The sequence below is a fragment of the Dyadobacter sp. CY261 genome, assembly GCF_021440085.1.
GTDB lineage: Bacteria > Bacteroidota > Bacteroidia > Cytophagales > Spirosomataceae > Dyadobacter.
Genome location: NZ_JAKCPW010000006.1, coordinates 115344 through 230686 on the forward strand (window position 1 = coordinate 115344; position 115343 = coordinate 230686).

At 47.6% G+C, this 115343-nt stretch carries 101 protein-coding genes and 1 riboswitch (2 of these 102 cut by a window edge); of the genes, 51 read left to right on the forward strand and 50 right to left on the reverse strand.

Annotated elements, in window-relative coordinates; genetic code table 11:
- The 4 genes in view from LZD49_RS17745 to accC are tightly spaced (at most 47 nt apart) and all read left to right on the forward strand, a layout consistent with a single transcriptional unit that may run on beyond the window.
- Positions 1-378: the 3' end of a beta-ketoacyl-ACP synthase III gene (locus LZD49_RS17745; protein WP_234668916.1), read on the forward strand. It extends 618 nt beyond the left edge of the window; the window shows 378 of its 996 coding nt (coding positions 619-996); the start codon falls outside the window, past its left edge; the stop codon is at positions 376-378.
- 47 nt (positions 379-425) lie between these two features.
- Complete coding sequence (efp, locus tag LZD49_RS17750) at positions 426-992, forward strand: elongation factor P (RefSeq protein WP_188938916.1); 567 nt, start codon at positions 426-428, stop codon at positions 990-992.
- Positions 993-996: 4 nt separating this feature from the next.
- A complete protein-coding gene (accB, locus tag LZD49_RS17755; RefSeq protein WP_234668917.1) occupies positions 997-1476 on the forward strand; it encodes an acetyl-CoA carboxylase biotin carboxyl carrier protein in 480 nt (159 codons plus the stop codon).
- Between the two features lie 28 nt (positions 1477-1504).
- Entirely contained in the window at positions 1505-2848 is a 1344-nt protein-coding gene (accC, locus tag LZD49_RS17760) for an acetyl-CoA carboxylase biotin carboxylase subunit (protein WP_234668918.1), read from the forward strand.
- Between the two features lie 126 nt (positions 2849-2974).
- Here the strand turns inward: accC and LZD49_RS17765 are convergent, their stop codons facing one another.
- The 3 genes from LZD49_RS17765 to LZD49_RS17775 all read right to left on the reverse strand — a co-directional run bounded on the left by LZD49_RS17765 (position 2975) and on the right by LZD49_RS17775 (position 7317).
- Positions 2975-4282 carry a Gfo/Idh/MocA family protein gene (locus LZD49_RS17765; RefSeq protein WP_234668919.1) on the reverse strand — a complete coding sequence of 436 codons (1308 nt, stop codon included), beginning with the start codon at positions 4280-4282 and terminating at the stop codon, positions 2975-2977.
- A gap of 143 nt (positions 4283-4425) precedes the next feature.
- The gene (locus LZD49_RS17770) at positions 4426-5748 is read right to left on the reverse strand and encodes an Nramp family divalent metal transporter (protein ID WP_234668920.1); all 1323 of its coding nucleotides are present in this window, start codon (positions 5746-5748) and stop codon (positions 4426-4428) included.
- A 108-nt stretch (positions 5749-5856) separates the two neighbouring features.
- Positions 5857-7317: a TonB-dependent receptor gene (locus LZD49_RS17775; RefSeq protein WP_234668921.1), complete on the reverse strand. Its 1461-nt coding sequence runs from the start codon at positions 7315-7317 to the stop codon at positions 5857-5859.
- A 93-nt stretch (positions 7318-7410) separates the two neighbouring features.
- Here LZD49_RS17775 and LZD49_RS17780 point away from each other — a divergent pair, with 93 nt between their 5' ends.
- Positions 7411-7803, forward strand: a complete 393-nt coding sequence (locus tag LZD49_RS17780; RefSeq protein WP_234668922.1) for a gamma-glutamylcyclotransferase — start codon at positions 7411-7413, stop codon at positions 7801-7803.
- Here the strand turns inward: LZD49_RS17780 and LZD49_RS17785 are convergent.
- The gene (locus LZD49_RS17785) at positions 7800-8567 is read right to left on the reverse strand and encodes a type III pantothenate kinase (RefSeq protein WP_234668923.1); all 768 of its coding nucleotides are present in this window, start codon (positions 8565-8567) and stop codon (positions 7800-7802) included. The two genes, LZD49_RS17780 and LZD49_RS17785, sit on opposite strands and share 4 nt — an antisense overlap.
- Before the next feature lie 175 nt (positions 8568-8742).
- On the opposite strand from LZD49_RS17785, the gene LZD49_RS17790 reads away from it, so the two are divergent.
- Positions 8743-12144, forward strand: coding sequence for a glycoside hydrolase family 2 TIM barrel-domain containing protein (locus tag LZD49_RS17790; RefSeq protein ID WP_234668924.1), 3402 nt, complete (start codon positions 8743-8745; stop codon positions 12142-12144).
- A gap of 105 nt (positions 12145-12249) precedes the next feature.
- Here LZD49_RS17790 and LZD49_RS17795 read toward each other — a convergent pair whose 3' ends face one another.
- The 5 genes from LZD49_RS17795 to LZD49_RS17815 are packed head-to-tail and all read right to left on the reverse strand — an operon-like array spanning position 12250 to position 16404.
- Positions 12250-12810, reverse strand: a complete 561-nt coding sequence (locus tag LZD49_RS17795; RefSeq protein ID WP_234668925.1) for a YceI family protein — start codon at positions 12808-12810, stop codon at positions 12250-12252.
- A gap of 7 nt (positions 12811-12817) precedes the next feature.
- Complete coding sequence (locus tag LZD49_RS17800; protein WP_234668926.1) at positions 12818-13705, reverse strand: DUF5777 family beta-barrel protein; 888 nt, start codon at positions 13703-13705, stop codon at positions 12818-12820.
- A gap of 12 nt (positions 13706-13717) precedes the next feature.
- Complete coding sequence (locus tag LZD49_RS17805) at positions 13718-14218, reverse strand: ubiquinol-cytochrome c reductase iron-sulfur subunit (protein ID WP_234668927.1); 501 nt, start codon at positions 14216-14218, stop codon at positions 13718-13720.
- Positions 14219-14273: 55 nt separating this feature from the next.
- On the reverse strand, positions 14274-15854 hold the full coding sequence (locus tag LZD49_RS17810; RefSeq protein ID WP_234668928.1) for a porin family protein: 1581 nt from the start codon (positions 15852-15854) through the stop codon (positions 14274-14276).
- Entirely contained in the window at positions 15835-16404 is a 570-nt protein-coding gene (locus LZD49_RS17815; RefSeq protein ID WP_234668929.1) for an RNA polymerase sigma factor, read from the reverse strand. Before LZD49_RS17815 ends, LZD49_RS17810 begins: the two co-directional genes overlap by 20 nt.
- A gap of 235 nt (positions 16405-16639) precedes the next feature.
- Between LZD49_RS17815 and LZD49_RS17820 the strand changes: the two genes are divergently transcribed.
- The 7 genes from LZD49_RS17820 to LZD49_RS17850 all read left to right on the forward strand — a co-directional run bounded on the left by LZD49_RS17820 (position 16640) and on the right by LZD49_RS17850 (position 27819).
- Entirely contained in the window at positions 16640-17713 is a 1074-nt protein-coding gene (locus tag LZD49_RS17820; RefSeq protein ID WP_234668930.1) for an acyltransferase, read from the forward strand.
- Positions 17714-17850: 137 nt separating this feature from the next.
- Positions 17851-19695: an ABC transporter ATP-binding protein gene (locus LZD49_RS17825; RefSeq protein WP_234668931.1), complete on the forward strand. Its 1845-nt coding sequence runs from the start codon at positions 17851-17853 to the stop codon at positions 19693-19695.
- Complete coding sequence (locus tag LZD49_RS17830) at positions 19692-21521, forward strand: MutS-related protein (protein WP_234668932.1); 1830 nt, start codon at positions 19692-19694, stop codon at positions 21519-21521. Before LZD49_RS17825 ends, LZD49_RS17830 begins: the two co-directional genes overlap by 4 nt.
- Before the next feature lie 132 nt (positions 21522-21653).
- Complete coding sequence (rseP, locus tag LZD49_RS17835) at positions 21654-22988, forward strand: RIP metalloprotease RseP (protein ID WP_234668933.1); 1335 nt, start codon at positions 21654-21656, stop codon at positions 22986-22988.
- An 11-nt stretch (positions 22989-22999) separates the two neighbouring features.
- Positions 23000-23569, forward strand: a complete 570-nt coding sequence (locus LZD49_RS17840) for a DUF6702 family protein (protein WP_234668934.1) — start codon at positions 23000-23002, stop codon at positions 23567-23569.
- Between the two features lie 135 nt (positions 23570-23704).
- A complete protein-coding gene (lon, locus tag LZD49_RS17845) occupies positions 23705-26221 on the forward strand; it encodes an endopeptidase La (RefSeq protein WP_234668935.1) in 2517 nt (838 codons plus the stop codon).
- A gap of 107 nt (positions 26222-26328) precedes the next feature.
- A complete protein-coding gene (locus tag LZD49_RS17850; protein ID WP_234668936.1) occupies positions 26329-27819 on the forward strand; it encodes a tagaturonate reductase in 1491 nt (496 codons plus the stop codon).
- Here the strand turns inward: LZD49_RS17850 and LZD49_RS17855 are convergent.
- A complete protein-coding gene (locus tag LZD49_RS17855; protein ID WP_234668937.1) occupies positions 27797-28516 on the reverse strand; it encodes a DUF3784 domain-containing protein in 720 nt (239 codons plus the stop codon). The two genes, LZD49_RS17850 and LZD49_RS17855, sit on opposite strands and share 23 nt — an antisense overlap.
- A 101-nt stretch (positions 28517-28617) precedes the next feature.
- On the opposite strand from LZD49_RS17855, the gene LZD49_RS17860 reads away from it, so the two are divergent.
- On the forward strand, positions 28618-28959 hold the full coding sequence (locus tag LZD49_RS17860) for a Uma2 family endonuclease (RefSeq protein ID WP_234668938.1): 342 nt from the start codon (positions 28618-28620) through the stop codon (positions 28957-28959).
- A gap of 70 nt (positions 28960-29029) precedes the next feature.
- Here LZD49_RS17860 and LZD49_RS17865 read toward each other — a convergent pair whose 3' ends face one another.
- The 5 genes from LZD49_RS17865 to LZD49_RS17885 all read right to left on the reverse strand — a co-directional run bounded on the left by LZD49_RS17865 (position 29030) and on the right by LZD49_RS17885 (position 34205).
- The gene (locus LZD49_RS17865) at positions 29030-29695 is read right to left on the reverse strand and encodes a bifunctional 4-hydroxy-2-oxoglutarate aldolase/2-dehydro-3-deoxy-phosphogluconate aldolase (protein WP_234668939.1); all 666 of its coding nucleotides are present in this window, start codon (positions 29693-29695) and stop codon (positions 29030-29032) included.
- Between the two features lie 20 nt (positions 29696-29715).
- On the reverse strand, positions 29716-30711 hold the full coding sequence (locus tag LZD49_RS17870) for a sugar kinase (protein WP_234668940.1): 996 nt from the start codon (positions 30709-30711) through the stop codon (positions 29716-29718).
- A 152-nt stretch (positions 30712-30863) separates the two neighbouring features.
- The gene (uxaC, locus tag LZD49_RS17875; RefSeq protein WP_234668941.1) at positions 30864-32291 is read right to left on the reverse strand and encodes a glucuronate isomerase; all 1428 of its coding nucleotides are present in this window, start codon (positions 32289-32291) and stop codon (positions 30864-30866) included.
- Between the two features lie 16 nt (positions 32292-32307).
- Entirely contained in the window at positions 32308-33495 is a 1188-nt protein-coding gene (gene uxuA, locus LZD49_RS17880; RefSeq protein ID WP_234668942.1) for a mannonate dehydratase, read from the reverse strand.
- Positions 33496-33593: 98 nt separating this feature from the next.
- Positions 33594-34205 carry an RNA polymerase sigma-70 factor gene (locus LZD49_RS17885; RefSeq protein ID WP_234668943.1) on the reverse strand — a complete coding sequence of 204 codons (612 nt, stop codon included), beginning with the start codon at positions 34203-34205 and terminating at the stop codon, positions 33594-33596.
- A gap of 280 nt (positions 34206-34485) precedes the next feature.
- Here LZD49_RS17885 and LZD49_RS17890 point away from each other — a divergent pair, with 280 nt between their 5' ends.
- A complete protein-coding gene (locus LZD49_RS17890) occupies positions 34486-35508 on the forward strand; it encodes a LacI family DNA-binding transcriptional regulator (RefSeq protein WP_234668944.1) in 1023 nt (340 codons plus the stop codon).
- Between the two features lie 10 nt (positions 35509-35518).
- On the opposite strand, the gene LZD49_RS17895 is transcribed toward LZD49_RS17890, so the two are convergent.
- Complete coding sequence (locus LZD49_RS17895; RefSeq protein WP_234668945.1) at positions 35519-36799, reverse strand: DUF349 domain-containing protein; 1281 nt, start codon at positions 36797-36799, stop codon at positions 35519-35521.
- Between the two features lie 72 nt (positions 36800-36871).
- On the opposite strand from LZD49_RS17895, the gene ettA reads away from it, so the two are divergent.
- From ettA to LZD49_RS17915, 4 genes are all read left to right on the forward strand, one after another.
- Positions 36872-38539: an energy-dependent translational throttle protein EttA gene (gene ettA, locus LZD49_RS17900; RefSeq protein WP_234668946.1), complete on the forward strand. Its 1668-nt coding sequence runs from the start codon at positions 36872-36874 to the stop codon at positions 38537-38539.
- Positions 38540-38773: 234 nt separating this feature from the next.
- Entirely contained in the window at positions 38774-40156 is a 1383-nt protein-coding gene (gene murC, locus LZD49_RS17905; RefSeq protein WP_255721065.1) for a UDP-N-acetylmuramate--L-alanine ligase, read from the forward strand.
- A gap of 36 nt (positions 40157-40192) precedes the next feature.
- Positions 40193-40789, forward strand: coding sequence for a TIGR00730 family Rossman fold protein (locus LZD49_RS17910; RefSeq protein ID WP_234668947.1), 597 nt, complete (start codon positions 40193-40195; stop codon positions 40787-40789).
- Between the two features lie 18 nt (positions 40790-40807).
- Complete coding sequence (locus LZD49_RS17915) at positions 40808-42391, forward strand: OmpA family protein (RefSeq protein WP_234668948.1); 1584 nt, start codon at positions 40808-40810, stop codon at positions 42389-42391.
- Here LZD49_RS17915 and LZD49_RS17920 read toward each other — a convergent pair.
- The 4 genes from LZD49_RS17920 to ispE all read right to left on the reverse strand — a co-directional run bounded on the left by LZD49_RS17920 (position 42372) and on the right by ispE (position 46429).
- Positions 42372-43571, reverse strand: coding sequence for an acyltransferase (locus LZD49_RS17920; protein ID WP_234668949.1), 1200 nt, complete (start codon positions 43569-43571; stop codon positions 42372-42374). The two genes, LZD49_RS17915 and LZD49_RS17920, sit on opposite strands and share 20 nt — an antisense overlap.
- An 89-nt stretch (positions 43572-43660) precedes the next feature.
- A complete protein-coding gene (locus LZD49_RS17925) occupies positions 43661-44839 on the reverse strand; it encodes a helix-turn-helix domain-containing protein (protein WP_234668950.1) in 1179 nt (392 codons plus the stop codon).
- Positions 44840-44920: 81 nt separating this feature from the next.
- The gene (locus LZD49_RS17930; protein ID WP_234668951.1) at positions 44921-45532 is read right to left on the reverse strand and encodes a heme-copper oxidase subunit III; all 612 of its coding nucleotides are present in this window, start codon (positions 45530-45532) and stop codon (positions 44921-44923) included.
- A gap of 87 nt (positions 45533-45619) precedes the next feature.
- Positions 45620-46429, reverse strand: coding sequence for a 4-(cytidine 5'-diphospho)-2-C-methyl-D-erythritol kinase (gene ispE, locus LZD49_RS17935; protein WP_234668952.1), 810 nt, complete (start codon positions 46427-46429; stop codon positions 45620-45622).
- Between the two features lie 127 nt (positions 46430-46556).
- Between ispE and LZD49_RS17940 the strand changes: the two genes are divergently transcribed.
- Positions 46557-47207, forward strand: a complete 651-nt coding sequence (locus tag LZD49_RS17940) for a Uma2 family endonuclease (RefSeq protein ID WP_234668953.1) — start codon at positions 46557-46559, stop codon at positions 47205-47207.
- 3 nt (positions 47208-47210) lie between these two features.
- On the opposite strand, the gene LZD49_RS17945 is transcribed toward LZD49_RS17940, so the two are convergent.
- The gene (locus LZD49_RS17945; protein ID WP_234668954.1) at positions 47211-48671 is read right to left on the reverse strand and encodes a M20/M25/M40 family metallo-hydrolase; all 1461 of its coding nucleotides are present in this window, start codon (positions 48669-48671) and stop codon (positions 47211-47213) included.
- A gap of 307 nt (positions 48672-48978) precedes the next feature.
- Between LZD49_RS17945 and LZD49_RS17950 the strand changes: the two genes are divergently transcribed.
- Positions 48979-50463, forward strand: coding sequence for a xylulokinase (locus tag LZD49_RS17950; RefSeq protein WP_234668955.1), 1485 nt, complete (start codon positions 48979-48981; stop codon positions 50461-50463).
- A gap of 51 nt (positions 50464-50514) precedes the next feature.
- On the opposite strand, the gene LZD49_RS17955 is transcribed toward LZD49_RS17950, so the two are convergent.
- The gene (locus tag LZD49_RS17955; RefSeq protein ID WP_234668956.1) at positions 50515-50850 is read right to left on the reverse strand and encodes a single-stranded DNA-binding protein; all 336 of its coding nucleotides are present in this window, start codon (positions 50848-50850) and stop codon (positions 50515-50517) included.
- A gap of 250 nt (positions 50851-51100) precedes the next feature.
- On the opposite strand from LZD49_RS17955, the gene LZD49_RS17960 reads away from it, so the two are divergent.
- A complete protein-coding gene (locus tag LZD49_RS17960; RefSeq protein WP_234668957.1) occupies positions 51101-51457 on the forward strand; it encodes a hypothetical protein in 357 nt (118 codons plus the stop codon).
- Between the two features lie 30 nt (positions 51458-51487).
- Positions 51488-52363, forward strand: a complete 876-nt coding sequence (locus tag LZD49_RS17965; RefSeq protein WP_234668958.1) for an aldo/keto reductase family oxidoreductase — start codon at positions 51488-51490, stop codon at positions 52361-52363.
- A 50-nt stretch (positions 52364-52413) separates the two neighbouring features.
- Here the strand turns inward: LZD49_RS17965 and LZD49_RS17970 are convergent, their stop codons facing one another.
- Positions 52414-52998 carry a hypothetical protein gene (locus LZD49_RS17970; RefSeq protein WP_234668959.1) on the reverse strand — a complete coding sequence of 195 codons (585 nt, stop codon included), beginning with the start codon at positions 52996-52998 and terminating at the stop codon, positions 52414-52416.
- Between the two features lie 134 nt (positions 52999-53132).
- On the opposite strand from LZD49_RS17970, the gene prfA reads away from it, so the two are divergent.
- Positions 53133-54206, forward strand: coding sequence for a peptide chain release factor 1 (prfA, locus tag LZD49_RS17975; protein ID WP_234668960.1), 1074 nt, complete (start codon positions 53133-53135; stop codon positions 54204-54206).
- A 227-nt stretch (positions 54207-54433) separates the two neighbouring features.
- Here the strand turns inward: prfA and LZD49_RS17980 are convergent, their stop codons facing one another.
- Both LZD49_RS17980 and LZD49_RS17985 read right to left on the reverse strand, forming a co-directional pair.
- Entirely contained in the window at positions 54434-54994 is a 561-nt protein-coding gene (locus LZD49_RS17980) for a DUF255 domain-containing protein (protein WP_234668961.1), read from the reverse strand.
- A 167-nt stretch (positions 54995-55161) separates the two neighbouring features.
- Complete coding sequence (locus tag LZD49_RS17985; RefSeq protein ID WP_234668962.1) at positions 55162-56082, reverse strand: DMT family transporter; 921 nt, start codon at positions 56080-56082, stop codon at positions 55162-55164.
- A 63-nt stretch (positions 56083-56145) separates the two neighbouring features.
- Positions 56146-56347, forward strand: a riboswitch (cobalamin riboswitch).
- Between the two features lie 80 nt (positions 56348-56427).
- On the opposite strand from LZD49_RS17985, the gene LZD49_RS17990 reads away from it, so the two are divergent.
- A complete protein-coding gene (locus LZD49_RS17990; protein WP_234668963.1) occupies positions 56428-58314 on the forward strand; it encodes a TonB-dependent siderophore receptor in 1887 nt (628 codons plus the stop codon).
- 10 nt (positions 58315-58324) lie between these two features.
- Complete coding sequence (locus LZD49_RS17995; RefSeq protein WP_234668964.1) at positions 58325-59404, forward strand: YncE family protein; 1080 nt, start codon at positions 58325-58327, stop codon at positions 59402-59404.
- Between the two features lie 152 nt (positions 59405-59556).
- Here LZD49_RS17995 and LZD49_RS18000 read toward each other — a convergent pair whose 3' ends face one another.
- The 5 genes from LZD49_RS18000 to LZD49_RS18020 all read right to left on the reverse strand — a co-directional run bounded on the left by LZD49_RS18000 (position 59557) and on the right by LZD49_RS18020 (position 67563).
- Positions 59557-60297: a M48 family metallopeptidase gene (locus LZD49_RS18000; RefSeq protein ID WP_234668965.1), complete on the reverse strand. Its 741-nt coding sequence runs from the start codon at positions 60295-60297 to the stop codon at positions 59557-59559.
- 68 nt (positions 60298-60365) lie between these two features.
- Entirely contained in the window at positions 60366-61703 is a 1338-nt protein-coding gene (locus LZD49_RS18005) for a DEAD/DEAH box helicase (protein WP_234668966.1), read from the reverse strand.
- Between the two features lie 37 nt (positions 61704-61740).
- Complete coding sequence (fbp, locus tag LZD49_RS18010; RefSeq protein ID WP_234668967.1) at positions 61741-62736, reverse strand: class 1 fructose-bisphosphatase; 996 nt, start codon at positions 62734-62736, stop codon at positions 61741-61743.
- A gap of 265 nt (positions 62737-63001) precedes the next feature.
- Positions 63002-65644: a valine--tRNA ligase gene (locus LZD49_RS18015; protein WP_234668968.1), complete on the reverse strand. Its 2643-nt coding sequence runs from the start codon at positions 65642-65644 to the stop codon at positions 63002-63004.
- An 83-nt stretch (positions 65645-65727) separates the two neighbouring features.
- A complete protein-coding gene (locus LZD49_RS18020) occupies positions 65728-67563 on the reverse strand; it encodes a sensor histidine kinase KdpD (RefSeq protein WP_234668969.1) in 1836 nt (611 codons plus the stop codon).
- A 168-nt stretch (positions 67564-67731) separates the two neighbouring features.
- Here LZD49_RS18020 and LZD49_RS18025 point away from each other — a divergent pair, with 168 nt between their 5' ends.
- From LZD49_RS18025 to LZD49_RS18095, 15 genes are all read left to right on the forward strand, one after another.
- The gene (locus tag LZD49_RS18025; RefSeq protein ID WP_234668970.1) at positions 67732-68565 is read left to right on the forward strand and encodes a T9SS type A sorting domain-containing protein; all 834 of its coding nucleotides are present in this window, start codon (positions 67732-67734) and stop codon (positions 68563-68565) included.
- A gap of 157 nt (positions 68566-68722) precedes the next feature.
- Complete coding sequence (locus LZD49_RS18030; RefSeq protein WP_234668971.1) at positions 68723-69295, forward strand: adenylate kinase; 573 nt, start codon at positions 68723-68725, stop codon at positions 69293-69295.
- A gap of 24 nt (positions 69296-69319) precedes the next feature.
- Positions 69320-70327 (forward strand): GTPase ObgE, encoded by a 1008-nt coding sequence (gene obgE / locus LZD49_RS18035; protein ID WP_234668972.1) that lies wholly within the window; start codon positions 69320-69322, stop codon positions 70325-70327.
- A 74-nt stretch (positions 70328-70401) separates the two neighbouring features.
- Positions 70402-73629, forward strand: a complete 3228-nt coding sequence (locus tag LZD49_RS18040) for a T9SS type A sorting domain-containing protein (protein WP_234668973.1) — start codon at positions 70402-70404, stop codon at positions 73627-73629.
- A gap of 158 nt (positions 73630-73787) precedes the next feature.
- Positions 73788-75953 (forward strand): sialate O-acetylesterase, encoded by a 2166-nt coding sequence (locus tag LZD49_RS18045; protein ID WP_234668974.1) that lies wholly within the window; start codon positions 73788-73790, stop codon positions 75951-75953.
- A 186-nt stretch (positions 75954-76139) separates the two neighbouring features.
- Positions 76140-76514 (forward strand): NADH-quinone oxidoreductase subunit A, encoded by a 375-nt coding sequence (locus LZD49_RS18050; RefSeq protein WP_234668975.1) that lies wholly within the window; start codon positions 76140-76142, stop codon positions 76512-76514.
- A 27-nt stretch (positions 76515-76541) separates the two neighbouring features.
- On the forward strand, positions 76542-77084 hold the full coding sequence (locus tag LZD49_RS18055) for an NADH-quinone oxidoreductase subunit B (RefSeq protein ID WP_234668976.1): 543 nt from the start codon (positions 76542-76544) through the stop codon (positions 77082-77084).
- Between the two features lie 5 nt (positions 77085-77089).
- Positions 77090-77590 (forward strand): NADH-quinone oxidoreductase subunit C, encoded by a 501-nt coding sequence (locus LZD49_RS18060; protein WP_234668977.1) that lies wholly within the window; start codon positions 77090-77092, stop codon positions 77588-77590.
- A gap of 17 nt (positions 77591-77607) precedes the next feature.
- The gene (nuoD, locus tag LZD49_RS18065; RefSeq protein ID WP_234668978.1) at positions 77608-78834 is read left to right on the forward strand and encodes an NADH dehydrogenase (quinone) subunit D; all 1227 of its coding nucleotides are present in this window, start codon (positions 77608-77610) and stop codon (positions 78832-78834) included.
- 25 nt (positions 78835-78859) lie between these two features.
- Positions 78860-79357 (forward strand): NADH-quinone oxidoreductase subunit NuoE, encoded by a 498-nt coding sequence (gene nuoE / locus LZD49_RS18070; protein ID WP_234668979.1) that lies wholly within the window; start codon positions 78860-78862, stop codon positions 79355-79357.
- A 30-nt stretch (positions 79358-79387) separates the two neighbouring features.
- Positions 79388-80728: an NADH-quinone oxidoreductase subunit NuoF gene (gene nuoF, locus LZD49_RS18075; RefSeq protein ID WP_234668980.1), complete on the forward strand. Its 1341-nt coding sequence runs from the start codon at positions 79388-79390 to the stop codon at positions 80726-80728.
- Between the two features lie 30 nt (positions 80729-80758).
- Positions 80759-81874: a 2Fe-2S iron-sulfur cluster-binding protein gene (locus LZD49_RS18080; protein ID WP_234668981.1), complete on the forward strand. Its 1116-nt coding sequence runs from the start codon at positions 80759-80761 to the stop codon at positions 81872-81874.
- A gap of 35 nt (positions 81875-81909) precedes the next feature.
- Positions 81910-82989, forward strand: coding sequence for an NADH-quinone oxidoreductase subunit NuoH (nuoH, locus tag LZD49_RS18085; protein ID WP_234668982.1), 1080 nt, complete (start codon positions 81910-81912; stop codon positions 82987-82989).
- A 16-nt stretch (positions 82990-83005) separates the two neighbouring features.
- Positions 83006-83599, forward strand: coding sequence for an NADH-quinone oxidoreductase subunit I (locus LZD49_RS18090; protein WP_234668983.1), 594 nt, complete (start codon positions 83006-83008; stop codon positions 83597-83599).
- A 35-nt stretch (positions 83600-83634) separates the two neighbouring features.
- Positions 83635-84153: an NADH-quinone oxidoreductase subunit J gene (locus tag LZD49_RS18095; protein WP_234668984.1), complete on the forward strand. Its 519-nt coding sequence runs from the start codon at positions 83635-83637 to the stop codon at positions 84151-84153.
- Positions 84154-84259: 106 nt separating this feature from the next.
- On the opposite strand, the gene gcvP is transcribed toward LZD49_RS18095, so the two are convergent.
- The 3 genes from gcvP to LZD49_RS18110 all read right to left on the reverse strand — a co-directional run bounded on the left by gcvP (position 84260) and on the right by LZD49_RS18110 (position 88843).
- On the reverse strand, positions 84260-87151 hold the full coding sequence (gene gcvP / locus LZD49_RS18100) for an aminomethyl-transferring glycine dehydrogenase (protein ID WP_234668985.1): 2892 nt from the start codon (positions 87149-87151) through the stop codon (positions 84260-84262).
- A 132-nt stretch (positions 87152-87283) separates the two neighbouring features.
- Positions 87284-87490, reverse strand: a complete 207-nt coding sequence (locus LZD49_RS18105) for a hypothetical protein (RefSeq protein ID WP_234668986.1) — start codon at positions 87488-87490, stop codon at positions 87284-87286.
- A gap of 96 nt (positions 87491-87586) precedes the next feature.
- Positions 87587-88843: a metallophosphoesterase gene (locus tag LZD49_RS18110; RefSeq protein WP_234668987.1), complete on the reverse strand. Its 1257-nt coding sequence runs from the start codon at positions 88841-88843 to the stop codon at positions 87587-87589.
- Positions 88844-89012: 169 nt separating this feature from the next.
- On the opposite strand from LZD49_RS18110, the gene LZD49_RS18115 reads away from it, so the two are divergent.
- Positions 89013-89234, forward strand: a complete 222-nt coding sequence (locus LZD49_RS18115; RefSeq protein WP_234668988.1) for a hypothetical protein — start codon at positions 89013-89015, stop codon at positions 89232-89234.
- A gap of 5 nt (positions 89235-89239) precedes the next feature.
- Here LZD49_RS18115 and LZD49_RS18120 read toward each other — a convergent pair whose 3' ends face one another.
- Positions 89240-89800, reverse strand: a complete 561-nt coding sequence (locus LZD49_RS18120; RefSeq protein ID WP_234668989.1) for a YqgE/AlgH family protein — start codon at positions 89798-89800, stop codon at positions 89240-89242.
- A gap of 90 nt (positions 89801-89890) precedes the next feature.
- Here LZD49_RS18120 and LZD49_RS18125 point away from each other — a divergent pair, with 90 nt between their 5' ends.
- On the forward strand, positions 89891-90418 hold the full coding sequence (locus tag LZD49_RS18125; protein ID WP_234668990.1) for a gamma carbonic anhydrase family protein: 528 nt from the start codon (positions 89891-89893) through the stop codon (positions 90416-90418).
- On the opposite strand, the gene LZD49_RS18130 is transcribed toward LZD49_RS18125, so the two are convergent.
- A complete protein-coding gene (locus tag LZD49_RS18130) occupies positions 90379-90858 on the reverse strand; it encodes a hypothetical protein (RefSeq protein ID WP_234668991.1) in 480 nt (159 codons plus the stop codon). The two genes, LZD49_RS18125 and LZD49_RS18130, sit on opposite strands and share 40 nt — an antisense overlap.
- An 805-nt stretch (positions 90859-91663) precedes the next feature.
- Between LZD49_RS18130 and LZD49_RS18135 the strand changes: the two genes are divergently transcribed.
- Positions 91664-91933 carry a helix-turn-helix domain-containing protein gene (locus LZD49_RS18135; protein ID WP_234668992.1) on the forward strand — a complete coding sequence of 90 codons (270 nt, stop codon included), beginning with the start codon at positions 91664-91666 and terminating at the stop codon, positions 91931-91933.
- A gap of 1 nt (position 91934) precedes the next feature.
- Here LZD49_RS18135 and LZD49_RS18140 read toward each other — a convergent pair whose 3' ends face one another.
- Positions 91935-92567 carry a DedA family protein gene (locus LZD49_RS18140; RefSeq protein WP_234668993.1) on the reverse strand — a complete coding sequence of 211 codons (633 nt, stop codon included), beginning with the start codon at positions 92565-92567 and terminating at the stop codon, positions 91935-91937.
- Between the two features lie 55 nt (positions 92568-92622).
- On the reverse strand, positions 92623-94518 hold the full coding sequence (locus tag LZD49_RS18145; RefSeq protein WP_234668994.1) for an ABC-F family ATP-binding cassette domain-containing protein: 1896 nt from the start codon (positions 94516-94518) through the stop codon (positions 92623-92625).
- Between the two features lie 138 nt (positions 94519-94656).
- Between LZD49_RS18145 and LZD49_RS18150 the strand changes: the two genes are divergently transcribed.
- The gene (locus LZD49_RS18150) at positions 94657-95637 is read left to right on the forward strand and encodes a formylglycine-generating enzyme family protein (RefSeq protein ID WP_234668995.1); all 981 of its coding nucleotides are present in this window, start codon (positions 94657-94659) and stop codon (positions 95635-95637) included.
- 24 nt (positions 95638-95661) lie between these two features.
- Entirely contained in the window at positions 95662-97005 is a 1344-nt protein-coding gene (locus tag LZD49_RS18155) for a Gfo/Idh/MocA family protein (protein ID WP_234668996.1), read from the forward strand.
- A gap of 323 nt (positions 97006-97328) precedes the next feature.
- On the opposite strand, the gene aroC is transcribed toward LZD49_RS18155, so the two are convergent.
- Together aroC and LZD49_RS18165 are read right to left on the reverse strand one after the other, a co-directional pair.
- A complete protein-coding gene (gene aroC, locus LZD49_RS18160; protein WP_234668997.1) occupies positions 97329-98408 on the reverse strand; it encodes a chorismate synthase in 1080 nt (359 codons plus the stop codon).
- Between the two features lie 5 nt (positions 98409-98413).
- Complete coding sequence (locus LZD49_RS18165; RefSeq protein ID WP_234668998.1) at positions 98414-99814, reverse strand: BatD family protein; 1401 nt, start codon at positions 99812-99814, stop codon at positions 98414-98416.
- A 103-nt stretch (positions 99815-99917) separates the two neighbouring features.
- On the opposite strand from LZD49_RS18165, the gene LZD49_RS18170 reads away from it, so the two are divergent.
- A complete protein-coding gene (locus LZD49_RS18170) occupies positions 99918-100124 on the forward strand; it encodes a hypothetical protein (RefSeq protein ID WP_090156055.1) in 207 nt (68 codons plus the stop codon).
- A 92-nt stretch (positions 100125-100216) separates the two neighbouring features.
- On the opposite strand, the gene LZD49_RS18175 is transcribed toward LZD49_RS18170, so the two are convergent.
- From LZD49_RS18175 to LZD49_RS18200, 6 genes are all read right to left on the reverse strand, one after another.
- Positions 100217-101974 (reverse strand): tetratricopeptide repeat protein, encoded by a 1758-nt coding sequence (locus tag LZD49_RS18175; protein WP_234668999.1) that lies wholly within the window; start codon positions 101972-101974, stop codon positions 100217-100219.
- A gap of 78 nt (positions 101975-102052) precedes the next feature.
- On the reverse strand, positions 102053-103000 hold the full coding sequence (locus tag LZD49_RS18180) for a substrate-binding domain-containing protein (protein WP_234669000.1): 948 nt from the start codon (positions 102998-103000) through the stop codon (positions 102053-102055).
- A 218-nt stretch (positions 103001-103218) separates the two neighbouring features.
- Entirely contained in the window at positions 103219-104043 is an 825-nt protein-coding gene (locus tag LZD49_RS18185) for an energy transducer TonB (RefSeq protein WP_234669001.1), read from the reverse strand.
- Between the two features lie 27 nt (positions 104044-104070).
- On the reverse strand, positions 104071-104652 hold the full coding sequence (locus tag LZD49_RS18190) for a biopolymer transporter ExbD (RefSeq protein WP_234669002.1): 582 nt from the start codon (positions 104650-104652) through the stop codon (positions 104071-104073).
- Between the two features lie 28 nt (positions 104653-104680).
- Positions 104681-105292, reverse strand: coding sequence for a biopolymer transporter ExbD (locus LZD49_RS18195; protein WP_234669003.1), 612 nt, complete (start codon positions 105290-105292; stop codon positions 104681-104683).
- Positions 105293-105353: 61 nt separating this feature from the next.
- A complete protein-coding gene (locus LZD49_RS18200; RefSeq protein WP_234669004.1) occupies positions 105354-106193 on the reverse strand; it encodes a MotA/TolQ/ExbB proton channel family protein in 840 nt (279 codons plus the stop codon).
- 626 nt (positions 106194-106819) lie between these two features.
- Here LZD49_RS18200 and gatC point away from each other — a divergent pair.
- Positions 106820-107107: an Asp-tRNA(Asn)/Glu-tRNA(Gln) amidotransferase subunit GatC gene (gene gatC, locus LZD49_RS18205; RefSeq protein ID WP_234669005.1), complete on the forward strand. Its 288-nt coding sequence runs from the start codon at positions 106820-106822 to the stop codon at positions 107105-107107.
- Between the two features lie 24 nt (positions 107108-107131).
- Here gatC and LZD49_RS18210 read toward each other — a convergent pair whose 3' ends face one another.
- Genes LZD49_RS18210 through ruvX form a run of 3 tightly spaced genes read right to left on the reverse strand, consistent with a single transcriptional unit; the run spans position 107132 to position 108996 of the window.
- A complete protein-coding gene (locus LZD49_RS18210; RefSeq protein ID WP_234669006.1) occupies positions 107132-107923 on the reverse strand; it encodes an amidohydrolase in 792 nt (263 codons plus the stop codon).
- 24 nt (positions 107924-107947) lie between these two features.
- Positions 107948-108535, reverse strand: a complete 588-nt coding sequence (def, locus tag LZD49_RS18215) for a peptide deformylase (protein WP_234669007.1) — start codon at positions 108533-108535, stop codon at positions 107948-107950.
- Positions 108536-108582: 47 nt separating this feature from the next.
- The gene (gene ruvX / locus LZD49_RS18220) at positions 108583-108996 is read right to left on the reverse strand and encodes a Holliday junction resolvase RuvX (RefSeq protein WP_234669008.1); all 414 of its coding nucleotides are present in this window, start codon (positions 108994-108996) and stop codon (positions 108583-108585) included.
- A 118-nt stretch (positions 108997-109114) separates the two neighbouring features.
- On the opposite strand from ruvX, the gene recJ reads away from it, so the two are divergent.
- Positions 109115-110827 carry a single-stranded-DNA-specific exonuclease RecJ gene (gene recJ / locus LZD49_RS18225; protein WP_234669009.1) on the forward strand — a complete coding sequence of 571 codons (1713 nt, stop codon included), beginning with the start codon at positions 109115-109117 and terminating at the stop codon, positions 110825-110827.
- A gap of 17 nt (positions 110828-110844) precedes the next feature.
- A complete protein-coding gene (gene lptB, locus LZD49_RS18230; RefSeq protein ID WP_234669010.1) occupies positions 110845-111576 on the forward strand; it encodes an LPS export ABC transporter ATP-binding protein in 732 nt (243 codons plus the stop codon).
- A gap of 433 nt (positions 111577-112009) precedes the next feature.
- Here the strand turns inward: lptB and LZD49_RS18235 are convergent, their stop codons facing one another.
- Together LZD49_RS18235 and recO are read right to left on the reverse strand one after the other, a co-directional pair.
- A complete protein-coding gene (locus tag LZD49_RS18235; RefSeq protein ID WP_234669011.1) occupies positions 112010-112711 on the reverse strand; it encodes a hypothetical protein in 702 nt (233 codons plus the stop codon).
- Between the two features lie 68 nt (positions 112712-112779).
- Positions 112780-113475: a DNA repair protein RecO gene (recO, locus tag LZD49_RS18240; protein WP_234669012.1), complete on the reverse strand. Its 696-nt coding sequence runs from the start codon at positions 113473-113475 to the stop codon at positions 112780-112782.
- 326 nt (positions 113476-113801) lie between these two features.
- Between recO and LZD49_RS18245 the strand changes: the two genes are divergently transcribed.
- A protein-coding gene (locus tag LZD49_RS18245) for an amidophosphoribosyltransferase (RefSeq protein ID WP_234669013.1) crosses the window boundary here: on the forward strand, positions 113802-115343 show its 5' portion. It continues 351 nt past the right edge of the window; only the first 1542 of its 1893 coding nucleotides appear in the window; the start codon lies at positions 113802-113804; its stop codon lies off the right edge, out of view.

The window sequence follows — 115343 nt, forward strand, 5'->3', positions numbered from 1 at the left end:
CACGAAACGATTGATAACAGGCTGCATTACGTTTACCAAGACGGTGCGCAGGTTTTCAAATTCGCGGTAACCAATATGGCCGACATTGCTGCCGATATTATGGAACGCAATGGCCTGAACAGCAATAATGTGGCGTGGCTCGTCCCTCACCAGGCAAACCGCCGGATTATTGAGGCAACCGCCAACCGGATGGGCGTGGGTATGGAAAAGGTAATGATGAACATACACAAATACGGGAATACCACAGCAGCCACCATCCCCTTGTGCCTGTGGGACTATGAATCACAACTCAAAAAAGGGGATAATCTGATACTCGCCGCATTCGGCGGAGGCTTTACCTGGGGCGCCATGTACCTCAAATGGGGCTACGGAGCGTAAGTATGTGATTTCATCAAAGCATTATTTTTCAATTCATTAGTATAAAAATGGCAACTACTGCAGATTTGCGTAACGGTTTGGTAATCCATTTCAACCATGATCTTTTTCAGGTGATTGAATTCCAGCACGTGAAACCCGGAAAAGGCAATGCGTTCGTACGTACCAAACTGAAAAGCCTTACAAGCGGCAAAGTACTGGACAACACGTTCTCGTCAGGCGCCGGCATTACGCCCGTGCGTGTGGAGCGACACAAATTCCAGTTCCTATATAAAGACGAAGTTGGCTACAATTTCATGAACTCGGAAACATTCGACCAGGTATTGATCGACGAAAAACTGGTGACCAATGCCGACCTTATGAAAGAAGGCCAGGAAGTCGAGATCCTGATCAATACCGAGACCGACGCGGCGCTGCTCTGTGAATTGCCTCCATTTGTTGAACTTACCGTTACTTACTCAGAGCCCGGCCTCAAAGGCGATACGGCCAACTCTCCCAAGAAAGCGATCGAGGTAGAAACAGGTGCCCGCATCATGGTTCCTCTATTCATCGAGGAAGGTCAGAAGATCAAAGTAGACACGCGCACATACGATTACGTAGAAAGGGTTAAATCTTAATTAAATGGAAACCAGAGAAATCCAAAAACTAATTGACTTTATCGCCCAATCGGGACTGGATGAAGTGAATATTGAAACGGCAGATTTGAAAATCAAGGTGAAGCGCTACGGCACTGCTCCTGTTGCATCATACACCTCCGCACCCGTAGCGGCTCCCGCGCCTGCATTTGCACCTGTTGCAGCTGTTGCAGCACCAGCTGCTGCCGCCGAAACATCGGTTTCCGCAGAATCGGCTTCGTCGAACCTGATTACTATCAAATCTCCGATGATCGGTACATTCTACCGCGCATCGAGCCCTGAAACGCCTGCATTTGCTAATATCGGTGACGAAATCAAGCCGGGCAAAGTAGTTTGCGTGATCGAAGCGATGAAACTCTTCAACGAAATCGAATCCGAAGTATCGGGGAAAATCGTTAAGATTTTGGTTGAAAACGCAACTCCGGTAGAATTCGATCAGCCATTGTTCCTGGTTGAACCTGCATAAGGCAGCGAACAAAAACTCACTGAATTACATGTTTAAAAAGATACTCATTGCTAACCGGGGCGAAATCGCCCTGCGTGTAATCAGGACCTGCCGCGAGATGGGCATCAAAACTGTCGCCGTTTACTCGACAGCCGATCGCGATAGTCTTCACGTACGGTTTGCCGACGAGGCCGTTTGTATCGGTCCTCCGCCTAGCAGACAATCGTACCTCAGCATCCAAAATATCATTTCAGCAGCAGAGGTAACCGGTGCGGATGCGATCCACCCGGGTTATGGATTTTTGTCTGAAAATGCCGAATTCTCACAAATTTGCGCAGATTACGGCATCAAATTCATCGGAGCCACTGCAGCCCAGATCAACGGGATGGGCGACAAGTCCACTGCAAAGGCAACGATGATCAAAGCCGGCGTGCCGGTCGTTCCAGGTTCCGAAGGATTGCTCGAATCAATTGAGCAAGGCAAAGAACTCGCAGAAGGCATTGGTTACCCTGTCATTGTTAAAGCGACAGCCGGTGGTGGTGGCCGCGGAATGCGGATCATTAACAAACCCGACGAGTTCGAAAAAGCATGGACAGACGCCCGTACGGAATCTGCCGCTGCATTCGGAAACGACGGTTTGTACCTCGAAAAATTCGTCGAAGAACCCCGCCACATCGAAATCCAGATCATCGGAGATCAATTCGGCAAGGTTTGCCACCTTTCGGAACGCGACTGTTCTATTCAGCGTCGTCACCAGAAGTTGGTAGAAGAAACGCCTTCCCCTATTATCACGCCCGAATTACGTGAAAAAATGGGTGCCGCCGCCATCAAAGGCGCTCAGGCAATTGGTTACGAAGGGGCTGGCACCATTGAGTTCCTTGTCGACAAGCATGGTGATTTCTTCTTTATGGAAATGAACACGCGTATCCAGGTAGAGCACCCGATTACAGAAGAAGTTACTGATTTTGACCTCATCAAGGAACAAATAAAAGTGGCAGCTGGTGAGCCAATTTCCGGGGTTAACTACACTCCGAAGCTGTTCGCAATGGAATGCCGTATCAATGCGGAGGATCCTGCAAATAATTTCCGTCCTGCTCCGGGCAAAATTACCAATCTGCATTTCCCGGGAGGTCATGGTGTACGGATTGACAGCCACGTTTACAGTGGCTACACCATCCCGCCAAACTACGATTCTATGATCGCAAAGCTGATCGTGAGTGGCCAGTCACGGGAAGAAGTACTTACCCGTATGAAGCGCGCATTGCAGGAATTTGTGATCGAAGGCATCAAAACCACGATTCCATTCCACATTAAATTGATGGATGATCCCGGATTTAAGTCAGGGAATTTCACGACGAAATATCTGGAAACATTTGATTTTTCGACACTCTAAAGAGCGCCGAAATAGATAGAAAGCGGTCGGCAGATTCCTGCCGACCGCTTTGCTGTTATATCAGATCTGGGCTACTAACAAGAGACCTTTTCGATTGATAGTAATATGAACTAATTCACACGTCGGCTAAACCACCTGCGGCAGCGCATACACTCCCCGGTATTTCCTCGTCAGCAACTTATTAGCATCCTCGTCGCCGACAAATTTCTCCGTCTTGTTATCAAATGTCAAAGCTCTTCCGACGCGATAGGCGATGTTACCTAAATGCGCCAGACCGGAAGACAAATGCGCTGTTTCAACAGGCCCGTTCAGGAGTTTTGGATCTTTGGCGATGACGGCATCGATGAAATTTTTGTAATGATCGCCGCCCGCCTTGCGGGAAGGCCCTGCTTTTTTGTCCTTGCCCAGGAAAGTTTCGTAGTAGTCGTAACCTTTCACAACCATGTAGCCTTCAGAGCCGTAGAATATGTTGCCAATGCCGACGCCGCCCTCTTCGTTCGTCATCCAGGGGCGTACTTCGAATTCGATGATCTTCTTTTCCTTGGTATAAACATAGGAAGAGCTCAGCACTTCGGGTGTTTCCTTTGCGTCGTTCCAGAGGAATTTGCCGCCTGCGGACGTGATCTTGTCTGGAAAAGTGTCGACGCCGAGGCCCCACATGCACATGTCGGTTTCGTGAATGCCTTGGTTCCCGATGTCGCCGTTGCCATAGTTCCAATGCCAGTGCCAGTCGTAATGCACGTAGTTGCGGGAGAACGGCTTCATTTCGGCGGGGCCGGTCCAGAGGTCGTAATTGAGGCCTGCGGGAATGGGTTCCGTTCCTTTGTCGCCAATGTCGGGTCGCCATTTGTACACGAGGCCCCGTGCCATGTAGACGTTGCCGATCAGCCCGTCGCGGAGGTGTTTAACAGCTTCTTTCAATGCCTCCGAACTACGCAACTGTACTCCGTGCTGAACCACTCTTTTATACTTATGAGCAGCTTCCACAAGTTTGCGACCTTCGTGCAGGTTGTGCGAGCCTGGTTTTTCGACATACACGTCTTTCCCGGCCTGACAAGCCCATATGGCCGCCAATGCATGCCAATGATTAGGCGTGGCGATACTAACGGCGTCGATCGTTTTGTCTTCAAAAACCTTGCGGAGGTCGTTTTCAGTCTTAACCTTCTTCCCTGTCTTCTGCTCAAATTCCTGCGCGCGCTTTTGCAAAATGTTGTTATCAGGATCGCAGAGCGTCGCTACTTCTACATTGCTCAGGTTATTGAAGCCTGAAATATGGCTCTGCCCCCGCCCATTCACACCCAGTACTGCTATACGCACGCGGTCGTTCGCGCCAAATGCGTTTGCGGGAATGATGGTAGGGATAGAAAGTGCCACGGCAGCGCCTGTTGTGTTTTTAATAAAATTTCTTCTCGATACTTCGTTTAGTTTGTCCATATGAAAGAATTTAGGATTTCGGAAAGTATGACGGGCGACGATCAATCTGACCGGCAATGGGTTAGACGAAATTTGAAAGTAACTCCCCTATTTGTTTGTTATTAAAAAGTACTACTCATTTAAAATTAAGTACTATTATCTCCCTATAGAATTTGAACAATCCCATACCCGCTCACAAAAAGAATGGACAACACACTTACCCAGAAAAAGATATCGTAAGTCGTGGTAGGTTTCAGTGTGATGGGTAACTCGCGGTAACGGAACACGAGCGACACATATACGACTAGCAGCAAAAGCACCGAAGTGGCAATGCCACCAAGGATCACCATCATCACCGGTGCCTGGAAAAAGAGGAACAATATGCACCATACCGCGGGAAGCACCCAGGAGAGAACACCAATACTACTGCGCTGTTCCTGTTGTGAATCAAATTTCATCCACCCGATCTGCCCGAACGCATCCGCCCAAACGCGTGCCCAGCTGGCTGCGGCGGTGAATAATGTAGAATAAAGCACAAAGAATGCGCCTATCAGGAAAATGTTTTTCGCCCATGGGCCCAGCGTTTCGGTGAAAATGCGGGAAAGTGTGTTGACCATCTCATAACCTTCCGGAACAGTACCATCAGAGTGCAACACCGCAGCACCGAGCAAATAAAATGCAGCGGTTACGATGGTATACACAACCATGGACATAACCGCGTCCAGGTACATCACCTGAAACCAACCCCTTGCTCGCTCAGACCATTCGTTTGTACCGTCATTTGGGCCTGTGTAGGCTGCGTAACCCTTTTCAATGCACCAGTAATTGTAATACATGATTTCATCGCCTCCGACGCCCGTAATACCAAACGCACCAAATGCTGTTGCAACCAGCGCCGTCGGCAGTGAAAAGTGTAAACCACTTTCTACTTGTCCCCAGTTGATGGCATATTGTGTCCATTGCAGGGAAAACAGCGATATAAGAATTACAATGGTAAAAAGAATAATCATCACCAGTGAGCCTTTCTCTACCGCGCCGTAGTTGCCTTTATATACCCAAAGTGAAGTGACAAGCACTGCAATGATTGCCCAGAAATTGACTGAAACAAATGGGAATGCCATATTAAGCACAATGGCAGTGCCCCCCACGATACCTCCTACCTGCAACAATTTCAATCCCTGCAGCGACAGCCACAGCCAAATGCTCCAATGCGCTTTTCCGAGCCTGAGGCCGGGCAGCTTGTTGAAGTTATGCATGATGAATGTACCTGTGTAAATGGCATTTTTGCCAAATTCCAGCTGTAACGCGACTTTAACGAGGCAACTCAGGATAATTAACCAAAACATGACAAACCCGGCCCTTGCACCTAATGCAGTTGTGGCGATAAGTTCGCCGGAACCAACAATCGCGGCGGAGAGGATGAAACCGGGGCCGAGATATTTAAGCCTGCTCAGGAAAGTGGTAGGCGGGGACAGGATTTTGGACATAAAGGGGAATTTATATCCAAAAGCTAATATGGGTGTTTGGCTACTGGTCAGTTCAAATGCCGCAGCAGCGGACCACGAAAGCACCGCAGCGGCGTCATTTGAATTTATTTATAAATTCCCCACAGCCTGGTGAATCTGCTTCACTGTATCCACATAATTATTTTCGCTCGGCAGCCCGAACAAAGATTTCTCCTTGATGATCTGTGCTACATTCTCCGGCACCAGCTTCTCCCAACCCGGCTCTCCCCGCTTGATCATTTCAAGCACGAAATCGGTGGTGATGTGCATACGTTCGATATTGTAGTTACGGATATCCTCGATCTTGTCGTTTACGATCAGATATTGAAACAATGGCCGTAAATGGTCGGGAACACGGAAGTTTTCGCAGCTGTAAACCGATCCGTCAGGTTGCAAAGTAGGATAAATGTAAAGCTTTACCTTCCGGCTGAACAGTGTTGCAAACGATTCCAGAATCCCCCCTTGCAGGAACTGATAATGCTTTTCTTCGAAAATGTCCTGCAAATTAGGACTGCCCAGCAGCAAGCCGGATTTCAACTTCGTAAGTCGGGACAAATAAGCCACCAAACGGTAATACTCATGGTGATTGGAAATCATCACCATATGCCCCAATGAGCAAAGGATATCCACCCGGTCCAAAAAGTCCTTCTCATCGATATCCCGGTCCCCAGCTTTGAGGTTATGCAACGTTAATTCCGAGATCAGCACCACTTTCGATTCATCCACGTCCTCTTCGGCCAGGAATTGCTTCTGACCGTTGCTGATCAGATCAATATGCACATTGGTGATCGGGCGCAGGCGGCCACGCATCATGAGGATGTGCTTTTTATACAATGCTTCCGAAGGTTGTAACACACCACCATCGCTGCCAAACAATGCAGCATCGGTAAATCCATTCTTCACCAATCGCAAGCTCATGAGTCTGTTATCAACTTTGGCAAAATCAGGCCCGCTGAACCGCACCATATCGATCTCGATCCGGTCGATCGTCAGATCGTCCATCAGCGACATCAGAAGGATTTCAGGCGATTTATAATAGTAATAACAACCGTAGATCAGGTTTACGCCGATGATGCCGAGTGCCTGTTGTTGCAGAATGTTCTCGTCATCCCGCATCCGCACGTGGATCACGACGTAGTTTGTCGGCCCCATAGGCGTAAGCTGAAATTGCAAGCCTATCCAGCCGTGCGATTCGTTCGTTTTCTGAAAATTGAGGGCAACAACTGTATTAGCAAAGGCAAAAAATGTGCTGTCCACACCCCGTTTCTCCGAAAGCCGCTTTTCCACAAGATTATATTCCCGGTTCAGCATTTTCATCAGGCGCGATTCCACTACGTACCTTCCGCCTTCCTCAGTCCCATATATTGCGTCGCTGAAAGTCATGTCATAAGCCGACATCGTTTTAGCGATCGTTCCGGATGCGCCGCCGGCTTTGAAGAAGTAAGCCGCCGTTTCCTGACCCGCCCCGATTTCGGCAAACGATCCGTAAATCCGGCGGTCGAGGTTGATCCTCAGTGCTTTTTGTTTTGTACCAAGATTCTTTTCGTACATAACGGTATATTAGTATAATGAAAACGCTTACATGTAAATATAAGAAAAATACAGTTCAGGACTAAGCCTAATTTCTGATCTTCTGGCAGCAGAATGGAAAAGTTATATAATTTATTCACTTACGGCACTTTGATGCAGGGATTTAATAATCCATATGCCGAGAAGCTTCGCTTGACCTCAAACTACATAGGAAAAGCATATTTCAATGGAAAATTGTTCCGTGTGGAATGGTATCCCGGGGCAATTTACGAGCCTCGTTCCACCACTTTTGTACATGGCGAAATTTATCAGCTGACGTCCCTGGACATACTGAAAGAACTAGATGAATATGAGGATGTGCTGGAAGATGAATCGGCGAGTTTATACGTCAGGAGGGTGGTACCTGTCAGGGATAGTCAGGGAGTGGTCATTCCTTGTTGGGTGTATTTGTACAATCAACCTGTGGCCGACTTGACGTTGATCGGAAGTGGTCATTTTAAAAATTAAGGCCGGAGACTTTCGCCGATAATGCGCAGGCCGTCCAATGTTAATTTTCTGTCAATTTCTGTAAACTCGTCGCGGAGGGTGTCGATAATGGAGGATAAGCCGCCGGTCGCCACGGCAATGCATTCGCCGCCCAGCTCGGCGCGGATGCGGCTCAGCAGTGATTTTACTAATCCTTCATAACCCAATAATATTCCTGCCTGAATAGCCTCGACAGTATTTTTGCCGATGGCGGAAGACGGTAGTTGCAGCGGCACCTCCGGTAATTGTGCCGTGTTGGCAAACAACGCTTTCACTGCCGTGACCAACCCAGGCAGAATGGCCACGCCCAGGATTTTACTTTCTTTTGAAACTGTGGTGAATGTTAATGCCGTACCGAAATCAACAACCACGCAATTTTCTTTGTAACGCGTCGAAACTGCTACGGCATTAGCGATCAGATCCGCACCGATTTCGTGAGGATGGTCGATCTCGATGGACAATGCAGGATAAATCTCCGGACCTACTACAATTACTTCATCACCGAACAGCGCCCGCAACATCCGCAGGATCACTGGGGTTAATGCCGGCACGACACTGCTAAGCACCACCGTATCCACATCTCCAAACCACAACCCGGCTTCCAGAAAATGCAGTCGCAATTGTGACTCGTAATGTGCCTCGTTTTCCTGCAACAGTGAGCGCATCCGCCAGATATGTTCCCAGGTCCCGGAATCGTAAAGTCCGAAAACGGTGTCGGTATTGCCAAGGTCGACGGCTAAAAGCATAACAGGGAATTTACATGGGAGGGCAAATTAAAGGCATTCTTCAAATAAAACTTCATCGTGCTCCGCTTTTGCGTCCGTTTCTTTTCGATTATCTATAATTTTAACCCCGAAATAAAAAACACGTGCTTCCTTCATTTAAACAAAGCACGGACAGAATGTTACCACTGGAAGTGATATGCAAATTTCTACCCGCCACGGATTTCCGATAGTGCTTTTTTTGATACAATTTCTGAATCATAGCATTCGTGCTCAGGCCATTCCGGAATGGCAAGACCCGCAAGTTATCAGCATTAATACGGAAAAACCACGAGCCGACTTCTTTCCTTACCCAACCGAAAAAGCGGCATTGGCCATGGACAAAAAAAGCCCATTCGTACAGTCGCTGAACGGCACCTGGAAGTTTAAATGGGCACAGCACCCGTCGAAAGCCCAACTAAATTTTTACGATCCCCGATTTTCGGATGCAGGTTGGGACAATATACCCGTACCGTCCAACTGGCAGGTCGTGGGCGCACGCGAAGGTCGCCAATATGACCGGCCGGTTTTTAGCAATATCAAACATCCATTCAAAGCAACACCGCCACGCATTACGGCTGATACCAACGCCGTAGGCATGTACCGCACCACGTTCACGGTTGCGGACACGAAGGATAAACAGGTATTCCTGCATTTCGGCGGCGTACAATCGGCCTGCTACGTGTGGTTGAACGGCGTCGCCATCGGCTACCATGAGGATGGGATGACACCATTCGAGTTCGATGTGACCGAGGACGTAAAATCCGGCGTAAACAATTTGGCAGTGGAGGTGATCAATTGGTCGGATGGTAGTTACCTCGAAGACCAGGACTTCTGGCGGCTTTCAGGTATTTTCCGGGACGTGAACTTATTGTTTTTGCCGAAAGTGGTGCTCGCCGACTATTCGGTCAGGACCGTTCTTGATGCTAGTCATGAAAACGCAACACTGAAACTAAGTGCTTATGTCAAAAACTATGGCGAGCAGCCCATTCACGCATACCAGGTATTATTCACATTGTATGATGCTTCCAAATCGGTCGTAACCACACCGGTGAGCCAGATGCTCGGCACACTGGAAATGGGTAAAGAAGGTGCTGTGCGCGCCGAAATGCCTGTTCCAAGCCCGGCAAAATGGAGCGCCGAAACGCCAAATTTATACACGCTCACCGTGCAGGTAATGAACTCCGACGGCAAGGTCCTCGAAGCCACGAGCCAGCGCGTGGGATTCAGAGATGTGAAGATCAAAGGTGGACAATTGCTCGTCAATGGCAAAGCTGTAACCATTAAAGGTGTAAATCGCCATGAATTCGATCCCGAAACAGGCCGTGTGATTAGTCGGGAGTCCATGATCCGGGACATTACATTGATGAAACAGCACAATATCAATGCTGTAAGGACCTCGCATTACCCCAATACATCCGAATGGTACGATCTGTGCGACCAATATGGCTTGTATGTGATGGATGAAGCCAATATCGAAAGCCATGAGTTGTGGGGTAAGAACATCATCCTTGCTGATAATCCGCAATGGCGTTCAGCATTTCTCGCAAGAGGTAATGCCATGGTGGAACGTGACAAAAACCATCCGTCGGTGATTATCTGGTCGCTGGGTAATGAGTCGGGAATGGGGCAAAACTTTGTGGATATGGGTGATTTTATCAAACTCGCCGATCCTACTCGCCCTGTTCACTACGAAGGACGCAAGGATTACAAACCGACCTCACTGAGTAGCTTCGACATTATTTCGGTCATGTACCCGTCTACGCAAGACATGGCTGAGCTTATCAAAAAGGATAAAAGCCGCCCGCTGATCGTTTGCGAATACGCACACGGGATGGGCAACAGCATTGGCAACCTGAAAGAGTATTGGGACCTGATCGAAAAGCACCCGACCATGCAAGGTGGCTTCATTTGGGACTGGGTTGACCAGGGCCTGAAACTGAAACGGCCTGACGGCACCGATTACTGGGATTATTTTAATTACATCGACGGTGCCAATGCAGGCGACGGACTCGTAAACCCGGACCGCACCCCTCAGCCTGAGCTGAACGAGGTGAAAAAGGTTTATCAGTCGGTTAAATTTGAAATGCCTGATACTTTAAAAGCCGATCAAAAAACACTTAGCCTGCATAATGCTTACGATTTCCAATCACTGAATGCATATGAACTCGTTTGGTCGGTGATCGAGAATGGGAAGGCCGTGGGCAAAGGCGGAAGCATTACAAACTTAAATGCCTTACCCCGCCAGAAACAACAGATTAGCATTCCTTACGAACTTCCCGTCTCGGCAAAACCTAATGTGGAGTATTTTCTAAATCTAAGCCTCCGGTTAAAGGAAGCAACCAGCTGGGCTCCGAAAGGCCATGAAATCGCCTGGCATCAGGTGCCGGTAGTGAAATCTACGGCGCCAAGGCCGAACCTGAGTCTTTACGGCGAACGTCCGCTGCGCATTGCACAAATTACAGGTGCGCGTGTTCAAATCAGCGGGCAGGATTTCACCGTGGTTTTCGATAAAAACGAAGGCCGGATGATTTCTTTTAAAAACAAAAAGGAGGAAATGCTCGAAGTTGGCCCGTATGCCAATTTCTGGCGCGTACCCACCGATAATGACGAAGGCGGAGGTGCTAAAAGCTACGCAACTCAATGGCGCAACTTCGGGCTGGATACGCTCGAACGCGTTTCGTCCGATCTGAGAACTCAAAAGTTGACAGCGCAGATTTACAAGGTCACTCTGACACAGACATTAAAACAAGCGAAAGGCGAAATGGATGTACAATCCGTGTACATGGTTTATGCTTCGGGTGATGTTCATATTCAAAATACTTTCACTCCCCGCGGCGAATGGCCACCGCTCGCCAAAGTAGGAATGCAGCTTCGGATGCCAGCCGCATTTACCAAAACACAATGGTACGGCAATGGCCCGCACGAAACCTATGCTGACCGCAAAACCAGCGGCAAAGTGGGCATTTACGCCGGGACGGTTGCAGAACAGCATTTTCCCTACATTACCCCGCAGGAAAACGGTAACAAAACCGCCGTCCGATGGGCGAGTGTTACAAACACCGAAGGAATTGGCCTGCTCGTGGTAAGCGATTCGACTTTCAATTTCAACGTCCACGATTATACAGACAAGGATCTTCTTGCCGCGAAACGCCGCGCAGCCGTTTTGAGTCGTGGTTATGCGACCGTGGTCAATATCGATCTGGCACAAATGGGCCTCGGTGGTGATGACAGTTGGTCGCCACGGGTACACGATGCGTACCTGCTGCCCTCAAAGACTTACTCATACGCATTCAGGTTAAGGCCGATCGAAAGCACTTCGAATATCGACCAGATCGCGGCGGTACGTTTGCCGTATGTCGACCAAAGGGAAACGAACGAAGCTGTTTCAACCAATGAGCCTGTAACAGCGGCGGCGGCGGACCAGGCAGTGGGGGAAGATGAGGAAGAGGAAGAAGAAGCGGTGGCTGCACCGGTGCGCAAAACGACGGTTAAGAAAGCGCCGGTGAGAAAGAAAGTGGTGCGGAAGCGAAAATCGTCCCGCAGACGTCGAAGAAGATAGATCAAAAAAGACTTGGCAAGTTCAAGAATGGCTTGCCAAGTCTGCAATACCCCACAGTTAATAAATAAAGACCCGACAGCTGGCAATCCGGCGGTCGGGTCTTTATCATTTCCTGGGTGCTAAAATATATTGCGCCTTGACCTGGATGATCTGCGCGATTTTTACAAAAACCACTTTCGGCACATCGATCTTATGGTCGGTCAGCGGCACTTCGAAATCGGAATTGATTGTGATCTTGCCGCCCTCAATTTTCATCTTCCCTTTGATCGTCCGTTCCTTTGTCACTCCGTGGACCGTAAACTTCCCGGTCGCCGACACCTCGTAATCGCCGTCCTTCGTGTAATCCGGTGCTTTGTCAACCTTTCCGGCAAAAGTTGCCGTCGGGTATTTTTCCGATTCAATATAGTTTTCATTGAAATGCTCCTGCATTAGTTTATTAGGGAAAACAAATTCGCGCATATTCATCCGGATCGCAATCTCGCTATTCGCCGTGTTCAGGATCACCTGCGATTTTTTATTCTCTGCTTCGATATTCTCCAAGGGTGTCGACGCCGAAAACTTCGTATTACCAGCGGATGTCGAGAACATTTGCGCGAATGCATTTCCCGAAAGCAAAGCGGTACTGAACATGGCCAGGCAGGCCACGCGAAAAAAATGCAGTTTCATAGTTGGATCAGTTTGCCTGCTTCTTGTTCTTTTTGTCAAAGCTGAATGTGCGGGAAATATTGAACCCGTAATGGATATCTCCCTTACCCCAGGTACCAGCCGTTTCGCCGATAAACTGTTTCTCGATCATGCCCAGGGAATTGGTAAAATGCAGTTGGAAAACGTGCCCACCGGTTTCGATATCCACGCCGAAGGACATGGAATCGTGGTATGGAGCCGTAATCGTATTCTTTTCGCGGGCTGTGTAAAAATATTCACCATTCAATGAAACGCGCTTCGAAAGCTTAAACCGTCCACCGATGCCTAGTGCAAGCACTACTTTTTCATCACCCGTTACGTCCGGCTTCGTCCGGTACAAATAGGTTGGCGACAGTTGGAGCGATAGCCGCTCGCCGAATTTCCGCGCTACCAGCACCTGGGCCGTGTAGTACAATTTATCCTGAAACTCCCGCTCCTTATCCACCGTAGCCACGCCTGTCCCACCGAACAATGTGACGGAAACCGGGATATTTCTGGCACCGGCGCTCTGTTTCAGCAATTTGTATTTGGCAAAAAAATCATACACTTTCTGTGACGTGCTGCGGCCAACTCCAATCTCAAGATCGTCGGTAAGCCCATATTCGAAACCCAGCCGCATGGTAGCCTGGTCGAGCCCGAAGAACTGGTAAGACCCCGAATTCAGCTTACCGAAACGGTGCGAGATCCGAAAATCGAGGTGCTTCTTTTTCATCGTTTCCACCGATTGGCCATTTACGACGCGGGTCGATTTGAATGTGGCGGTAACCGGGATTGTCTGCGCACTGTCCTGTTTCGACAGCTCATTCAGCAGGTCATTTTGTGCATGTAATACTGTTGATGCGCACATCAGTATCGCAAGTAGGCGGAGTACTTTCATGATCGAAACGAATTAGGCTTTCACTGTTAAAGTGTTGCCGTCTGAGGAAACGGTTACTGTATACGTTTTAAGTGCGGTTGTAGCAGGACCGTTTGTCACTGCTCCGGCAATGCTGAACGTGGATCCATGGGTTTGGCAGAAAACATCATTGGACGACGACCGATATTGCACATCGTTACCCTCGTGCGTGCAAATTTTGCTCAAAGCAACATAGTTACCGGCTGTTGTCTGCGCTACCAGTACCTGCCCGGCAATAATGGAACCTCCGGCGGTTTTAAGCTTAGTATTGTTGGAATTGGTCAAATCGACCGTAAAATTGATGTTGGCGCCGGATGTCGTACCTGTGATTCCGTTGCCGCCGCTTCCCGGATTTGGATTGGGATCATCGTCGCTGGATCCGCAGGCTGTCATGGTGGTGCCGAGGCAGTAAAATGCCATTAACGTTGAGGTGCTAAGCCCGAGGCTTCTCAGGAATTCGCCCCGCTTCATGCTTCCTTTTTCAATTGAGTTCATAGTGAATAATAAATTAATTAGTAGATATAATTCAATGGTAATGTGGGCATCGTGCTCACTTGAAAACAGGGGTGTAGCGCACCGATAGCCAGAGGCCGGTGGTAATGAGGTTTACTTTTCCGTAACCGACACGTTTGAGCGGCATCCGGATCGACGGCTCCGCGAGGAGCGATATTTTACGGGATATTCGGTATTCGTAACCTGCTGAAACGTTGGCGTGACTGAACAAGTACCAGCCGGTTTTACCCTGCCATCCACGGTATTGAATTTTAGGGTCATTTTCGTCTACAAAATAATATTTGTACTTCTCGCTATTCATGTGATAGGAAGAAAACCCTCCGCTTGCAAACCACCGCGAACGTTCGCCAAAGGCTATGTCGTAACGGAGATTAAGCGGCACCTCCAATACTTTGCACACACCATCGATTCCCGTCATCGCCGGCGGATAGTAATGAGGCTTCGACGGAATTTGATAGGCGTCTGCCGAGGCGTAATAGTCTTTTCTGCTCCAAACTGCACCGCTTTGTACAAATAGTCTTGGCACAACCGCATATTCCACCAACAGCGAAACCGCCGTTCCCGGCTTGGAAAAATCCTTCAACCCTACGGTGCTCAGATCCGGCGAATATCCGAACCGGATTGCTACCCGCGGCCGGTCATCGGCCGACATCGACGGCTGCTTTGGTGCGGGCGGCTCCGCAAGCTCCTGCACTGGATTAGAAATTCCCGGCATTTGCATTGCATTCCACTTTAAGCCCTTACCATTTAATCCAGCCGCAGAGATCAATGTCCTTTCAGTCGCATTGTCCGTTGGAATGGTAACACTTTCATCAGCACTGTTTGCGGCCGGCACTTTCGCAGGTGGATTACTGTCCTGCGAGCCAGTTGTTTGTGCAGAAAACGTTTCTCTGTCCGACGTTTTTAGTTTGTTTGCAATAGAAAAAGCCCCGTCGCCTCCTTCCACCTTTGAGCGGTTAGGCTCTAAGTACACTCCGCCTGCCTTAGATCGGCTCCGGGGCAATAATTTTCTGCCATTAACGACGGCAGCATTCAAATCTGAATTTGAGGAAGATTTACCAGTCCTTTTTGTTCTGGTTTTCAGCTTGTTACTAATATCTGTTTTCTTGTTATCAAAAACTTTATTGCCGCTATCAACAACTTTACTGCCATTATCAACAGCCGAATTATGCTTTTCAACCAGTTTATTTCCTTTATCAACAGTCGGAGTTCCATTATCAACAATCGCTCCTTCTCTTGTTGCATCCTTAACCACACCTGGCTCTCTAACCACTTCTGAGCTACCTGACTTACCTTCAAACACATCACGCCCGGGACCACCCTCCTTCGTCCTTTCGTCCGTCCTTCCATTCTCCCCTTTCAAAACAACAGCCCTTCCTCCTTTCTCCTTTCCTCCATTCTCCCCGGAAACACGGTACAGCACAATCCCCACCGGTATCAAAAGTGCCAGCACGCCCACCGGCCACCATTTCCGCCACCATCCGGCCGGACTTCTTCCGTCCTGCTGGTCGAGCCGTTTGCGCAGGTCATTCCAGTCATCGGGTTCGTATGTCGGATCAAGCTCTTCTGATGACTTTCTGAAGAGCTTGTCCAGTTCGTCATCTGGTAACTCTATCATAATCGTCAATATTAATCTTGGATAACATCTCTCTCAACTTTTCTCTTGCACGCGACAAATTGGATTTTGACGCCCCAACCGAAATATTCAGCTGATCTGCAATTTCTTCGTGTGTATAGCCATCGATAACCGACAAGCTGAAAACCAGCCGGTACGCGGGCGTCAGGCGCTGGATCAGGCCGACCAGCTCATCGTGGGAAAGCTTGCTGATTACCGTTTCGTCGACGGATACCTGTTCCGCCACCTCCACGTCGTCAAAAACATCTCTGCGAACTTCCTGTCTGTAATGATCGAGGGCTGTATTAATCATGATTCTACTCAACCAGGTTTTAAATGATCGGTTTGCATCGAAACTTTCCAGTTTCGTGAAAACCTTCAGGAATCCATCGTTGAGAATTTCCTTCGCTTCTTCCCTGCTGCGTGTATAGCGTAAACAAATGCTCATAGCATAGCCGTAAAACTGCTTATACAACAGCTCCTGACTGCGGCGGTTTCTTTTTAAACAGCCGTCGAGTAGTTCTTGAAGAACGGCGGAGTTATACTCGGGCATGCTATTTGCTTTTTTTGAGCTTATACGTGGAAACAAAGAACAGGGTTGCCTAACCTTCGTAAGTTTTTTAAAATAAAACAGGTTAGTCAGGTTTGCACAGTCCCCAGTTACTTTCGGGCATCCCCCACATCGCCTGGTTCTCCCATTTGAAACTAAATAATTCAATCGTACATTCGCGCTCTTATTCCTGCTCAGGGAAAAATTTTAGGCTTTTATACGGCACTACTAGGCTTTAATGGAACAAAAACACAGAGTTCTCGAACTGGATGCACTGCGTGGGATTGCGGCAATAGCAGTGGTACTCTACCATTTCACGATGAACGCAAACAAGGAGCGTCTCGGATGGGAATTCGCTTATGGCATCACCGGCGTCGATCTGTTTTTTATGATCAGCGGATTCGTCATTTATATGACGGCCGGACATGTCCGACGCTGGACGGACTTTGTGGTCTTCCGTTTCGCCCGACTTTATCCCGCATACTGGTGCTGCCTGCTCATCACTTCGATATTCATGGCCTGGTACGAGCCTCACCAGCTAAGTGCCGCAAACATTCTTGCCAATGCGACCATGGCCCCTCCTTTCTTTAATGTCGAGAATATCGACGGTTCCTACTGGACCTTACTCGTTGAACTGCTCTTTTACGGGTGGATCGTCCTCATTCTGATCACAGGAAAACTTGCCAACATCCGGCTGATCGGTTCGCTTACATTATTTGCCGTACTTCTTTTCCATGTCTTTGCGCCTTATTATCCCGGCGTATACATCTTTGCCGGTCACAAATTTCTATTAATCAATCATTTCCCATTATTTTTTTCGGGCATTTTGTTTTTTCAATGGAGGAACGGAGAAAACCGCCTTCATATACTTCTTCTACTGACGGTTGCACTTCTCACATCTTTTTATTTGCACGATAAAGGAGGTCCGGCGATGCATGTCGTGAGTTTCAAGGAGCATTGCATACTGATTACCTTCTTTCATATTTTATTCGCGCTGCTTATCACGGGTAAGCTTCAATTCTTGTCAAAAAAGCCATTGCTTTACCTGGGCAAAATCTCCTATTGTCTTTATCTGATCCATCAATATGTCGGCACGCATCTCATTAGCAGCTTTACAAATAGCATGGGTATGAATATTTACCTTGCAATAGTGCTTGCTATTGTGATCGTGATCGGTATAGCATCTCTTGTTACCTTCTTTATAGAAATTCCCGCCAATGTCTACATTCGGAACTGGCATTCCGCTTCACGAGACATTTTGTCACCGGTAAAAGGCCGAAATGGCCGTCCACTCAAAAAACAGCCTTTTTAGCTCCGATAGCTCGTAAACTTGACGGCTTTCCAGGCCGAGAAAGTGCCTTTTGAATTATTGCGTACTTTTGCGGGCTAGCTGTCTAATGTTTATCAGTCCCGGATTGGAAGATCCCGGGTATATCTATATTAAAAATAATGGCTAAGGATGAAAACAGCAAGTCGTTGCCGGGCAAGGACTTGCCTAACAAAGATTCGTCGTCGCCGTTTGCTGTAAAGAAACTCAAATGGGAAGGGCTCAAAATCACGATTCAACTGCTGCGGTATCTGAAACCCTATCGCACGACATTTGCAATAGGAATGCTATTCCTGGTATTATCAACAGGTACCTCGCTGGCATTTCCGAAATTAGTTGGAAGCATTATCGAGGTTATCGAAGGTAAATCCCGGTTTACTATTAACCAGATCACGCTATTCCTCTTCCTTGTCCTCCTGGGCCAGGCGGTATTTTCTTATTTTCGGATTTATCTTTTCTCAAAAGTCAGCGAAAAGGCCGTCAACAATATCCGGTTGGATGTTTTTAGCAAGATTATCACACTACCAGTCCCATTTCTGGAAGAGCGGCGCGTAGGCGAGCTCACAAGCCGCATCACCTCCGACGTATCGCAATTACAGGGCTTGCTTTCATTCACATTGGCTGAACTCTTCCGTCAGGCGGCTACATTGATCGTCGGTATGTCGATCCTCTTTTATACTTCCTGGAAACTGACACTTTTTATGCTTGCAACGGTTCCCGTACTGGGTATTGCGTCCGTATTCTTTGGGCGGCACACGCGCCGGCTCGCGCGCAAGGCACAGGACGAACTCGCCGCGGCTAATGTAGTGGTCGAGGAAACGCTTCAGTCCGTACATGTGGTAAAGGCGTTTACCAATGAACCGCTGGAAGTAGGCCGGTACAGGACTATCCTTGGCCGGGTGGTGGATCTTACATTGTATGCGGCGCGGTTTAGGGGCGGATTTGCTTCTTTCATCATTTTTGCGATGTTCGGGGGCATTGTAGGGGTGGTCTGGTATGGGGCAGCGCTGGTTCAGGCTGGTGAATTCGGGCTTTCCGATTTGTTTACATTTATCCTCTACACCACTTTTATCGGCGCCTCGATCAGCGGAATGGGTGATTTGTATGCACAAATCAGCCGGACAGTCGGTGCTTCGGAACGCATTGTCGAGATACTGGGGGAAACGCCGGAGGTGTCGATCGAGCAGGGACAAAATGCGGTTGCCAGCCCTATTGATGGCCGGATCGTTTATCAGGATGTCCATTTCTCTTACCCATCGCGTCCGGATCTTCCCGTGCTCAAAGGTGTATCACTGGACATTCAGGCTGGCGAAAAAATTGCGTTGGTAGGATATAGCGGAGCAGGTAAATCGACCATTGTACAACTCTTAATGCGCTTTTACAACTACCAATCGGGAGAAATACTCGTCGATGGTAAGCCGGTAGGCGCCTATGGCATTTCCGAATTGCGGAAAAACATTGCGATCGTACCGCAGGAAGTAATGCTTTTCGGTGGGACGATTTACGATAACATTGCTTACGGAAAACCTTCCGCGTCACGCGAGGCAATCTTGGATGCGGCCTCACGTGCCAACGCGCTCGAATTCATCGAATCTTTTCCCGAGGGATTTGAAACGATCGTCGGCGAACGAGGGATCAAACTCTCAGGGGGCCAGCGCCAGCGGATCGCTATTGCCAGGGCAATTTTAAAAGACCCTAAAATCCTGATCCTCGATGAAGCAACCAGCTCGCTTGACGCCGAATCGGAGAAACTGGTACAGATCGCTTTGGAAGAGTTAATGAAAAACCGCACTACCATCGTGATCGCGCACAGGCTTGCTACCATCCGGAAAGTCGATATGATTTATGTATTGCGTGACGGGCGCATCACCGAATCAGGCACGCATCAGGCATTAAGTACCGTCTCTGGCGGTGTATATGCCAACCTTATCAAACTTCAATTTGAAACCGCCGACAATCCTTCATGAAAGTAGCTGAGCCAAATTACTCCGCATCGCAACAGTTTTTTCAAACACAAAAAGAAAAAGCGGCAACCGCGGAACAACGGGAACATGAAAAGTTCAAAAGCATAGCAGTGCTTCGACTGGGCACCTTTGCCGGAATGGTAGGATTGGCAGTGGTTTGGAACAAGAGCGGGGTTGCATACTGGGCCATAGGCATTATGGCACTCCTGGTCGCCTTCCTGATTCTCATGCGCAGACAACAGGAAGCCCGTCGTCTCCGCAATTTTCAGAAGAATCTTGTCACGATTAATGACGATGAGCTCTCACGCCTCGAACTTCGCTTCAAAAGACCTGAAAACGGCATTGAGTTTCGCGAAAAGAACCACGCTTATTCCGACGACCTCGATATTTTCGGTGAGTTTTCTCTTTTCAAACTTCTCAACCGCACCCACACCGCCGAAGGAAGCCGCCGGCTGGCGAACTGGCTCAAAAGTCCCGCCACAGCCATTGAGGCAGGTATGCGCCAGGCTGCTTCCACCAATTTCAGCGGGTATCCCGACCTAATCCAGGCCTGGGAAGCAACCGCTATGCTTCACGAGCACGCCGCCAAACACGTTGGCGAGGTTCAGGCGTGGTCCATCGAAACGTTTCCCTCGCCTTTGCGGGCTACATTGCCATGGCGTTGGTACCCGTTTATAACACTCGTTATTTTTATTCTGTATATAGCAGGGATCGTTCCGGGCCTCGCAGTGCTCGTCAGCCTTGCGATCCATTCGTTGATCCTGTCCCGTTTTATGGAAACGGTCAAAATTCTCGCAAACCGCACCACATCGATGGGGCAAACGCTTACAGCTTATGCAGAATTACTCCAAAAAGCAGAATCGGCACCATACCAATCCGCGTGGTGGCAACCAAGGAAGGAGCGGATTGCGGGGTCATCCGCAGCCTTGGCGCAGGCTGGCAATTTGTTTGAAAAGCTAGATTACCGCAACAATCCTTACTTTGCCATTTTTGTAGGCATCACTACACTCTGGGATCTGCATTGCCTGGCTGGCCTGGAAAAATGGAAAGCTGCGCATCAGGAACACCTCACCGCATGGCTTGACGTGCTAGCCGACACCGAAGCCATGAATAGCCTTGCAGGTCACGCATTTGCCCATCCGGACTATGTAGTGCCGCAGGTGTATGACAGCGACGAGGTTATCATCACCACCACCACATTAGGCCATCCGTTGATACCGGTGGCTAAGCGGATCAGCAACGATTTCGCGATGCAAGGCACCGGTAAGACGATCCTTGTTACAGGTTCGAATATGTCGGGCAAAAGCACATTTCTCAGGACTATCGGCCTTAATCTTGTACTCGCACAAACAGGCGCGGTCGTCAGTGCGGGTGCCTTCGCATGCTCGCCCGTGCGGGTGTTCAGCAGCATGCGTACGCAGGATTCTCTTGAAGAAAGTACTTCATCCTTCTATGCGGAACTCAAACGGCTGCGGAAACTGCTTGAACTTGCCGATGAACGCGACCAGGCCCCGGTATTTTACCTGCTCGACGAGATATTGAAAGGAACCAATTCCGCAGACCGCCACAGGGGTGCCGAGGCACTTATACGCCAGCTCCACACTAAAAAGGCCTCCGGAATGGTTTCCACGCACGACCTCGAACTCGGCGAATGGGGCGCGACCGAAAATTACATCCACAACTTCCATTTCCGGTCGGACGTAGAAAACGGGCAGCTGCATTTCGACTACCGTTTACACGAAGGGATATGCCGGAGTTTTAATGCTTCCGAACTGATGCGGATGATGGGAATTGCGATCGGGCCGGACAAAACCCCGCTTGCACACTGATAACTGGCATTTGTACGGTTATGCAAGGATTGCGTAACTTTACTGTTTACATTTACGTTTCTAACACTGACCCGTCAACGGGTCAAAAACGGTTGACAGTAACAATTAACTCGTAACGATTACAATACCTGAATGGAATTACAGAAAGCATTAGAAATATTGATCATGGCAGGGCAGCTTATCCTGGGCCTGTCGATCCTGGTGGGGTTGCATGAGTGGGGGCATATGGCCGCCGCAAAATTGTTCGGAATGAGGGTTGAGAAATACTTTATAGGCTTTCCTCCTAAAATTTTCAGTTTCCAGAAGGGTGAAACAGAATATGGCATAGGCGCGATCCCACTCGGTGGTTTTGTAAAGATATCCGGGATGATCGACGAGTCGATGGACACGGAATCGATGAGCCAGGAGCCTCAACCTTGGGAGTTCCGCTCAAAACCGGCCTGGCAACGTCTCATTGTAATGCTCGGCGGAATTATCGTCAATGTAATTGTCGGCATTATCATTTTCATTGCCATTGCTTATAACGAAGGTGAAAGATTCCTGTCGATCAACGAAGTAAACAAATATGGCATTGTGGCTGGTGAGCTTGCACAGGAAATAGGCCTGAAAACCGGCGATAAAGTGGTGCGCGTCAACGGCAAGCCATTCACCGATTTCAGTGATATGGTGAGCTCGGATGTGTTTCTGGGCAGTAACAGCTCGTACACAGTAAGCCGCAACGGCCAGGAGGTGGAAATTGATATTCCGAACAACTTCATTGAAAAACTGTCTGATCCCGATGAGAAGCGTAACTTCATCCGTCCTTTGGAGCCGTTCAAAATCGGTGAACTGATTCCAGGAATGCCTGCCGAAAAGGCTGGATTGGAAACTGGCGACAAAGTGATATCGATCAACGGCAGGCCCGTTCATTTTTTCCACGAATTCCAGGAGGAGCTGGAAAAACTAAAAGGCAAAACAACACCGTTGGTAGTACAAAGGGGTGCCGAACAAAAAACGCTAAGCGCCTCAGTTTCCGAAGAAGGAACCCTTGGTTTTTACCCTGAAACACTGCTTCACTTCACCACCGTTCAGTATACCCTTGGCCAGGCGGTTGCCATTGGCACGGAGAACGCATTCGGTGTCGTGTACAACAATATCAAAGGTTTTGGCAAAATATTCCGCGGCGAGGTCTCCGCTTCCAAAGCGCTGAGCGGGCCTATCGGCATTGCCAGGATGTTTGGTGGCGTTTGGGACTGGGGCCGTTTCTGGTCGCTGACCGGGCTGTTGTCCATGGTACTCGCATTCATGAACGCGCTGCCAATTCCTGCACTCGACGGCGGGCATGCGGTGATCCTCTCCTACGAAATCATCTCAGGCCGCAAGCCATCCGACAAATTCCTTGAAAACGCTCAGAAGGTGGGTATGGTACTCCTTCTCGGTCTGATGGCATTCGCCATTTTCAACGACGTATGGAAAGCTGTTTTTTAAATAGAGGGAGAGTGGAGAAAGGGAGGAAGGAGGAGCGGGAAAATGCAGTCAATCGGTCAGTAAAGCCATGGTCTCCATCCTCCCTTTCCTCGTTCCTCCCCTTCTACCCTTTACTCCTTTGCTCCCTCCTCCTTTTCTCTTTCAAACCGAACCACGATTACCATGTTTCGGTGACACAAATGCAGTACAACTCTTCCTCCCGGTCGTTCGAAGTAAGTATCCGCATTTTTACTGATGATCTGGAAAAAGCATTGTCTCAAAGCCATTCCAAAGAGCGGTTTGTAGTGAAGGACAATGATCAAAATGACCGCTTCGTTGAAGACTACATTCGCAAATCATTTGTATTGACAGATAGTCAGAAAAAAAATGCAATTATCAAATACATTGGAAAAGAACAGGAGGCGGATGCAACGTGGATTTACCTGGAAATCCCTTTCCAGGGCGCTTTGAACGGTTGCAGGCTTTTGAATGTTACATTGATGGAAGTTTTTGACGATCAAGTCAATATGACTAACGTTAAATTTCAATCCGAAAAAAAGACGTTTTTATTTAAGAAAAGCCAGACTTTTCACTCACTGTAACTAGTTGGTGACCGCTCACAAAATCGCATGACAGTATGTGTAGTGGCACGGCTATTTTGTTTTATAATGCCTTTCTTTTGAAAGTCATTATTTATATATTGGGAAAAGATTATCTGTCAATTTGACAGAATGCCTATGAAATTTGAACCTTCTGATCTATATAGCAGGCTACTAATGTCCGACTCGGACATGGATAGCCTTGAAATTGTTCCTCTTGGCGGCCCCGATGGCTCTGATGAGCCTTTTGAACTTCCCAATGAATTAGCGATACTCCCAATCAGGCAAACAGTGCTGTTCCCCGGAATGGTGATACCCGTTACTGTTGTGCGCCAGAAAGCGATCCGCCTGGTCAAAAAGATATACCGTAATTCCGACATCAATCAGCGTATTCTCGGTGCCGTCACTCAGGCCATTCCGAATAAGGAAGACCCTACGGCCGAAGATCTTTACAATGTTGGAACAGTAGCGCAAATCCTGAAAATGATCACGTTGCCGGATGGCAATGTAACCATTATTGTTCAGGGACGTCAGCGTTTCGAAATTAAGGCGATCGTAAACGAAGAACCATATCTGACCGCCGAAGTGCGTCCGATTGAGGATTCATTTGTTGGACCTACCAAAAAGGAAGCGAAAGCTTTGCTTCAATCGCTTCGCGATGGTGCGCACAAGATCATGCGTCTCAATCCAGAGATTCCGCAAGAGGCACGTATCGCGCTGGACAACATCGAAAGCCCTATTTTCCTTATCCACTTCCTCTCGTCAAATATCAATGTAGAGGTGGCCGATAAGCAGAAACTACTCGAAGAGCGCAATGGTCACAAGCAGGCCACCCTATTGCTCCAGTACATGATGCGAGAAATCGAAATGCTGGAGTTGAAACGTGAAATCCAGACCAAGGCCAGCTCGGATATTGATCAGCAGCAGCGCGATTATTTCCTGCGCCAGCAGATCAAAGTGCTCCACGACGAGCTCGGAATGGACAGCCCCGAGCGCGACCTGGACGACATTCGCTTAAAAGCGAGCCAGAAAAAATGGTCGGTTTCGGTAAAAACGCATTTTGACAAGGAACTGACCAAGCTGCAACGGATCAACCCAATGGCACCCGAGTACCCGGTAACGATGAATTATCTCGAAACGCTGGTGGATTTGCCATGGGGACAATATACCAAAGACAATTTCGACCTCGTAAGGGCGCAAAAAATACTCGATGCCGACCATTTTGGTCTCGAAAAAGTAAAGGAACGCATTATTGAATATCTGGCGGTATTGAAACTGAAAGGTAATCTGAAGGCACCTATCCTTTGTCTGTATGGCCCCCCGGGAGTCGGTAAAACATCTCTCGGAAAATCCATTGCCAAGGCATTGAACCGGGAATATATCCGGATGGCTTTAGGCGGCGTGCATGACGAAGCTGAAATCCGCGGCCACCGCAAGACTTACATCGGCGCAATGCCCGGAAAGATCATTCAGAACATCAAGAAAGCAGGTTCAGCCAACCCGGTGTTCATCCTGGATGAAATCGATAAGGTAAGTTCCGACTATCGTGGCGATCCTTCTTCCGCATTGCTGGAAGTCCTCGACCCCGAGCAGAATTCGTCATTTACCGACAATTATCTGGAAGTAGAATACGACCTCTCAAAAGTACTTTTTGTAGCAACGGCGAACTCGCTGGATACCATTCACCCCGCATTGCGCGACCGGATGGAGATCATCGAAATGACCGGCTACACGATCGAAGAGAAGTTACAGATTGCAAAACGGTACCTGGTCCCGAAACAACGGAAAGACCACGGCTTGAAAGCGACTGATATCAAAATAGATGATTCCGCGTTGCTGAAACTGATCGAAGGCTATACCCGCGAATCGGGCGTCCGTAATCTCGAACAAAAAGTAGGTTCCGTAGTTCGCAAAATCGCGAAATCGGTAGCGATGGAACAGGAATATCCCAAAACCATCAAAGCCGAACAAGTCGAGAAATACCTTGGAGCAGAGATTTTTGATAAAGATCTGTATCAGGATAACGACTTTGCTGGTGTAGTTACCGGTCTCGCATGGACTTCTGTGGGCGGCGAGATCCTGTTTATTGAAACCAGCCTCAGCCGTGGAAAAGGTGGACTGACCTTGTCGGGTCAATTGGGCGATGTAATGAAAGAATCCGCCGTGGCTGCGTTATCCTATCTCAAAGCCAATGCCGAACGACTTGGCATCGATTACCGCATTTTTAATCATTATGACTTGCACGTGCACGTGCCTGCCGGCGCAGTTCCCAAAGACGGTCCCAGCGCAGGTGTTACGATGGTCACCTCGATGGCATCGATATTTACCCAACGCCGAGTGAAACCGTTCATCGCAATGACAGGGGAGATCACTCTTCGTGGAAAAGTGCTTCCGGTAGGTGGAGTGAAAGAAAAAATCCTTGCAGCGCGTCGCGCGGGCGTGAGAGAAATTATCCTGTGTGTGAAAAACCGGAAAGACGTGGAAGAAGTACCAGCCAATTATATTAAAGATTTGAGTTTCCATTATGTAGACCAGATCGATGAAGTGCTCGGGATTGCTTTGCTTCCCGAGAAAGTAAACAATCCGATGAGCTTTGTTTTCCCGAATGAAAAGAAAGAGAGGGAAGAAAGCGGCTTTGCTTCGATGACTGTTTAGTTCAAAAAAAATAGATAAAAGAGGTGTCCCAAAAGGCGCCTCTTTTTGTTTAGGGGTTACGCTTTCTAAACGGCGTCATTAGTGCTGAACCTTTTATTGACCAGAAAATGTCGTTACCGCAGCTTTCCCCGCAACTGCTCGACCAGCAGCCCGAACTTCTTCCCGATTACCGGAGGCTCCTTGCATTGCCTGAAAAAATCATCCAATTCGGTACCGGAGTGCTTTTGCGCGGTTTGCCCGATTACTTTGTAAACAAGGCCAATGCGCAGGGCATCTTTAATGGCAGGATCGTTGTCGTAAAATCAACCAGCACCGGTGGGACCGACGCATTTTCGGAGCAAAAGAACATTTTCTCTCACAGCATCCGTGGCATAGAGAATGGTAATCAAATTGACGAAGCAGTCATCAACACCAGCATCAGCCGTACATTGGCAGCCGCCAGCGAATGGGCTGAAATTCAGGAATGCGCTCACAACGCGCAGCTCAATATTGTTATATCAAATACCACCGAAGTCGGTATCCAGCTTACCGACGATGATATCTTTGCCAGTCCACCAGCCTCTTTTCCCGGCAAACTGACTGCCTACCTGCTCGAACGCTACAAGGCATTCGACGGTACGCCCGAATCAGGAATGGTGATCGTGCCAACGGAGCTGATTGTCGGCAATGGCCCAAAACTCAAAGCTATTATATTGGAACAGGCCCGTAGACATAGCCTGGACGATGATTTTATCAACTGGATTGAAAAGCATAATCATTTTTGCAGCTCGCTGGTAGACCGCATCGTTCCGGGCAAGCCAGATGCTGAAACCATTGAAGCGCTTTCTCAAAAGCAAGGCTTCCGTGACGATTTGCTGATCGTCTCCGAAGTTTACCGGCTTTGGGCGATCGAAGGCGGGCAGCAGGTGCGTGACGTATTGAGTTTTGCGCAAGCGGACAAAGGCGTTGTGATTGAACCTAACATTGACCTTTTCCGTGAATTGAAACTAAGGTTACTCAATGGAACGCATACGCTGGCATCAGGGCTTTCTTACCTGCATGGCCTCGACACGGTCCGTGAGGCGATGGAAAATGCCGAAACATCCCAATTTATAGAAAACGTAATGCTTAAAGAGCTGGCGCCGTCGATTCCGTATGACGTCGATCTGGCACAAGCGCAGGAGTTCGGGCGGCAGGTACTCGACCGTTTCCGAAATCCATTCATTCGTCACCAACTCATCGACATTACGGTTCAGTATACGGCCAAAATGAAAATGCGGAACATTCCGACGCTTCTGAACCATTACCAAAAGTCGGAGGAAGTACCAGCATTGTTTGCAAAAGGATTTGCCGCGTTTCTGAAATTCATGAAACCCATTGTGCACAAAGATGGTGCTTATTATGGTGAACGCGACGGCCAGCCCTACTCCATCCGTTGCGATTCGGCGGCTTATTTTGATGAAAAATGGCAGAATGCCGCGTCACCGATCGATCTGGCGCAGCAGGTTTTGAGCGATGTTTCACTTTGGGATACCGACCTGACATTATTGCCAGGCTTTGCGGACGCCGTAAAAGGCCACATGACCGAGCCAATCGTTACCGGGACTTCCAGTCTTTAAGCTGATTCAGCAACGCCAAAGCCGATATTTCATCGGAACTAAAATAGATCTCATCCCGAACTGTTTTTATGAACAGGTAAGGATGGGATTTTTTATTAATATACAACTTCACTACCCGACCATCGTCGGTCTTGAATGAACCTTTCGAAAAATTGCCGCCGGAGAACCCGTTGGCTTTGCTGGAAATACTGGGAATACTATCGGTAATGGTAAAATAGGTCACTTCGTTGCGTGGAATGATCATGCCCGACGCTCCTCTGATTTCCAGCGCCCGGTCGGTCAGGAATATTTCGCTGTTTCGCATTTCGGAGAAGAGCATAAAACCCACTCCGATAGTCACGACAAATAATATGGTCATTCCAACATAGGTGCCCACTCGCTGGCCACTGGTTCCTGTGTAAAACCGATTGCCCACGGCCAGCATATACACATAGCCCAAAAGCGGGTACATAATTAGGAAAACAGTGGCCCAATTGGCATTGAATATGTTCAGCACCACCACACCCGTGATGAGGCTAATGCCCAGAAATACGTGAAAGCGGCTAAAAAATTTGAGATAGGAATTGATATCAAACTTGGCACGATCGGCTTCGGACATCATATTGTACCCCGAAAGCAGATATCGGGCATTACCAGGCGTCACAATAAAGGCCAGCGAAAACAATATCGTCGAGAAAATGAGGGCAGCTATAAGCATAATATGTCACGGCTAAATGCCCTATAAGTTACAAAATAATGCTGGAAAAAGTCAATTGACTTTCACACTACCAAATGCTTATATTCGGGAAAAAGCACATTATGGTTCTTCCATTAAACATACCTGCCCATCCATACTTTACCGACGAAGAGTTGGTCGCGTTCTGCATGGCCAACCCGGACCTTAATGTAGAGCGTGATGAACATGGCCAACTACACATCACTATAACACCTACTTTTCTCCTTGGCAGTTCTGATAACAGTGAATTACTCGCCGAAATAGCTCTTTGGAATAGCAAGTTCAAGGCAGGTAAAGTGATAGAATCGAACGGGGCGTTTTTCCTTAATGACAAATCCATGCGGGTACCGGATGTAGCCTGGATTCACATTAATCGTTGGAATGCACTCAGCACGGCTGAAAAGAAATCATTCCCGCACTTTTGATGAAACGCTGTCAGGCGGTGAAGTACTTATGGGTTTCTCCACACGCCTGAGCGATATTTTGGAATACTAATCAGCTATTCGCTCTGAACTCCTTCACGAGCGCGATGCTCTCTGCGACCTTTTGCTCGATCCAGGGATAGTTACCTTCGGCAACAACGTCTTTCGGGAACAGGTTTGAGCCTAAACCAACCGCATAGGCACCCGCTCCGAACCATTCATTAATGCTTTCTTTGGTGGGTTGCACGCCACCGGTTACCATAATCTTCACCTTTGGCATTGGCCCGCGGATAGCTCTTAAAAAGGCAGAACCAACCACTTCTCCCGGGAAAAGCTTCACTACTTCGGCACCGGCCTGTTGTGCATTGTAGATTTCGGTTAATGTAGAAATGCCTGGAATCCAGGGGATACCAGCTTTCACACAAGCTTGTCCGACGGCCGGATTCAGGCATGGCGTGACAATAAAATCAGTACCTGCATCAATGAACTTTTGCGCGGTTTCCGCATCGTAAATCGTGCCTATACCCAGCGACAAACCGGGTAGACTTTCCTTGGTATAAGCCAGCAGCTCGGTAAATACATTATAGGCATTGTCGCCACGGTTGGTGAATTCGAACGCGCGCGCGCCGCCGCGATAAGCCGCGTTGACCACCTCTTTGGCGATCTCGATATCTGCGTGATAGAACAGTGGCAAAACGCCTACTTCGTTCAAAAGTATCAGTGTTGTTTCTTTATCCATGATTTTTGGCAAATGGCTGCTTAGCGTTTGATTCTTCCTGAGGTCTCTCCCTGGCGGATGGCTTCTACTTCGTCGATCGTCGAAATCAATGCGTCGCCTTCGATGGTGTGCTTCAATGCGGAAGCCGCCACACCGTACTCGAGTGCTTTCTGCTGATCATCGAAGGTAATCAGTCCGTGGATCAGGCCCGCGATGAATGCGTCGCCGCCCCCGACACGGTCGATAATGGGGTTGATCTCGATGTCTTCGGTTTCCAAAAGCGCTTTACCATTCCACAAAAATGCGCGAAGTAAGTTATGCGATGCACTGATCGACGTCCTCTTGGTATCCACCACTGTTTTAACCTGTGGGAAAGCCTTTTGTAAATTGACGCAGGATTCGACAAAATCGTTTCCATCAATGCCGAAAATCTCTTTGATATTGATGCTGTTCGCAATCACAACGTCGGTTCCGGCTGTGAGTTCGGGTAGAATATCGGATGGCTTTTTACCATATTTCCACAAATTGGCACGATAGAAAATGTCGCCGGAAACCGTAAGTCCATATTTGCGAGCGGTTTTGATGCCATCGAGCAATGCATCAGCGGCCTCCTGCGACAGTGCAGGTGTAATGCCCGCCCAGTGAAACCACTTTGCGTCTTTCAGGATGCTGTCCCAATCCAGTTCTTTAGGATCGATCGTCGCCAGGGATGAGTTGGCACGGTCGTACACGATCTGACTGCCGCGAAGCGATGCACCAGTTTCCAGGAAATAAAGGGCCATACGCGGACCACCGTAAATGATATGTGAGGTATCGACGCCGTGAAAATGCAGATATTGAGCTGCCGCCCGCCCAATGGGCGAGTCAGGGAAACGGGTTACATGCGCCGTGCTATGTCCCCAATATGCGAGAGCAGTCGAAACATTCGCTTCGCCACCGGCATAAGTAACATTCATTTGACGGGCTTGTTCAAAACGGGAAAAACCAGGTGTGGAAAGCCGCATAAGGACTTCTCCAAAGGAAACAATCTGAGCCATATTTTAAACTATTGCCCGTTTTGCCAAAGAATGAGCTCCCTGACGGGCCATTGAAAGATGATTATCGGCTAAAATTACGTATTAACATTAAAATAGCCCAAAACAAATGTCCGGGCTATTCTTTTGTGAGTGTATTTAAATTCGAATTTTTCTCAAAACCCAAAATATTTGTTGGCATTATGGTAACTGATGCCTTCCACCATCTTGCCCAGCCACTGGATATCATTCGGTAGCTCACCGTTTTCGACATCCTGACCGATGAGATTACAGAGAATGCGGCGGAAATATTCGTGGCGAGGGTATGACAGAAAGCTACGGGAATCTGTAAGCATGCCTACGAAACGGCTCAACAGGCCCATATTTGAAAGTGCATTCATTTGCCGCTCCATGCCATCCTTTTGATCGAGGAACCACCAGCCGGAGCCAAATTGCATTTTACCCGCAACAGTACCGTCATTGTAGTTACCGGTCATGGTGGCGAGCACTTCATTATCCGCCGGATTGAGGTTGTATAAAATCGTTTTCGCCAGTTGATCTGTCGAGTCGAGCTTGTTCAGAAATCTGGAAAGCGCCTGCGCCTGGCTATAATCGCCGATAGAATCCCAGCCGGTATCCGGGCCGAGTTCACGGAGCATTCGCTCATTATTATTTCTCAACGCACCCAGGTGGAACTGCTGCGTCCAGCCTTTGGCATGATCCAATTTTGCCAGATCATACAGTAACACCGATTTGAAAGCCAATGACTGGCTTGCCGTAGGCTTTTCGCCTCTCCATGCAGCCGCAAATGCCTCGCGGGCCGCAGCTTCATCGAAATCAGCATAAATGTGCTCCAAACCATGATCGGATAAACGGCCACCCATTGCGGCGAAGAAATCGTGACGGTTTTGCATCGCTGCCAGCAACGATTCATAGCTGGTAATCCCACCCACGCCCGCTGCTTGGGATAGTTTGGCCAAATACTGTTTGAAATCTTCCGGCGAATCGATCAGAAGCATCGCCTTATCTGGCCGGAATGTAGGCAAAACGCGGATATCGAAACCGCTGTCACTAATCTGGCTATGAAAATTCAGCGGGTCCGTCGGATCGTCGGTGGTGCAGATTACTTTGACATTCATCCGGTTTAGCAGGCTTTTTACCGAATAGTCGGGTTGGCGCAACTTAGCTGAACATTCCTCGTAAATCTCTCTGGCTGTATTTTTGTTTAATAGAATATCAATACCGAAGTAGCGGAGCAGTTCGAGATGTGTCCAGTGGTAAAGTGGATTGCGCATCGTGTACGGTACCGTTGCCGCCCACTGTTCAAACTTCTCCCAGTCGCTCGCATCACCGGTGCAATACCTTTCATTGATCCCGTTCGCGCGCATGGCCCGCCATTTGTAATGATCTCCGTAAAGCCAGATTTGCGTCAGGTTCTCAAACTGCTTGTCTTCCGCGATCTGATCAGGCGGCAAGTGGCAATGATAATCGATGATCGGCATTTCCTTCGCATAGTCATGATAAAGAATGCGCGCAGTTTCCGAACGGAGGAGAAAGTCTTCGGAAATAAAGGTTTTTTGAACGGCAGTGCTTATTGTTTCCATTGCTATTGTGTTACAATCACAAACTTCTTTCTATCCCGTATTCGAGCCCGCGCAGCTCTGCAAGCCCGCGCAGCCTCCCAATGGCTGTGTAACCCGGGTTTGTCCGCTTCGTGGCCGACAGGTCGTCGAGCATACGATGGCCATGATCAGGACGGAAAGGCATTCTCAAATCGGTTCTACCTTCATTTTCCCTCCTTTTCTGCTCCAATACCAACGCTTTCATTACGCTATACATGTCGACATCGCCATCCAGGTGATCGGCTTCGAAAAAGCTGCCGTCGTGTTCGCGTTTGGTAGCGCGGAGGTGGATAAAATGGATCCTGCTCCCCAGCCTGTCAACTATTCCTGCAAGATCATTGTCGGGACGTACGCCATATGAACCTGTACAGAAACAGATGCCGTTAGCCTGGTTATCGTACGCTTTGAGCAACAATTCAGCATCATTTTCGGTACTCACAACCCGCGGTAAACCCAGGATCGGATAGGGAGGATCGTCCGGATGGACCGCCAGTCTGATGCCCGCCTCTTCCGCAACCGGCGCTATGGCTTGTATAAACTGATACAAATGCGTCCGCAACTCCAGGTCGCCGATATGCGCATAGGCTTCCAAAACCTTTCTGAATTCCTCAATGGTAAAGCTCTCTTCCGATCCGGGCAATCCGGCGATGATATTGCGGACGAGCCTTTGCTTTTCCTGCTCAGATGAGGTTTCCAACCAGATCTTAGCAGTCTTTTTCTGCTCTTGGGTATACCATTCCTGCGCGGCAGGCCTTTCCAACAGATAAAGATCAAATGCGGCGAACTGCGTTGCATCGAACCGTAAACCTGTCGATCCATCGCGCATCGGTGCGTCCAGATCGGTGCGCGTCCAGTCGAGAACCGGCATGAAATTGTAGCAAACGGTGTCGATACCACATTGTCCGAGGTTGCGGAGCGACTGCTGGTAATGAAGGATATGTTTTTCAAAATCCCCTGTCCGTGTCTTAATCGACTCGTGTACCGGCACGCTTTCAACCACCGACCAGGCCAGGCCGGCGTCTTCGATCAGTTTCTTACGCGTTTGAATTTCCTCAATTTCCCAAACTTCACCATTGGGAATGTGATGCAATGCGGTTACGATTCCGGTTGCGCCGGCCTGACGGATATCCTGCAACGAAACAGGGTCGTTAGGCCCGAACCAACGCCAGGTTTGTTCTAATGCCATTTTAGGTACATTGGCCTTTGGTTTTCAGCCATTGGCCCAGTGTTTATAATTTTATTTAACAAAAACTTAAAGTGACCACCGAATGCTGACCGCGGAATTTATGCCACCAACCTATGCTCCGGCACACGTTCGCGCAACACTTTCAATGCGCGGCTCATTTGTGTTTCTACTGTTTTAACTGAAATTTCCAATCTTTCCGCAATGTCGCGGTAGCGGAGGCCTTCTTCCCGGCTCAGGCGGAAAATGAGCTGGCACTGGCGCGGCAAAGCCTGAATGCAACCTTCGATATGCGAGTAAAATTCGTTGTACGACAATTCCTCCGCGGGTGAAAAATGGTCGGCGTGGGTCATATTCCACTGCACCGATTCCAGCGAATCCCGTTCATTTTGCCGGTGAATACGCAATTTCAGATAATCAAGGGCCTGATTGCGCACAGCTCTGTAAATGTAAGCCTGAAAAGAAGTATGCACCTCAATCTGCTCGCGATTTTTCCAAAGTTTCACAAATACATCGGATACTACTTCTTCCGCGATTTCCCGGGTAACCACCACGCGCATGGCATAATTGCAAAGCGACCGGTAATGTCGTGTGAACAACTCGCGGAAGGCATTATAATCACCGTTAGTCACCACTCTGCCAAACAGGGTTTCCAGTATACTTTTCTGAGAACCGGCCGATGGTAATGTACTTGTAAGTGAATTTGTCTCCATGTAACTGAGCTAGGTTAATTATAGAAAATTTCCTGGAATTGTAGTGGTAGTTAGCCCTCTGACTTCGTCGATGATTTACCTAGTTTACACACTCGCTCGTTGATACACAAAAATAAATCTTGAAAAAAAGCAATTAATCTACGCAACCGTTCCCGGAACCGTTCCCGTTCCCGTAATTTTTCCCGGAACTTTGTGCGCTATCCGGTAGTTGGTGCAACTATTGACCGCTGGTGTATTTCCGGGATTTTTTTGAAAGATTGTACTATTTTTATATGACTCTATGAAGAAGGTTTCTATCACCATTAAAGAAATTGCGCGGCAGTTAGGCATTTCGAAGTCGACCGTGTCGCGGGCGCTGCGTGACAGCAGCGAAATCAGTGAAGAAACGAAACAGAAGGTGATAGACCTGGCCGAGCAACTGAACTATTATCCTAATCCCATTGCGATCAGTCTTTTGAAGAACCGGACGCAAACCATCGGGGTGATCGTACCGGATATTGCGAACCGCTTTTATTCATCCGCGATCGGCGGTGTGGAGGATATCGCTTATAGCCGCGGTTACCACACGATGATCTACCAAAGCCATGAGTTGCTCGAAAGGGAGCGTTCCGCCACCCGCCACATCGCCTCCCGGCGTGTTGATGGGCTGGTAGTGGCCATTTCGAGCCAATCGGAAAACATCGACCATTTTGCATCATTACAGGAACAGGGCATTCCGGTGGTATTTTTCGACCGCGTGAGCGATGCCATGCAGACCCATAAAGTGCGGGTCGACGATTACAAAGGCGCTTTCGATGCTACTGAGCATCTTATAAAGAGAGGTTGCCGACGCATTGCACACATAGCCGGGCCGAAACCTGTCTCTATTACACGCTTCCGCTTGGAGGGCTATAAAGACGCGCTGAGAAAGTACGGAATCGATTTTCAGGAAGAATGGGTGTTGCATAGCGAGATCACACAGGCAGGCGGGACCGAGCGTACCTACCAGCTCATGGCTTTGCGCGAACGCCCGGACGCGATCTTCGGCGCCAGCGATCGGATTACCATGGGCATCCATTGGGCATTACGGCAACTGGGCTACAAAATGCCGGACGATGTCGCGGTCGTCGGTTTTTGTGACATTGCCATGTCTTCTCTCCTCGATCCGCCGGTGAGTTCGGTAACCCAGCCGTCATTTGAAATGGGTCAGCAAGCCACCTCACTATTGCTGGATCTTATTGAAAGCAAAAATACCCCGGCCGAATTTGAGACCAGGGTATTGCAATCCAATTTGGTGATCAATAAATCTTCTATGCGGCATTAGCCGGTGAGCGTCACCCGGTAATAGCCTTTAATTTTCTTTCGAATTCGATCAGTATCCGCTCTTTCATCTGCACCTTGCGTTTCTGGATGTTGATGCGGCCTGCGGCTTGTTTGTCCACTTCCGGGTCACCAGTAGCTGTGCGGTCAAATTCCAATTGCGCAAACTCCAGATCGCTTTTTTCACGTTTGGTAAGCCATTCGAGCTCTCGGTATTTGGTACGAAGCTGTTCTTCTGGGCTTTTCAGATCGAAAGCCGGATATTTGCGGCTGATCACCCGAGCCAGGTAGCTCAATTCGAATATCTTATCGCAAATCATCCTGAAGCGTTCGGCAAGCTCCTTGTCGGCCAGTTTGAAAGGAATTTTAATCTCTTTCCACTTGCTGAGCAATACTTTCGCTTCCTGTGATGCTTCAATGATATCCGGCGACCTCAATAGCGTTTCTGCCTGTGCCAGCAATTTCTGCTGTTCAAGCACGCGTGGGTCTACACGTACCTTCGGTTCGATGCCTTTCGCGGCGTTATACTTATCGTAAAACAGTTTTAGGAAGTGACGGTACGCCTTGTTTACTTTGAAAAAGCGCTTTGGCGGAACCTCTCCAATATTGTTCCATGCATTACGAACATCCCTTGCTTTCTGATAGGCTTCGTCGAGATCTCTCGCATAACTAAGCGTTTTAGTGATCTTGATAAGCTTTTCGTACTCCTCGATACGATACTGGTTGAGTTTGTTCTGCTCGTCGAAATAGTCGCGGCGGCGTTGGAAGAAATCGTCTAGTATTTGCTGGAATGTAGTTTCTACTTCTTCCTGATACTCTTTTTCAACCGGGCCTGTGCGGATCCACTTGGCTTTGATTTCCTGTATCTGATCCGTTGCTGTGGCATAATCGGTAACAGCAGCAGCAACCTTCACATCTTCGATTAATGCACGTTTGATTTCCAGGTTCTTAAGCTGATTCACCTCGATCAGACCTTTGAGATATTCTTCTTTCTCTTCGAGCCTTTTCAGGAGGGGGACAAAATCACCCAATGCATCAAAACCTTTCAGCTTGCGTTGTAACTGGATCAGTTTGGTAAGATAGGAGCCCTTATTAAGCGCTTCATCTATTTCGCGTTCCAGCTGTTCCACTTTGTTCAGGACAATGTTAAAACGATTCTTAAAATAGTCAATCGCTTCCTGCTCAGTCCTTTTTACTTCTCCAATTTGCCGGTCGGGGAAATCCAGATACCCCTTTAAAAATACTTTGCTGTCCTTAACGTAGCCGTATTCATCATTCAATGTGGCATTTTCCATTCTTTCAATTTTTTTTATCTGCTAAGTGTAGGGATATATAACGATATTTGTTACGCACAAATTAAACAAAAAATGAGTAACGAAACCATTATTTTCTCAATGTCGGGGGTTAACAAAATCATTCCTCCCAACAGACATATTATTAAAAACATTTATTTATCCTTTTTCTACGGTGCTAAAATCGGTGTACTCGGTCTGAACGGATCCGGTAAGTCAACTCTCCTTCGCGTGATCGCCGGCATCGACAAGGATATTCAGGGCGATGTGGTTTTCTCTCCGGGTTACTCGGTCGGAATGCTCGAACAGGAACCTAAGCTTGACCCCAACAAAACCGTCAGAGAGGTTGTTGAAGAAGGAGTACAAGAAATTGTGAACCTACTGAAAGAATTCGACGAAATCAACGAGGCCTTCGGTGCGGAAGACGCGGATTTCGACAAATTACTCGAAAGACAAGGTGAAGTGCAGGAAAAACTCGACGCAGCGGACGCCTGGAACCTCGACAACCGGCTTGAAATCGCGATGGATGCCTTGCGCTGCCCACCGTCGGATACATTGATCTCTACTCTTTCAGGGGGTGAAAAGCGCCGGGTCGCGTTGTGCCGCCTCCTGCTGCGCCAGCCCGACGTGCTCTTGCTCGATGAGCCTACCAACCACCTCGACGCCGAATCTGTGCTATGGCTCGAAGAACATTTAAGACAATATAAAGGGACTGTTATTGCGGTTACTCACGATCGTTACTTCCTCGACAACGTGGCCGGCTGGATCCTGGAACTCGACCGGGGCGAAGGTATTCCCTGGAAAGGCAACTATACTTCCTGGCTGGAACAAAAGCAGGAACGCCTGAAAAAAGAAGAAAAAACCGAATCGAAACGCCAGAAAACATTGCAGCGCGAGCTGGAATGGGTGCGACTGGCACCAAAAGCACGCCAGGCCAAATCTAAGGCCAGGCTGGGTGCATATGAAAGGCTCCTTGGCGAAGAAGGCCGGGAGAAAGAAGAAAAATTGGAAATCTTCATCCCCGCAGGCCCCAGACTTGGCAACAAGGTAATCGAGGCACACAATGTTTCGATGGGATTCGGCGACAGGCTGCTTTATGAAAATCTTAGCTTTGCATTGCCCCCAAATGGTATTGTCGGCATTATCGGGCCAAATGGGGCCGGTAAAACCACCTTGTTCAAACTCATCACCGGCCAGCTCAAACCACTTACCGGGCATTTCGATGTGGGTGATACCGTGCAGTTGGCCTATGTGGACCAGGAACACGACAACCTGGATCCTGCTAAGACGGTGTATCAAAGCGTTTCGGATGGCAACGACTGGATTATGCTCGGCGGCAAACAAGCGAATGCCCGTGCATATGTGAGCCGTTTCAACTTCGGCGGTGGCGATCAGGAGAAAAAGGTTGGAACTTTGTCGGGTGGAGAGCGTAACCGCGTACACCTGGCTATGACGCTGAAAGAAGGCGGTAACCTATTGCTGCTCGATGAGCCGACCAACGACCTCGACGTGAATACGCTCCGGGCATTAGAAGAAGGCCTGGAAAACTTTGCAGGCTGTGCGGTGATTATCTCCCACGACCGCTGGTTCCTGGACCGTGTGGCAACGCATATTCTCGCATTTGAAGGGGATTCACAGGTTTACTGGTTCGAGGGAAACTTTTCTGAATACGAGGAAAACCGTCGTAAACGTCTCGGCAACGACGCCACCCCCAAACGCATCAAATACAAGAAACTGGCTTAGTCAGTTTGTAATTTCAGTTAGTCAGCGCTCACGTCAAAGTGAGCGCTTTTTTTGTGCCTTAACCGACATACAACGTTTGGCCACCGGTTCGTGCGTCACCGGACTAATACGGGCAGATGGCGCACAAGAAAATGGGATGTTTGTAAAGGAAGCCGGGAAATAGCTCATGGGCGGGATTTGCCCGAAGATCAAATCTTGCTAACTTTCGAACTGAATCAGTTTTTAGAATTGTCAATGAGTCAAACTTCATCTTTGCATAAAATACATTTCATTTCGATCGGTGGCAGCGTGATGCATAATCTGGCGATCGAATTGCATTTAAAAGGGTACATTGTTACCGGATCGGATGATGAAATCTATGAACCGTCGTCCAGCCGGCTGGCGCAATATGACTTGCTCCCTGCGGTTACAGGATGGTTTCCCGAAAGGATCACAGCCGATCTGGACGCAGTGATACTCGGTATGCACGCAAGGCAGGATAACCCCGAGCTTGCAAAGGCGAAGGAACTGGGAATAAAAGTGTATTCTTATCCCGAGTATATTTTTGAACAAAGCCAGCACAAACAAAGGGTGGTGATCGCAGGCAGCCATGGGAAAACGACGATCACGTCGATGGTACTGCATGTTTTGAAAGTCAATAAGAGAAACTTCAACTACCTAGTCGGTGCACAAATAGAGGGCTTCGACAATATGGTTAGGCTTGCTGAGAATGCCCCGTTGATTGTGATCGAGGGAGACGAATACTTCACCTCGCCCATCGACCCGACGCCGAAATTTATCCATTACCAACCCCATATTGCGCTGATAAGCGGCATAGCCTGGGATCATTTCAATGTATTCCCGACCTGGGAATCTTATGTAAAGCAGTTCGAGCTCCTGGCCGACTCGCTACCTAAGGCAGGCGCCATTATTTTTGACGAAACGGACGACATGCTGGATGTGATCGGACAAAAAGAACGTCCGGATGTCGCAAGCATACCTTATAATGTGCATCCACACCGGATCGAGGACAACAAAACAATCTTGATTACCGCGGAAAAGAGCGAAGTTCCGGTGCTGGTTTTCGGTAGTCACAATATGAAAAATATCAGCGGTGCCCGTCAGGTGTGCGAACGACTGGGTATCACGGATGAAGAATTTTATCTGGCTATCAGTACGTTCAAAGGAGCGTCCAAGCGGCTGGAGCTGCTGGGAAGCAATGGTTCCGTAAATGTGTACCGCGATTTTGCGCATGCACCTTCTAAGGTAGAAGCAACCACAAGTGCTTTAAAGGAGCAATTTTTGGAGAGAACGCTGGTCGCATGCGCGGAGCTGCATACTTTCAGCAGCCTTAACAAAGTCTTTTTGTCACAATATCGCCGCAAATTGAAGGCGGCAGACATTGCTGTTGTCTATTACAACCCGCTGACTCTGGAACACAAAAGGCTTGAAAGTTTGTCGGAAGAAGACATCAGAACAGCATTCAAGCGTGATGACCTGAAAATTTTCACCGATTCATCCGAACTAGCAGCTTTCCTGAAATCGCTTACATGGAAAGATGCCAATTTGCTGCTAATGAGTTCCGGCACATTTGGTGATCTTGATTTGAAAAAACTAGCTCAGGACGTGCTAGCTTAAACTATCCTGTCCTAACCACACATATTCCGATATCCGATGCAATCCATAGTTGTATACTGCGGTTCAAATCCGGGAAAGAAAACGCTATATTCCGAGGCCGCCTACGAGTTAGGAGCAGAATTGGCCAGGCGAAACATTAAACTCATTTACGGCGGAGGCAATATGGGACTGATGGGCCGCGTCGCCGACGGAGCCATAGACAATGCCGGATTTGTGACGGGCATTATCCCTAATTTCCTGGCTAAACTGGAAGTGGCCCACAAAACCCTGTCGGAGCTGCATTTTGTCGACACCATGCACGAGCGTAAAGCCAAAATGGTATCGATGTCCGATGGTGTCATTGCGCTGCCGGGAGGATACGGCACATTCGACGAGCTGTTTGAAATTCTAACCTGGTCGCAACTCCGAATTTTCGAAGGCACTGTGGGACTTCTGAACGTCAACGGATTTTACGACCTTTTGCTGCTGCAACTCGACAAGATGGTGGAAGAAGGCTTTTTGCGTCCCGATAACCGCGAGCTTTTGGTAGTTGCCGACGACCCTGCCACGCTTCTTGAGAAAATGGAGACCTTCCGTTCGAGAAAAGCGGAAAATAAGCCGCTGGACAGGTCGTTGTATGTAGATAAAAACTAGCCATTCTATCAAAGAACAATGCGTGCTCTCTGTCTGTTAGCTGTAACGGTCGCCACCACTCTAAGTGCTTATGCGCAACTGGAAAACCTTGGAAAATCGGTCAATACCGAATTCAATGAAATTAGTCCGATCATCTCCCCGGATGGTAAAACGATCTATTTTTCAAGGGTAAGCCATCCTCAGAACACGCACGGACCGAAAGGCAGCCAGGACATCTGGTTTTCAGAACTAAAAAGCGATAAATGGACGCCAGCAAGAAGGCTGCCTTCACCGCTCAATAAGGAGGATTACAACAGTCTTTACAGCATTACACCCGACGGTAATACACTGCTGATCAAAGGGTCATATAAAAATGGAACTTACGAGACGCGGGGTTTTTCCACCAGCAAAAAAACGGCTCGGGGATGGTCAGCTCCCAACAAGCTGGACATTCCGGGATATACCAAGCTCAGCAAGGGGCAGTTCGACTGCGGCTATCTTTCCAATGATGGAAAAGTGCTTGTAATGTCTTTCAGTGAAAAGAAAAACAGCAAAACCGACGACTTGTACGTCAGTTTTAAACAAAAGGACGGCACCTGGACAAAGCCCTTAAACCTTGGTTCCGAGATCAATACTGAGGATTTTACGGAAACCACTCCGTTTCTCGCCCCCGACGGCGTCACACTTTATTTTTCCAGCGACCGGAAAGGCGGACAAGGCAGTAATGACATCTATTACAGCAAACGGATTGATAAATCCTGGAAAAGATGGAGCAGGCCCGTTAACCTCGGCGCAGCGATCAATACCGATGGCTACGACGCCTACTACACCATTTCCGCATTAGGCGACTTCGCTTATATGGTGTCCTTCAAAGACACAGAAGGCAAAGGAGATATTGTCCGCTACAACCTCCAACCCAAAACTTCTCCAGCCGATTCCTCGGCCGAAGCACCGATTGCCGTTATTCCCCCAGCCGACCCGGTGGTAATGATCAGTGGCAAGGTGATCGACTCCAAAACAGGCAAGCCCGTAGAAGCAACTATCATTTATGAAGACCTGGCAACTGGTGAAGAAGTAGGGACTGCTACCACCAACCCTACTACCGGAGAATACAAGCTGATACTCCCCTACGGGCAGAAATACAGCATGCGTGCCGTTGCGCCCAATTTCATAGCCGAAGGGGAGAATATCGACCTTACAGATTCAACAGGCACCGGCAAGGAAAAAACCTTTAAAGAAATTGCCAACAAATCCCTTAAGCTAATCCCGATCGAGGAAGGGCAGATCGTACGGCTCAACAACATCTTCTTCGCCACAGGTAAGGCTACGCTTCGCGATGAATCATTTCCCGAATTAAACCGCATAGCCATTTCGATGGCCGAAAATAAAACGCTGACCATCGAACTCGGCGGGCACACCGACAATACCGGTAGCGCGGAATTTAATATTGACCTATCACAGGCCCGGGCCGACACTGTGCGTGAATATCTTATCGGGAAAGGGATCGAGCCCGACAGGGTCGCCAGCAAAGGCTATGGAGAAACCAAGCCTGTTGCCAAAAACGACACCCCCGAGGGCCAGCAGCAAAACCGCCGTGTTGAATTCAAGATATTGAAGAAATAGGCGCTACCTCAGTGTCCGATTTTCGTTGCTTAATCGCCTTCATTCCAAACAACACCCGCAGAAAATTGCTACGTCGGATCACAAAATGGTAAAGTCCCAGGCATAGGACAAATGTTGCCATGCAGAGGTAAATGAACTTCACAAACCAATGCACCGGCTCATTAATCAATGGGTAGGCCAGGCAAATGATCACCGTCTGGTGCAGGATATAGAACGGGTATACCGCCTCGTTCGCATATTTGAGGAGCGGGTTCGTGAATTGGAGGTAAGTATATCCATAGCCGAAGATCGACAAAAGGATACACCATGCATTGGTCGTCTTGATGAGATCGTAAACCAGCCATTGAGAAACATTCATATCCTGGTCGACGGTCCAGTAGAATGCATAGAGAGCGATGGTTAAAGTAATCCAGATTCCTAGCATAATCCGCCGATACTTTTGCAATGTTTCCCAGAAACGACTTTGCGTGCAGATCACAAAACCGGTCACAAACAGTGTGAAATCGTGAAAATGCTCGTTCCAATCCGTTACCAGATTATGTGTGGTAGGAAAATGTTCGGACAGAACAAAACTTCCGCCGACATGCCACAAAACCGGAACGATGATCAGCGCCCATGGGTTGGCAAAGAAAGCCGCTATACCGCTTGTAATCCCCGATCGGCGACGCAGAAACAGTAGTAGTGGCAACCCCAGCAGTGAATAACATAAGATATAAACCAGGTACCACAAATGATGCCAGCTAAAACTTCCTTTCGGATAAGGCATAAATTGGAACACGGTTTTGTAAAAATCCCAGTAATCGTAAGACTGGCCCTGCGTAAGCCTCTCCAAAAATATCTGCGGCGGCACAATCACGAACATTCCGAAAACGAGCGGCACAAAAATCCTTACAAACCGCTCCTTCAAAAAAGCTCCCGGTGTGCGATTGCCCAAACCGAAATAGACACCCGCGCCTGAGATCATAAATAATAGCGACATGCGCCATTGACTTGTGAACCGCATCGGCCACTCGACTGCGTGGGTTACGGTGTTGTTTTTGATGTGCCATCCCCAGTGGTTGAAAAACATACCAACGTGAAAGAAAATAAGAATGCCGAATGCGATGACGCGCAGCCAGTCCAGGTCGTAGCGTCGTGCATTTATGCAGGTGGAATGAAATTGGTTGAATTTTGTTTCCATGTCTAACAGAATTAGTTAATGCCCAAAACTAGGGCTGGAAACAAGGGCAAAACGACCGTTCTGATCCGTCAGAGGTTCTTCCCGATAAGTCAGAACTTCTGATCAACTTGCTTTTTACGGTATTCCGAGGGTGTCGAACCGGTTACCTTGCGGAAGGACGTGTTAAATGCCGATTTCGAATTGTAACCGACCATCTGACCGATTTCTTCTATTTTGATATATGCGTTTTGCTCGTCAGCAAGCAGGCGCCGGGCTTCCTGAATACGGTACGCACCGAGAAAGTCGAAAAAACTTTGCTTTAACTCCTCATTCAATATTTGTGACAAGTGATGGGTCGAAACACCCAACCGTTTGGCAAGCATCGGCAGAGAGAACCCGGGATCGAGAAATAATTTTTCCGAAACCATAATCTCCTGCAATTTCCCGAGTGTTGCGGACTGGATTTCGGGCGTAAGAGACGATTTCTCATACTTCCTGGGGGCCTTTTCATTCGCTTCCTGAAAAAATAATGACTTTCTTATGACTGCAAAACCGGTGATGTAAATAATCAGGGAAATGAATGCAGCAATAATATGATCGCCCAGGTCATGCCTGAACGAAACCCTCACAACAAAGAAAACGACAACCAGAAATGCCAGTTGCAGGCAGAAGTCCCTGAACCATGTCAGCGAACTCTTTTCCCCTGTGAAAAAAGAAACGCCACGTTTCCGGAAAGCTTTCGTTAGAAACACAATGCTTGCAACCTGGTAAATGAGCATGCTCGCAAACGTGAAATCATTGATATGCCATTTCGGATAAAACATCCATTCACTTCCGTAACTGTTCGTCGGAAGGCGTGGCATTTCGGGATGAAAAGAGCCTTGGTTAGCGTTATACTTGAAGTCCAGGCCTTGCGGGTAAATGAGCAGGCACATGTACGCGAGGTAAATCATGAATGGAATGATGTGTAACCATCCCCGCTTGTCTGACCGTTGGTTTACCCCGGTTTTAATATAAAGAAAGGTAGCCGGAGCGATCAGCAGGTTTAAAGGTTCACTGAAATCGACCAGCCAGAGAACCTGGAACATGTAATTGGTATATCCCAGCCATACATCTGTGATAATGATCGCCATCGCCAGGATGACAATCCCGAGAAAGAGGTTCGATTGCCGGGTGCTGCCTTTTGAATGTGAAAGGAAAACGTAGGACAAAATGAGCCCCTGCACACAGCCCAACAGAATGAACAACGAAAAAAGGTCTGTACGGATCGGAGGCGAAGCGGGAATCATGTTAAAGCATCTCTGATTCAAATATACGAAATCTCGAATGCAACTCAGGAACCGTCAGCTTTTCGTCAGGGGGAGGTTAGTTCAGTACAGCACGATCAGAAATATAAACACCACCAGCCATAGTGCGCCAGTGAAATGCCAGTAGCGGGTGAAAAGCTTGATTCGAAGACGATTGGGCGGATTGACGCTGTAAACGAAGGAATCAACGTAACTCCTGTTCTTAATAGCTCTTCTGAACAGATCGCTCAAATATAGCACACCAGCCATCATGTGCAGAAGATGCAAGCCCGTGAGCAGGTAAATGAAGCCCTCCGAAGTATTCACACCACTGAAAACACCGGCGTTGACCATTTCCATCCAACCCCCGGCCTGCAACAGGATAAAGATGAAACCTAGCAACAACGTCGCTCCAAGAAACACCCGATAATGCAGAAATCGCTCATTCGCAAAGGCAAGGTTCGCTTCATGCAGCGTGATGCTGCTGAATAAAATCACGAGCGTACTCAGCCAGAACATATCCGGTAAAGCCACCAAATGGGCCGCCTCTTTATGTGCACGTAGAAGAAAAATAACGAAGATCGATGTGAAAAGCACAGAGCTACCTGCAACACCTAACCAAAGCATAAAGCCCAGCGGCTCGCGGCGTTTGGTAAAAGGGTTTTCGGTTTGCCTCGTAGTATGCTTTGGATTCATCTCCTAGTTATTGACGACTTAAAAAGCGCAAATCAAAGTGAATATAACGACTATTTAATACCTTAATACATAACACAGGTGTTAAATTTACTTTAGAAAACCCTGCCATAACCGAAAATGGGGGAAATCAGGCTTCAAATTTTGTTCATGCTCAAAAATACCGAACATTGTAGATCCTGAACCGCTCATCGCAGCGTATTGCGCCCCGAGGTCGTACAGTTTGTCCTTTATCGTTTCCAATAGAGGAAATTTTTTAAATAGCGTTGCTTCAAAGTCGTTATGCACGCGATCTTTCCATTCGGTGATCGGTCCGCTAAGTATAGTACGTAAATCTTCTGCGCTTCGTTTCGCCACCACCCCGGAATATGCTTCAACGGTCGAAATGTGGATTCCCGGATTCACCAGCACGATCCATTTACCTGAAATTTGAATGTCGATCGTGTCAAACTTATCCCCTTTTTCAAAACAGTACATAGGCCTGTTCCGTATAAAAAAAGCACAATCGCTGCCAATCCTCCGCGCATATTGTTCCTGCTCCTCGATGGAAATGCCCAGGTCGAACAGTTGGTTCAATGCCTTGATGGTAAAAGCCGCGTCCGCCGATCCCCCGCCAAGCCCTGCACCGATGGGTACCGTTTTCAACAAATGTATCCTGACAGGTAGCAGGTCGTAATCACTGGCCAGCATTTCGTACGCCTTCGTGCAGAGATTATCCTTTGTACTGCCGGGAATGGCAATGCCATCGGTATGAAAAGAAAACGACTCCGCCAACGTAATCTCCAACGCATCCGACCAGCCAACAGGATAGAAGCAGGACTCAATGTTGTGAAATCCATCGGCGCGTTTTTCAACAATGTTTAAACCGATATTGATTTTGGCGTTCGGGAATACTAGCATCGTTTCATCAATTGCGGTGCAAATATCTGGAATTTGGCCTTTCATCAGACATTTTGCCTCAGGTTAAATGCTAATTCCATGGCTCATTGGGGCCGAACTTTCCGGCGTCAAATGATTATATTTGTTAATGATGAAAGTAGAGACAGCAATGGCTATGGAAAAGATCATCCACTCACCGTTCGAAAAGATCGAGCTCACAGACAAACCCTTCGTTTACGAGATCGATCTGGCAGGAGAGCAATTTGGCATGGAGGAATTATACCTGCTCTGCCAAAACAATCCGGATCTGCGGATCGAGAAGGATATTCATAACACACTAACCATTATGACGCCAACATTTACCAAAACCGGTTTGATCAACACTGAATTAGTCGTTCAACTCGGGATATGGAATAAAAGAACTAAGCTCGGATACGTTTTCGATTCCAGTACTGGCTATCAACCCGCACCGGGAGCTTTGTATTCGCCAGATGTCAGTTGGATTGAGAAACACCGCTGGGATAAATTGTCAGAATCAGCCAAGACAAGCTTCGCGCCCATATGTCCGGACTTTGTCATCGAATTAAAGTCAACATCCGACCGTCTCAAAAAACTAGAATTGAAGATGCAGGATTGGATTCAACTGGGCGTGAGATTAGCCTGGTTGATTGACCCGATTAAAAACCAAGTCAGAATCTTCTCTCCCACCGCATCTGAAATTGCTATACCTCTCACTTCCGTCGTTTCAGGTGGTGAAATACTACCGGGTTTTGAACTTGACCTGAGGGACATTAACTAACTACTATTCCCAACGCCACTCCTGGCCAATGACCAGTTCCTCTTTCAATCCTTGAGCTATCAGGAATTCACGGGTCTTCTGATCCGATAATTTCTTCACCGCAATGTTTTCCGTGTTGGATAGTGCGTACAGGTACATGGATGCAATGCGCACTGTGTTCTCCAGCTGGTCTTTGTTCACGAGACTGAAATCGTCGCAATCGGCGTGATAACACTGTAATACGCCCGGATCCAGATGTCCCGACAATCCGGCAATAGGAATACCTTCCAGCATGAAGGGCTGATGGTCACTATGCAATCCTGCCCTGTTCGCCGTCTCATTCTTGTATTCATTATCCACCGCATGGATAGCCTGACCGACGTTCGCGAAGAATTCGCTCATTTCGTCCCGCCCAAATGTATTGGCACCTTTCGGATCGTTGGTCATATCGAGGTTCATCATATAAGAAACCTTATCGATATTCCCCGATTTCTTGAGCTCGCTTACAAAATGTTTTGATCCTAAAAGTCCCTGTTCTTCGCCCATGAACAAAACAAACTGAATGGTTCGCTCCGGTTTTACCTTCAACGTCCTGAAAGCCCGGGCAACGTCCATTACTGCAAAGGATCCAATTCCATTGTCAATCGCACCGGTTGCAAGATCCCATGAATCGAGGTGCCCGCCTATGATCACCTTTTCATCCGATTTGCCTTTTAACGTAGCAATTACATTGCGCGCTTTAATCGGCTTGGCAATGTTGTGCATATCAATGTGTGCTTCAAGTGGTCCTTCATCTTTAATCCACTTGCGAATCTCAAAACCACTTTCGTTGGATATACAAACAGCGGGAATGGATATAATGGCTCCGGTAACAGAGGCGGTACCGGTCAGCAGGATTTTTCCGGGCGCTCCATTGACCATAATCATCCCTTTTGCACCATACTTGATCGCCAGCGCCGTTTTCTCTGATCGGTGTAAATTCTTTTTTCCGGTCACACCTACCAGATTGATGTTAGCCATGGCTATCTTACCCTTCACCTTCTCTTTTAGCGCTATAAAGTCTTCTTCCAGCCCATTGCCTACATCCACAATTTCACCCTGTAAATTGGATTCCACCGGAGAATGCGCCAATGACACCACCGGGACATCACGGAAGTTGTCGCTGCTGCCCGGTGCGATCGATAGTGTAACCGTATCCCGCATCCACGCCTCAACTTCGAAAGGTTGGTATACTACATCGGTAAAGCCGTAACTTCTCAACAACTTAAATGCATATTCCTCAGCCTTTTCGCCATTGGTACTGCCAGTAAGTCTGTGCCCGATCGTTTTAGTCGCCTCGCCAAGTGTTGCATAAGCCTTACTGTTCTGTCTGATTTCCCGATCCAGACGCGAGAATGGCTTTTCCCACTTTTTTTCAGCAGGGCGAAATTCAGAGAACAACAACACCAGCCCACCAATGAGAATGACTTGTACAACTTTCTTCATAATTCCCTATCAAGGATGTTCGCAACTTAAATTTTAACCCAAATATCGCAATAGAAATTTGACCTCTTGCAAGATAAACACAAAGGAGACTGGAAATTCAACCTTTTAGTTTCGTCGTGCTATCAATATATCGATTTTACGACCGTTTTTAGCATCTTTTCCTGTATCTAAACACCACAATATTATATAAGTGTATATTTTACACTTATTATACTTCTTTTCTTAAGCTTATTTGAACATTTTTGTATTTTTTAGCACTTATATTTAAATCTTGAAGTAGTTTAAATCAAAATAATCATATTTCGCAATGTATTTCCTTGGATTCGATTTGGGCAGTTCGTCCGTCAAAGCTTGTTTAATTCACGCAGATACCGGGGCCGTCGCCGCCTCCGCGTTCTATCCTGAAAGGGAAATGACCATTGCAGCACCAAAACCGGGTTTTGCTGAACAACAACCGCAGATGTGGTGGGAAAATGCATGTCTGGCCTCAAGGTCAGTCATCCAAAAAGCAAACATTTCACCCGACGAGGTCGGTGCGATAGGAATATCATACCAAATGCACGGGCTGGTCGTGGTAGACGAAAACCTGAATGTCCTCCGCCCATCTATTATCTGGTGTGACAGTAGGGCTGTCGAAGTTGGTAATCGGGCAATGGAAGCATTGGGTGAGGAATATGTCTTGCCTCATCTACTCAATTCGCCTGGCAATTTTACCGCTTCCAAATTGGGCTGGGTCAAGGAGAACGAACCGGAGGTGTATGCGAAAGTGCATAAGTTTATGCTGCCCGGCGACTATCTGGCAGCACGCATGACCGGCGAAGTGGTTACAACACCATCCGGCTTGTCTGAAGGTATATTCTGGGATTTTGTGAACCAGCGTCCGGCGGATTTTCTATTTGACCACTTTGGATTTAGCCCGGACATTCTTCCCACTGTTCTTCCGACTTTTGCGGAACAAGGACAGGTTACGGCCGCAGCAGCCGCTGAATTGGGCCTGCGCGCAGGCATTCCGGTAACCTATCGTGCCGGTGACCAGCCTAACAATGCATTTTCGCTCAATGTACTTGAACCGGGCGAAGTAGCCGCAACTGCCGGAACCTCCGGGGTGGTGTACGGCGTCAGCGATCAGATCAAATTTGACCCAAAGTCAAGTGTCAATACCTTTCTTCATGTCAACCCGATCACTTCCGCTTCGCGTTATGGCGTACTTTTGTGCGTAAACGGCACGGGAAGCCTTAACGGCTGGCTACGCAATGCTTTATTCCAGGGAAATATATCCTATCCCGAAATGAACAACCTCGCGGCACAGGCACCTGTGGGTTCTGACGGTCTGTTCTGTTTACCATTTGGCAACGGAGCTGAACGCATGCTCGAAAACCAGGATCCGGGCGCTACTTTTAAAGGTCTGCAATTCAGCCGTCACGGCCTGAGCCACTTCACGCGCGCGTCGCAGGAAGGCATTGTCTTTGCCTTGTATTATGGCATGGAGATCATGGAAACCGTGGGCGTCTCGCTACAAAACATCCGCGCTGGAGAGGCCAATATGTTCCTTAGCCCTGTTTTCCGCGAAACTTTCGCCAACGTGTCCGGCGCGACTGTTGAATTGTACAATACCGACGGAGCGCAGGGGGCGGCCCGTGCGGCTGGTTTCGGATTGGGTTATTACAAAAGTCGCGAGGACGCATTTGTCGGACTCACGGCATTACGCACGATCGAACCCGACCAGGCACTGGTGGATGCGACACGCGAAGCTTACACCAACTGGAAAGCGACACTGGAAAAAAGTCTTTAAAAATAAGCGGCCTCATGTCTTACCTGGCATGAGGCCATTTTTTCCCTTGTTTCAAACCCCTGCCTCCTGCTTCTTAACAACTTCCTCCACCTTATGGGCAGTCACCTCCACACGCCGAACCGTGCGATTTTCCTTATCTAAAAATTGCCGGTAAGTAAGTCGTCCCTCGATGGAAACCATTTTCCCTGTTGTCAGAAATGTTTCACACCGTTGCGCCAGCTCCCGCCACACGACGACCTGGTGCCACACCGTATTTTTGACTTCTTCCTTGTGTCTGTTCACATAGTCTTCGTCCGTTGCCAGAGAGAAGGTGAGCATTTTACCACCTTCAAATTCCTTCACATTGATTTCGCGACCTACGTTTCCGACCAATTTTACCGAGTTCATAACTGCTGCTGTTTAGATGATCAATGATTGATTAATATGCCGACAATGACGAACCGGCATTGCAAAGGTGTGGTCGTTGAACAAAAAGACTCGGTTATTAACTACTTACAGTCATATGAAAACATTTGCAGCCGTTTGCAAGCGGAAAAACAGGGCCTGTGCATCCACCAAATGAATTTCACTATATTGCATTTAAAGTAAATCTATGCACACCGACCCGCCCTAACCGGTGCGGACGAATCAGGAAGACATGAAAAATTGCCAGGAATGCGGAAAAGCCCTCGTGGGCAGAATGGACAAGAAGTTCTGCTCCGACATGTGCCGGAACAGTTTCAACAACCGGCTTAATTCAGATTCCTACAATATTTTAAGGAATATCAATAACCAACTCCGCAAGAATCGCCGGATTCTGGAAGAACTTTGTCCAGAGGATAAATCCAAAACGACCAAGCACATTTTATTGTCGAAAGGTTTTGACTTCAACCTCATTACCAACATTCGCCCAACGCTCAAAGGCAGCATTTATCACTTTGTTTACGATTACGGGTACCTCGAACTGGACAACGACTTTTATCTGATCGTAAAGGCCAAACGATTGGAGAAATAGATATTTTTGCAGGAATTCAAACTACCACCGATGAAAAAAGTAAGCCTCAGCGATTCCGGCCCGAAGGTCTCGGAAGCAATTTATGGTTTCTGGAGATGGACCGACGAAGGAGCCGTCACCACTACACAGATTGAAAAGACGGTCAACCTGTGCCTCGACCTGGGTATCAATACGTTCGACCATGCTGACGTTTACGGCGAGCATACCATTGAAGAGCACTTCGGCAAAATCATCAGTAACAAATCTTTCAAAAGAGAGGATATCGTGCTGTTCAGCAAATGCGGTATCCGGAAATCGAAGGATAAATATCTGACCTATCACGATAATTCACGCGAGCACATTATCAATAGTATTAACGGCTCTATGAAAAGGCTCAAAACCGATTACCTCGACATTTTCCTACTTCATCAGAGCGATCTGCTGGCCGACCCCGAGGAAACAGCCATGGCACTGGCCGAAATCGTAACTTCCGGTAAGGCGAAGCATATTGGTGTAGCCAATTTTACAGTTTTTCAACATCAATTGCTGGCATCCTACCTTCGTATACCGATCGTAACAAACCACATCGAGCTGAATTTGATGAACACAACGGCCATCGAAGACGGCCGGATCGACTTTATCAAGCAAAGTTTTAGCAAACCTCTCGCATGGGCACCGCTGGCCGGAGGAAAAATTCTCAATGGCACGGACGAAAAAGCCGTTCGCTTAAGAGCGAAACTGGAAGAAGTTGGCAAAAAGTATGATGCCAATATCGAGCAGACTGCCGTGGCATGGCTGATGAAATTAGGCACATTGCCCATCATTGGCTCTCTATCCGAAGCGCGTATCCGCAATGGCGCGAGTGCTTCGGATATCAAGCTGAGCCGGGAAGATTGGTATGATATCTACCAGGTTGTTGGGAAGTAATATAAATGGAGTATTGCTCAGAAGCCAGGCAATACTCCATTACAGCTCTATCAATCTTTCAACTGCTTGGCATCGAGCTTCCTGATAATCTCCTTTTTATTAAAAAGCAATCGCCAGACAGCGAAGGTCGTATCCTGACCTGCCATGCATCTTTTGCAAATGACACTTCCTGGCGACACCGGCGCATTGTAAACCAGTAACGTATCGTTGAGCTGCTGCAAATTGTCCCCTGCCTGCGTATTGCTCTTGGCACTATATGCATATGCGTCCAGAATCTCCCGCTCTTTCGGATCAAGGGCGGGATTTTTGAGGTCTTTGGTCCCTAGCAACTGCACTTTAACCCCATATTCCTTTTGCAACGCAGCTATAACGGGAATGCCACTCAGATCCTGACAATGCGCCAGGCCCGTGTCGGGTTTCCTTTCGAGTTCAGTTTTTAAGGATTTCTCCGCAATCTGAGCTATTTTCTTTCCCCATTCATCTGCGGAAGAAATTAGTTGCACGTTTGTGACACGTTTTATTTGTGAAGCCTTGATCTCCCGGTTTAATTCCTTCGTGTTCTCGATACGGCCGCTTTTAAAATCGCAGCTGGCAACTATGCTCCCCAGCGCTACGATGCATATTAGTTGTTTCATTGTTCCAAACGTTAATCTAAATAATCGTACGGCATTTTAGCGGCCACACTACCCTAGCCTCTTGAAACCATTCATTTAGCTAAAATGCGTATCTTTGTGCCCCGAATGCGTCGTGCCAAAGATATTCAATAAAGATGATCGATAAATTAGAAGCTATAAAAGAACGGTTTGAAGAAGTTTCCCAGCAAATCATTCAACCGGAAGTTGTGTCCGACTCCACACGTTATTCCAAGATCAGCAAGGAATATAAAGACCTTGGCAAAATCGTAGAGCAATATGTGATTTACCAAAAGTTGCAGAAGGACATTGCCGGCACCAAAGAGTTGATAGCTACCGAAAAAGACGAAGATCTACGGGAAATGGCCAAGGAAGAGCTCGACGACCTGGTACCAAAGCTGGAAGAACTCGAACAGACGATCAAAGAACTACTCATCCCAAAAGACCCGAACGACAGCCGCAACATTATCCTCGAAGTCCGTGGCGGTACAGGTGGCGATGAAGCCGCTATTTTCGCCGGCGACCTTTTCAGGATGTACCAGCGCTTTATTGAAAAAATGGGGTGGCGGTCGTCAGTGATGGATTATACCGAAGGAACCAATGGTGGCTACAAAGAAATTATTTGCAAAGTCGAAGGCGAGGATGTTTATGGTAAGATGAAATTCGAATCGGGTGTGCATCGCGTTCAGCGTGTTCCTCAGACGGAATCCCAGGGCCGCATTCATACTTCCGCTGCTTCCGTAGCGGTGTTGCCCGAAGCGGAAGAGGTCGATGTGCAGATCAACATGAACGACGTCCGTGTCGACACTTTCCAGTCGTCAGGCGCGGGTGGACAGTCGGTTAACACCACTTATTCAGCGGTGCGTCTGACGCACATCCCGTCGGGACTTGTCGTAAGTTGCCAGGACGAGCGTTCGCAGTTAAAGAACAAAGACCGAGCATTGAGCGTGTTACGCTCCCGCCTGTACGAGATAGAGTTGAAGAAACACAATGACGCCATCAGTTCGCAACGGAAATCGATGGTGGGCAGTGGGGATCGTTCTGATAAAATTCGAACCTACAACTACCCGCAAAGCCGCATTACCGATCACCGTATTGGTTATACCGTATACAATCTTCCGGCTGTAATGGAAGGCGACATCGCCGAACTAATTGAGAAGCTCCGCATTGCAGAGAACGCGGAACGGATGCAGGAAGGGGAAGCGGTTTAGCTTCTAAATGACTTTAACTAGTACACCGATCTTTCAGGCTTGTCGTTAAAATGTCTTAGCTCGATCTCATCAGTACTATAACTGAAATCATCCTCGAAAAAAGCCAGTTTCACTGCATTTCATACTTACCTATTAAAGTTAATATAAGAATTTTGTTTTGATGGGTTTCAAAACACATTCGGTGTTAATAAACTTTAAGTTAGGAAGTTGAGTGAATTGAACGTTCTCTACTTCGCAGGATACAATTCCCCGTACGTCTTCGCCTTATATCCCTCGAAGTCCTGTTTTTTGTGATAATCTTCTCCAAAAAACGTGATGATCTGATGAAATTCTTTTGCTTTCAGATAACCCGGGAGTGGCTGGATTATGTTGAAATGATCGTCCAGAAATACGGTTGTCGGATAGCTCGGCTGATTATTGGTTAAGGCCAACGCGATTTCATTGATGCCGCGACCGCCCTGTTCGAGGTATTTAAACTGTTTGTCACCTAACTTGATTGTCGCCTTTTGTTCGGCGTCGAGCTTGACGGCGTAGTATTTCTTGTTGATATAGTCGGCGACAGCCTTGTCCTTGAACGTCTCGCGATCCATGACCTTACACCAGCCACACCAATCGGTGTACACGTCGATCAACACCTTGCGGGGTTCCGTCTGGATTTTGACAAATGCTTCTTCAATGGTCAGCCAGTGGATTCCTTCCGCTGGTCTGCTGTCCGTGTCAGCTTTGAAACCGCTAAGGAATACAAGCATTACAGAAAATATCGTGAGTAAAGAAAGGATTCGTTTCATGCTATTTGTAGATTTCCTATTTAAACAGATCTGTGACACCAATCATTGCCACACTGATCTTCAAACTGCTACTCAATATGGAAGCCAGCAAAGTCTTCTCAATTTAACGCATTTTTGACGAAACCAATACACGCGAGTTCGAGCGGACCCGCATTTAATGGGTTACTCTAAGCCTTTTTGGTTTTGGCAAATGAAACCAATATGCCGCCGGCGATGATCAATAGCATGCCTGTCAGCATGGATAATGTAGGAATGGCCTCTCCCATTAAAAACCCGATCAAAACAGAGAACAGGATATTGGAGTAACCCACCGCGGCGACGCGCCCGGCTTTGTCGTAGGTGAAAGATTGCGTAAGCATTTTCTGCCCCAAAAGTGCCGTGAGCCCCAATGTCAGAAAGCCCAGCCAATGATAAGCATGCTGTGGCCATTTGAAAGTCCCGATGAGGAAGTCGAGGTGCTCCATCGGATAATAAGTACCGACGAGCATCGATAAAATGGGCATAACAATGCCGCTGAGCATAAATGACAGAATAATCGCACGCGTGTCGTACACGACTCCGAGCTGGCGTATCGATAGATAGGAAATGGCCGTTAGCAAAGCATTGCCCAAACCCAGCCCATTATCTCTCAGAGATGACGAAAGGTCAGGACGAAAAACGAAAAGGATTCCTGTAAAACCAACAAAAATGGCCATCCATTCCTTTGAATTCAGTGTTTCTCCAATCAGCAACCAGGAGAAAAGTGCGAGGAAAATCGGATAGGTGTACTGATAGGTCGATGCGCGTCCAAGTCCGAGCGTTTGGATCGCGTAAAAGAGCATATATAGCGACAATGTACCCACTACTCCCCTAAAAATCAGTAACCCTAATTTACCGCCTTCCTGCCTCAACGGCCGTTGCCAAATGCTGCTAATAATAAAAACCACACCGACGATGTTTCTGAAAAATACCAGCTGGACGATGTGAAATTCGCGCCCAAGCCATTTGGAAATCGCCGATGTAAGCGAAAAGAAAAAAGCGGCTCCCAGCATGAGATAAATGCCTTTGAGGGAGGATGTAGCCGAAAACTTATCTGTTGAGGTAGCCAAAAGCAATCAAAATTTGCCGCAAAGATAGCGGTTATCGCAAAGAACAGAAAGTCAGTGAAAATGTCTAACTTTGCTACGCTTGGTGCCATAAGCTGCTTTTAGTCAGCAATTAGGCTTAATAGGGAATTCCGCACAACCGGAAGCTGTCCCCGCAACTGTAAGTCAACCGATACGTGCCCGATCTTCAATGCCACTGTTTCTAAAACGGGAAGGCAAGGGACACGAAAGACGAGCCAGGAGACCTGCCAGAGCATTTGATCGGAACGTTTTCGGAGGAAAAACGGAAGATCGATGCCAATCGTGTGAAGTAGGGTGTTAACCGACAGGAAATTTCTGATTAGACTGATGTTATGGGCAAGCCTGGCTTTCTCTATACCTGCCTGTGCCCAAAGTGATTCCATTGCGCTCGAACCGGTGATCGTAAGAGGCTTTGTACCGCAACGGTTCATGAGTGGCCTGAAAATACAGCCGATTGATTCGGCCGTTCTTGCGCAGGCGCGGTTCCAGAATATCAGCGACGTACTTTCTGCATTTACTCCTATTGCATTCCGAAACTATGGCCCCGGGCAATTGAGCACTTCCTCATTCAGAGGCACGTCGGCCAATCATACCGCAGTGTTGTGGAACGGGCTTAATATCAATGCACCTACTCTTGGACAAACAGACTTTTCGACTATCCCTGTTGCCGGTTTCGACCAACTCTCCGTTCAATATGGCTCATCAGCCAGCGTTATTGGCTCGGACGCCGTCGGGGGAAGCATCTTGCTTGATAGTCGTGCATCGGTACAGCCATTTCACGCGTCGATAGGCAGGCAGCAAGAGAGCTTTAAAAACCACCAAACTCATGCTGACCTTCGCTATACCACGAGTTTGAATAGCCTTTGGTCATTTTCGGGGAAAACTGCGTTTTATGATGGTCGTATGAATAATAATTACCCTAAACCTTTTCGCAGAAATTATCAGCTTTTACCAACCGAAACATTTCAGAAAGGCATTGTACAAGACTTGTTTTTCCAATCAAAAAAAGACCAGGAAATCTCGGCGCATGTCTGGCTTACCGACAACAAACTAATTTTGACGCCCGACGAGCAAGGCCGTGAGATGACGCGCACCACGGCATACCGAACGATGCTCCGTTACCGGATCGGGACGCTCACATCACGCACAGCCTGGGTACGCGACATCATCGATTACGCCAAGGGCGACCTTTCCCGCCCCGACCATTCGGTAACCGATAAGTTTGCCACGAGAATTGAAAAAGACTTTTTGATAAATATCGGGAGCAACCTGAATACCGTCTCCATTAAAACCGGTAGCGAATGGACGCATTATCGCTCACGTGTGCCGGGCTATGACCGCTCGCCAATAAGCGAAAATCGCACCGATGTATTTCTCCTCACGCGCTGGCAGGCAACATCTCGTCTCATTACTTCGGTCAATCTGAGGCAGGGACTTGTCAGTAGTTTTAATCCGCCTTTTACACCGTCAATAGGTATTGAATTTAATGTAGTGCAAAAAGAAGATTACAAACTGATTGCCAAAGGCTCCTACGGAAGAAGTTACCGGGTTCCAACACTGAATGAACGTTACTGGAAAGACCTGGGCAATCCGGATATCCGCCCGGAAACAGGCTGGAATAAGGAAGCGGGTCTCGAACAAACTTTCAAATCTGCTTTCGGCGGTACGCTGCGGACTTCCGCAACTTTTTACCATAACCGTATTAAAGAGTGGACTTACTGGAACCCGTCGAGAAATTACCGGGTCGAGAATTTGCAACAGGTACTCGCCAGGGGATTGGAGTTGCAAATGAGTTATCAGCGCCAAACCAGATCCTGGCTGGCCGGACTGGATGCCGGTTACGCGCTTAACAGAAGCAGCCAGGAAAAGGCTTATGATAATTATTCACAGGACATCGTGGGGAAGCAACTAGTTTTTGTACCTGAGCATTCGGCGAACGCAAATGCATTTATCCAATACAAGTTCACCCGTCTAACAGGCCAGTTCCAAGGTTCCGGCAAGCGCTATACCACCTTTGATAATTCGCAGTTTCTGGACGGCTATGGCTTGGTGAACCTACTGGCCGAGACCTCTATTTCCGCCTGCAAAATGAAACTCCTCGTCCAGGGTCAGATCCGCAACGTTACGGACAAGTTTTATTTAAATGTCAGAAATAATGCGATGCCGGGAAGAAGTTATGCAGTAAGTTTAACCTTTAGTTATGATTCTCAATAATTCAATGAAAATGAAAAAACAGTTAGCCAGTTCATTAGCAGTAGCGTTTTCGGCAGTGTTGGTATGGTCTTGTAACCAGAGTGACCCGGATCCCAAAGGCGATTATGTAAGTGGTGTTTTTGTGTCTAATGAAGGTAATTTCTCGCAAAACAACGGTTCTGTATCCTTCTTCCCCCGCGAGAGAAACACGGCCGATGCCGACATTTTCGCTGCTGCCAACGGGACTGCATTACAAGGTGGCGTACAGGATTTCGTAGCTGCAGATGGGAAAGGCATCCTTCTGGTCGACAACTCGGTCGCCGGGCAGGACAAGGTTGTATTTGTGGACAGCTATACATTTAAGAGCGAAGCTTCGATTGGCGCGCCCGATATTGAAAACCCTCGCGAAGCAGTAATTACTGGCAGCAAGGCTTATGTATCGTGTTGGGGAACCAATGCTGATCTAAAATACACTACCGGCTATATCGCTGTTATTGATCTGGCTACTAAAAAGGTGACCAAAAAGATAAACGTCGCCGACGGCCCCGAGAACCTGGTCTATTCAAATGGGAAACTTTTTGTAGGCTCTACACCCTGGGGAGCCGGCAACAAGCTGACCATCATTAATACTACTACCGAAGAGGCGGGCTCCCCAATTGCAACACAGGGTGCTGCGAATCCGGTAGGGCTCGATGCGAATGGTAAGTTGTGGGTCAATGCCAATGACAAAGTCCTCCGCATCAATACTGAAACAAATGCAACGGAAACTACATTAGCGATCGCCACGGAAGGCTTCAAGTCACCGGGCAACTTCACTTTTAGCACCGACCTCAGATCGATCTTTTTCGTGCTCTCATGGTTCGATAGCAATGGCAGGGAGCTTGGTGCCACTTATAAGTTCGGTATTGGCGACGCGCAGATCGCCATGACTACGCCTCTGATACCACGTGTGTTCACAGGACTGGCGGTTGATCCTACACAAGGGTTGCTCTATGCAGGTGTTACACCGTCGTACGCGCAAGCAGGTTACGCGATACGCTACCGCACGGATGGCAGCGTGGTCGATTCTATCAAAGTGGGCGTTGCGCCAACAGGATTTTTCTTTCAGTAAAGACTATGTCTCGCGGAGTCGGAGGCGTTTACGCAGGGTGCCTTCGACTCCACGAGACATAACGAAAGACATGCTAAGTAGTTTCGTGAGGGGTACCCACGCATAAAAAAAGTCTCCCGGTTGGGAGACTTTGAATTTCTAAACAATGCCGCTTACTTGAAGAACCCATGTGGATCAGGCATTTTGGCTTTTAACAGCTCTACGAAATCGAGGTTCAGTTGGCTGAAATCGAGCGTACGTCCTTTGTGCAAATGATCCCATGACTTGTCGAGCTCATTGAGATTGTAATGCAACAATGCCAGATTGTACTGCCCCAATGCGTAAGTAGAATCAATAGAGACCGCACGTTTCAGCAATTCCGCCGCCTCGTCCAACTCCTCTTCCCGACTGCTAATTGCGTACAGTTTAAGTTCCACCGTCGACAGGTCTACCAGCAACGGTACATTGTCGGCCTGCAAGCTTACGCCCTTACTCAACATTCTTTTAGCATCAACCCAGTTTTCACGCTGGTAGGATACAACGCCCAGACCCCAGTAAGTTTCCACGTTCTTGTCGTTCAGCAGTTGGGCGAGATTGAATCGGTAACAGGCCGTGTCGAGAGAACCTTCCTGCAAATATTCCCAGGCACGGGCTGCAAAAAAGCTGCTCGCCTCTGCGCGATTGGAAAATGATTTGTCACATTCACTCAGGAATTTGATCTCTTCGTCGATCTGCTCCGATGTCTTACTCACTTCCCCGAAGAGCGGGAGAACCCGCCTCTCTTTTAAATCAAGAGGCTTTTTGGTGGCAACATTTGTATCTGTGCTTGTACCCGCGCTCGCCAGATGCGTGTTTTGAGCAAAGCCCATCACAGGTATCAAAATGGCAAGCCAAATTACAACAGACTCTTTCATAATTGACTTAAATAGAAGAACAGGTTTCTATTGTCCAAGTTAAACGGATTTATTGGAATTGTATTGCATTACCTTCGTTTACTTCTTCCGCCTGCTCCCCTGCGGCCTTTACCGGTATTCCCTGACGGCTTTTTGGTTGTCGGGATGTACCGCTTTTTTTCGTGAAATGCGCCCTTAAAAGTCGGGTCGGCTTTTCGTTTTTGATTATCTATCTCACGCAGCATATCCTGCCGCTCCTGGAACGGCGTTTCGGCGATCTCCACCTCGTCGGGGAATTCGGTCCTCGGGATTTCCGTTCGGATCATCGCCTCGATCCTGCCGATATGGTACTCATCGGCGACGGTCATAAAGGTAATGGCGCTGCCAATATTATTGGCGCGGCCGGTACGGCCGATCCGGTGTACATAATCCTCGTAGATTAGCGGCACATCGAAGTTGATGACATGGCTCACCTCGGTGATATCGATTCCACGCGCAACAACGTCGGTAGCGACCATAACCCTGATTTGCCCCTCACGAAATGCCTCCATCGCATTAATGCGCGTGTTTTGACCCTTATTTGCGTGGATTACTCGCAGTTCCGCTTCGGGAATAACTCGGTTCAGCAGGTTCTGATGCACCAGCCCGGCTACCTCACGGCTGCGCGTGAACACGAGCACCCGTATGAAGGTCTCCTTATCTCCTAATAAATAGGATAGCAGGTTAACTTTCGTGCGGAAGTTGGGAACCTCGTAAAGCGATTGCGATACCATTTCAGCCGCAGTTGCCTGCGGGGTAACTTCGATACGGATTGGAAATTCGAGAAATTCGTGAGAGAGGTGTTCAACTTTTCCCGAAAATGTTGCTGAGAAAAGCATATTCTGCCTTTTGGTCGGGATGATTTCCAGCAATTTGCGGATCTGCGGCATAAAACCCATATCCATCATTTTATCGGCCTCATCGAGTACCATTACATTCAGATGCTTGACAACGATTTCTTCCTGGAAATACAAATCCATAAATCGCCCCGGAGTAGCTACGATAATATCGACGCCTTTACGAAGCTCTTCGATCTGCGTCTTCGGGCCGACACCACCATAAAGGACTACCGTCCGGATATCGGTGTATTTTGAAAGTTGCAAAATGGCCTCCGAGATCTGCATTGCCAGCTCGCGAGTGGGGGCCAAAATCAAAGCCCTCGGATGCTGTCCCTGGGCATATTTGATGCGCATTAATAATGGTAATGTGTATGCGGCTGTCTTGCCAGTACCTGTCTGGGCTATGCCAAGAATATCCTGCCCCGCCAGTGCCACTGGGATCGCCTGTTCCTGAATAGGGGTCGGTTCTGTATAGCCTGCTTCTTCAATCGCATTGAGCAATTGGCGGTTGAGCTTAAATTGCTCGAATGTATTTTGCGTCTCTTGCATGACGCAAAGGTACGAAAACTAAAACGGTAGCCGGTTATCAGCCTTTCACAACGTCATCGACAAGCCCGGCAGAGCCTATATAAATCGGCGAGCGCTGGTGAAACGATTGCGGCACAATGTCGAGGATACTACCAAAACCATCGCTCGCTTTTCCACCTGATTTTTCGGCGATAAATGCCAGCGGGTAGCATTCATAAAGCAGCCTCAGCTTGCCCTTCGGGTCTTTTTTGGTAGAAGGATAAAGATAAATGCCGCCTTTGAGCATATTACGGTGGAAATCGCCCACGAGCGAACCGATGTAGCGCGCGCTGAAATTTTTAGACTTGCATTGCGCAATGTATTGCTGCACAAATCTCGGATAGCTGTGATAATGCCCCTCATTTACCGAGTAGATCTTTCCCTCGGCCGGGGTACCTATGTTTTTGTGTGATAAAATAAATTCTCCGAGCGAATGGTCGAACGTAAAGCCATTCACGCCATCGCCGGTAGAGTACACCAGCATCGTCGAGGAACCGTAAAGAATATACCCTGCCCCGACCTGCTTCCGACCGCCCTGTAAAAAATCCTCTATCGAAGCCGGGCCATTAATAGGCGTTATGCGGCGGTAAATGGAAAAAATGCTACCGATCGAGACATTTACATCAATATTGGAAGATCCGTCCAGCGGGTCCATCGCCACCACATATTTCCCGTGGTTATTTCCAGTGTGTATAATGTCTTCCTCTTCCTCCGAAAGGATGGCGCAAACTTCTCCCCCGTTTTTCAATGCGCGGATAAAACGGACATTGGCGACGATATCGAGTTTCTGCTGGTCCTCGCCCTGCACATTCTCCGTCCCGCTTCCACCCGCAATGTCGACCAGCCCGGCCCGGTTGATTTCCCGGTTGATGATTTTTCCCGCAAGTGCGATGTCCCGGAGTAGCTGCGATAACTCACCGGTCGCATAAGGAAATGCGCTTTGGCTGTGCATGATGAAGCGGTCGAGTGTGACACCCACCGGCACCACCAGTTCCTGTACTGATTTCGTCGCCATATTCAATTGAATTACATGAGATTGTCATGAAATTTACATCCGGTTTTTTCCCATTTCCAAACAGTTTGACCTAATAAATTTTTTTAAAAATTAATATGATTATCTCTCCATTAATTCATTGATTAATCCTAAGGGTGAGCCATTTACATGGTCGTCGCGTTGCACTTTTTAAATGTCTGTACGACATTAAACCGTATTCTAGCAAAATAAGAAAGCACAAGGCGCTTATGCCCTGTGCTTTACGTATGCGTTTTATTTTTGACGCTTATTTAAGCCTCGCCAATGCGTCAGTCAATGTAGAGATCTTCGCTTCGGCATCAGCTTGCTTCTGGCGCTCTTTTTCGACGACGTCTCCTTTCGCATTCGCGACAAAACGTTCATTCGAAAGCTTCTTGATCACTGAATCAAGGAAGCCTTGCGTATATCCCAGCTCCCGTTGCAAGTTCTCGCGTTCCGCCTCCACATCAAGCTCATCGGCCAGGTTCACGAAGAACTCATCGGATTTCACCCGGAAAGAATTCCCTTCGCCTTCGGCTGTTACATAGCTAATGCCTTCCACATTCGCCAGCTTTTCGATCAATGGCGTTAATGCATTGTAGCGGTCGCCAGCTTCGGTGCGGATTGCCAGCGGCAATGCGGTCTTGGGACTAATCCCTTTTGCATTGCGCAGGTTACGGATCGACGAAACAAGTTCAAAAAGAATATCGAAATCATTCAGCAATGCCTGGTCGTATTCAGCAGCTTGCGGAAAGTGCGCGATACAAATGGATTCTTTCTCGCCCCTTTCAATAATATTCTGCCAGATTTCTTCTGAAATAAAGGGCATGAACGGATGCAGCAAGCGCATCAAACGGTCGAAGAAGTCGAGCGTTGAATCGTAAATCGACCGGTCGATCGGTTGCTCGAATCCCGGCTTGATCATTTCCAGGTATTGCGCACAGAAATCATCCCAAATCAATTTATACACCGAGTTCAATGCATCCGAGATACGGAATTTCGAAAAGTGATCCTGCACTTCGGCCAGACTCTGGTTCAATTTGCTCTCAAACCACTGCACTGCCAGCTTGGAGCCTTCCGGAACAGGCAGCTCGCTGTCCACAGTCCAGCCTTTTACCAAGCGGAACGCATTCCATATCTTGTTACCAAAGTTCCGGCCTTGCTCGATCAGCTTTTCGTCGTAAGGCAAATCATTACCCGCCTGAGAGCTGAAAAGCATGCCGGTACGGATACTGTCCGCGCCAAATTGATCGATCAAATCAATCGGATCGGGCGAGTTACCCAGCGATTTCGACATTTTGCGGCCCTGCTTGTCGCGAACGATACCGGTCAGGTACACATTCTTGAACGGATACTGGCCGCGATATGCATAGCCTGCGATAATCATCCGCGCTACCCAGAAGAAAAGGATCTCAGGGGCAGTTACGAGGTCATTTGTCGGGTAATAATAATTAACTTCTTCATTATCTGGCTCTTTGATGCCATTGAAAACCGAGATCGGCCACAGCCACGACGAGAACCAGGTATCGAGCACGTCGGGGTCTTGGGTAATGTCTTCTTCTGTTAATGCAAAGAGCTGGTACTCGTGCTGCGCTTTCCGCAATGCCTCGCGTTTCGACTTCGCGACTATGATAGTGCCGTCGTTCAGGTAATAGGCCGGAATGCGGTGGCCCCACCAAAGCTGGCGGCTGATGTTCCAGTCACGGACATTCTCCATCCAGTGGCGGTAAGTATTCTTGAATTTCGCAGGGATCAACTGCACCGTATCATTCATCACATTCTCGAATGCAGGCTTACTGATTTGCTCCATTTTCAAAAACCACTGCTCCGAAAGTCGCGGCTCGATCACCGAATTGGTACGCTCGGAATGGCCCACATTGGACTTATATTCCTCGACTTTCACCAGGTTACCTGACTCATCGAGCATTTTGATGATCTTCTTCCGCGCCGCAAAACGATCTTCGCCAACGAGAATCTGCGCCTTATCATTCAATGTACCATCCTCATTCAGAAGATCGATAATAGGCAGGTTGTGACGTTTGCCGAGTTCGTAGTCATTGGTATCATGCGCAGGCGTCACTTTCAGACAACCCGTTCCAAACTCCATTTCCACATATTCATCTGCAATGATCGGAATCGCGCGATTAATCAGAGGAATCAGTACTTTTTTACCAATCAAATGCTGGTAACGCTCATCCGCAGGGTTCACACAAATTGCAACGTCCGCCATAATCGTCTCTGGCCGTGTAGTTGCGATTACAACTCCTTCCTCCATACTACCTCCTCCATGCGCTCCTTCCAAAGGATACCGAAGATAAACCAACTTTTGGTTCACCTCTTTCATGATCACTTCTTCGTCGGAAACGGTCGTGCGTGCCTGCGGGTCCCAGTTCACCATCCTGTGGCCGCGGTAAATCTCGCCCTTGTTGTATAGGTCAATAAATACGTCGATCACCGAATCGTACAAATCCGGTTCCATCGTGAAGCGCGTGCGGTCCCAATCACAGGAAGCGCCGAGCTTGCGGAGTTGTTGCAGGATAATACCACCGTATTTGTGGGTCCATTCCCAGCAGTACTCAAGAAACTCGTCGCGGGTAAGGTCGCGCTTACTGATACCGCGTTCCTTGAGCATGGCTACCACTTTGGCTTCTGTGGCGATGGAAGCATGGTCGGTGCCGGGTACCCAGCAGGCCTCTTTGCCTTCCATCCGCGCCTTGCGGACCAGAATATCCTGAATGGTGTTATTGAGCATATGCCCCATATGCAGCACGCCTGTGACGTTCGGCGGCGGGATCACAATGGTGTAGGGTTCTTTATCGGGATTAGGACTCGATTGAAAGAACTTGTTCTCGATCCAGTAGGAGTACCATTTATCCTCTATCTCCTGAGGGGCATAAGTTTTGGAAATCATTGTCTATTCAGAAATTTACCGTAACTGTCGGTTGGTCGTCTTAAAATGACGGCAAGTTAGGGGTTACAGGCGATATTTCTAAACTATTGCTCCTCTTTGCGGACCGGCAGCCAGATCGTAAATGTGCTTCCCTCACCCGGTTTACTCTGCAAGTGGACGATTCCTTCGTGCGCCTCAACCATCTTTTTTACATAACTCAGCCCGAGCCCGAAACCTTTCACATCATGGACATTACCAGTAGGCACGCGGTAGAATGTGTCGAACACCCGCTGCTGCTGCTCACGGCTCATGCCAATGCCTTTGTCGGCGATCGAAATGGCAATACCGCCGTTCTCATTCTTAGTAGTGACATTCAAATGCAGCTTCTCGGGCGAGTATTTGATCGCATTGTCGATGAGGTTATTGAGGATATTAGAGATATGTACCTCATCCGCGGCCACTACATCTTCCTCTGCATCAAAATTCAAATCGACTTCGCCTTCTTTCTGTTCGATCTGGACACTCTGACCATTTAAAGCCTTACCGATCAGGTCATGGATATTGGCGTCGGTAATTTTTAGTTTAACATGACCTTTATCCAGCAATGCCATTTGCAATACCTTCTCCACGTGTGTCCCAAGCCTTTTGTTTTCCTCGCGGATAATACCCAGATAGCGGTCCAGTCGTGCAGCTTTGGGGTTTTCCATTAAAGAAGCCGAGTTCTCGTGGGCCATTTCCGCCGCCAATGCAATGGTGGAAATGGGCGTTTTGAACTCGTGGGTCATGTTGTTGATAAAATCATTCTTAATGTCTGAAAGCTTTTTCTGACGAAGAATGGTCGTCACGGCCATGTAGAAACAAGCCATGATGACAATGATCAATATGCCCGAGCCGCCAAACATCACACCCATATTGCTCAGAATATACCGCTGCTGATCTGGAAAAAATACGTACAGTGCATTCTGCGCACCTAGCGTCTCATTGGGAAAAAGCGATGCCTTATAAGACCTTTCCTCCCATTCACCTGGCCGCATGCTCACGGTCGAGAAAATAAGGCTATCTGCCAACTGCCCGCGCACTGCTCCCCGCACAGCAAATTCATATGGCAATGCTATACCGTTTTGAACCAGTTGTTTTTTTAACAGCGTATCTAGTAAAAAACGGTTCACACGCTGCTCAATAGGCCTTTTGGTGTAAATGAAATCCTTCATCACCTCTTTCAGCAACTCGGCACGGTCGGGCTCCGCCGAAGCAATCACAGCACGCGATTTTTGCTTGCCGCCTTTGACATTGTCCGGCAATGCTACTTTCCGGTTCGCGATGCTTCTCGAAACGGAATCCTTTTTCTGCCCGTCACCGCCCTTCCGGCGCACTTCGAGATCAGCAACACCGCGGAATGCATTACCCAAACGGCGCTCATCATCCAGCCTGCGGCGCATAAACTCGTCTATACCGGCCATGCCATATTGCTGGGCCTGGAAAAACTCTTCCATAATGCGCTGCTGGTGATCCACCATCACTCTGAAATTAGGGCTTAGCACGTCGGTAGGCACTGCTTCTGTAATAATCTGGTAATGAATCTCCTCCCCGTTTGGACCGATCGCGATTTCCATCCGGGGCTGCATACGCGGCACTGTCTCCTGCATTGGCACTTTAGAGGCAGGCGGGACGGTCCGCTTCACCGGCATCTCGCGTAATTGCGCAATGCGATCGAGCCTGCTTTTCTGTTGTTCGGTCTCGATCCGGCGTTGCAACAGGTACATCATTTCCTGTTTTTCCAACCGGTGTACCACCTGTTGTACCGACTCCGAAACCTTCTGGTTGAACTGGTCATTTCGGATTGCGATAGCCTCCCTGATCCAGTACCATTGAAAGCCGATCAGGCCGATCAGCGCCAGACACATTAGCCCTACTATGATTTGTATTTTCCTTCTGGTCATAATTTCTGCTCCCTTATGCAACGCGGGCTATGCTTTGCCCGACATTTTGACAGAAACAAATTTAATGTTTCGCCCCCGGCCCGAAGCGTTTTTAACATTATTTAACAGCGCTAAAAGCAACATAGCCATGGTTTTGCAATTCATTCAGACTCAAAACAAAAACTGCTTATGAAAACTGTCTCTATTCAAAAACTGACATGGTCGCTGCTGCTCGTAGCCGCCCCCGCATTCCTATCCGTTGCCCAGGCGCAATCAGACAAAAAACCAAAATCCGAGGATCAGGACAAAAAGACAAGTATCCGTATTAAAGTCACGGAGGACGAAAACGGTAAGACGCGGGATATTGAAAGGAGTTATGAAGTGGGTGCAATGACCGACACGGAAAGACAAAAGTTCGTCGACAAAGTCCTTGATTCATTGAAAGTGGATAAGAAAAAAAAGCAAACCATTTCTATTACAGTTGACGATGGAAACGACGGCGCGATTGCTGCTAAAAAGCGTAAAAAAGTCATCATCGATCACCGCGACCCCCACGAACCGATGGCATTTCACTGGGACAGCGATTTCAAATATGATATGGACTGGGATTCCGACAAGTTCCGTGAAAATATAAAAACGATCGAGAAAAACTTCAATAAGGATTTCCACCCGAAAGCCAAAATTTTAATGCGTGAAATGGAAGACTTTGGTAAGAATTTCGGGAAAAACTTCGACTATGAATGGGACAACAATGTCAAATCCGCTAATGTCCGTTCACTGACAGCCTATGCTAACAACCCGGCCGACGATGTGCTCAATCTGCGTTTCAGCGTACCCGAAAAAGGTAATGTGACCGTGACAGTAACCGACACAAAGGGTAAGGAAGTGGGGAAAAAAGAGATCCACGACTTTGAAGGAGAATACGTAGGCCAGATCGAACTTAAGAAAAATACAAAAGGAACGCTCTTCGTAACAGTGGTTCAGAATGAAGATGGGGCGGTGAAAAGGGTGGTTATTCCCTGATTGGAGCCACTTTTACGATAGCGAATCCCCTTTGTCAGAAATGGTGAAGGGGATTTTTCTTGTAAAAATTATGCAACAATATCGCTGACATATAGTAAGAATTGTAAATTTGCGGGATATTCACCAATCTACCGCGACATCAATTTTTGAAGCAACTATGCTGAATCTTATACTGTTTGGCCCTCCGGGTGCTGGGAAAGGTACCCAAAGTGAAAAAATAATTGCAAAGTACAATTTGATCCACCTTTCGACAGGAGATCTGCTTCGCTCCGAAATCCAGACGGGAACCGAACTGGGATTGAAAGCCAAAACATTGATGGACCAGGGTATTCTGGTACCCGACGAGGTGGTGATCGGGATGATCGACAACAAATTGAAAGAGCACCGCGACGCGGCCGGCTTTATTTTCGACGGTTTCCCGAGAACTGTGAAGCAAGCCGAAGCGCTAGATAACCTGCTCTCAAGCTATGATGAAGGCATTTCGGTGATGGTGGCATTGTCGGTTGACGACAACGAGCTGCTCGCCCGGTTGCTGAACCGCGGCAAAACATCAGGTCGTCCCGACGACCAGAATGAAGAGCTGATCGCAAAGCGCATCCAGGAATATAACAGTAAAACCAAACCCGTGGCAGACTATTACCAGGAACAAGGTAAGTTTGTAGCTATCGACGGGATAGGCGAGATCGATTTTATTTTCGGAGAAATTTCGAAAGCTATCGAAGCTGCCTAATTTCCAATTTTTCACTATACCCACATGGCCTCCTCCAACTTCATCGACTACGTAAAGATTAATGCGCGCTCCGGTAACGGCGGTGCCGGTTCCCTGCATTTCCGCCGTGAAAAACACGTCGAAAAAGGTGGACCCGACGGCGGCGACGGCGGACGCGGAGGCCACGTGATCCTGAAAGGCAATTCCCAACTCTGGACATTGCTGCACTTGAAATATACCAAGCACGTCAAGGCTTTTGACGGCAAAGGGGGTGAAGGCGGCCGACGAACAGGTGCCATCGGAAAAGACATTATTCTTGAAGTCCCACTCGGAACAACAGCAAAAAATGCAGAAACGGGTGAGGAGCTTTTTGAGATTACCGAAGACGGACAGGAAATGATCCTGCTCCGCGGCGGTCGTGGCGGAATGGGCAACGACCATTTCAAATCGGCTACCAACCAAACACCCCAATATGCACAACCTGGCGAATCCGGCACCGAAGAATGGTTTGTGCTTGAACTGAAAGTATTGGCTGACGTCGGACTTGTTGGCTTCCCCAACGCCGGCAAATCCACATTACTGTCGGTAGTTTCGGCCGCCAAGCCGGAAATTGCCGACTACCCCTTCACTACCCTGGTCCCTAATCTGGGTGTAGTAGCCTACCGCGACTATAAATCGTTCGTGATGGCGGACATTCCCGGCATCATTGAAGGTGCCTCACAGGGCAAGGGGCTTGGCCTCCGCTTCCTGCGACATATCGAACGCAACTCTATTCTGCTTTTCCTCGTACCTGCCGATAGTGAGGACATTGAGGCGGAATATCAGACACTCGTACAGGAGCTCCGACTGTACAATCCATCCCTTCTCGATAAAAACCGCATTTTGGCTATTTCTAAAATGGATGTACTCGCTGATGACGAGCGGGTTGCATTACAGAAAAATCTACCAAACGGTATCCCCACACTTCTTATTTCTGCAATTACCCAAGAAGGAATTGAACAATTGAAAGACAGAATATGGGAATTGATCAACTCGCCGTTTCCCGTAGGATAATATTTTCTTGAAAGAGGCAACCATTCGGTGCAAATTGTGTGTCCAAGCAGTTATTTCAATGAATTTCCAGTAACATGAGACACTATCTACCGTATTTGTTTTGGGTAGTATTCGGCATTATTTCTTTTACCGCACACGGACAAATCAACATCGATTTCCCATCCGATCGCGCCGTATTTCAGCGCGATAAAGGTAATAAGGCTACTATTTACATTGCTGGAAGCTACACGAAGGTAGCGGACAAAATTGAAGCAAAGCTTACCAAACTCACCGATTCAGGCACAAATAGGGACTGGGCAACCGTAAAAGACAATCCACAGGGCGGTTTCTTCTCGGGAGTGCTCACCGATGTGCAAGGCGGTTGGTACAGGCTTGAAATCCGGGCTTTGAAAGGTGGCCAGGTAATAGACACGCGCCCGGTAGACCATGTAGGCGTGGGCGAAGTGTTTATGATCGCTGGACAATCGAACGGGGAGGGATACCGGAATGATGAGCCAGGCAAACCATACTTTGATTGGGGAGTACAGGGCGCCGGAGACGACCGGGTTAGTGCCGTAAATCACATGAATGTACAGCCAATAGACGGTCTCCCAAGCATGGGGTCAGATTACCCATATCCGTCATTTACACATGTTGATTCCCAGTCCGACATTGCTCCACGAGGCAGGTCTGCCTGGAATTGGGGGAGGCTGGGCGATAGGCTGGCCTCTAAACTGGGCGTGCCGGTGCTCTTCTATAACGTAGCGTGGTACGGAACCCACGTTGCAGCATGGCGTGAAAGTATTTCGGGCGCTTATGCCAAATCTTTTTATGCTGACAGAAATTTTGAACCTGCGGGAATGCCTTACAGCAATATGCGGGATGTAATCCGTCGCTATACTTCACTCACAGGGCTAAGAGGAATTCTCTGGATCCAGGGAGAGGCTGACAATGATAGGAACACCGGTAGGGATGAGTATTTCAATGATCTGAGAACGGTTATCGAGGCATCCAGAAATGAGTCAGGCAAGAACATTTCATGGATGGTATCCCAAACATCCTACAACAATAGAAACGGATCTGACAACGAGATTATTGAAGGACAGGCCAAGGTTATCAACAACGTACCCAATGTATTTCAGGGACCTCAGACCGACTTGATACAAACTCCCCGTACCGATGCTGCTAATAATCTCGAAGGCGTTCACTTCATGAAGGATGGCCTGACCCAACTGGCAGATGCCTGGTACGACCGCCTCAACGACGACTTTTTCAACCGTTCCGAACCGTATTCGGGAATGACTCCATTGAGTGTTGTGGCTTCATGCGCAGGCAATGGCAACGTGACTTTAACTGTGGAAAATAGCGGAGTCCGTGATTTCAGCTGGACAAATGGAGGTAATTCCAATAGTGTGCAAGTTGGTAACGGGACTTATCGTGTTACCGCACGTGATGATCGCAATAATCTGATATGGTCGCCGGAAATCCGCATCTCCGAACAAATCCAGCCGAACCAACCGACCATTAGCATTGATGGAAGCAACCCGGTTTGCGTTGGCAATACTGCTACATTGGTTTCAAGCTCTGCTGAAAATGCGACATGGAACACTGGTGCTACGGGCGACCGCCTTCCTGTTACGGTGGGAGGCGACTATTTTGTGAAAGTAAAAAACATCTACGGTTGCGAGGCTACGTCCGAAAAAGTGACGATGAAAGTAGTAACATCGCCTTTACCCGACAAACCGAAAATTACCGCATCTGGCGTGCTAACTTTCTGCCAAGGCGGCGAGGTAACGCTTACTTCAGATTCGAAGGTGAAGAGCGTTTGGTCAAATGGTGTCACGAATCCAAGCATTACCGCGGTGAACTCGGGAGATTTCCGTGCCCGCGCACTCAATGAAGAAGGCTGTTACTCTCCCGAATCGGATGTAATTACAGTGAAAGTAAATCCATTGCCTGCCAAACCGCAAATTTCGTTGAGCGGCGAAACCACATTCTGTGACGGCGGCAATGTGACCATGACATCCAACTATGATACGGGCAATATCTGGAGTACAACGGCGATTACTAAAACGGTTTCGGTCACTGCCACCGGCACATTCTCGCTCACACAGCGTGACGGCAACGGCTGCGAATCCAAATCTGACGAGGTAGCCGTGAAAGTAAACCCATTGCCCGCCACACCAGCCATTACCGCTTTGCGCCCTACTACATTCTGTGACCGTGATTATACCAGATTGCGTAGTAGCGAAGCATACCTCTATCAGTGGAGCAATGGCTCAACAGAACGTGAAATCGAGATACGGACTTCGGGCAATTTTACTATTTCTGCTAAGGACGCCAATGGCTGTATTTCGCCGGTATCGCCTGTGGTGCAGGTGGTAGCGAATCCCCTCCCGCCTACGCCAGTGATCACCTCGGATGGCCCAACAACTTTCTGTGCAGATCTGAGCGTAAATCTTACTTCGACTACCGCGGCAGGCTTTTTATGGAGCAATGGAGCGTCCACCCAAACCTTGAAAGTGACAATCGCCGGTACTTATTCGGTGCAGACGATTAATGAGTTCCAATGCTACTCCGATCCGAGCAATCAGATCGCCACACAAACATTGGCATTGCCACCTTCTCCTACGGTTACGGCCCGACAGGCAACCACTTTTTGTGACGGCGATACAATTTTCCTAAAAGCATCCAATGGTAATGAATTCTTTTGGAACAACGGTTTAGAGGGAGACAGTATAGAAGTTGTCAAGACGGGCGACTACGCTGCAAGGATTATGGATGACCGTGGCTGCTATTCCCCCTATTCAGCTTCTGTTGCCGTAGAAGTGAAACCTTCGCCAACAGCCCCGACAATCAAGAAGGTAGGTGTTTACACCCTTTTTGCGGAAAACAACCTGGACGTCGGCGACCACGTTTGGAAATACAACGATGTCGAACTGACTGAGAACAGCGCCACACTGAAGGCTGTTCGGGCAGGTAATTACGTTGTCAACAACACCATCGTTTACAGTTCGACGCTTACCTGTGCATCCGAGTTTTCCGAGCCGTTCCTTTTCTATCTTGACACTGCAAATCCCGGCTTCGTAGCTTACCCGAATCCGAATGTTACCGAGAGGGTCGCTGTTGAAACACTTACAAATGTTGTGAACGCCGAAGTGCAGATTATCGACAGCCGAGGAGTGATTCACCGCACCTTCAAAGTGGCAAAATTTGATAGCCAACAATACTTCAATCTCAGCGGGCTTTCCAGCGGAATCTATTTCATTCGGGTCACCTCGGCATCATTGAATGCTACGCAAAAGCTGGTCATCGTTCGATGAGCGGGCATTCAACAGCTTCCTCGTCAAAAAAGCGGAATAGTGATATTTTACCCAAAATTATCCCTTACATTTGTGACTGTTTTGTCATTGAATGCATTAGCAAAATCAAAACCTGAATCATTATAGCCTATAAAACTTTACCTGTATCAGAATTACCAATGCGTTATAGAATTATTCTTCCGGTAGTGGCAAAGGCATTGCTGTTGGTTTGTCTCGTTTCATCGACGGTCTTTTCTCAGATCAAAATTACTTCTCCTACTTTTCAGGCCGTCTATCAGCGGGATGTGACGGGGCAAAGAGAGCTGACTGTATCTGGAACATTTACCGCCCTAATGGACAAAATAGAAATCAGGGCCGTGCCTGTTGTCCAGGGACAAGGTGTGGAAACTCCCTGGCAAGATTTACAGATCGCACCAAAAGGTGGGGTTTTCATGGGTAGGATAACCTTGTTCGGAGGTTGGTATACGCTTGAAGTAAGAGGCGTTTCCGATGGCAAGATTGTAGGAAGGGATGTGCTTTCACGTGTTGGGATAGGCGAGGTTTTTATCATTGCCGGTCAGTCCAATGCGCAAGGCCTAAAGGGCAAGCCAACACCTCCGGGAGCTGTGGACGACAGGGTACTTTATATCGATAACTACGAGAATGATCCTCTCGGTATGTATGACGATCTGCTTACAGATCCAGTACCTCCCACATTTTCAAAGATTACCAGCAACATAAAGACAATGTCTCCGCGCGGCCAGACCGCATGGTGCTGGGGAGCATTGGGCGACCTCCTGGTTACCAAACTGAACGTACCTGTGCTTTTTATCAATACGGCATGGGAAGGCACGTCGGTGACGAACTGGGCAGAAAGTGCGGTAGGAAAGAAGACTGCTAGTTTTTATGGTTACAACTACAATCCCGGAATGCCTTATGCCAATCTTCGGATCGCTGCCCGCAACTATGGCAATCAGTACGGCTTACGCGCTGTCCTTTGGATGCAGGGTGAAACGGATGGCTTTTTCGGAACAACTTCTGCTTTGTACAGAACGAGTCTTCAAACTATCATAGACAAGCTGCAAACCGATACACAAAAAAGAATTTACTGGGTGATAGCACGCACAAGCCTATCATCAGGTGACAATAAGGTAGATCCCAAACCGTATCCCGGTATCATTGCAGCCCAAAATGCGGTACTCGATACCCCATTTAACCCTACTTACGCAGGTCCCCAAACCGATCCGCTGGTACCAGACCGCAAGGATGGCCTTCACTTCGAAGGAGAAGATGAACTCCGAATTCTCGCTAACGCCTGGAATGAGAGCCTTGATGCTAACTTCTTTTCCACAGTTCCACCTGCTGCACCAGCAGCCGTCCCTGCGATCACTGCAGTCTGCACTACTGATAATGATGCAGTAACCATGACATTACCAACAGGATACGCCTCCTATGAATGGAAGACCGTTGAAAAAGGGGAGACTATCTCAACACCAAAAAGCAGTACAATCACCATTCGGAAAGCCGGAACTTACCGGGCTACGGTTCGTGACGCAGCCGGCAACTCTATTCTTACTTCGGTAGTGGTCCTTAACAATGACGCCAGGCCGGTGCAACCCAGCATTCTTCAACAAGGCGAGCAACAAGCTTGTGCCGATTCATCGTTCAAATTCTCTGTAAACGATGAAGGAGAAATTTACAACTGGTACAAGCAGGGCGCAGCGGAAGTGGTAGCAACCGGAGCAGTTGCCAGTATCGCCGAAAGCGGCAATTACTATGTTAAAAGCCAAAACGTTTTTGGATGCGTTTCGAATAACTCATCGCCCGCAACATTGACGATCCGTGCCAAAATCTCCAAGCCAACCATCGAACCATCCGGGCCTTTCAGCATTTCTGCGAGCATCCCGGAGGGGGCCGAAACGAATGAAAGTTTCCTCTGGCGACGTCCCGGCTCAGAGAGTGATACCACTGCGACACTTATCAAGATTTTGAAATCAGGTGTGTACTCCACCAAAGCGAGAGTGACTTACACGATCGGAAACAGCAATACGCTGGTCTGCTATTCGGATACGGCTTCCAGAGAGTTCAAAACAAACGAACAAAACGAGATCGTTATCTACCCAAACCCTAGCCAAGGTACTTACATTTACATTGAGTCACGGGACAATATCAAGGACGCGTCATTCACGCTGTTCGACATTCACGGTAACATTATCAAAACCACTTCTCCTCAATTGCTCGATAGCCGGATGCAAATCGACGTGGGTCTTTTGCCTACCGGCAAGTACATCCTCCGTGTGACTGGGCAGGGTCAGAGCCTTACGAAACAAATTGTGGTTAGATAAACATTATTTCCGTTTTTAGTACTAAATAAGCCCCGCCACAACGGGGCTTATTTAGTATGATACTAATTAGGCAAAAGAATTTGATTGATAAATTTGCAAAGCCTAATTTTGAGAAACGGGAAGAAATGTAACTCACTGGCAACAGTTTTTACGGCTTTCTTTACCGGTAGTAACCGACTTATTGAGATGAAAAACGAATATCTCCCTTCCGACTATTTGCCCATCATTGTGCAATTTTTGCTAGCTGCCGGCTTCATTGGTGGCACCATGATTGTCACTCACCTCATCGGCCCGAGCCGCAAAAGCCAGAAGAAAGACGATCCGTTTGAGTGCGGTATCGAATCTGTCGGCGACGCCCGGACACCTATTTCCGTAAAGTACTTTCTGGTAGCGATCCTTTTTGTGTTGTTTGATGTGGAGGTGATCTTTATGTACCCTTGGGCTGTGAATTTCAAAGGTCTGGGAATGTTCGGCTTTGTAGAAATGTTATTGTTTATGGCCTTGTTACTTTCCGGTTTCTACTATGTGATCCGGAAAGGTGTGTTGAACTGGGAAGAGTAGGCCGGAACATTCAAATTATTGTCAATTATGAAAGAAGTTAAGATAGTTGGAGCTCCTGACGGGCACAGCGGGGCCGGTTTTTTCGCGACTTCGCTCGACCAGGCCATCGGTCTTGCACGGAGCTATTCATTGTGGCCGCTGCCTTTTGCGACCTCATGCTGTGGTATCGAGTTCATGGCTACGATGGGCGCTCATTATGACATTTCGCGTTTCGGTTCGGAACGCCCCAGTTTCTCGCCGCGCCAGGCCGATCTGCTGATGGTTATGGGCACCATTGCCAAGAAAATGGCCCCGGTAGTAAAGCAGGTATATCTTCAAATGGCGGAACCACGCTGGGTAATGGCCGTTGGCGCCTGCGCATCCAGTGGTGGTATATTCGATACTTACAGCGTTTTGCAAGGAATCGACCGTATCATCCCGGTTGATGTTTACGTTCCCGGATGCCCGCCGCGTCCCGAGCAAATTATCGATGGTCTCATGCAGATCCAGTATCTAGCACAGAATGAGAGCCTTCGTCGCCGGAATACCGACGAATACCAGGAATTATTGACCTCTTATAATATTCAATAACCCCCATGCTGACTAACCAGGAGGTAGCCGAAGGGCTTTTGGAAAAATTCGGTGATCAGGTTTTCGGTTTCGAAGAACCTTACGGGCTCCTCACACTTTCCACAACGCGGGAAGACATTCTTCCGCTGATGGAATTCCTGAAAGATCACAAAACCTGGCAGGTTATCTTTCTCACCGACCTTACCGGTGTACAATATCCTGACAATAAAGGACAAGAGTTCGTGGTCGTGTACCACCTGCACAGCTTCGTCCATAATTTCCGTATCCGTATCAAAGTAGCCCTTTCGGAGGCTGATTTGCATATCCCGACCGCCACTGGCCTGTTCGCATCGGCCAACTGGATGGAGCGGGAAACATATGACTTTTTTGGTATCTTGTTTGACGGTCATCCTAACTTGAGACGCATTTTGAACATCGAGGAGATGGATTATTTCCCAATGCGCAAGGAGTACCCAATGGAAGATGCCACCCGCGAAGACAAAATTGATGCCCTATTCGGTCGCTGACCTTTTTTGAGTAAGACATGGCAGATATTGAATTATTACCGCATAACGTCCCTTCTCAAAGCGAGCTCCCCGAGCTGGTTGAGGAACTGACGACCCTTAACCTCGGTCCCACCCACCCGGCTACACACGGTATTTTCCAGAACGTCCTGAAAATGGATGGTGAAAAGATCGTTTCGGGTGAGCAAACCATTGGTTATATCCACCGTGCATTCGAAAAAATCGCCGAAAGAAGGCCGTTTTACCAGATCACGACCCTCACCGATCGTATGAACTATTGCTCGTCCCCGATCAACAATATGGGATGGCATATGACGGTCGAGAAGCTGCTCGGCATTGAAGTTCCGAAGAGAGCGCAGTACATCCGCGTGCTGATGATGGAACTTGCCCGCATTACCGACCATATCATTTGTAACAGTATCCTCGGTGTGGATACCGGCGCCTTTACGGGCTTTCTGTATGTAATGCAGAAGCGTGAGGAGGTTTACGAGATCTACGAAGAAGTATGCGGTGCGCGCCTTACGACCAACATGGGCCGAGTGGGCGGTATGGAAAGAGATCTGTCCAGCACAGCAATCCGCAAGATCAAAGAATTTATTAAGTCCTTTCCACCGGTACTGCGCGAGCTCGAAAAATTGCTCAACCGCAACCGGATTTTTATGGACCGTACCATTAATGTAGGCCCTATTTCACAGGAAAGAGCATTATCATACGGTTTTACTGGCCCTAACCTGCGCGCTGCGGGCATCGACTATGACGTACGCGTGATGAACCCATATTCTTCTTACGAGGACTTCGATTTCGAAGTACCTATCGGTCAGAATGGCGATACGTTCGATCGCTATATGGTCCGTAATGAAGAAATGTGGCAAAGCCTTAAAATTGTGGAGCAAGCCATCAATAACCTGCCAGAGGGCCCGTATTATGCGGATGCTCCTGAATTTTATCTGCCTCCAAAACAGGAAGTGTATAAAAACATGGAAGCGCTGATTTACCATTTCAAAATCGTAATGGGAGAAATTGACGCGCCTGCTGGTGAAGTTTACCATGCTGTGGAAGGAGGAAACGGCGAGTTGGGCTTCTATCTCATCAGCGACGGCGGAAGAGCACCTTACCGTCTGCATTTCCGCAGACCAAGCTTTATTTATTATCAGGCTTATCCTGAAATGTGCAAAGGCTCATCGCTGTCGGATGCAATCCTGACAATGAGTAGCATGAACGTAATTGCAGGTGAACTGGACGCTTAAAGTTTGTTAAAGACCCTATTTAGAAATGACCGAATCACCTAATCTGGTTGCGTTCACACCCGAACGACTCGAGACAGTAAAAGAAATCATCGCACGTTATCCTGAGGGCCGCCAGAAATCGGCTCTTTTACCTGTTTTACATGTAGCCCAGGAACAATGGGGCTGGGTAAGCAGCGAAGTAATGGATTATGTAGCAGGTCTTTTGAATATACGGCCTGTGGAAGTGTATGAAGTGGCTACATTCTATACGATGTACCACCTCGACCCTGTTGGCAAGCACGTGATCGAATATTGCCGTACAGGACCTTGCTGCCTCATGGGTGGTGAAGATGTGTACGGTCACTTGAAGAGAAAACTGGGTATCGAACCTGGTGAAACTACGGCTGACGGCCTGTTTACATTAAAAGAAGTAGAATGCCTTGCCGCATGCGGCTGGGGACCGGTTTTCCAGATCCGCGAGCAGTTCTACATGAACCTGACTAACGAGAAGGTCGACCAAATCATAGAAGAGTTAAGTAAATAAGCTTTTAGTAGCTGAAAATATTATCCTCAAATGGCTAGAAAAATTTTAACGGAGCATATTAATGTCCCCGGTATCGAAACCTTCGATGTTTATCGTAAACAGGGAGGCTATACTGCCGTTGAAAAGGCTATCAAAACCATGACCCCGGAAGAGGTGGTGGAAGAAGCGAAAAAATCAGGCGTACGCGGTCGTGGTGGTGCTGGTTTCCCGATGGGAATGAAATGGGGCTTCCTGGCCAAGCCCGAGGGCGTTCCCCGTTACCTGGTTTGTAATGCCGATGAATCGGAGCCGGGTACCTTCAAAGACCACCATTTAATGAAATGCATTCCCCACCTTCTGATCGAGGGAATGATCATTTCCAGCTTCGCATTAGGCGCTAACAAGTCCTTCATTTATGTCCGCGGCGAGCTGATGTATGTGATCCGGATTTTGGAAAAAGCCATTGCTGAAGCGAAAGCACAAGGGTTTTTAGGTAAAAATATCCTTGGCTCAGGCTATGACCTTGAACTGGTTGTACAACCCGGAGGCGGCGCTTATATCTGTGGTGAAGAAACTGCATTGCTGGAATCGCTTGAAGGAAAAAGAGGTAATCCAAGAAACAAACCGCCATTCCCTGCTGTAAAAGGCCTTTACCAAAGCCCGACAGTAGTGAACAACGTGGAGTCTATCTCCAATATGCCCTGGATTATCAATAATGGTGGTGACGCTTATGCGACTATTGGCATTGGCAGAAGTACCGGAACTAAACTTATTTCAGCCTCAGGACATATTCAAAAGCCTGGCGTGTATGAAATAGAGTTGGGTGTGAGCGTGGAAGAATTCCTTAATTCGGATGAGTATTGCGGTGGTGTCCGTAAAGGTCACTATTTGAAAGCATTGGTTGCCGGCGGGTCTTCTGTACCCATTCTTCCTGCAAACCTCATTACGAAGACAGCGGCTGGTGAAGATCGGCTGATGACTTACGAATCTCTTTCGGACGGTGGTTTTGCGACAGGCACCATGCTCGGATCGGGCGGGTTTATCGTTTTTGACGAAACAGCTTGTATCGTTCGCAACACCTGGAATTTCTCACGCTTTTACCACCACGAATCCTGCGGCCAATGCAGTCCCTGCCGGGAAGGAACTGGCTGGATGGAGAAAGTCCTCCACCGCATTGAGCACGGTCATGGCAGTATGCACGACATCGATTTGCTCGTCGATATTTCAAAGAAAATAGAAGGTAACACCATTTGTCCGCTCGGCGATGCGGCGGCCTGGCCCGTAGCCAGCGCGATCCGCCATTTCCGCGACGAATTTGTATGGCATATCACCCACCCGCAGGAAGCTACCCAGCCCGGCGCGGTATACATGGGTGAAATGGCCCTGGTGTAACAGATCTCAGAACATTGTACAGGATTGGACATGGAAGAAGTTAAACCCCAATTATTGAAAATTACATTCGATGGCATCGAGGTTGAAGTAGAACCCGGGACTACCATCATGCAGGCGGCGCGCAAAATCGCCGAAGCAGATGATAGCCAGGGACATCTTGTTCCTCCGGCTATGTGTTACTATAAACCACTTCCGGTTTCCGGAGGTAAATGCCGTGCTTGTCTGGTAAGGGTATCCGCAGGTTCTGCCAAAGATCCCCGCCCGATGCCGAAACTTGTTCCTTCTTGTATTACACAGGTTCAGGATGGAATGGTGGTTGAAAATACGACCAATCCGGCCGTACTCGACACCCGCAAAAGCATTGTGGAATTCCTGCTCATCAACCACCCGCTCGACTGCCCTATTTGCGACCAGGCTGGTGAATGTCATTTGCAGGATTTCGCATTTGAGCATGGTTCGGTGAAAACCCGTTACGAGGAAGAAAGAAGGACATTCGATAAAATCGATATCGGTCCGCATGTGCAGCTGCACATGACACGCTGCATCCTGTGCTACCGCTGCGTGTACACCGCCGATCAGATCACCGAAGGACGTGTTCACGGCGTAATGAATCGCGGGGATGCTTCCGAAATCAGCACCTACATTGAAAAGGCGATCGATAATGACTTCTCCGGAAACGTGATCGACGTTTGCCCCGTAGGCGCATTGACCGATAAAACTTTCCGCTTCAAAAACCGCGTGTGGTTTACCAAGCCGGAAGATGCGCACCGCGATTGTGACAAATGCTGCGGCAAGGTGACATTATGGTACCGCGGCGACGAGGTGATCCGCGTGACGGCTCGCAAGAATACCTGGGGCGAAGTGAACGACTTCATCTGTAATACCTGCCGTTTTGAGAAAAAACAAACAAGCGACTGGGTATTGGATGGACCAACGAAAGTAAAACGAAGCTCGGTGATTTCTGCCAACAAATACCGCAAAGACCTGGTTGCAAAGCCTGATTTTGCATTGAAACTGGCAGCGACGCAGTTTAAGCCGATTGACGACTCGCGTCCTTACACGACCGACGAAGAAACGATCCGTCACCAAAGCATTGAAAATAACGACAAGGCGAACCATCGTTCACTTTTGGCGAACAATAACTAACAACCAGCTAAGCAGCTAACCTAATTTGCTTTCAAATGGATTTAACCGAATTTCTTGTTAAAACCGCAACCATATTCGCTGTTTTCGTAGCAACACTGGTCATCGCCATGTACTCCACATGGGCGGAACGAAAAGTGGCGGGCTTCATACAGGATCGTAGCGGACCTAACCGCGCCGGCTGGGGGGGCTTATTGCAACCTTTGGCGGATGCGGGCAAGATGTTTTTCAAAGAAGACTTTATTCCAGCATTGGCCAACAAATGGCTGTTTATCGCCGGACCAAGCTTGGCCATGCTTACAGCAATGCTCGCGAGCGCAGTTATTCCCTTTGGTAGCACCATTCGCGTGGCTGGGCATGAAGTGCCATTGCAAGGCGTGGAATCTAATATTGGCATCCTGTATGTTTTTGGCGTTGTAGCTTTGGGCGTTTACGGCATTATGGTCGGCGGTTGGGCTTCGAACAACAAGTTCTCATTGCTGGGTGCAATTCGTGCAGCTTCACAGAACATTAGCTACGAAGTTGCAATGGGCCTTTCGCTGATCGCCATCCTGATGATGAGCAGCTCGCTTTCATTGGGTGAAATTGTGTCGCAGCAGCACGGTATGAATTGGAATATTTTCTATCAGCCCCTGGGTTTTATCATTTTCATTACCTGCTCATTCGCGGAATGTAACCGTGTGCCTTTCGATCTTCCTGAATGTGAAACCGAACTTGTAGGTGGTTATCACACCGAATACGGCAGTATGAAACTCGGTTTCTACTTGTTCGCTGAATACATCAACATGTTCATTTCCTCGGCGATCATTTCAGTACTTTACTTCGGTGGCTACAACTACCCTGGAATGGATTTCGTGTATAATCAGCTGGTTAATGCATTAGGTACTGAAACAGGTCACAATATCGCGACGCTGATCGGAACGGCTGTTTTCTTTGGAAAAGCATTGTTCTTCGTGTTCTTTTACATGTGGGTACGTTGGACAATCCCCCGTTTCCGTTACGACCAGTTGATGAACCTGGGCTGGAAAAAGCTGATCCCTCTTGCTATTCTTAACATCCTGATTACCGGTGCTGCGGTGCTTTTCTTGAAGCCTGTGATCACCGCGTGGTTAAATTAATTAAAATCGTATTGCCATGCAATTGACAAATCGCTCAAAGCAAGTAAGCAATAAACAAATGACGCTGGCGGAGCGCGCCTACCTGCCTGCTATTGCAACAGGTCTCGCGATTACGATCAAGCACTTTTTTGCCAAGAAAGTAACGATTCAATATCCTGAAGTAAAACGCTACCTTGGTCCCGTATTTCGGGGAAGACATATCCTGAAAAGAGACGCCGAAGGACGGGAGCGGTGCACTGCCTGTGGTTTGTGTGCAGTAGCGTGTCCTGCGGAAGCGATCTCAATGGTAGCTTCGGAGCGTCAGAAAGGCGAAGAGAATCTGTACCGTGAAGAGAAATATGCCGCAGTTTATGAGGTAAATATGCTGCGCTGCATTTTCTGCGGACTCTGCGAGGAAGCTTGCCCGAAGCAGGCCGTTTACCTGCGCCACGACGAGTTCGTTCCTGTATTTACGGAACGCGACCAGGTGATCTGGGGTAAAGACCTCCTCGTGGAAGATATGAACAACCGCTACACCCGCGAAGCCTGGACTAAGGAAGAAGCACACGTGCTCGATGCCAAAAGGGCCAACGGCGAAGCTACCAACGTTGTTCCAAGAGCCATTCCCTGATCGGTAAACCAAGACTATCAGCAGTTACAAACATTATGAATTCAGTAGTATCATTTTTTTACTTCCTATCATTCCTGACTATCCTGAGCGCGGTGATGGTCGTGGTATCGCGTAACCCCATTCACAGCGTTCTGTATTTGATCCTGACGTTCTTTACGCTGTCGGGTCATTACATTCTGCTCAATGCGCAGTTTTTGGCTGCCGTGAACATTATTGTGTACGCAGGGGCTATCATGGTACTTTTCCTTTTTGTAATCATGTTCTTGAATATGAAGCAGGATCAGGAAGAGTCGAAAACCAATCTGACCAAAATAGCGGCCACGATTGTAGGCGGGACGGTATTTGTGATCCTTTTCGGAGCTTACCGCAAAACGGCTATTGAGCCGTTTAATCCGCAAACATATGATTCACAGATCGGGATGATCGAAAGCCTGGGCCACATGCTTTTCCGGGAGTATTTGCTGCCTTTTGAGCTGGCATCTATTCTTTTGCTTGTAGCAATGGTTGGAGCTGTGTTGCTGGGTAAGAGAGAGATCGGTGAGCGGCATTTCTAGGAGATACAATCTAGCTGATATATCATCCAACCCAAGCGTTATCGCTTGGGTTATACACAAAAAGAGGCTCTTGCGAGCCTCTTTTTGTGTATCTATGACCCGTATGTTAGGCCTCTACTTCCGAGTATGCCTCAACCGGTATACATGAGCAGATCAGGTTGCGATCACCATAGGCGCTGTCCACGCGGCTTACGCTTGGCCAGAACTTGTTGAAGCGCAGGTATGGAAGCGGGAATGCGGCTTTTTCGCGGCTGTAAGAGCGTGTCCAATTTTCTGCGAGCAATACGCGTGAAGTGTGCGGTGCGTTCTTCAAAACGTTGTCTGTGCGATCAGCCACGCCTTCTTCTACTTCACGGATCTCATTTCGGATGGCAATCATCGCATCGCAGAAACGGTCGAGTTCGGCTTTCGACTCAGATTCCGTCGGTTCGATCATCAATGTGCCTGCAACCGGGAATGAGAGCGTTGGTGCGTGGAAACCGTAGTCCATCAAACGTTTTGCTAAATCCTCCGCTTCTACACCCGACGCTTTGAATGCACGGCAGTCGACGATCATTTCGTGAGCACAACGGCCGTTTGTGCCGGTGTAAAGCACTTCGTAATGCCCGCTTAGGCGCTCCTTAATGTAGTTGGCATTCAGAATAGCATACTTCGTGGCATTTGTAAGTCCTTCACCGCCCATCATCGCAATGTAAGCGTAAGATATCGTAAGGATACTGGCGCTGCCGTAAGGTGCTGCGGAAACGGCTCCGGCCTGTCCGGCTGGTAAATAATCAGGCTGGGTGCTAAAATTCACATGGCCTGGCAGGAAGGGCATCAAATGCTCCGCCACGCCGATCGGTCCTACACCAGGGCCGCCGCCGCCATGAGGGATACAGAATGTTTTGTGCAAATTGAGGTGGCAAACGTCAGCACCAATGCTGGCTGGACTGGTAAGGCCAACCTGTGCATTCATGTTCGCACCATCCATATAAACCTGCCCGCCGAATGAATGGATCATCGAGCAGATTTCAATAATACTTTCTTCATAAACACCATGTGTAGAGGGATAGGTTACCATCAGACAGGACAGTTCGCTGGCATATTGCTCCGCTTTCGCACGCAAATCTTCCACATCGATATTACCACGCTCGTCACATTTTGTAACAACCACTTTCATTCCTGCCATGACAGCCGAAGCCGGGTTGGTACCGTGTGCCGACGATGGTATCAGCGCCACATTACGGTGTGCCTCGTCTCGGCTTTCGTGATAGGCCCGAATGGCCATCAAGCCTGCATATTCGCCTTGCGCACCTGAGTTTGGTTGGAACGACATGGCAGCAAAACCGGTGATTTCGCAAAGCCAGATATTCAATTCGCTAACCAGCTGCGCGTAACCACCTACCTGGTTGGTTGGCGCAAATGGGTGCACCCCACCGAATTCAGGCCACGTCAATGGGATCATTTCGGCTGTTGCATTAAGTTTCATGGTGCAGCTACCGAGCGAGATCATGGAATGTACCAATGAAAGGTCCTTGTTTTCCAGGGATTTCAGGTAACGCAGCATTTCATGCTCGGTGTGGTGTGTGTTGAATACGGGGTGTGTAAGGTATTCCGATGTTCTCACGAGGTTTTCAGGAATCGATATTTCGAGCTCTTCATCGATCACCATTTCGCCCTGATACCCCGAAACTTCTGCAAATACATTCAGCAATGCGATCACATCATCGAAAGTCTTGGCTTCATCGAAAGAAACCGAAAGGCTTGCATCGCCACGATATTTGAGGTTTATGCCCCATTTCAATGCCTGCTCGCGTAATTTGCGGGTCAGTGGCGTATTGATCGTTACGGTATCGAAATAATTTCCGGTAACAACCTCATAATTGAATTTCCTAACTGTATCCACAAACAAACGCGTAAGCCCGTGCACACGCGCCGCGATGCCTTTGATGCCCTCGGGCCCGTGGTATACCGAATAGGCCCCTGCAATCACAGCCAGCAATACCTGTGCGGTACAAATATTGGAAGTGGCCTTTTCGCGACGGATATGCTGCTCACGGGTTTGCAATGCCATGCGCAATGCACGATTTCCCTCACCATCTACCGAAACGCCAATGATCCGGCCCGGGATCTGACGTTTATAAGCATCTTTGGTAGCAAAATAAGCCGCATGCGGTCCGCCGTAACCCATTGGTACCCCGAAACGCTGCGAAGAACCGATCACAACATCCGCACCCATTTCACCCGGAGATTTCAGGAGCGTCAATGCGAGCAGATCTGCCGCCACGGCCACGGTGATATTCAGCTCATGTGCCGCCGCAATAAAATCGGTATAATCGATCACCTCGCCGTTGGTAGCAGGATATTGAACGAGCGCCGCGTAAATATGCTCGTCTGTAAGATCAAGTGTTGCGTGATTTCCAACCACAACGTCGATACCGATAGGCTTTGCGCGGGTGTAAATCAGGTCGATGGTTTGCGGGTGGCAAAGTTCCGAGACGAAGAATGTATTGGCCTTCTTTCTCGTACCTGCTTTGGCGGCATAAAGCATTGTCATAGCCTCAGCCGCTGCCGTTGCCTCATCGAGTAGCGATGCATTGGCGATCTCCATTCCCGTCAGGTCGGTAACAACTGTCTGGAAATTCAGGAGCATTTCAAGCCGTCCCTGCGCGATTTCCGCCTGATAAGGTGTATAAGCGGTGTACCAGGCCGGGTTTTCGAGAATGTTCCTCAGGATGACATTCGGTGTGATGGTGTCGTAGTAGCCAGTGCCGATGTACGATTTCAGCACGGCGTTTTTCGCGGCTATTCTCTTGATATATTGTAAGAACTCCTGCTCCGATTTCGGTCGCGGCAAGTTCAATGGTTTTTGTAGACGAATCGCAGAAGGCAGAGTTTGATCAATCAGTTCATCCACTGATCCGGCTCCGATGGTCTTCAACATTTCCTGCAATTCCTGTTCATCTTTACCGTGGTGACGGTTTTCAAACTTGTCCTGGTTTCGAAGATTAACTTTCATTCAAGTTAGGCTGAGAATGCCGCTATTAGGTGATTTTTAAAATACAAAAGTAAGCAAATCCAAGCAAATCTCTCAGAGATCGATGGCTATGCTTACTCTTGAATATGTACAAAATGTAACAGTAGGAAGTTCCTAGTGGTTAGGGCAACCGCAATCTGTTTTCCGCTTGAATATTCCCAGGAATTTCTTGGACCTCGGCTTTTTGTAACCCTTGAACTTTTTCTTTTTACCAAATAATTCCACTTTGGCGGTATCCGGTGCCGCCGACACCGTTTGTACGCCGGAAATACTGCACATTAATGCAAGTACCAGCAGCCAGGGAGTCATTTTCTTCCACATTTTCATACGTTGGATCGTCAAAGGTTACTAAGGGAACGCAATGCAACCTGTTTTCGGTATGCATTGCGCCAACCCTTTCGCAATTTTCCGAATATTTTACGCCTTTACCAATTCCAGGATCGTGATTTCGGGGAGAATACCCACACGGCCCGGATAACCAAGATAGCCAAATCCACGGTTGACATACAAATACTGATCGTTTTCCTCATAAAGCCCCGCCCATTGCTTGTAACGATATTGTACCGGGCTCCATTTTAACTTCCCAATTTCCACGCCAAACTGCATCCCGTGCGTGTGTCCCGCGAGCGCTAGGTCTATGTCCTTGTATTTCGGTAAAACCTGCGCTTCCCAGTGGCTGGGATCGTGTGAGAGCAATATCTTTACGGGGTAATCTTCGGTATGCTCGTAGGCTTTCTCAAGATTCCCATATTTGGCAAAATTTCCAGCTCCCCAGTTTTGAATACCGATTAATCCAATTGACTCGCCGTCGACCTTAATGGCCTGGTTTTCATCGAGCATTAGGTTCCAGCCGAGGAGTTCGTGTGCCTTTTTCAAATCTGCGAGGTTGTTGGCTTTCGATTGGGCGTCATGCCATTGGAAGTAGTCGCCATAATCGTGATTTCCTAAAATCGAGTGCACGCCCAGTGGCGCTTTCACTTTGTCGAATATGTTAATGTAATCCTTCACTTCCATTGCCCGGTCATTCACGAGATCGCCGGTGAAGAAGGCGATGTCCGGTTTTTCTTTCATCAGCATTTCGACGCCGCCCTTCACGGCGGTTTTATTAAAAAAACTACCCGAATGGATGTCCGAAAGCTGGGCAATTTTTATTCCGTGAAACTGTCGGGGAAGGTTTTTTAGCGGAACTTTTACGCGACGGACTCGGTAATCGTGAGCTCCCGACAATATTCCATAAGCAAAAGTGCCTAACAAGCCTGTACCGGCAACCACGGCGGTTGTTGCCAGAAACTGCGAACGAGGGATTACCGGCTCGCCTGTTTCGGGAGAGGGTGTTGCCGCCGAAGGCACAAAAAAGCTCACAATCCATTGAAAAAACCGGCGCACGTCGTCAATAAGCAGGATAGCAACCGCTAGCAATTTCGACAGATAAGGGATCGCGATGAATGCGACAACAAAGGTCCGGGTCGTACTTTTAAAATAATCCGGCGGAAGCAACTGCATTCCAATATAAGCACCAAGAGTCATCAATGTAAGCGCCCAATATGCACCGCCTATCCATCGCTGTGTTAAGGGAGCGAGGCCGCGAATGGCCAGTTTCAAGCCTTGCCAGACATACCAGTCGATGGCAAAAAGGACGAATGTAAGTATGATAAAAAAGAAGGTTCTATTCATTTTGGGATGATCGTTGTCATATCAACGACAAACATATCCAAAACCTTTCACGTTCAGCACGCGGCCTGGAATCTTGGTGTTTGTACAGAAAAGGGTGAATAGATGTGTTGAAGGTTAATTTTAGCAGCTAAATGGTTTTTGGTATTTTTGCAGCTTATCTACACTAGTTATGACTAAATATGATTTCAAACGGTTCCACATTCGCTCGATGAATGCGGCTACCGACCAGGAAAGAGCGGAGATTAATCAGGAATTGAAGGATTTATACGCTTCACTTCCAGAAGATGAAAAGAAAATTTTCAACGAAGAGTTACAACATTTCCTCACCCATGAGGTTGCGCGCATCAAGTCGGATTACGAATCAGTGAAAGGCCTGAACCGGCCTAATTAACCGCATTAGTTCAGCCGTGGATCGATCGGATAGTGGGCCATGGAGCGATATTCTCCCCCCATGTTACGCAGGATTTCACGCCAGAAGTTGCCCGGGGGCGTCGAAAAAAGAAAATCGGAGCTTGTGCTCGAAATGATCCACGAATCTTGTTTGATCTCTTCATCGAGCTGCCCACCGCTCCACCCGGAATAACCTATAAAGAACATTACATCTTCCTGTTTCAGCGTATTCAGGTTCAGGAGTGTCTTTACGTTCCCGAAATCACCTCCCCAGTAAACATTCTTCATGATTTCCGTGCCGCCCGTAACAAGGTCGGGACGACGATGTATAAAATGCAGGGTGTTTTTCTCGACTGGCCCGCCCAAATGCAGCGTAATATCCTGATAAATAGTCTCTTCCAAAACATCTCCAAGGAAAAGATCGGTAGTTTGGTTCAAAACAAAACCAAAACTACCCTGTTCATTATGCTCGCACATAAGGATTACCCCCCTTTCAAAATTGGGATCGCCCAGAAAGGGCTTGGCGATGAGCAGGCTTCCTTTTGAAACTTTTGAGGCTGACGGCATAACCTGACAGATTGTTAATTCAACAACGAAATATATTTATTTTTCGCACTGAAAACCTGATATTGCCCAAAATATAATAAAAATAAGATCATGGCATTAATAAAAGCTGTTCGGGGACATCATCCAACCTTTCACGAGAGTTGCTGGTTTGCAGAAAACGCCACAATTGTGGGCGATGTAGTGATGGGCGAAAATTGTACTGTATGGTTTAATGCGGTGATCCGCGGGGATGTGAACAGCATCCGCATCGGCCATCATTCCAATGTACAGGACGGTGCCGTGATACATTGCACCTACCAACGGTTTGCCACCACGATTGGAAATTATGTGTCCATCGCACACAACGCCATTGTCCACGGCTGCACGATTGAAGACCACGTACTAATAGGAATGGGCGCGATCGTTATGGATGGGGCCATTGTAGGAGAAGGAGCCATAGTAGCGGCAGGCGCAATCGTTACCCAGGGTACCAAAGTACCGCCAGGAACGATCTACGCCGGAAATCCTGCCAAATACCTGAAAGACGTGTCGCCTGAATTGAATGCAGCTATCGACCGGACTGCGAATAACTATCTGGTTTACTCGGGATGGTTTAAGGAAGAAGAGGGCTCGAAATAATGGTCATCCTGAATTCCTACGCCCGGGGGAACGAGAATGACCATTTCCGGCACGCGGTTATTAAAAAGCGACTTGCTTTTTCGCCTCACTGCGCGATCCAGGACAAAATATGTGGCAATACCCGAGACCGGTCCCATAATTTTCTTAGTCAGGGAAAAAGCGACCGTCAATTCTCCAAGTGCAATACCGCAGATAGATGCCGACAGCATCGTTCTTTTAATGATCTTGATTTTGTCGATATTAACAATGTCCTCATAGAATACAAAGCCACCACTTCCGCGGATGAAAGGATTTTCCCTAAGTATTACCCCATCATGCCGAATTGTAGTTACCTCTCCGAACACAAACGATTCCTGCCCGAACGAGTTCTTCTGAATGCATTGTAAAAACTGGCCTCTTTTTACCTTGATTATTTTCTGTGTTTTGACTGACTGTATCAAGAAGAACGGCTTCTGTGCCGAGGCGGCTGAAAAAGCGAGCGACAAGCATATGCAAACCGATAATAAGTAGTGGTTGCTTAGGCTCTGCATTTTCGACATTGATAGTTTAATAAGTCTTTCCATTTGTCAGATACACGAGACAAGGCAGACGTAATTACCCTTCATGCACCTGTCGATTCCATCAATCAGACCAACGAAACCGAGAACACAAGTGCCAGCGGCTGCGAGTGTACCGACGCCTGCGAAAGGAACTCCAATTATAGCACCATAGAGTGTGCCATAAGTCGAACAATCCAACGCACCGATGTTGTCGTAGGACAATTTCGCATATGCATCACTGGCGTCCTCAGGTGCTTTTGCGTTAGACGATGGGGATATTTCATCATTGTATTTGCCACAAGACGAAATAATAACTGACGCGGCACAAAATGCGAATACAGTTAATAAGAGATGAATGGAATAGATGTTTGTTTTGTTCATGGGCTAATAGTTGTAGGATGCAATTGACAAATCTAGTGACCTCAATCCAATAGAAAATGACCGGAGATCACTAATAGGAATCGCATTGAAACGGCTGCGAAATGCCGCCTCTCGTGTGGTTTTTAAGTTTGTTGATGAAGAACCCATCTGACGTTACGCTATGTGAAACTACCTCACAAAGCAAGTGAATTACTTCCCTCGTGCTGTTGCGGAAAGTGCAGGAGACATTGCGGTTTCCGCACATAATTCAGAGGAACGGTGGCAAGATGTTTGGCGATTTCAAAAAGCCGCTAAATTTGCCAAGTCACTCAGAACGAAGCACACTATGATAGATTTCGGAAGTAATTTCAGAAAGTTGAGAGAATGGGCAGGCCTTTCCCAGGAAGCGCTGGGAGTTAGTTTGAATGTGTCTGCCTCGGTCGTTAACAGGATCGAAAACAATAAACGGAAGTTGGATATTGAGATATTGCAAAAGCTGGCCGTAACCTTACAGCTTGATATCTCGCTCGTGGTGGCGGTATTATTTAAGGGCAAGTCAGCCTTGCCAAAACAAAGAGTTTCCAAGAAGGGAAACTCTTTGCCTGCCCCAGTTTAAATCACTCAGCCATCCCTTTCCGGGCATTCAAATAGCCTTTGATCACGGTAAAAGTGGTAATCGCCAGGAAGAAGAGGATGATATACTGCACATAGTCCACGATCCAGGGGAATCTCTCTCCAAACAGAAAGCCTCCCCCAGTCAATGTAAAGATCCAGATAGCACCACCCACAACATTATTGATCAGAAATGCAGGGAACGACATTTTTACAAGTCCTGCGAGAATGGGGGCAAATGTGCGAACAATGGGCAAAAACCGGCTGATAATCAAGGTCCGGCTGCCGTATTTTTCAAAGTATTTACGGGTGGTTTCAATATGCTTCTTCTTGAAAAAGAAAGAATCCTTTCTGTTTTGAAACATATCTCCGAAATATTTGCCGAAAATATAGCCCACCAACGATCCCAAAACCGCTGCGGTTAACATGCTGATCAGCAAAATAAGGATTGGTACGTCGAGAATACCGGTACCGCAGAACACGCCGGCGAGAAATACAAGGTAATCTCCGGGCAGGAAAAATGCGAAAAACAGACCGTTTTCCGCAAATACAATAAAGGTTATCACCAGAAGCCCGCCAGTTCGGATGATTTCCTCTGAATTAAGAATATACTGGAAAAACTCGACAATTGAATCCATAATCTGTAATCTAAAATCGGCCTACCCGCGGGCTCCGGCTTGTTGACTTTTAAAACTAAGCATTTTCCGATAGTTCCAGCCAGCGCAACTCCTTCTCCTCCTGACTACCGGTAATCTCCTCGATCTGCTTGGACCACTTCGCCAGCTCCTCGTGTGAGCCGCCCTTGTTCAGATTTTCTACCAACTTCACCTTCGATTGTTCGAGTTTGGCAATATCCGCTTCAAGTTGCTCCATTTCCTTTTGCTCTTTGTAGCTCAACTTTCGCTTTGATGTAGTTGCCGCTGCCACTGCTACCTGCTCTTTAGGCGCAACTACAATAGGAACAGCAGTCTTCAGCGCATTGCCATTAGCGGCCAGCTTCTTTTCAGCCTCCTGCTCATCCTGATAATCACGCAGCTCGGTGTAGTTACCCGGAAAATCACTGATCTTACCATTGCCGTCAAACACAAAAATGTGCTGCACCAATCGGTCGAGGAAGTAACGGTCGTGGGAGACGATCATTATACAGCCTGGGAAATTGAGCAGAAACTCTTCCAGGACATTCAAACTATCTATATCCAGGTCGTTCGTAGGTTCATCGAGGATCAGGAAGTTGGGCTGTTTGATCAGGATTAATAAAAGCTGCAAACGTCGCTTTTCTCCCCCACTCAACTTGGAAATAAAATCATATTGTTTGGAAGGCGAAAACAGGAATGCCTGCAACAAATGTCCGACAGTAACGGTCTCGCCGGTCCCAAGCTGAACCACCTCCGCTACATCCTTCACAATATCTATAACACGCTGGTTCTCATTAAAAACAAGGTCCGTTTGCTTGTAATAACCAAATTGCACGGTTTCGCCGGTGGAAATCTTGCCTTTATCAGGCTGCAATTCGCCGGTAATCATATTCAGCAGCGTCGATTTACCCATCCCATTTTTTCCAACCACACCAATGCGATCACCTTTACGGAAAGTATATTCGAAGTCCTTGATCAACTCCCGTTCTCCGAAACCTTTACTGATATTTTCGAGCTCAATAATTTTGCTGCCGAGACGCGACGTCCGCACGTTCAGCTCCATTTGCACGTCGACCTTTTTCTGACTTGCCTTTTCCTTCAAATCCTCGAAGGCATCAACGCGGTATTTGGCTTTCGTGCCCCGTGCCTTAGGTTGTTTTCTGATCCATTCCAGCTCCTTGCGCATGAGGTTGCGGGCCTTATCAATGGTCGCGGCTTCCAGCTCTTCCCTTTCTGCCTTTTTTTCGAGGAAATAGGAGTAGTTCCCTTTATAACTGTACGCCGAACCATGGTCAAGTTCGAGCATCTGGTTACAAACCGTGTCGAGAAAGTAACGATCGTGCGTTACTACCAATAATGTCGTATTGGACGTATTGAGATATTCTTCCAGCCATTCGACGGTTTCGAGGTCGAGGTGGTTGGTTGGCTCATCGAGAATGAGCAGGTCCGGATCTTCGAGAAGCACTTTCGCCAATGCAACCCGCTTACGCTGACCTCCGGAAAGTGTGCCGTAAGCATTGTCGGTATGGTGAATACCCAGGCGACCAAGAACTTCCTTTGTCCGATATTCAAAATCCCATGCATTGAACTTGTCCATATCCTCCATCACGTCCGCGAGTTCGTCGTGGTTATCGGTTTCAATGGCGTGCTCGTAACGTTTCACCACTTGCGCCACAGGATTATTGGAAGAAAAGATCACTTCGAGCACGGGCAGTGATTCATCAAAAGCGGGACTTTGATCGAGGTAACCGACACGGATGTCCTTCCGGATGCTCACCTCGCCCTCGTCGGCGGGAATCTTACCGGTGAGGATATTGAGGAATGTGGTTTTTCCGGTTCCGTTGGTTCCGATCAAGGCGACTTTGTCGCCCTTGCTGATGCCAAAACTAATGTTCTTAAAAAGCCAACGGTCGCCGAACGACTTTGCTATATTTTCAGCCGAAAGATAATTCATGATTAAATGTCAAATTCTGTATATGCAAAGTTAGGACAGATATCAAACAACAAAGAAAAAATTCGCTTTCATAGGGTAAATAGGCTAATATTGCCGCTTATATTCAGTTAGATGGTTCCATTGAACACATTCATTATCATGTCCAAAAAATCCCTTTACCTAATCTTAACCGTTTTTCTTTGTTTCAAAGCAGCAGCGCAGGACAGTAATTTTAAGAGTTATACGCAAAAAATTGGAGGTAGCCCTCAGGTGTACGACATGGTCGCGATTCCAGGTGGCGAGTTCACAATGGGCAGCCCGGCCAGCGAAAAAGGCCGCAGAGCCGACGAAGGCCCCCAACACAAGGTGAAAATAGAGCCTTTCTGGATGGGAAAAACCGAAGTGATCTGGGATATTTATGATTTGTACGCTTTTAAGAATATGGAAAAGGAAATGGGGTTGCGCCATCCTGATCCAGACAAAAGCGTTGCGAAAACCGACGCCAGTACCCGCCCAAGTCCTCCTTATGTTGATATGTCTTTCGGAATGGGTCGTGCGGGTTATCCTGCGATCAATATGACGCAATATGCGGCGATTTTTTTCTGCAAATGGTTGTATGAAAAAACCGGTATTTTCTACCGCCTGCCAACCGAAGCTGAATGGGAATATGCCTGCCGCGCGGGGTCAAAAACAGCTTATTCATTTGACGAAGCCAAGATAGATGAATATGCCTGGTACCGCAAAAACAGCGATGCCGCCTACAAAAAAGTAGGACTGAAAAAGCCTAACGCATGGGGTTTGCACGATATGCATGGCAATGTAATGGAATGGACCTTAGACCAATATATTCCTGATTACTATACTAAGCAGCCCAAAGGTGAGGCATTTGCGCCTGTAACTGAACTTTACCCTACTTCCGTTCGAGGTGGCTCATGGGATGACGAAGCGGCAGATCTCCGCAGCGCAGCCCGCGTAGCGTCAAAAGCTGAATGGAAAATCCTTGACCCGCAATTGCCAAAAAGCGAATGGTGGATGACCAGCGCTTCGTTTGTGGGTTTCCGCGTTGTAAGACCGCTTAAAACGCCTTCTCCCGAGGAGATTAAAGCCTATTACAGCCCTAAACTGATTGAAGACTACTGATCATATTTAAACTCTTAATTCGAAATGGAACAAAACAGACGTAATTTTTTGAAAGCATCGAGCCTGATCGCTGGCGGTGCTATCCTAAACCCTTTCACGGGTTATGGATATAATAGTGCAGTTGGTGAAACAATCAGAGTTGCATTGATCGGATGTGGAGGTCGTGGTACAGGTGCCGCTGCACAGGCATTGAGCACTTCCCAAAATGTGCAGATCGTGGCAATGGCTGATGCTTTCAAGGATCGTCTAGATGAGTCATATAAAAACCTGACAGCCAAAAAATACAAAAACGCTGCGGGGCAGCCGGTTGACATCAAAACGAAAGTAGATGTACCAGAAGACCGGAAATTTGTAGGTTTCGATGCATTCAAGAAGGCCATCTCTTTGAAAGATGTAGATGTAGTAATCCTCGCAACGCCTCCGGGCTTCCGCCCTTCGCATTTCGAAGAGGCTGTGAAAAACAACAAGCATATTTTCATGGAAAAGCCGGTTGCGACTGACGCGCCAGGTATCCGCAAAGTGCTTGAAGTAGCCGAGGAAGCTAAGAAGAAAAAACTGAACGTGGTGGTGGGTCTGCAACGTCACTATCAGGCGAACTACCGTGAGGCGATCAAACGCATTCACGACGGTGCGATTGGTGATATTGTAGGCGGACAGGTATACTGGGTTGGAAGCAGCCCTTGGATGAAGGAGCGCCAAGCCAACCAGACTGAAATGGAATACCAAATGAGAAACTGGTATTACTTCAACTGGCTTTGCGGCGACCACATTTCGGAGCAGCACGTTCACAACATTGACGTAGCCAACTGGGTGAAAAAAGGTTATCCTGTATCGATCCAGGGAAGTGGTGGCCGCCAGGTACGCACCGGAAAAGCTTATGGCGAAATCTTCGATCACCACACGCTTGACCTGGTTTACGCCGACGGAACCGTAATTTCGAGCCAATGCCGCCAGTTCGAGGGAACCTGGAACCGTGTAGACGAGGCATTCGTAGGAACGAAAGGACGTATTGACAGCTTCGATGGCAAGAAAACCGCGCTGAAAGACTACAAAGGAGGCGTGATTTACCAACACGATGATAAAGGCGACAAAAACCCTTATCAGGTAGAGCACGACGAACTCTTCGCTGCGATCGCAAAAGGTGAATATAAATTCGCCGATGCTGAAAACGGCGCGAAAAGCACCATGACTGCGATTATGGGGCGTATGGCGACTTATTCAGGTAAGCAGATTAAATGGGAAGAAGCATTGAACTCAGATATTAACCTATTCCCCGACAAACTTGCATGGGATGCCTCTCCGAAACTTTTGCCTGGTCCTGACGGACTATATCCGGTGGCAATCCCGGGTAAGACTCAGGTGATATAATTAAATTTGAAACGCAAAATGGCCCGCTGAGGGCCATTTTGCGTTTCAATAGCATTTCTCAGAGCGAATCCCTATATTCGATTAGAGAATTGTTGACGATACTTATTGTAGAACGAAATATGTAGTCAGTGAAACTTAGTGTGAGAAACGCTGTGCTTATCCTCCTTGCTGGCATGATCGTGCTGGCAACCGGTTCGTTTTTAAACTCTTCCAAAATTCAATTTAGCGATCCGGTCATTCTGAGCGGTCTTGCCATAGAATTCATCGGAACAATCTGGCTCGTATTGAGCCTCAACCTACGCCGAAAACGGCATAAGATCTGATCATAGCTTGCTAGATCTGTTTCGGAGATAAAAATCCGCCAGAACTATTGCTGCCATTGCTTCCACGATAGGTACCGCGCGTGGTACTACACACGGGTCGTGACGTCCCTTTCCTTGAACGATCGCGACATTACCGAATTGATCGACACTCTCCTGGTCCTGCATAATGGTGGCCACAGGCTTGAATGCTGTCCGAAAATAAATATCCTCCCCATTCGAAATACCTCCTTGTATACCTCCTGAATGATTTGTGCGAGTGTGCACACCTCCGCCTTCATCCGTATAAAATGCGTCGTTATGCTGCGATCCTGGAAGCAACACACCATCGAAACCGCTGCCATATTCAAATCCTTTGACCGCATTAATGCTCAGCATTGCCTTTCCAAGTTCTGCATGTAATTTATCAAACACAGGCTCTCCCCAACCTACCGGTGTTCCTTTCACAACGCAGCTAACGACACCGCCTATTGAATCACCTTGCTTACGAATGGTATCAATATAATCGAACATTTGCTGGGCCATTTCAGGATCAGGGCAGCGTACTGCATTGTTTTCGGTTTCGGAAAGGTCGAGTTCCTGATAGCTTTTTTCCAGCTTCATCGTTCCAACCTGGGAAACATAGGCCTGAATGCTAATACCCAATTCCCCCAATAACAGCTTCGCAAGTGCACCTGCGGCCACCCGTGCAGCAGTTTCCCGTGCAGAACTGCGCCCGCCCCCACGGTAATCGCGTACGCCGTATTTCACCTGATAAGTATAATCGGCGTGAGAAGGCCTGAATTGCGCCGCTATATGCGAGTAGTCCTTGCTCCGCTGGTCTTCGTTTCGGATTACCATTGCGATAGGCGTACCGGTCGTTTTTCCCTCGAATACCCCTGACAACACCTCAAATTCGTCTGCCTCTTTCCGCTGCGTGGTAATGCGCGACTGCCCAGGCTTTCTCCTGGTTAGCTCGCTTTGTATAAAATCGGAGTCGAATGTCACGCCTGCGGGACAACCATCAACTACCACTCCAATCCCCACACCGTGTGATTCACCGAAAGTGGCTATCTTAAATATCTTACCGTATGTACTGCCCATTAAACTTACTTTCTAAATACCCAAATCATTGTTACCAACAACAATACTATGAGAATGTTGGTCAAATCTTTCAAAATCTTCTTGTAATCTATGGTCTCGCTACTGCTGTCCAGGTTTTCCAGGTTGTCGTACAAACCCGACGACCCGGAAAGCGACAAATTTGTGAGTTTATATTCATCTCCCCTCACCTCCAGTGAGGTCGCCGAACTTAACGTGTCATACTTTTCCTTTTCGACATTAAAATAGATCCAATGAAAATAACGGCCCAAAGGGAATTCTCCGTCTTTTCGGGGAACCACAAAATAGTCAAAGGTCTTTTCCCCGATCACGCTCTGATAACTCCGTTTCACAACCTGGCTTTCTTCGGGCGGGTAAATATCGAATGATGAACTCGCTGGTACTACTGGCGCTGGGATCGCTTTAATATTTCCAACACCTTCTATCTTGAACATATATCTGACACTCTCGCCTGGATATACCAAATCGCTAGATAACCGTTCACGCAAACTATACTGACCAACTGCTACTTGATCGCGGAGAGGGTGATCGGGAAGCTGCTTCACGACGACACGGAGCGGCCTGGACCGAAATGCCTTCACCAGCTTATTTTGTACGTTAACAGCCCGGCCGCTTTCGGTTACCAACATATTTAGCTTCACTGACGGCAACTCTATATCTTCCGAAGTAATGGGAAAGAAACGAGCCTGGTACATATTATATTCGGCAAATCGTCGACCGCGGATCGTCACCTTCCGCTTGATAATCTCCTCAACACCGACATTCTCTTCCCAGCAATTTACCGGCCTGATAGCCTTCAGTATTCCCTGCAACTGGGCGTTGAAACGGTAGAATTCCATTTCAACGGGTGCATTCTCGGCAATATAAAGCGATATCCGAACCGCAAAACCCTGACGAATGTATACTTCCTTCCGGTCTGTTTGCACGGATAAAAAGACAGATTGACTATTATCATCCGCCTCTGTTACCTCCACATTTTCTGCTGTCGGCAAATTATTTTTGTCCTCACTGGACTTGGCAAAAACAACCATTGTCTCATCGGAATGCAATCTGACATTGTTGACAGTTAAATTAAATTCCGGGATCAAGTAATTCCCCGCCTTCGCAGCATAATACTCCTGGGTGATCGTCTGAATTACAACTTTTCTTCCATCCACCGTACTTACTGAACTTGTAGCCGACTTGCTCCTTTTCTCCAGATCCTTTATTTCAGGGAAGATAACAGAAGGCCTTGTCTCGACATCACGCAACACAACCGATATCAACAATGGATGATCAAGTGTCAGATTCTTGGATCCATACTCGATCGTAGCGGCATTTTCGATGGATTGTGCAGACGCAATAGCAGAAAAACACAAAAATATATTTAATAACGCATATAACTTCATTCCCATTTTTCGTTATCTTTATTAGGAATTGCTGAAAACGAAGCGTTTTAAAGGTTTCTTTTGTTTATATCGTTGTCCCTAAACCACAAAACTACATAATACTATGGCCTCGATGCTTGAATACATTAAAATTATTCTTCAAAAAGTCAGCTTCGACCGCAAATTATTTGAGAAGGAACTACGAAAAGCGATACGCATGTTAATGCCTGCTGAGATCAAAAGGCTTAGGCAGTGGTGTTACGATCACTATGCAACTGTTCACCTGCCAGTGTTGAACACATGTTTTGAAAGACTTTCTTCATTAAACTAGCAACAACAATACTATTTGATATTCGAGAGCTATAAAATAAGAAAGCCGCCCGAGATCGGGCGGCTTTCTTATTTTATAGGATTTTCTAAGATTTATTTCTTCTTAGGAGCTGGTTTAGCGGCAGCACCAGCAGCAGCAGGCTGTGCAGGTTGCGCAACTGCCAGTCCCAACGCTTCTTTAGCAGCAGCGTTATCCGGGTCTACCTTGAGCAGCTTCTCCCAATACTCCTTCGCTTTCGCCTCATCTTTCAAGGTTGATTGAGCGTGGAAAGCCAGGTAACTGTAAGCCAGTCTCAAATATGACTTGTATTTACTTGGATCTGGGTCTTTCTCAGCAAGTTCAGTCAATTTCAGGTAGTATGGTTGAGAAATACCTTTATCAACGTTTTCTTGTCTGTCGTATGCGTTGTAAAGCGTACTTGCGCGCCAGTAATAACCATATGGCCAATCCGGCAATTTCTGCGTTACGGTAGCGAAAATCGAATCAGACTTCAAGTAAAGATTGCGTTTGTCAGTCGCGATTTTCACGCTGTCGGCAAAATTAGGTTCCCCTGATTTGGGAACGATGATTCCCTGAGCAGTTTGAAAGTTCGCAAGACCCTGATAGTAATAGTCGTTAGCAGTTGCTTTGGCAGTATCCAAGCCGTTACCTTTTTCGTAAGCGGCAGCAGCTTTAGGGTAATCCTTCGCAGCATAGTACAATCCCGCTACTTCTTTATAAGCAGCGGCAGATTCAGCCTTGCTCGTATCCATGTCAGCGCCTTTCTTCATGTATTCCATACCCAGTGAGTCGTATCCTTTGCCGTCTGTCGCCTTTGCATTCAATGCGCGGCCAAGATATTTGTAGTCGTCACCAATCACTTTGTCGGGAGAACCTTTAATGAACTCTTCCAGACTTTGGATCGCTTCGTCAGGCTTGTTCGTTTTAAAATAAGCCCATCCATACATCCGCTTGATGATCGGATTGTTGATTTTTCCTTTCGCTTCTTCCAGGAATTGTAACGACTTTGTATAGTCGTCAGCAGTAAATGCGAACTGTGCACCACGAAGTTTCATCTCAGGGTCAGTGCTACCACTTTTCTGCAAATACAAGTCAAAATTTTCAGCAGCTTGTTTATATTTCTGAGCCCAGAAGTATAATTCAGCCAGATCCTTGTAAGCAGGAGCGAAATTTACATCAGCTTCGATTGCCTTTTTGTAGTTTTCCAACGCGAGGTTATAGTTTTTACCACGCAGATAAACGGAACCAATGGCGTTGTGTGCAACCGCATAATTAGGTTTAGCTGTCAAAGCATATTCGTAAGCTGTAACCGCGTTCCCACCTTCATTACGCAACATCAGAGCATCACCTTTTGCAAGATAAGCATCTGCCAGGTTTTTATCACGGGCAATTGCAAGGTCAAGCAGGCGGATTGCTTCAGCGGGATCGTTATTTTTCTCAAACAGTGTATAAGCCTCACCTATTCTGAAAAGAACTTCGGCATCTTTCTTCTTTTTCTTTTCAGCTTCATCGAAAAGCTCTTTCGCTTTCGCACGATCGCCTTTCGAAAGCGCGATTGTTCCCATACCTACCTGATTCAGGTAAGACTTTTCATCCAGCGACAGACCTTTTTCGAAAGCTTTCTGCGCCTCATCCAATTGGTTGGTTTTGATATAGTAATAACCAAGGTAATATTGGTTATCAGCAGAAGGGCTTCCTTCAGCAAGTTTCTTAAACAACTCACCCGCTTCATTGTAACGTTCTCCGCCAATTAATGCCAAGCCATCCTGTACCGTCTGTGCATGTATGTTAACAAACGCCAATAAACCAAATACCAATGCTACTAATTTCATTCTCATGTTTCTGTTCATTTTTTACCCGGTTAAAATAATGATAAAAAACTTGGTTTTTCAATAACAAGCCCCAAATCTACTAATTGTTTACTTTCACTATAACTCAGTCTTGATTTCCAGTTCCCTTGGATAAACCACCGTTGGAAGTAAACCCATTTTCTGGATAATCAGCCCTCCGACATCCCGGGCGATGTAGGTCATCAACCCACCGCCGAGCCCCGAGTAGCCTTCCCGGCTGATAATGTACACATCCCTGTGTAAGGGATAACGTTTGAATTCCAATCCCTCCTGAAACGGCTGGATGTACTCGGCAAGCGAATCTGGCTTAGCGTCCTTTGCCACTCCCATCACCCGAATGCCTTTCGACAGTTCTTCCGATGCCAGAGAGTGCCCGTCACTAATCCAGCTTACTCCGATGAAACCCAGGTGCGTCGGGTTCTCCCGCACATCCTTGATCACATTTTCATTTGAGCCCGCCGATATGATCCTCAGTTTCTGTATATTCTTGACGCCAAATTTGTTAAGCACAAAATTAAGGTTACTTGCATTGGCATTGTCGAAAACCAGAGTGATCAGTCCCTGCTGTTCACCTTTGATCTGGGACCAATCGGTGATTTTACCTTCTATAATCGCTTTCAGTTCCGGCACCGTGATAAGGCTATCCGTATTACTTTTTCCGATCACCAAGGCCAGCCCGTCAGTCGCAATATGCTGAAATTTCTGGCTACCTTTTTGCCTTTTAATAACTTCCAGCTCCTTCTCGCTCAATTGGCGCGTCGTGAAAATTATTCTTGCGCTATCATTCAACAATTGTCGAATGGCTTCCTGCTCCGGCTTAAAGTCGATATTGAAATGTGTATTCGGGTAAATCCCCTCATAAGCGTTTGTCAACGACTTCACCAGCGGCTTAAACGACTCGTCGGCCGCAATGGTAATGGTGCCTTGCCGGGGGTTATCCAGGTCACCGTTAGACGAGTTACACCTCAATAGTCCTGCTACTCCGAGCGGTAGCAACAGCAGTAGTGCTGCCAGTTTCGTTTTCATGACTCCTCCTGATTTCTTCTCAACACTCTGTACCCTCGGTAAAGCCCATATAAAATAAGCGTGCCAGCAAAAACATACCGCCAAACGCTACCGATAGGTAACAATCTAAAAGAGAAGGAGGAGAAGATCAAAAAGACCCCTCCTCCTACGTATGTCAGAGCCATTACCGAAGAGGTCAGATCACCGAGCTTTTCATGCAATGGTTTCCCCCTCATGCCTTACTCCAATTGGAAGTTAATTGGCAGGTTGTATTTTACACGAACTGCACGTCCTGATTGCTTTCCTGGCTTCCACTTTGGCATAGCTTTCACTACACGTATCGCTTCTTCATCGCAACCAAAACCCAATCCTTTCAATACAGCCACATCCTGGATACTTCCGTCGATGTTAACAACGAAGGATAAGAACACCCTTCCTGAAACGTTAGCACGGGATGCCGCACTCGGGTATTTGATATTTTTTGAAAGATACTTGTACATTTCTGTGGTACCTCCCGGGAACTCAGGTTGCTGTTCAACCACTGTAAATACCTTTTCAGGCTCAGGGGCTGCTTCCACTACTGTTCCTTTGCTAGGCGCCGCAACAGCTTCGGGTGCAACAATGATTTCGTTCGCATTAGGATCACCTTCAATGGTTTTGTCAGCAACAACAGCTTCTTTGATTTCCTCAACTGTTGGTGGTGGCACCTCTTCGGGAACCTCTTCATCTTTCTTAACCTCAGGAGGCAAAAACTTCACCGTGTTCACCTTGGGTGCTTCCACTGGTGGTGGTGGCGGTGGTGGTGGTTCTGCCGGGTCAATTGGCGGCGGCGGAATCTTCATCAAATCCACTTCAACCATCGGTGCTTCTTCCTCTTTACCAGCCGTCAAGCTATTGATGATCGACGGTGTAAACATGGCAAGAACAAAAAGTGCAGCTCCGATTATAGTGGCCTTCGTCACATCTCTGCGATATCCTTGACGAAGTTCAAAAGCTCCGTACGCCTTATTACGATCCGCAAACACTATGTCATCCAGTGTTGCATTCGGGCTTATCTCTGCCATGGCGCTGTGATTAATTTTGATTTGGAATTAATTTTTCGGTATTACTTTATCGCCCAGGACCTTCTTTTCCGCATCGGTCAGATTGTCCACAAGCGCATAACGCTTGGTTTTTGTAATCGCCATCTCGTCCAGAACGTCTACCATATTTTTGTAAGTAGATACTGCCGTTGGCTTGATCACCACAACAAACGCTTCATTACCGTCTTCGTCCTTTGGATTAGCTGCATTAATACGCTTCTGAGATGCGAAGATCACGCTTCTAAGATCAAACCCATAGCGGGTTGTCTTTAAATCAGTCTTTGCTTTATCATCATCCGCAGCGATACCATCCAGATAATATACGTCGTCGTTAGCGCCCATAAACAGGGTCAATACTTTCGACGCTTTCAAAGGTTCTGTCGGCTTTTCCTGATCTTCGGTCTTGTCAGGCACAGCAAGCGACATGGATGTCGGTTTTGACATTGTTGTCGCAAGCATGAAAAAAGTGATAAGCAAAAATCCTAGGTCCACCATTGGGGTCATGTCCACACGGGTGGACATTTTCTTACCGCGTACCTTACCATCACCTTTACCGTGCCCACCACCACCGGATTCTTCAATTGCTGCCATTTCTTCTAAATATTAAATGATAACATTATTAGTTTGTATAACCGGCCGGTGCTTGTTCGCTACCTGTGATCAGGTTGAACTTGTTAATATTCTGCGATTGCAGGTTCGCCAGTACGTCTTTGAATGCAGGGAATTTCGACAGATTGTCTCCTTTCAATGCGATACGTAGCTGGCTGTCCGCTTTACGTGCAGCATAAACCCAGTCTGCCAATTCGCTGGCGCCTGTGGAATCAACCGGGATCCCTGGTTGCTTCACCTGGCTCATTTGCTCCTTTGGCATGTTCAGCCAGGGCTTCAACTGATTCAGGGGCACACCAAAGCTCGACTGCAGTGCAAACTTGGCTTTCTCTGTATCAGTGAATGTGATGCCTTTAGCCTGACCAATGTTCTCCAGCATCGCAGCGCGAGTAGGCTGGGCGTCAACACCAAAGAACACCTTCCCTGATTTATCAATACTAATGACCATAATCTTATCATCCGGCACTTTGATCTGCGAAATCGATGTAGGTGTTGTAATCTCTGCATCGTTCGACTTAAAAGTCGCCGTCATAATGAAGAATGTCAAGAGCAAGAAGGCAACATCCGTCATGGCCGTCATATCAGTATGCGGCGCATGTTTCTTAGGCCTTACCTTTCCCATACAAATATATAAGTTTTTTTTATATTAACGAAACTTCACTATAAAATAGTTCAGCGAACTATTAATAATGTGCAGCAAAGTTCGACTGAAGGCTCATGCCGATTTCGTCGATGCTGTAAGTAAGGTCGTCAACACGGCTGTTCAGGTAAGCATAAGAGATTGTAGCGATTGCCGAAGTACCGATACCCAACGCTGTATTGATAAGAGCCTCAGAAATACCAGTCGCAAGAGCCGCAGAGTCAGGAGAACCTGATGTACCCAAAGCCGCGAACGCCTTGATCATACCAATTACTGTTCCAAGAAGCGCCAAGAGGGTAGATGCACCCGCAAGTGTTGCGATGATGGTAAGGTTTTTCTGAAGCATTGGAAGTTCAAGCGTAGTAGCCTCTTCGATCTCTTTCTGAAGAGCCGCCAATTTCTGCTCTTTGTCAAGCGCAGTCTCAGTGGTCAATTGCTTATATTTCAACAGACCTGCTTTGATAACGTTACCAACAGATCCTTTTTGTCTATCGCATTCTTTGATAGCTTCTTCGATTTGGTTTTTGTCAAGCAGGCTTCTCACTTTGCGAACGAACGAATCAATGCTGCCTGAGCCGCTTGCTTTGTTCAATGTGATCAGACGCTCGATTGTAAAGGTCAATACAATGAGGAAACACGTCATCAAGATTGGTACGATAGGACCTCCCTTGTAAACGATTCCGTAGTAATCACCATCGATAGGCCCTTTTTCGTGATCGCCATCTTTGAAGTGTTCGGGAGCACCCAACACGAAAATGTAAACGCAAAGTGCAATCGCAAAAAGGAGAGGGATTACCAATGCCGGGTTCAAACCGCCTTTGCCTTTAGTTGCTGCCGCAGCAGGCTTTGGAGCTGGTGCCGGACTTGTAGCTTTCTTTTCCATCAGACTTACTTTTAAAGGTTAAATTGAGATTTTGGTTGTGAATTAAATAAAACTTTTGGTTTAAACTGGTTTTCGTAAAATAAAATTTTGAATGCCTCTCGGATAAACGACATCTACAAAAGTATGAGTTTTCCTTTTAAAAAAAAGCAAGCGTTTCGGCAGATTTTTTCTCAAATTTTTCGCAGAAACCGCTCCGAATTGCATAATTTAAAGATTACCCTCCCTTCTATTTTTAGTAAAAATTCCTGTTTTAATACTGATCTGTAAGGAAATACCCGCATCGCAGGCACTTTCATATAATTGTACTCTTTGCGTTCATATGTAGCAACATGTTTTTTAGTGAGGAGATTTGCATTTCAAAATATTTCAACATTACCTTAGAAAAGCAAATATTATTTTCCTCCTACTAAGTGTCTTGACAACAATTTTAAATTTCACATGCCGGAAATTTCCCCCATGTCGTGAAATTTGACTTAATCAATCCGTTCGCAGCCCTGATTTTTCTCCCTGCGAAGACCGCCCTCTTCAATTTCCCGGAGCTTACCACTAACGGAATGACAAAAATCCGGTAATTTTGGCTTTACATGCATGATGTGGCTGTTAACTTAACAAATTCTTAAAATACCATGAAGATAGACCAGGAGTCGCTCAACAAGATCGCGCACCTTGCGCGGTTGGAGATCAGGCCCGAGGAAGAAGCGGCGCTCTTAAATAGCATGGATTCAGTTCTTACCTGGATGGACCAGCTCAATGAAATAGATACGCAAGGAGTGGAGCCTTTGACGCACATGCTTGACGAAGAAAATAACTGGCGTGAGGATAAGGGTGCCAACACGCTCACCCGTGAAGAAGCATTGTCGAATGCGCCGTCGAAAAACAGTACATATATAATGGTACCTAAGGTGATTGAGTAAGTATAGGACACAATGTCCTATACCTCAACAATTGATTTCAAAATCATCGGCGTCTGATAACGCGGGGAAGCTCAGGCGGTAAGCATCGAGCTCCGCCTTTGAAATATGTACGACTCTTTCCGTTTCCTGGTTGGTGAGCATTGCCGCGGGTTCGCCCAGGTAATCGAGCGCCACGGAATCGCCGCGGTATTCAAGTCCGTTCCCATCGATCCCAATCCGGTTTACTCCCACTACATAACATTGATTTTCGATTGCCCTCGCTTGCAGGAGCGTATTCCAAGCATGCGCTCGGCGTGCGGGCCAGTTCGCTACATATAATAAGATGTCGTAGGGATCGCGTTGCAGGTTACGACTCCATACAGGGAATCGGAGATCATAACAAACCAGTGGACATATTTTCCAGCCCTTCCATTCAACCATCAGCCGCGTACTGCCCGCAGTGTAATGGTCATTCTCCTCCCCCATCCTAAAAAGATGCCGCTTGTCGCTCTTGGACCAGGTGCCGTCCGGGCGCACGCACAGCAGGCGATTAAAGTAATTGCCTCCGTCATTCACCGCAAAGCTTCCGATCATCAGTGCATTGGTCTGCTTTGCAACCTGCTTCATCCAGCGCGTGGTGGTAAGGTTCATCGGCTCAGCGAGCGCTGTATTCATCGTGAAACCGGTGTTAAACATTTCCGGTAATACGATCACATCGATGGGCTCCGGCAATGCCGCCAGCTTTTCTTCGAATGTGGCCAGGTTGGCCGTCACATTTTCCCAATGTAAATCAGCTTGGACCAATGCGATCGAAAGGGTTTCCGTGTGTTCCTGCATTCCCGAATATCTATTTGTTAAAACCTATCTTCGGCTGGGGAAACGCATGCGGTAATCAGCATCCACATTGCCTTTAGAAATATCCGTTAATTTTTTTTTGATGAACTGTTTTTTCAGCGTCGGCAGGTAATCCACGAATAGCTTTCCAAGCAAATGGTCATATTCGTGCTGAATAATGCGGGCGGCCATCCCGGAATATACTTCTTCATGCTCATTCCAATCGAGGTCGCGGTAACGGATACGGAGCGTGTCAGGGCGGTACACGTCGCCGCGGATGCCCGGAATACTCAGGCAACCTTCTTCGAATGCCCACTCTTCCCCGGTTTCTTCCAGTATTTCAGGATTTATAAATGTTTTTTTGAAATCGACCAGCGACAAATCCGGTTCGTCGTCGTCCTCCTCCTCATCCTTTTCGGCAAACGGCGTACCGTCCACTACGAAAATGCGGATATTCAGACCGATCTGTGGCGCGGCCAGGCCTACCCCGTTGGCGCCATGCATGGTTTCAAACATATCCTCCGAAAGCTTCTTCAAATCCACTTCATCTCTGTCGATAAAACGGGTTGGCTTTCTCAGGATCGGGTCACCGTATGCAACTATTGGATAAATCATGTTAATTGAAACTTTTCTTCCTATATAATATATACTACTTACAAATTCTACCTTTTGCTTTCCATGTAGGACTGGAGAATGATCGTCGCGCTCACTTTGTCGATATTTCCTTTATCACGCCGGTCGCTCTTTTTCGACCCTGCGGCGATCATGGATTGAAGCGCCATGGATGATGTAAAACGCTCGTCGTGCAAATGCACCGGGATTTCGGGAAATGTCTTTTGCAATGTTTTGACAAAAGCAGAGACCCTCGCCGCATTCTCGCTATCCGTATTATCGAGCTTTTTAGGCATTCCAACTACAAATGCTTCCACTTCCTCAGCCAACGTATACTTTTTTAGAAAATCGGCCAGCTGGTGTGTGGGAACCGTATCGAGTGCAGTTGCGATGATTTTCAACGGGTCTGTTACGGCTATTCCGCTGCGTTTGGCACCGTAATCGATCGCCAGGAGACGTGGCATGGGCTTAAAATATGTTAATAGTTTGCAAAGATAAGACCTTTCGGTTAGCTTTTCCCGATTGGCTGCCCGATTGCACATTTTGGCAGCAAGCATTCCCGAATCCGACTATCTTTGCTATATGATTGAAAAGCGCTGGATACATTACCCTCCTTTCACCTCTGAACAAGAACAGGTTGCACAGAGACTTACAGAATCCCTCAAAGTAAGTCCTTCGCTGGCAATGCTTTTGGTTCAGCGCGGTATTTTGGATTTCGACCAATCGCGCGATTTTTTCCGCCCTGATATTAAACATCTGCACGACCCGTTCATGATGAAGGACATGGAAGAGGGAGTAGATCGTTTGATCAAAGCTATTGATTACAATGAGAAAATACTGGTGTACGGTGACTACGATGTGGATGGTACCACTTCCGTCGCACTGTTTTATGGTTTTCTCAAAAGATTTTATCCAAATCTGGACTATTACATTCCCGATCGCTACGAGGAAGGCTACGGTGTTTCCTGGCAAGGTGTGGAGTGGGCCGCTGTCAATGGCTATTCCTTAATAGTCACACTTGATTGCGGCGTAAAATCTGTTGACAAAGTAACCGCCGCAGCGGAAAAAGGTATCGATTTCATCATATGCGACCACCACCGACCTGGCGACGAACTTCCGCCGGCAGTGGCTGTACTTGACCCAAAACGCGAGGATTGCCTTTATCCTTATAAAGAGCTAACCGGTTGTGGTGTAGGTTTCAAGCTTTTGCAGGCATTTTGTATCAAACAAGGCCTCGATCCCGCAACGCTTTACGACTATCTGGATTTGCTGGTAGTCAGCATTGCTTCCGACATTGTGCCCATTACCGGCGAAAACCGCATACTGGCCTATTATGGGTTGCAGACATTGAATGCTAAACCCAGAACGGGCATTAAGGCATTAATACAGATTTCGGGCATGAGCGGGGCGCTGGATATTACCAATGTCGTGTTTGGGCTTGGGCCGAGGATCAATGCGGCTGGAAGGATCAAGCATGCTAAGGAAGCTGTGCGACTGTTGCTCTCGGAGATTGAGGAAGAGGCCCTGGAATTTGCGGAAGAGATCAACAAACACAATAGCGAACGCCGTAGTTTCGATTCGAGCATTACCGAGCAGGCACTTCTTATGATCGAAAACGATGAATGGTTTTCGAATGCAAAAAGTACTGTATTATATAAGGAAGACTGGCATAAAGGCGTAATCGGGATTGTGGCCAGCCGGTGTATCGAGAAATACCATCGTCCAACGATCATTCTGACACAATCACACGGAAAAGCGGCCGGTTCGGCACGTTCTGTCCCGGGTTTTGATGTCTATGAAGCGATCGAAGAATGTGCCGATCTTTTGGAACAATATGGCGGCCATACCTTTGCTGCAGGACTGACATTGCCATTAGATAATGTCGAGGCATTCCGGACGCGGTTCAATGAAATCGTGAGTAGCCGCATCCTGCCGGATCAGCTTGTGCCGATGATCAACGTGGATATGCTGCTGGATCTCGAACATATTACGCCAAAGTTTTACAACGTCCTCCGGCAAATGGGTCCATTTGGGCCAGGCAATATGACGCCGGTTTTTGAATCAAGGAATATGACGCTGGTCGGCCGCCCGAGTTTGATGAAGGAAAAGCATATTAAGTTTGAAGTAAAACAGAACAACTCGGCGGCGTTTACCGCAGTCGGTTTCGGAATGGGACATTTTTATCCTGATATTGTCAATGGAAGACCATTCTCGATCTGCTATTGCCTCGAAGAGAATAATTTCCGTGATAAGAAAACCTTACAGCTTTCGTTGAAAGACATCAAGCTGCATTGAAAGCACTTTAACGAACAATGATACTAAGAACTGAAAACCTGGTTAAGAAATACGGGGTTCGTCTTGTCAATAATAATGTAAGCTACCAGGTGGAGCAAGGCGAGATCGTCGGGCTACTCGGACCGAACGGTGCAGGTAAAACCACATCCTTTTATATGGCGGTGGGACTCGTGAAGCCTAATAGCGGCAAAGTATATCTCGACGACAAGGACATTACGAGCCTCCCTATGTACAAGCGCGCACGACTTGGCCTGGGTTATCTCGCACAGGAAGCATCCGTTTTCCGCACATTGACAGTGGAAGAAAATATTAAAGCTGTACTGGAAATGACCGACCTTTCCCGAGCAGACCAGAAACACAAGGTCGAAGAACTGATCGAAGAATTTCACCTTGGGCACGTCCGTAAAAGTAAGGGGATGGTACTATCAGGTGGTGAGCGCCGCCGGACGGAAATCGCGAGAGCGCTGGCCGTGGACCCCAAGTTCATTCTACTTGATGAGCCATTCGCTGGCGTAGACCCTATTGCTGTGGAAGATATCCAAAGCATTGTTGCCAAGCTAAAACACAAAAACATCGGCATTCTCATTACCGACCACAATGTAAACGAAACCCTTTCGATTACCGACCGGGCCTATTTGCTATTTGAGGGAAAGATATTGAAACAGGGAACAGCCGAAGATCTGGCGGAAGATGAAGTAGTGCGGCGCGTTTACCTGGGTCAGAATTTCGAGTTAAAAAGGAAGATCTGAAAGCCTCCAGCATAGAAAAGGGAACGCTCAGATGGCACTCCCTCTCTTACAATTATTCACCATGAACTGTATTACTCATTAATGGAGTAACAGCAAATGTTACTTTTTAGGGCACTTTTTACAATGCTTACCCTTCTTCTTGTATTTCTCGCAACACTTCTTAAACACACATTCACTACTGTCTTCGAAGCTTTTCATCCAGAAACACCCTTGTTCAGCTCCCACATTGTAATCAGTATCAATCAAAGCGCTCATTCACATTGCCGTTTAAACCGAGGCAAATATATTATCTATTTAGAATGATTCAAATGTTTGACAAAAATTATTTTGAACAAATCTAAATAGACAAAATTTAGCATAGGGTCACTTCACGTAACCCTTCTTTTTCAAAGTATGCTACATTCTCGCAAGAGCCGAACTGATCGATTAAATGTCATGGGATCTTTTCCCATATTTCATGTACAGGTTTGCCATCGCTGCTTTTGCCGCTATGGTCCCAGCGGCCATTGTCCAGCTTGAAAGCAAATGACAATGATGAACCGACGCGGTTGTTATCTTTAGAGAAGAACTGGATATTTTCGGTGTATTTTCCGTCTTTGGCCGTGTAAGTTCCCCCGCCGGTTGCATAAAATCCTTTCACGGCAGGATCAACGGCAAACCATTGAAAACGGGTTTTAGAAAGTAATTTAAGTGTTTTACGCGTCCCATCCTGGTGTATTTGGACCAATGAGCCCTGCCCGTTGTCGCGTTCGGTAATGTGCCATGCACCAGCCATAGGTACGTTCGTGGCATCATCCACACGCATCCATACCATCGCTTCTTCATAGCGCAATGTCAGAATATCATCCTTCACAGTCACATTGAACACAATTGGAATTCCGATTTTTGCGGTATCAGCCGAATTGAATTCGGGCGTGTAGGTCATCTTATCTCCTTCCATTGAGAACGGCCCACCTTCCGTTCGCTCGAAGTATTTGTTACCAATGCTATACGAGGCAATGACCAGGTAATTATCGGCCACAATGAGGGTTGAAGCGCTGCCCGTCGGCTCCTGCGACTTCCACGCGCCTTTGGGGACCTGGGCGAATGACAGAAAAGATATAAGCAAAAAGGCGGTCGTAAGTATATGTTTCATTGCATTTGGTTTAATGGAGTTACCATATACGTTATCAAAATTATGCCAATTTATGTCTTAGGCAACTTTCAGCGCAAAACTTCTCGCAAAACATCCAGCGACTTGATCTCTCCCAGCCCTTCCATGTGGATTTTGTAAAAGAAAATCATCTTTTCCAAGATATTAGCACGACGTGTCCTGTCCAACGCAACGGACAAACCGTAGCCATTTTCCAGCATTTGTTCCGTAACCTGATGCTCTTGCGCATCTGGCAAATGCGGATAATGATTAGCCTTCAATTCACTTTCAAGGTCATGGACCGTCTCCACTCCAAAGCCAAGATAGTGTGCTAGCTGCACCAAAAACTGAATATGAAAGTTTTCAAAACCTGTTTCAGCCTCATCTAGATACAGCACCGATTGCTCAATAAAATGGAACAATGGCTCGTTATTTTCTTCCTCGCGTAAAGTTTTGCCGAGCATTTCAGTCATAAAGAGCGCCAGACCCGATTTTGTTACATCATAGGGGATTGTGAAAAATGGAGCGTAGCATTTGATCTCCGAAATACGGTGAATGGAATCTTCCTTACGTTTGTGATACACGACCATATCAAGCAAGGTAAGCGGCTGAAAGAACGCTATCCGGTTGGTTTTCGACTTGCTGCTTCGCACGCCATTGACTATATAAGTTTGTATACCAAAGGCTTCCGTGTAGATTTTAGCTATGATCGAAGACTCCCTGTAACGGATGTAGCTCAATGCAATACCACGGGTTTTGTGAAGCATATAAATTTTAATATCTATCTGATCAAAAATAGCTATCTTTCTTATAATAGATAGTTTTATCTAATGCGGCCAGGCAGTTAAAACTGCCGACATTGAATTGGGTGGAGCAGTGATTTTACCAAGAGACACCAAATCCAGGCCCGTCGATTTTTCAACCCACGGAAGGATTTGAAAAATTGGGCATTTTTGGAGTTTTTTAAGCCAAAGGATTTGTACCTTTGTAAGAAATAACGAACTAAACGAGAATAGAATTTCGTTAGGTTAATATTCAGGGAATACGCTTTGCATACCAGCAAGCACCAATATCTCTAAGCACAACTCTTCTTATGAGCGACGCCATTAAGCATGAGTGCGGCATAGCACTTATCCGTCTTAGAAAGCCTTACCAATACTACATCGACAAGTACGAAACGCCGTTGTATGCTGTCCACAAGCTTTCGGTTATGATGGAAAAACAGGTTAACCGGGGCCAGGATGGAGCCGGAGTAGCCAATATCAAGATCGACGTCCCACCCGGGAAACGGTATATCAGTCGATACAGATCCGTAGAGCCTCAGCCACTTACGGATATTTTTTCCAAAATCCACAAGAAATTCCGAAAAGGTCTTAAAAACAATAGAGATCACGCCAGCGACGGGAAATGGTTGCAGGAAAACCTTGCTTTCACGGGCGAAGTATGGCTAGGGCATCTTCGCTATGGTACGCACGGCACCAACGAAGTGGAGAACTGCCACCCGATGTTGCGCCAAAGCAACTGGAGAAGCCGCAACCTGGTTATGGCTGGTAATTTCAACATGACCAACGTGGATGAACTTTTCGGAAAATTGGTTTCATTAGGCCAGCATCCGAAAGAGAAAGTAGACACCGTAACGGTAATGGAAAAAATTGGACATTTCCTAGATGAAGAAAACCAGCGAGTGTTCGAGCGTTTCAAAGGAGTATATGAAAACCCGACGTTGTCCGACGTCATCGAAGACAACATCGATCTGCCCCGCCTGCTATACCGCTCTTGTCGTGACTTCGACGGTGGTTACGCAATGTGTGGTCTTACCGGTTACGGAGCATCCTTCGTGATTCGTGACCCGGCTGGCATCCGCCCGGCATTCTATTATGCTGATGATGAAGTGGTTGTGGTAGCGTCTGAAAAGCAGGCAATCAAGGCAGCTTTCAACGTCGATTATAATCAGATCACTGAAATAACGCCTGGGTCTGCCCTTATTATTGATAAAAATGGCGAGTACAACGAGTTCCCGATCCTTCCACGCCTGGAAAAACGATCGTGTAGTTTCGAGCGCATTTACTTCTCCCGTGGAACCGATCCGGATATTTATAACGAGCGTAAGCAGCTCGGAAAATTGCTGATCCCACAGATTCTCAAAGAAGTTAATTACGACCTCGAAAACACGATTTTCTCTTATATTCCTAATACTGCTGAAACGGCGTTCCTGGGAATGATCGAAGGTCTGGAAGAATACCTGGCCAAGAAGCGGAAGCAGGCCATCATGGAAGGAATCCTTTTTGAAGCCGACCTTGAAAAGGTGCTTTCGTTCCGACCCAGAATCGAAAAACTGGTAACAAAAGATGTGAAGTCACGCACATTCATCACAGCGGACGCTTTGCGCGATGATATGGTTTCGAGCGTATATGACACAACTTTTGAAGTGGTTCGCAAGAATATAGACACCGTCGTGATCATCGATGACTCTATTGTACGCGGTACTACGCTTGAAAAGAGCATTCTGACCATGCTTGACCGTCTGAAACCGAAGAAAATAGTCGTTGCCTCTTCGGCACCGCAAATCCGCTTCCCTGATTGCTATGGTATCGATATGTCCAGAATGAAGGATTTTGTCGCTTACCGTGCTGTA

Bases quoted from the DNA above. Each gene is read 5' to 3' on its own strand.
- efp (WP_188938916.1), top strand. From the start codon at position 426: ATGGCAACTACTGCAGATTTGCGTAACGGTTTGGTAATCCATTTCAAC.
- accB (WP_234668917.1), top strand. From the start codon at position 997: ATGGAAACCAGAGAAATCCAAAAACTAATTGACTTTATCGCCCAATCG.
- accC (WP_234668918.1), top strand. From the start codon at position 1,505: ATGTTTAAAAAGATACTCATTGCTAACCGGGGCGAAATCGCCCTGCGT.
- LZD49_RS17765 (WP_234668919.1), bottom strand. From the start codon at position 4,282: ATGGACAAACTAAACGAAGTATCGAGAAGAAATTTTATTAAAAACACA.
- LZD49_RS17770 (WP_234668920.1), bottom strand. From the start codon at position 5,748: ATGTCCAAAATCCTGTCCCCGCCTACCACTTTCCTGAGCAGGCTTAAA.
- LZD49_RS17775 (WP_234668921.1), bottom strand. From the start codon at position 7,317: ATGTACGAAAAGAATCTTGGTACAAAACAAAAAGCACTGAGGATCAAC.
- LZD49_RS17780 (WP_234668922.1), top strand. From the start codon at position 7,411: ATGGAAAAGTTATATAATTTATTCACTTACGGCACTTTGATGCAGGGA.
- LZD49_RS17785 (WP_234668923.1), bottom strand. From the start codon at position 8,567: ATGCTTTTAGCCGTCGACCTTGGCAATACCGACACCGTTTTCGGACTT.
- LZD49_RS17790 (WP_234668924.1), top strand. From the start codon at position 8,743: ATGCAAATTTCTACCCGCCACGGATTTCCGATAGTGCTTTTTTTGATA.
- LZD49_RS17795 (WP_234668925.1), bottom strand. From the start codon at position 12,810: ATGAAACTGCATTTTTTTCGCGTGGCCTGCCTGGCCATGTTCAGTACC.
- LZD49_RS17800 (WP_234668926.1), bottom strand. From the start codon at position 13,705: ATGAAAGTACTCCGCCTACTTGCGATACTGATGTGCGCATCAACAGTA.
- LZD49_RS17805 (WP_234668927.1), bottom strand. From the start codon at position 14,218: ATGAACTCAATTGAAAAAGGAAGCATGAAGCGGGGCGAATTCCTGAGA.
- LZD49_RS17810 (WP_234668928.1), bottom strand. From the start codon at position 15,854: ATGATAGAGTTACCAGATGACGAACTGGACAAGCTCTTCAGAAAGTCA.
- LZD49_RS17815 (WP_234668929.1), bottom strand. From the start codon at position 16,404: ATGCCCGAGTATAACTCCGCCGTTCTTCAAGAACTACTCGACGGCTGT.
- LZD49_RS17820 (WP_234668930.1), top strand. From the start codon at position 16,640: ATGGAACAAAAACACAGAGTTCTCGAACTGGATGCACTGCGTGGGATT.
- LZD49_RS17825 (WP_234668931.1), top strand. From the start codon at position 17,851: ATGGCTAAGGATGAAAACAGCAAGTCGTTGCCGGGCAAGGACTTGCCT.
- LZD49_RS17830 (WP_234668932.1), top strand. From the start codon at position 19,692: ATGAAAGTAGCTGAGCCAAATTACTCCGCATCGCAACAGTTTTTTCAA.
- rseP (WP_234668933.1), top strand. From the start codon at position 21,654: ATGGAATTACAGAAAGCATTAGAAATATTGATCATGGCAGGGCAGCTT.
- lon (WP_234668935.1), top strand. From the start codon at position 23,705: ATGAAATTTGAACCTTCTGATCTATATAGCAGGCTACTAATGTCCGAC.
- LZD49_RS17850 (WP_234668936.1), top strand. From the start codon at position 26,329: ATGTCGTTACCGCAGCTTTCCCCGCAACTGCTCGACCAGCAGCCCGAA.
- LZD49_RS17855 (WP_234668937.1), bottom strand. From the start codon at position 28,516: ATGCTTATAGCTGCCCTCATTTTCTCGACGATATTGTTTTCGCTGGCC.
- LZD49_RS17860 (WP_234668938.1), top strand. From the start codon at position 28,618: ATGGTTCTTCCATTAAACATACCTGCCCATCCATACTTTACCGACGAA.
- LZD49_RS17865 (WP_234668939.1), bottom strand. From the start codon at position 29,695: ATGGATAAAGAAACAACACTGATACTTTTGAACGAAGTAGGCGTTTTG.
- LZD49_RS17870 (WP_234668940.1), bottom strand. From the start codon at position 30,711: ATGGCTCAGATTGTTTCCTTTGGAGAAGTCCTTATGCGGCTTTCCACA.
- uxaC (WP_234668941.1), bottom strand. From the start codon at position 32,291: ATGGAAACAATAAGCACTGCCGTTCAAAAAACCTTTATTTCCGAAGAC.
- uxuA (WP_234668942.1), bottom strand. From the start codon at position 33,495: ATGGCATTAGAACAAACCTGGCGTTGGTTCGGGCCTAACGACCCTGTT.
- LZD49_RS17885 (WP_234668943.1), bottom strand. From the start codon at position 34,205: ATGGAGACAAATTCACTTACAAGTACATTACCATCGGCCGGTTCTCAG.
- LZD49_RS17890 (WP_234668944.1), top strand. From the start codon at position 34,486: ATGAAGAAGGTTTCTATCACCATTAAAGAAATTGCGCGGCAGTTAGGC.
- LZD49_RS17895 (WP_234668945.1), bottom strand. From the start codon at position 36,799: ATGGAAAATGCCACATTGAATGATGAATACGGCTACGTTAAGGACAGC.
- ettA (WP_234668946.1), top strand. From the start codon at position 36,872: ATGAGTAACGAAACCATTATTTTCTCAATGTCGGGGGTTAACAAAATC.
- murC (WP_255721065.1), top strand. From the start codon at position 38,774: ATGAGTCAAACTTCATCTTTGCATAAAATACATTTCATTTCGATCGGT.
- LZD49_RS17910 (WP_234668947.1), top strand. From the start codon at position 40,193: ATGCAATCCATAGTTGTATACTGCGGTTCAAATCCGGGAAAGAAAACG.
- LZD49_RS17915 (WP_234668948.1), top strand. From the start codon at position 40,808: ATGCGTGCTCTCTGTCTGTTAGCTGTAACGGTCGCCACCACTCTAAGT.
- LZD49_RS17920 (WP_234668949.1), bottom strand. From the start codon at position 43,571: ATGGAAACAAAATTCAACCAATTTCATTCCACCTGCATAAATGCACGA.
- LZD49_RS17925 (WP_234668950.1), bottom strand. From the start codon at position 44,839: ATGATTCCCGCTTCGCCTCCGATCCGTACAGACCTTTTTTCGTTGTTC.
- LZD49_RS17930 (WP_234668951.1), bottom strand. From the start codon at position 45,532: ATGAATCCAAAGCATACTACGAGGCAAACCGAAAACCCTTTTACCAAA.
- ispE (WP_234668952.1), bottom strand. From the start codon at position 46,429: ATGCTAGTATTCCCGAACGCCAAAATCAATATCGGTTTAAACATTGTT.
- LZD49_RS17940 (WP_234668953.1), top strand. From the start codon at position 46,557: ATGATGAAAGTAGAGACAGCAATGGCTATGGAAAAGATCATCCACTCA.
- LZD49_RS17945 (WP_234668954.1), bottom strand. From the start codon at position 48,671: ATGAAGAAAGTTGTACAAGTCATTCTCATTGGTGGGCTGGTGTTGTTG.
- LZD49_RS17950 (WP_234668955.1), top strand. From the start codon at position 48,979: ATGTATTTCCTTGGATTCGATTTGGGCAGTTCGTCCGTCAAAGCTTGT.
- LZD49_RS17955 (WP_234668956.1), bottom strand. From the start codon at position 50,850: ATGAACTCGGTAAAATTGGTCGGAAACGTAGGTCGCGAAATCAATGTG.
- LZD49_RS17960 (WP_234668957.1), top strand. From the start codon at position 51,101: ATGAAAAATTGCCAGGAATGCGGAAAAGCCCTCGTGGGCAGAATGGAC.
- LZD49_RS17965 (WP_234668958.1), top strand. From the start codon at position 51,488: ATGAAAAAAGTAAGCCTCAGCGATTCCGGCCCGAAGGTCTCGGAAGCA.
- LZD49_RS17970 (WP_234668959.1), bottom strand. From the start codon at position 52,998: ATGAAACAACTAATATGCATCGTAGCGCTGGGGAGCATAGTTGCCAGC.
- prfA (WP_234668960.1), top strand. From the start codon at position 53,133: ATGATCGATAAATTAGAAGCTATAAAAGAACGGTTTGAAGAAGTTTCC.
- LZD49_RS17980 (WP_234668961.1), bottom strand. From the start codon at position 54,994: ATGAAACGAATCCTTTCTTTACTCACGATATTTTCTGTAATGCTTGTA.
- LZD49_RS17990 (WP_234668963.1), top strand. From the start codon at position 56,428: ATGTTATGGGCAAGCCTGGCTTTCTCTATACCTGCCTGTGCCCAAAGT.
- LZD49_RS17995 (WP_234668964.1), top strand. From the start codon at position 58,325: ATGAAAAAACAGTTAGCCAGTTCATTAGCAGTAGCGTTTTCGGCAGTG.
- LZD49_RS18000 (WP_234668965.1), bottom strand. From the start codon at position 60,297: ATGAAAGAGTCTGTTGTAATTTGGCTTGCCATTTTGATACCTGTGATG.
- LZD49_RS18005 (WP_234668966.1), bottom strand. From the start codon at position 61,703: ATGCAAGAGACGCAAAATACATTCGAGCAATTTAAGCTCAACCGCCAA.
- fbp (WP_234668967.1), bottom strand. From the start codon at position 62,736: ATGGCGACGAAATCAGTACAGGAACTGGTGGTGCCGGTGGGTGTCACA.
- LZD49_RS18015 (WP_234668968.1), bottom strand. From the start codon at position 65,644: ATGATTTCCAAAACTTATGCCCCTCAGGAGATAGAGGATAAATGGTAC.
- LZD49_RS18020 (WP_234668969.1), bottom strand. From the start codon at position 67,563: ATGACCAGAAGGAAAATACAAATCATAGTAGGGCTAATGTGTCTGGCG.
- LZD49_RS18025 (WP_234668970.1), top strand. From the start codon at position 67,732: ATGAAAACTGTCTCTATTCAAAAACTGACATGGTCGCTGCTGCTCGTA.
- LZD49_RS18030 (WP_234668971.1), top strand. From the start codon at position 68,723: ATGCTGAATCTTATACTGTTTGGCCCTCCGGGTGCTGGGAAAGGTACC.
- obgE (WP_234668972.1), top strand. From the start codon at position 69,320: ATGGCCTCCTCCAACTTCATCGACTACGTAAAGATTAATGCGCGCTCC.
- LZD49_RS18040 (WP_234668973.1), top strand. From the start codon at position 70,402: ATGAGACACTATCTACCGTATTTGTTTTGGGTAGTATTCGGCATTATT.
- LZD49_RS18045 (WP_234668974.1), top strand. From the start codon at position 73,788: ATGCGTTATAGAATTATTCTTCCGGTAGTGGCAAAGGCATTGCTGTTG.
- LZD49_RS18050 (WP_234668975.1), top strand. From the start codon at position 76,140: ATGAAAAACGAATATCTCCCTTCCGACTATTTGCCCATCATTGTGCAA.
- LZD49_RS18055 (WP_234668976.1), top strand. From the start codon at position 76,542: ATGAAAGAAGTTAAGATAGTTGGAGCTCCTGACGGGCACAGCGGGGCC.
- LZD49_RS18060 (WP_234668977.1), top strand. From the start codon at position 77,090: ATGCTGACTAACCAGGAGGTAGCCGAAGGGCTTTTGGAAAAATTCGGT.
- nuoD (WP_234668978.1), top strand. From the start codon at position 77,608: ATGGCAGATATTGAATTATTACCGCATAACGTCCCTTCTCAAAGCGAG.
- nuoE (WP_234668979.1), top strand. From the start codon at position 78,860: ATGACCGAATCACCTAATCTGGTTGCGTTCACACCCGAACGACTCGAG.
- nuoF (WP_234668980.1), top strand. From the start codon at position 79,388: ATGGCTAGAAAAATTTTAACGGAGCATATTAATGTCCCCGGTATCGAA.
- LZD49_RS18080 (WP_234668981.1), top strand. From the start codon at position 80,759: ATGGAAGAAGTTAAACCCCAATTATTGAAAATTACATTCGATGGCATC.
- nuoH (WP_234668982.1), top strand. From the start codon at position 81,910: ATGGATTTAACCGAATTTCTTGTTAAAACCGCAACCATATTCGCTGTT.
- LZD49_RS18090 (WP_234668983.1), top strand. From the start codon at position 83,006: ATGCAATTGACAAATCGCTCAAAGCAAGTAAGCAATAAACAAATGACG.
- LZD49_RS18095 (WP_234668984.1), top strand. From the start codon at position 83,635: ATGAATTCAGTAGTATCATTTTTTTACTTCCTATCATTCCTGACTATC.
- gcvP (WP_234668985.1), bottom strand. From the start codon at position 87,151: ATGAAAGTTAATCTTCGAAACCAGGACAAGTTTGAAAACCGTCACCAC.
- LZD49_RS18105 (WP_234668986.1), bottom strand. From the start codon at position 87,490: ATGTGGAAGAAAATGACTCCCTGGCTGCTGGTACTTGCATTAATGTGC.
- LZD49_RS18110 (WP_234668987.1), bottom strand. From the start codon at position 88,843: ATGAATAGAACCTTCTTTTTTATCATACTTACATTCGTCCTTTTTGCC.
- LZD49_RS18115 (WP_234668988.1), top strand. From the start codon at position 89,013: ATGACTAAATATGATTTCAAACGGTTCCACATTCGCTCGATGAATGCG.
- LZD49_RS18120 (WP_234668989.1), bottom strand. From the start codon at position 89,800: ATGCCGTCAGCCTCAAAAGTTTCAAAAGGAAGCCTGCTCATCGCCAAG.
- LZD49_RS18125 (WP_234668990.1), top strand. From the start codon at position 89,891: ATGGCATTAATAAAAGCTGTTCGGGGACATCATCCAACCTTTCACGAG.
- LZD49_RS18135 (WP_234668992.1), top strand. From the start codon at position 91,664: ATGATAGATTTCGGAAGTAATTTCAGAAAGTTGAGAGAATGGGCAGGC.
- LZD49_RS18140 (WP_234668993.1), bottom strand. From the start codon at position 92,567: ATGGATTCAATTGTCGAGTTTTTCCAGTATATTCTTAATTCAGAGGAA.
- LZD49_RS18145 (WP_234668994.1), bottom strand. From the start codon at position 94,518: ATGAATTATCTTTCGGCTGAAAATATAGCAAAGTCGTTCGGCGACCGT.
- LZD49_RS18150 (WP_234668995.1), top strand. From the start codon at position 94,657: ATGTCCAAAAAATCCCTTTACCTAATCTTAACCGTTTTTCTTTGTTTC.
- LZD49_RS18155 (WP_234668996.1), top strand. From the start codon at position 95,662: ATGGAACAAAACAGACGTAATTTTTTGAAAGCATCGAGCCTGATCGCT.
- aroC (WP_234668997.1), bottom strand. From the start codon at position 98,408: ATGGGCAGTACATACGGTAAGATATTTAAGATAGCCACTTTCGGTGAA.
- LZD49_RS18165 (WP_234668998.1), bottom strand. From the start codon at position 99,814: ATGAAGTTATATGCGTTATTAAATATATTTTTGTGTTTTTCTGCTATT.
- LZD49_RS18170 (WP_090156055.1), top strand. From the start codon at position 99,918: ATGGCCTCGATGCTTGAATACATTAAAATTATTCTTCAAAAAGTCAGC.
- LZD49_RS18175 (WP_234668999.1), bottom strand. From the start codon at position 101,974: ATGAACAGAAACATGAGAATGAAATTAGTAGCATTGGTATTTGGTTTA.
- LZD49_RS18180 (WP_234669000.1), bottom strand. From the start codon at position 103,000: ATGAAAACGAAACTGGCAGCACTACTGCTGTTGCTACCGCTCGGAGTA.
- LZD49_RS18185 (WP_234669001.1), bottom strand. From the start codon at position 104,043: ATGGCAGAGATAAGCCCGAATGCAACACTGGATGACATAGTGTTTGCG.
- LZD49_RS18190 (WP_234669002.1), bottom strand. From the start codon at position 104,652: ATGGCAGCAATTGAAGAATCCGGTGGTGGTGGGCACGGTAAAGGTGAT.
- LZD49_RS18195 (WP_234669003.1), bottom strand. From the start codon at position 105,292: ATGGGAAAGGTAAGGCCTAAGAAACATGCGCCGCATACTGATATGACG.
- LZD49_RS18200 (WP_234669004.1), bottom strand. From the start codon at position 106,193: ATGGAAAAGAAAGCTACAAGTCCGGCACCAGCTCCAAAGCCTGCTGCG.
- gatC (WP_234669005.1), top strand. From the start codon at position 106,820: ATGAAGATAGACCAGGAGTCGCTCAACAAGATCGCGCACCTTGCGCGG.
- LZD49_RS18210 (WP_234669006.1), bottom strand. From the start codon at position 107,923: ATGCAGGAACACACGGAAACCCTTTCGATCGCATTGGTCCAAGCTGAT.
- def (WP_234669007.1), bottom strand. From the start codon at position 108,535: ATGATTTATCCAATAGTTGCATACGGTGACCCGATCCTGAGAAAGCCA.
- ruvX (WP_234669008.1), bottom strand. From the start codon at position 108,996: ATGCCACGTCTCCTGGCGATCGATTACGGTGCCAAACGCAGCGGAATA.
- recJ (WP_234669009.1), top strand. From the start codon at position 109,115: ATGATTGAAAAGCGCTGGATACATTACCCTCCTTTCACCTCTGAACAA.
- lptB (WP_234669010.1), top strand. From the start codon at position 110,845: ATGATACTAAGAACTGAAAACCTGGTTAAGAAATACGGGGTTCGTCTT.
- LZD49_RS18235 (WP_234669011.1), bottom strand. From the start codon at position 112,711: ATGAAACATATACTTACGACCGCCTTTTTGCTTATATCTTTTCTGTCA.
- recO (WP_234669012.1), bottom strand. From the start codon at position 113,475: ATGCTTCACAAAACCCGTGGTATTGCATTGAGCTACATCCGTTACAGG.